This is a genomic window from Dehalococcoidia bacterium (assembly GCA_041653995.1).
GTDB lineage: Bacteria > Chloroflexota > Dehalococcoidia > GIF9 > UBA5629 > CAIMUM01.
The window spans coordinates 1-115,343 of the sequence record JBAZEK010000001.1; the positions used below are offsets into that span (position 1 = coordinate 1).

The following is a 115,343-nucleotide window of genomic DNA, read 5'->3' on the forward strand; positions in this document are numbered from 1 at the left end:
TGATGATGGTGGGCATATCCCACAGACCTCGCTGCGGCGGGTACGGCGGTTTATAGCGCGACTCACCCCGCTGTCCCTCTATGGAGTTCATCAGTGCCGACTCCTCACCGCACACGTACGCGCCGGCACCCTCGAACACCTGGATATCCATATCCTTCAAATAGCCTCGGGCCGCGGCCTGTCCTATTGCGGAGACGAGCAGGCTGTTGAGCGGATGGTACTCACCCCTCAGGTAGATATAGGCCTTGCGGGCGCCGATGGCCAATCCCGCTATAATCATCCCTTCGATCAGTCCGAAGGGGTCGTGGGAGAGGATGTATTTATCCTTAAATGCGCCGACCTCGCCCTCGTCGGCGTTGCAGATCAGGTACTTCTGCCGGCCTTTGGCGTTCATGGCCAGCTCCCATTTGAGCCCGCAGGGGAAACCTGCGCCGCCGCGGCCTGTCAACCCCGATTTTTTAACCTCCTCGACGATTGCCTTCGGCTTCATCCTGCGCGCTTTACCGTAAGCCTTGAAGCCTCCCGCCTTGAGATAAGATTCGATATTCTGAGGATCTATCGTCCCGCAGTTGCCCAGAACAATACGTTTTTCCGCCACTCATAACCTCCTGTCAACAGGATTTCAGTATCCCGGCAATGCCCTCAGACGTGAGGTTGCCGTACAATTTATCGTTGATCAGCATGGCGGGGGCCTGGTCGCAGGCGCCGATGCATCCCACTACCTCCAGCGTGAACTTCCCATCCGGTGTGGTCTGTCCCGGCCCGATCCCCAGCTCCTTTTTTATGCTGCCCAGCACGCCCTGCGCGTCCTTCATGTCGCAGGGCAGACAGCCGCACACCCTGATGATATTCCTGCCCGCGGCGGCTACCGGCAGGTAAGCGTAAAAAGTGGCCACGCCGTAGATCTCGTTCAACGGGAGTCCGGTCTTTTCAGCCACAGTCGTCATCACGGCCTGGGAGAGGTTGTCGTTTTTAGCCAGCTCCTGTTTGAGGACAGGCAGGAGTTCCGCACGGTTGACGGTAGAGGATTGTGTCACTTTTGCGGCAGCGCTCATCGTACTGCACCTCCCTTCACGGCTTTAAAACCGGGCGCGGCGCTCATCGCTCCGGTGGGGCAGTGCTCGATGCATATGCCGCAATCCCGGCAGGCTTCAGCCGTTAAGGCCTCATCGAATCCTGTGACCACCTTTGATTTGAAGCCGCGGTATCCGACGCTCAGTATATTCTTGTGAGCGATATCGGCGCAGGCCCGGACGCATTTGCGGCAGAGTATGCACTTGGAAAGGTTGCGCATGACGTAGGGATTGGAGTCCTCAATCGGGAAAAAGCGAGGAACCCTCACATTGAAACGCGGGGCGCCCACCTGGTAATCGGAGGCCAGATTATGCAGGGCGCAGTTCTCGGCATTGGTGTCGATCACGCAGTCGCCGGTATGGGCGGTGAGCAACAGCTCCACTATCACCCTGCGGGCCGCGACAACCCTGGGCGAGCCGGTGTGCACCACCATGCCGTTGGATACAGGGGTATGGCAGGCGCCCATCAATGTTCTCGAGCCCTCCACCTCAACCACGCAGACGCGGCAAACGCCGGTGGGGACCAGTCCTTTGATATGGCAGAGCGTGGGTATCGTTATGCCTTGTGCTGCGGCCGCCTCTAAAATTGTAATACCCTGGCGAACCTTCAGCCACTTCCCATCAATGCTGATATTCACATTACTCATCTGCAACCCCCAAATTGACTATGAAAAGAACTAATTAACAGCCCGGGATATTTCTATGTTTACAAAGTAAAGGTCAATTCACTGAATAAACGATCAAGGCATATAAGTCAGAAAATGCAGGGATCTGCGCAGACTATGAAATTTCACAACTACTACCCCCTGTTATATAAAATGAAACATATTCATTATAGTGTTTTTATCAGCTTTGTCAATAGGTTTTCTGATCTGTTGGATGCCGCAGGCCGGCCATGTTGTGCAGATTATCGGCATGGGCTTCCTTTGGCCTCTCAGATCTATAAGGCAGCTCATGAGTAAAATCCTGTAGCTCAGGTCTCTTTGTAATCTTTTAGCAGGGCGTTCTGGAGCAGTTTAACCAGCGTATCTTCGTAACGAGTTGGGTCCATATCCGACCAGGTAAAGCATATTTTAGAGATCCACTCCACCAGACCGCTAACCAGCTCAGCCAGCACTACCGTATTATAAGGGATCATCGAACCTTCTTCCATGCATTTATGAAACCAGGTCCTGAGTACGCTCAGGAGAACTCGGTCGGCCTCGAGCCAGGATGTTTTGCCATCTTCACTGCGGCGCTGATCGATGAGACGGACCAGGTCTGCATTCTCTGAAGCGTGCACAAATGCGGCATGCACGATATCTTTCAAAGCTTTTTTGGTCGGGCTGTCCAATTCAGCATTGATTGCCTGTATATGACCGCGCAAATAATATTCACACAGCGCGTTGACAATCTCCATTTTGGACTTGAAATAAAGGTAAACTGTACCTGTGGCTATGCCTGCCGCGCTGGCTATTTCGGGTATGGTCGTACCTTCGACTCCTTTTTCCTTGAAAAGCTTGCGGGCATGAAAGATTATTGCATCGCGCTTGGCCGGATCTGTTTTTCGGACCATCTATATGCTGACCACCTCCATACCAGAGTCCATAATAGTTTATCATGATTGTGTCTTTGGAAATGTTTTGAACCGTGCAGCATAATTAAACTATAATTGCTTCGATATAAACTTGAGGAGGTTGTGTAATGGCAAGTTTGAACGAAGACATGAAGGCACTTCTGGCGGGGAGGCAGGTATATGTGGGCACTGCCAGCGCGGAAGGTAAACCGAGCATCGCGATGAAGGGCAGCAGCCAGATGATGGACGACGAGCACATCACATTTTTCGAGCTGGCGGGCGGCAGGACCTGGCAGAACATACAGAAGAATCCGCAAGTGGCGATAGTGGTAGCCGACTGGGGCAAGATGAAGGGCTACAGGTTCGAGGGCAGGGTGGTGGAGAAAATCACCTCCGGGCCGCTTTACGATGAAGCGAAGAAGCTGGCGGAGCTTATGAAAATCCCCGTCCCGCCCAAGGCTGCGGTCAAGGTCAAGATAGAGGAGATATACAACCTGGGTAAGGGCGGGATGAAAGTATCCTGACCCGGAGCCAAAATAAAGTAAGGAGGCAGTACAATGTCAGTTGATTACCCGGTAAGCCTGAAAATCGATTATCCGGACCGCAAGCTTAACCGCCTCACAAGTTTCTTTCGTATCTTTACAGTCATCCCCATTTTGATCGTACTTCTCCTTCTGGTGGGCAGCAACTTCCAGATGGGCTCCAAGGAAGCCGGAACGGTCGTATCCGGTGTCGGCCTGATCATGCTTCCGCTGGTGCTGATGTTGCTGTTCCGTCAAAAGTATCCCAAATGGTGGTATGATTGGAACCTAAACCTCTCCAAGTTCTGCTACAGGGTGGCGTCCTACCTCTACCTGATGAGCGATGTCTATCCCTCCACCGACGAGGAGCAAAACGTCCAGATGGAGATGCCGTATCCGGATGCCGCGAGCCTTAACCGATGGCTGCCGCTGGTCAAGTGGTTTCTGGCAATACCTCACATTATCGTGTTGTGCTTCCTGTGGATCGCCGCCCTGGTGGTGATTATCATCGCCTGGTTTGCCATCCTCTTCACCGGCAGATTTCCCAGGGGACTCTTCGATTTCGTGCTGGGCGTGATGAGATGGGGCTTCAGGGTAATGTGCTATGCCATGATTATGATCACGGATAAGTACCCGCCGTTCGCCCTGGACACATAAAAATCATGGCAGTCGAAACAGCGGCGCGCACGGAAAGATTCCAGCGCATAAAGAAGGAACTGCTGGGCAGCAGGGTGCACCTTTGCCCTGAGCGGGCCTACCTGGTGACTGACTTTTACAAGCATCACGATGCCCCGTCGCAGCCCATTATAGTGCGCCGCGCCATGGCGACCCGCTACATCCTCCAGAACAAATCGGTACGCATATATCCCGATGAGCTGATCGTGGGGAACATGGGCAGCCACCGCATCTCCGCCCTCATGCAGCCGGAGCTCAGCGGCGTTTACATGGGAAACGACATCCCGCGCATCGATAAACGCAAGACTACGCCCCTGCTGATGCCCTGGAGGGACCGGCTGAGGATCTTGTTCGACGTCATTCCCTATTGGCTTTTCCGCAACATGCCGTTCAGGGCCTTCTTCCCGCATATGGGCAGGTTCTTTCAGTACGCGGCTGAACAGCTCAAAGCCACTTTTTATCTGATCAACGAGGCCGGCGGCATAGGACATTTCCTGCCCAATTACGAGAAGATGCTCGGGATGGGCGTAAAGGGGTACCTGGATTCGATGAAAAGCAGCGGCGACGACCTATCCAAAGCGGCCGCGATAGTCTGCGAGGGCCTGCTGAGCTACGCCGGTCGCGTTGCAGACGAGGCCGGGCGCATGGCCGCCGCTGAACAGGATTCTGTGAGGCGCGCCGAGCTGGAGGAGATAGCAGCCGTCTGCCGCAGGGTGCCGCTTAATCCGGCTCAGACTTTTCAGGAAGCTTTACAGTCCCTGTGGCTCACGCACATGGCCGTCTGCCTTGAGAGCATCAACTCGGCGGTCTCCTTCGGCCGCATGGACCAGTTCCTGTACCCGTATTACCGGCGCGACCTGGACGCGGGACAGATCACAGCGGAGAAGGCCAGAGAGCTGCTGCTTTGCTTCTCGGCCAAGGCGGCAGAGCATGTCTTCCTGCTGTCCGAGAGCGTCAGTCAGTATCACGGGGGCTACCTGGTGGTTCAGGCAGCCATCATCGGCGGCATGGAGCGCGGCGGAGCGGACGCCACCAACGAGTTGACCTACGTAATGCTGGATATGATGGAGGAATCCGGCCTGCGCGATCCCAACTATCAGGCGCGCGTGCACGGCGGCTCCCCTGAAAAATATTTAAAGAGGGTGATCGATGTGGCCAAGGCGGGCAACGGCGTGCCCGCCGTATTCAGCGATGAAGCCGCCATCAGATCGCTGGTCGCCAACGGCATCCCGCTTGAAGAGGCCAGGAACTACGCCGTGGTGGGTTGCGTGGAGCTGGCCCTGCCGGGTAGGAGCTTCTTCTCCACCGATGCCGCCCTGATGAATATGCCGATCTGCCTCGAGATGTCGCTCAACCGCGGCCGCCTGTTCAAGGGCGGCAAAAGGCGGGGCGCGCCCACGCCGGACCCCGCCGGGTTCACATCGATCCGGGATGTCGTGGAAGCCTATACCACACAGGTGAATCATGTAGTTGGCCGTCTGGTGGAGGATATACAGATGGTGGAGCTCGGCAATCGCCATTACCATCCCACACCCTTTTCCTCCATGCTAGTGGACGGATGTCTGGAATCGGGAAAGGACATCAGCGCAGGCGGCGCGCTGTTCAATTCCAGCGGCATCCAGGGTGTGGGTCTGGCCGACGTGGCTGATTCGCTGGCGGCGTTGGATGAGGTGGTCTTTCGCAGGAAGAAATACAGCATGGCAGAACTGTGCGCAGCGCTCAAGCATGATTTCCGCTCAAGCCCGGCAATGCAGGCCGAGCTGGCCGCCGCGCCCAAGTACGGCAACGATAACGATCTGCCCGACGGATATGCCGCGGAGGCGGCCTCTATCTTCTACCGGGCGCTGACGAGGCATAACAATACGCGTGGAGGCAGGTACATCTCCGGATTCTACTCCGTGACCTGCCACGTAGCTTTCGGGTCGCTGGTGGGCGCACTGCCCAGCGGGCGCAATGCCAGGCAGCCTTTCGCCGCCAGCCTGGGCGCGTCCAACGGCAGGGATAAACTGGGAGTTACGGCGCTGCTCAACTCGGCTGCCTGTATCGATCCCTGTCACTCTCCCAACGGCTATGCCCTCAACCTGCGCTTCGATCCGGCGGTCATCGGTGGTCAGCGCGGGACGGATACGGTGGCGGCCCTGATGAGAGGCTTCTTCGAGAAAGGAGGCATGGAGGTGCAGTTCAACGTGCTGGACCCCGATATGCTGGACGATGCCTACAGGCACCCGGGCAAATATCCCGGCCTGGTTGTGAGGGTGGCGGGATACTGCGCCTATTTCGACGACCTGCCCGCGCCTTCCAAGCTGGAGATTATTCAGCGCACGCGCTTGAAATTATAACTTTCACTTACATTACATAATTTCGGAGGATCATATGGGAGATAATTTTTACGGTAAAAAGGATATCGAAAAGGCTGCCAAGATGTATACGCTCAAGCCGGAGCTGATGCAGGCTTACCTGGATTTCGATGGTAAGGTGATGGCGGAAGGCAGCTTGAACAAGAAGACCAAGGAGCTGATCGCGGTGGCCTGCGCGCATATCACTCAGTGCCCTTACTGCATCCATGGTCATACCAAAAACGCCAGGAAGGCCGGAGCCAGCGACGAGGAGATTGCGGAGGCGGTTTTCGTGGCGGTGGCGTTGAGAGCGGGCGGGTCCATGGCGCACAGCTGCATCTCCATGGCGACGCTGGAAGAATAGAAAGGATCAGCAGACCGCGTTCTCAATGATCTCGACTCGCATCGGCTTGCCGCCCGACGGGTCGATCTCGACGGCTACGAAATCAATGCGCCAGTTTTCGGGCAGGTCATTGTGATTGCCGAGATAGTCCAGGGCCGTGGCCAGAAGCCGCTGTTTTTTAGCTGAGGTCACCGATTCCTCCGGTATTCCGAAGGCGTCCCCTGTCTTGCTGCGCACCTCTATAAAAACGATATAGTCGCGGTGCCGGGCGACCAGGTCGATCTCGCCCAGCCGGCAGCGGTAGTTCTTTTCAAGGATGCGGTATCCTTTCTTCTCCAGCGCCCTGCGGGCGAGCTGCTCACCCCGTTTTCCCGTCTCCTGTTTTTTCATATCAACCTGGCCAGGTCGCGCAGTGGAGAGTAGGTCATCCTATGTATGCATGACGCCCCGTTGCGGCGCAGGCATTCGAAGTGCTCGCGCGTGCCGTAGCCCTTGTGACGGGCGAATTCGTAGCCGGGGTAGCGCTCATCCATCTCCAGCATGATGCGGTCGCGCGTTACCTTGGCAACCACCGATGCGCAGGCGATGCTCAACACGGTACGGTCTCCCCGGATAATGGCTTTCTGCGGTATGGTCATGTATCTCAGCCTTACAGCATCGATCAGCAGATATCCAGGCGGCTCGGACAACGCCGCCAGCGCCAGCTTCATGGCCTTTCTGGTGGCGTTAAGTATGTTCACCGCATCGATGACGTCCGGCTCGACCACGCCAATGCCCATCTCGATGCCGTACTCAGCCATGCAATCGAAGACCTGCTGCCGCTCCTTCTCCTGCAGGAGCTTGCTGTCTTTGACACGCGGCAGCCAGGGGAAGTGCGGTTCCGGGGGCAATATCACAACGGCGGCCACTACCGGCCCCGCCAGCGCTCCGCGGCCGGCCTCGTCCAGGCCGGCGATGCGGCGGTAACCCGACGAAAGCAGCTCCTGCTCCTCCCTCAGGTGAGGAACGTTGGAAACCGCCCTCTTGCGGCCGCTCACAGTGGGCCGCCGGATATCTTATTCATACTGCTGTATGTTACCCCGCGCCAATCATAGCTGCTCAGGGGGTGGCCTTGTTCAGAAGAAGCAGGACGCGGTCAAGTACGGCCTTCCCCAATTCGGCAGCCGGCTGCTGTGCTTCTATGACGATCCAGCGTGACGGGTCTCGTCCGGCGAGATCGAGATAGCCATCCCTTACCCTGTGGTGGAATGCGATGTCCTCTGCCTCGAAACGGTCGTCGCCTGTATTGCGCTTGCGTTTCAGCCCCGCCTGCGGCTGCAGATCCAGTAAAAAAATGATGTCCGGCTGCAGTCCGCCCGTGGCGGCGTTGTTGATCGAAGCGACGGTCTCCACCCCCAGGCCCCGTCCGTATCCCTGGTAGGCCAGGGTGGAGCCCGTGAAGCGGTCGCAGATAACGTTAGTGCCCTGAGCGAGCGCAGGAAGGATGACATCCCTGACGAGCTGCGCGCGGCAGGCGTTGAAAAGCAGGAGCTCGGCCTGAGGGCTGATATCGTAATTGCGTTTGACTTTGAGGAGCTTCCTTACTCTGTCACCCAGCGGTGTCCCGCCCGGCTCATGCGTCAGCGCCGAGGGAATATTGCGGCGTAACAGCTCGTCATGAAGAAGCCCGGCCTGGGTGCTTTTACCGCAGCCTTCGCATCCTTCGAAGGTGATGAACAATCCTTTATGCTCGGGCATAACGCAGTCCAGAATATCAGGCTTCTCAGTTATTTACTATCTTGACCCGCCGCCCGGGCTCGCGTCCCGAGCTGCTGGATGTAACGTCGTGCTTTTCGGCCAGCATATGCTGAAGGCGCCGGATGAACGAGTTCTGCGGGCTGAGGGTGACCTCTTTTTTACCGTTTTTAACTTCGTCGATGGCCTGCAATGCCTCGTCAAGCGCTGTATCTACAACCTCGTCGCGCGGCCCTGTATATATGCTGTCCAGGCAGTGGCGTAACTGCTGCAGGCTGTTGCCTCTTATGGCGTAGACAGGTATGCCCTGCGCCTCGGCGTCCCTCAATTTCTGCGGCTTGCGCCTGAAGTAGTTCTTGGTCGTGATCAGTATATTAGATAGTCGCAGATCGTCCGTGATATCGATATCCAGGCCTTTCTCGTGTGCGGCCTGCTCCAGTATGGGCCGGTTTATGCCGAACAGGTAGACTCGCAGCCCCTGTTTTACCGTCTCGGGTTTATTAAGGGTTTCACGTATGGTTGCCGCCTGCTCTTTGACAACGTTGCCGTCGGGATCCAGCCACCTGACCTCCGAACGGCTCTCCTTTCCATGCAGGACAGCGTCGACGGCGCGCGCCACATCGGGGTGGACCAGCACCTTGTACCGTTCCTGTATCTCCACCACGATATCAAAGGTGGGAGGGGCCTTGCGCTCCAGCACCGATTTCTGCGTGTGGCGCCGGCGGGCCTCCTCATCCCCCAGTGTGACCGTCTGTATGCCGCCGACAAGATCGGACAGCGTGGGGTTCATCATAAGATTTTGCAGGCTGTTGCCGTGGGCGGTACCTACCAGCTGGACGCCGCGCTCGGCGATGGTGCGGGCCGCCTCAGCCTCAAGGCTGGTGCCGATCTCGTCGATGATGATGACCTCGGGCATGTGGTTCTCCACAGCCTCGATCATGACGGCATGCTGGAGCGTAGGCGTCGGCACCTGCATGCGCCTGGCGTGACCGATGGCCGGGTGCGCTATGTCGCCGTCCCCGGCGATCTCATTGGAGGTATCCACCACGATAACGCGTTTCTTCAGATCGTCGGCCAGCACACGGGCCGTCTCACGCAGTATGGTTGTCTTGCCGATACCCGGCGGGCCCATCAGAAGGACATTGTTGCCGGTCTCGACCAGGTCCTGGATTATTTTGGCCGTTCCCATCACAGCGCGGCCCACGCGGCAGGTTAAACCGACGATCTTCCCTTCGCGGTTTCTGATGGCCGAGATGCGGTGCAGCGTGCGCGTCAGGCCTGCACGGTTGTCGCCGCTGAAGGTGCCGATCAGGCTGGTGACATGCTGTATATCTGCTTCTGTGACTTCGTGATCGCCTAATAATATCTCGCGATTGGGGAAACGTGCTTCAGGCAACCGGCCGAGGTCCATGACGATTTCCAGCAGGTCACCGTTTCCGATCTCTTGCTTGAGATCTGAGGCGATATGGGGTGGCATGACGGCCAGCAGAGACCGGATGTCATCGATATCTATCGTCTGCAAGGTATCTCCTCTGTGGTGGCGGAAATGACATCGGCAGACGCATATTGTGCGCGCAAATTACCAACCTCTGGTGGCCAGTAAACTGTCTTCGGGTATGCTTTTGATATCAAGTCCGGGCATGGCTGAGCCGAGACCCCTCGATACCTCGGCGATGATGGCCGGGTCTTTGTAATGGGTTACCGCCTTCACTATGGCGGTGGCGCGCACCTCGGGGTCGCTGGACTTGAAGATGCCCGAGCCCACGAAGACGCCCTCCGCGCCGAGTTGCATCATGAGTGCGGCATCCGCCGGCGTGGCCACGCCGCCTGCGGCGAAATTGACCACCGGCAGTTGACCGGTCTTATGCACCTCGATCACCAGCTCCAGCGGGGCGCCCATGTTCTTGGCCTCGGCCGGCAGCTCGTCGGCGCTCATCGATTGCAGCTTGCGCATGGCTGATTGGACCGAGCGCATGTGGCGCACGGCCTCAACGATGTTGCCTGTGCCTGCTTCGCCCTTGGTGCGTATCATGGCGGCGCCCTCTGAGATCCGGCGCAGGGCTTCGCCCAGGTCGCGGCAGCCGCATACGAATGGCACTTTAAAATCATGCTTCCACACGTGATGGCTCTCGTCCGCGGGAGTCAGCACCTCCGACTCGTCGATGAAATCGACGCCCAGCGCCTCAAGCACCTGGGCCTCCACGAAGTGGCCGATGCGGCATTTCGCCATCACGGGTATGGTCACCGCCTTCATGATGGCGGTTATCACGGTGGGGTCGGACATCCTGGCCACGCCGCCGTCCTTGCGTATATCGGCCGGCACGCGCTCCAGCGCCATCACCGCGCAAGCGCCGGCGTTCTCGGCTATCCTGGCGTGCTCAGGCGTCACGACATCCATAATAACCCCGCCCTTGAGCATCTGGGCGAGGCCGGTTTTTACTTTCCAGGTTCCAGTATCCATTTAAATCAAGTCCCGTCTTTATTTCGTATTCTGCGTACGATTGTGTTACTCCCGTAAATAGATTATATCACGGAAATCTGCCGATTTGAATTTGTTATAATGTGTGGTCGGAGGCTGTGGCATCCTGCGCCCGGCGCCGGACAACAGAAGCCTATGGAATATGAGAAAACCACCCTCGAGAGCGGCCTGAGAGTAATAACCTGCCGCATGCCGCATACCAGGTCGGTATCCCTGCTGTTATTCGTCATGACGGGCAGCTGCTACGAGAATGATGGTGAGGCCGGGATATCGCACTTCATCGAGCACATGTGCTTCAAGGGCACCCAAAAGCGCAGCAGTTCGCGCGAGATCAGCGAAGCCATAGAGGGTGTGGGCGGCATTTTAAACGGCGGCACCGACCGGGAGCTGACCTCGTACTGGTGCAAGCTGGCCAGCCGGCACCTGGAGACGGCAGTCGACGTCATCACAGACCTGATGCGGCGTCCGCTTTTCCGCGAGGAAGACATCGAGAAAGAGCGGCAGGTCATCATCGAAGAGATAAATATGAGCCTGGATTCTCCCCAGCAGCGCGTGGGTATGATATTGGACGATATGATGTGGCCCGGCAAACCGCTGGGGAGGGATGTTGCGGGCACGAGGGAGACGGTCACGTCCATCACGCGGGATCAAATGATCAAGCGTGTTGAAAGGTACTACACGCCGTCCAATATGCTGGCCAGTATAGCAGGCGATTTTGATCGCGACAGCCTGCTGGAAATGCTCAGCCGGGCCGGGGATGGATGGCAATCCGGCGGACAGCCGGATTACATCGACAGCAGAGCCGGTCAGACCTCGTCCCGAACAAAGATAGAGTACCGTGAGACCGAGCAGGTCAACCTGACGCTGGGTCTGGAGGGATTATCCATTTTCGATCCCGACAGGTTTGTATTGGACCTGTTCAGCATGGTATTGGGCGAAGGCATGAGCTGCCGCCTATTCACCGAGATAAGGGAGAAGCTGGGGCTGGCCTATGATATCCACAGCTACGTCGAGCATTTCCGCGAGACAGGCTCTTTTGTTATCCAGGCAGGCATAGATACCGCGCAGACGGAGAAGGCGATCAGGGCGATCCTGGAGCAGTTATCGCTGACCAGGGACGGCATATCGGCTGCCGAACTGAACAAGGCCAGGGAGATGGCCAAAGGACGCATGCTGTTGAGCATGGAGAACAGCCGGACTGTGGCGGGGTGGTACGGCGCGCAGCAGATGTTGACCGGCAAGATAATGACCATAGACGATGTAACCAGGATTATAGATGAGATAACTCTCGAAGATATCAGACGCGTGGTGGGCAGGCTCTTTTTGACCGAGAAATTGAATCTGGCTATCGTGGGTCCGGTCAAAGACGATGGCTCCATAGCTAACTTGATGACGTTATAAGGTGGCTGTTTTACTGATTATTTTCAGCTATTTTACTCTGTTAGCGTTCGGATTGTATTAATACTGTACGATAATTTCGTACAGTTCATTTACCCCCTCGTTTTTCAGTTTTCATTTTGAATCGCTCCAATAACGTCGCGGGTTATCGGTTTAAATCAATATTTCGCAGACATCTATAACAGAAAAAACACCGTTGCTTTTCCTTACTCCACAGCCTGCGGACTTGCTTGCTCTCGAATAGAATTAAATTACTCATTTTTATAAGTCCCTATTTAAAATGCTTAACGCAACCAGGGGACAAATTGTCCCCCGCTTATATGGGTTAAACGCTTTCATTTTCAAACCGTGACAATTTGTAACGGTTTCATTCTCCAGATAATTCTCTATTAAAGGCCTTTTGCAATACAAGTTTAACTTCAGTTTTCATGCTAATAACGTCTCCACGGTTATTTCTTGCACAAGTTATTTAATAAAGGCTTTTAACTCGCCAGCTAACTGTTCGTAAACTGAATATATTTTCTTGGAAAAATTATCTGTAGAAGTTCCATATATAATGTGGCTTAGCTCCGTCAAGTATTCCTGTTGAGGATATTGCGATTGCTTTATCGCTTCATCAACCTTAATTTCAAAGTATTCATCTCTGTCTACTTTCAGTTCGGTGTAACATTCTCGATAAATTTTAATTGCATTTGATATTTTCTGAGATTTATCACCGAGTAATGTCTGAATTTCCCAATCCATTACTTGTAGAGCTTGCATATTTGTAGCCAAAGGCTTTAAGCGCTCCCATCTAAGGTACCACTGATCCTTTGTATTTGCCTCTACATCAGATTCACCGATGGCTTTTAGACGTCCTGAACTCTCAATTGAGGTGCTTAGCGGAAATCTCGCCCATTCAAAATTGGCCCGCAATTCTATACTTAAACGAATAATTTTCCGGGCAATATTGAAGAGGACCCTTCCTTTGAGTTCTCTGCGCCACGTATTTAGACCGACAATAGCAACTGATGCAACAACGATCGCTGAGATTGCTACTAAAGAATCACTGATAATCGAAATCAATTGATCAACACTCATTTCTCATCATCGTGAATATAGCACCATTTTGAATACATCATTTCACCTCGTACACCTTCAGTACTTCGTCGCCGTAGTGGTTGATGACTTTAATGGCAATGTGGCCGGTGGTGGGCGGGTCGAAGGGGCGGCTGGAGGTGGAATAGAGGGATGCCCAGGCGGATTCATCGATCTCGGCTTTGAGGGAGCGTTTGAGCTTTTCATAGGGATTGTCGTTGCCCAAGAAATAAGCATGGCGGACGAAGAAGCTTTCCTCGTTGTAATTGGTATCGATGAACCAGCACGCGATATCATCGGTAGAGCTATTGCGGATGGCCCCGGTTGTTGGATCATAGATGTCTAAACCTTTTATCTCAGCAGTGAGCTTGCCATTTTTATGCTTCTTGATATTAACATCCGGCTCGCCGAAGACCATGAATAGGTTGCCGGCGCCGGCCTTCAGCAGGTCTTCACTCATGTTCAGATCTGGGTTCATGCGGGTTATGAGGATATTTAGTTTACCGAACAGCTTTGCCTCTTCATTTACGTGAGCGTCGAAGGCGAACCCGCAAACAAGGAGCAGGTCGAAGCCCGCACCTTTAACGGCTTCTTTGGCGGCTTCACGTACAAGGTCGGCGTCCACTGTACCATGCTCAGGCCCAATGCAGACCGCCACACGCTTGACCTTGCCGTCCTTTTCAGCATATTCACCCTGGGCGTGCAGCCACTGGCCAGCGTAGGACTCCAGCCGATCGAATTTAAGGCGCTCGTTCTTGACTGTATTTTGAACGCCGGATTTCTTGAGGTTCTCAATGATCATGACCTCGAACTGCCCCATGCCTGCCTCGCGACGTGCCTCATGTTCGCTTTCCGAGAGGTTTTCTTCAGCAGCGAATACACGGTGAGGCGACAGACTTTCAATTGTGAAGGGCCCTGTAACGCGAATGCGCTTGTTATCTTCGTAAGGTTGATCATAAAGCCTCTCATTGTCGGCATGGCGAGCGATGGCGGCATCTATCTCAGCACGTGACATGCCCTCCTTGATATCCGGATTATAAGCGATGGATTTAAGCGTAATATGCGGTACCCGCTTGTAGACGAAGCCTTTACGTATATCGCCATCAGTCTTATATGCTGGGGGTACCTGGCCTGTCATCTCGGCCTCTTTTCTAACGCCCTCAGGCGAGTCGGCCAGCAGGTAGTAGGAAAAACGGGCGGACATCAGGCGGGTGCGTGCCAGTGCCAGAGCAACGCGGGACGTATCCATGGTCATCCAGCGCCTGCCCCACTGCTCGGCAACAAAAGCCGTGGTTCCGCTGCCGCAGGTGGGATCAAGCACCAGGTCACCCGGGTCAGTAGTCATGAGAAGGCAGCGCTCGACTACTTTGTTAGAAGTCTGAACTACATACCATTTCTCAGCGGCAAAAGTACTTCTCACAGTGTCATCCCACATATTCGTGAATTCTGTTACAGGGAAGTCATTTTCGTAACGTATGTAAGCCAGCGTGTTACCCACACTAATTAGACGATTTGCCTTTTCTAAATTTTTCAAACCAACTGAACTGGTCTTCCAATGGGTCCCAACAGCGGGCTTATATGTTTTACCTTCAAATATAAAGGGAAGTGATCCTTGTTCGGAAGCACCGGCAGAAACTAAAATACTTGACTGAAAGCGCAATCCTTGTGATATGGGAATTTCCTCTTCAATATCATTTATTATAATACGTCGTCTATCACCGTTATCGAATTCTACCCAATTGTAACCAGAATCGATCATTGATTGTGGACGTTCTCTAAACAGCTTGTGGTATTTTACTTGCTCCTGATTCTTTCCATACCATAGAAGATAATCGTAGACTGATGATAATAATCTTGGCGAAAAGCCGCCTGTCTTTTGAAAAGCAATCAATGCACAACAATTCTTGGCTCCAAACACCTCATCCATCAGACAGCGCACAAGATGCACGTTCTCATCACCAATCTGAACAAAGATACTACCGGTCTCAGAAAGGATCTCGCGTGATACAACCAGACGATCACGCAGGTACGCCAGATATGAATTAATACCGTCCTTCCAGGTGTCACGGAATGCCTTAATCTGCTCGGGTTGGTGGGTGGCATCCTCAGCTTTGCCATCTTTGACATCACGTTTGCGTGTACTGACCTGCCAGTTGGAATTGAAGCTGATGCCGTAGGGCGGGTCGAGGTAGATCATCTGCACCTTGCCCTTCAAGCCTTCCTTCTCGGCCAGCGATGTCATTGTCAGCAGTGAATCACCGAGTATCATGCGGTTAGACCAGCGCTGCTCATGCTGGTAGAACTCCACCAGCTCCTCAAACTTAAGCCCATTGAAGTCGGAGAATAGTTGTAACTGAGGTTCGGTTTGCCCTTTCTTTGATTGCTCCCGCAGGTCCTCGATGATGTACTTGGGGTGTATCTTCTCCTGAATATAGATGGGCACTGCTGGCACTTCGAGATCTTTAGAATCCTGTTCATCCTTGCCACGCCAGACAAGCTGTGGGTCGAGTGAGGTATCGCGGGGATATAGTATCTTCTTAGGTTTATCCTCTTCTTCCTTCACGAAGCCGCGCAGTTCCTCCGTGGGTATATTGGTGCGCTTCTCCTTATGAACGGTACTTTCAATGTTTGTGGGAGGTTTGCTTCTTCCCTCTTTTCGTGACATGTTGGCCTCCAATCAAGTTGTTAAGGCTTCGAGCGCTGTACGGGTGACGTTTGGCAACTCATCCCAGGTCCTGCCGTCCAGTAGGCGGCCCGTTTTTTTCTTTTTAGCCCCACCCCACTGCTTGAAGAAGAATGGCACCGCTGCCCGCTGACATTGGTTGCAAATGTCAGTTACCCATTCCTTATCGATGGGCCGTGCCTTAGGACCAGATTCTCCGCCGACGATTACCCAGTCTATCCCTGAAAGGTCAAGGTTTGGTAGCGGTCCCAGCAGTGGCTCCAACGATAGAAACTTGATTGACGCCCCCGTTGAACGGAGATGATGGATGCGGTACGCATAATCGGCGTTTTCAACGCTCACACCCATCCATACGTTTTTCGGCCACGCTAACTCTGAACTTAATTCCAATAGACGACTAGATCGCTTCGTAAGTATTTGGAAATCGTGCCATGACGCTCGCCTCATCACGTCAAACACCTCAAGTATAAACGCCAAGGGGACATCCTCGTGGAATAGGTCACTCATGGAGTTGACGAAAATAGTCTGGGGCTTTTTCCACTTCAATGGCAGATCGAGCGCCTGACAATGCATGGCCAGCTTGAACCCATCTGCATAGTTGGGCTGCTTCATAGCCTGCAATCGCAGCGCTATCCGCTCGGCGTAACAATGCTTGCACCCTGGGCTGACCTTCGTGCAGCCCGTAACTGGATTCCACGTGGATTTAGTCCATTCTATAGAAGAATTAGATGCCATTATTTCATACCTCGATTACGATAAGTGTTAAAAATATCTTCAACAATACCTGCGCCAGTCTTATTGGGAGAAGCAAAGAAAAGATAATATATTACTGATCCCTTTTCGTTTCGCATTGGCATCGGCTTCGGGACGTATTTGAATTTTGCAACATCTATAAGCCGCTGTCGGAAACACTCTGCAATGTCCTCATTAGTGGCTTTCTCGTCGATAGTATCTCCCCATAGTGTAGGTCTTGCTATATAAGCTTCTGTACGCCAAGTCCGATCACCCCAGACTTTATCCATACGGATTGCCTGTTCCGTGGCAACTTTATCAGGGTTGCGTAAAAACACGTTCATATTGGCGTCCATTATCATGAAATTGTAAAAAACTTCAACCGACTCCATCTTTCCAGCAGTTTGAAGTACATTCCAATCAACTGTCAATGCATAAGGATCAAGCAAACACAATGCCCGGTGGTAATCCTGGTGAAGACAACGTGGAAAGACGTTATCAAGAAGAACTTTATTCGCATCCTCATTATAAAAGAATACGTCTTGACGCTTGCCGACCTGTTGTTGAAGCTCATTAATTTTGCCACGATCAAGGTCAATTAGGTGATACTCATTGAATGCCGGTGCAATCTTCAATGCATTCAATGAGCTTCCAAGCACAAAATCCCCTGTACTCTTCAATATATGATGCCCCGCTCCGGAGAAAGCATCAATATAAAGATATTTCCTGATTGATGATTGTTTGTGCATGATCTTAGAATAGGCACTGGCATAATCGTTCACAATAGCAAGCTTGACCTCCGACCAATAGCCTATCAGGTCATATTTAAATTCATTCATGAGGAACCACCCTTTCCTGAATAAATGCCCGAATAGTATTCTGTGCATCCCAGGGATCAGATATTTCAAGGAACGCCCATTTACCAAAACCGCCATGGTTATTGATGGCAGGCACCCAGAGATTGCGGGCAGTAGCGACCTTGACAGCCTTGTCCTTGCGCGGTTCACCACTGACCTCCAAAATCAAGTTCAATATGCTGTCCCCTCCGTCGCGCAGATGGATCAAGTAATCAGGGGTATAATTCTTTTCCTCACCGTTGATGGTGTACGGGATAGTAAAATTCAGGTTGAGATTCTTGGCATAGCAAATTACCTCATCCATGTCCTCCAACGCCTGCGCCATCTTCTGCTCCCAGGACTCGGTATCGGCTACTACGTGTGATATATGGCATTTATCGGGTCGGGTAACATAAGTTGGACGTGTAGTGGTGAAGTCCAAGTAGCGAGTTGAGCCGATATTATCATAGGGTTTCAAAATAGGTTTCAGATATTTCTGACCGGGTGGATTAGATACAATGGAATTGTATATTTTATCCGCTGCATCATGTGCCAGCTCGGTAAAAAGCAGCATCTGCACAAAGGTATTATCCTTGAGCGATAGACATTTCTTAATCCATGCATGAGTAATGCTGAGGAGCTGGGGGAAGAACCACTGTTTGATATTGCCATCATCGTCCTTAAAATAGGTCTCGAGCACCATCTTAGCCAACAGAAAGGCGACCTCCTGCTCTCTTCGCATTTGTAATCCGTAAAGATCATGATATTGCGTTTCACCGATGATAGGCCGGACCTCGGTTTTGCTGGGGATATCCGCTGTTGATAGAGGCATCCTGGATTCATCGGTAAACTTAGCCGTTAGTTTTTCCATTGGCAGATCATAGCGATAGCCATCTACACGCGGGAAGGTTAACTCACAATTCTGCCTTTCCTCGAGGGCTCGGACACGGGTGGGAGTTGGACCTGGCTTTGGATTAGGATTGGAGCCGGCGCAGGGTATGAAAGAAAACGGCACACCATACACCTCGGCGTATTCAGGACTGAATTTGCCATCAGGATTGGGAACATAGCTCATGCGGCGAAGGGCACGTCCCACCACCTGTTCGCAGAGCAACTGCGTCCCGAAGGCACGCACGCCGAGGACATGGGTAACCGTATTAGCATCCCAGCCCTCTGTGAGCATAGATACCGAGACCACACATTTGATATTCTCGCCAAGCTTGCCGGTCTTGCCGATGGTGTTCATGACCTCGCGCAGAAGGTCCTCGTCTGTGAGCTTTTCTGGGTCATGACTGGTGCGTATTCTGTATTCATGTTTAAACTCTTCGATGGCAAGGGCGGAGATTTGCTTGAACTCCTTGCTCATGGCCTCGCCGGAATCAAGCTGCTCACTATCGATTAGAATAGTATTGGGTGAATTGAGCCATTGGCCATAGTCATCATGGTTTCGAAAGATGGGTAACGCACCAGTAGCAGTAACTTCACTGCCATCTTTAAGCGTTTTCTTCCAGCCGGAGATATAGTCATAAACCAGCTTTGAGACACTGGTATTGTTGCAAACTACGATGAAGACTGGAGGAGTCAGTCCACCTGCCTTTCCTGCAGTATTCGCTTCCCACTGCTTAAAATACTTCTCATAATTGCCATAAAGGCTGTGTAGTGCGCCTTCAAGTTCTTTGGGAAGTTTGCGTTCACTGCCCAGACTGTCCTCCGTGCCGCGGCCTTTCTTTGGCAGGTGGTCGCGGATGCTGATCCAGATATTACGGTAGGTGGGCATATCACCCTGCATGGAGTCATCTGCTATCGGCACGCGCGGCACTTTGACGATGCCGCTTTCGATGGCATCTATGAGAGAAAAGTCCGAGACCACCCAGGGGAAAAGCTTGCCCTCCGGGTATCCAGAGCCACGCAGGAAAAAGGGGGTGGCGGAAAGATCGTAGATAACCTTGATGCCGAGTTTATTTTTGACCGCGTCGAGACCCGATATCCAGACCCTGGCCTCTTCGTCCCGCTTCTCTGCCTCTTTGCGTTCGTCACCGGTCAGTATTATGTCTTTCGCTGATACAGGTTTACGCCGGTAGCAGTGGTGAGCTTCATCATTTATAACGATGATATTTTTCTTATTTCCGAGCTCGTTGCAGACACGGCGTACCATCTGGTCAGGGGTTTCTGTTAAAGCACCAGACTTTTCGTTTCCCAGTATATTTTTGGTCAGCTTGCCTGCTTTGAAAAGCTCTCGCTGTTTGAAAGCGTGGAAATTGGTGATCACCAGGCGGGCACGGTTCAACTCGGGAAGAAGGTCGGCAGGCAGCAGATCACGGGCTTTATAGTAATTATTAGGATCATTCGGATAGAGTACGCGCAGGCGGTCCTTGATGGTGATGCCTGGCGTAACGATTAAGAAAGCGTCTGTGAAGCGGTTATCCTGCTGATTGGCCAGCTTGTTCAATACATGCCAAGCTATGAGCATAGCCATGACCACCGTCTTGCCGCTGCCGGTAGCCATCTTGAGGGCGATACGGTAAAGACCAGGATTGGCGTCTTCGTTGGCTTCACGGATTTTGTATTCGACCCATGCGTCACCGTATTTACTGGCGACTTCAGTCAAATATATTGTTGTTTCCAACGCTTCAATTTGGCAGAAGAAGAGTTTGTTTTCACGTACGGGGTTAATCCAGTAATTAAGCAAGTGGCGGGTTGTACGCGTGATACCCACATATCCACCCTGACGCCACTGGGAGACACGATCACGGATACGGTTAATATCCTGATTTTCTTCTATGCGGTCCTGTGTCCATTCGGTATCAAAAGCAAGCTGTTTGGATTTGCCTTTCTTCTTAACGCCGGGTATAGGCACAAAATAAGAACTGACGCGGCGGGATTGGTCTATATCATTAGTTATGCCATCTTCAGAGAAACGGAAATGCTGCGTCGGCTCTACATAAGGCGAATTAAGAACCGGGTTCTCGATGACTACCTGCTCGGCTATGACAGACCTCCCTGACAGCAAGCTTAAGTATTGGTTATCGAGTGTATAATATACCTATGTGATTTAATAAGTCAATCGAGTTATTATCATAAGTGTTTATTATACTTTAAGCCTTTAAAGTATAATAAGGAAGATCATATTTTACTTTACTGATGGTAAATGAAGAGGCCGCCCCGTCGGGGCGGCCTCTTTTTATTGCGTATATCGAAATTATTTAATACTCGGGCATGGGGGGCATGGGTGGTCCCATCTTTTCCTTCTCGGGTATATCGCAGACCAGCGATTCGGTGGTGAGTATCATAGTGGCGATGCTGGCTGCGTTCTCGAGGGCGGTGCGGGAGACCTTGAGCGGGTCGATGATGCCCTTGCTGACCATGTCGACGTAATCGTTGTTGAGCGCATCGTAGCCTACGCCTTTCTTGCTGCGCTTAACCTTATCGACGACTACGGAGCCTTCCTGGCCGGCGTTAATAGCGATCCATCGCAACGGCTCTTCGACGGCCTTCTTGATGATGTCGACGCCGGTGCGCTCGTCACCCTCGGCCTTGACCTTATCGAGCACGTGCAGTGCGTTGAGCACGGCCACGCCGCCGCCCGGCAGTATGCCTTCCTCGACAGCAGCCCTGGTGGCTGAGAGGGCGTCCTCTACCCTGTGTTTTTTCTCTTTCAGTTCAACCTCGGTGGCAGCACCGACTTTGATAACGGCAACGCCGCCGGCCAGCTTGGCCAGCCTTTCCTGAAGCTTTTCCTTATCGTAGTCGGATGTGGTCTCGTCGATCTGGGCCTTGATCTGCTTGATGCGTGCTTTGATGGCATCGTCCGAACCCTTGCCCTCGACGATTGTGGTGTTGTCCTTGTCGGATACCACTTTCCTGGCGCGGCCGAGGTCGGCTATCGCGGCTGAGTCCAGCTTACGGCCGATCTCCTCGGAGATGACCTTGCCGCCGGTCAGCATGGCGATGTCCTCAAGCATGGCCTTGCGCCTGTCGCCGAAGCCCGGCGCTTTGACAGCCAGGCAGGTGAGCGTGCCGCGCAGTTTATTGACAACCAGCGTGGCCAGGGCTTCACCCTCGATGTCCTCGGCGATTATGACCAGGTTCTTGGATACCTGGAGTACCTTCTCGAGTATGGGAAGGAGCTCGGAGATGGCGGAGATCTTCTTGTCGGTAATGAGGATATAGGGATCTTCGATCTCCGTCTTCATCTGCTCGGCATTGGTAACGAAATAGGGGCTGATGTAGCCGCGGTCGAACTGCATGCCCTCGACGTAGTCGGTCTCGAACTGAAGGCCCTTGGACTCCTCGACGGTGATGACGCCGTCCTTGCCAACCTTCTCCATGACCTCGGCGATGAGGTTGCCGATCTGCGGGTCGGCTGCTGATATCGTAGCCACCTGTGCAACCTGCTCCTTGGTAGTGACCGGGGTGGCCATCTTCTTAAGCTCGATTACCATGGCCTCGACGGCTTTCTCCACGCCGCGCTTGAGCGACATGGCGTCTGCGCCTGCGGCGATGTTCTTGAACCCTTCCGTCACGATAGCCTGGGCAAGCACCGTGGCGGTGGTGGTGCCGTCACCGCACTTGTCGTTGGTCTTGGTGGAAGCCTCTTTGACAAGCTGGGCCCCCATGTTCTCAAAAGGATCAGGTAGATCGATGTCCTTGGCGATGGTAACGCCGTCGTTGATTACGCTGGGCGGGCCGAATTTCTTATCGAGCGCCACGGGACGGCCACGGGGTCCCAATGTCACTTTCACTGCGTTGGTCAGGGCGTCGATGCCGTTCTTGAGGGACCTGCGGGCATCCTCGCCATATTTGATCTGTTTTGCCATTTATGTTTTTCCTCCTAATTAAATGTGCTTGCTTATCAAATGGATCAGATTATGCCTTTTTCTTCTTGGCCAGGATATCGGCTTCCCTGAGGATGATCAATTCTTCGTCGTCTTCCTTGATCTCGGTGCCGCCGTACTTGGCGAAGATGACGATGTCACCTACGGCCACGTCCATGGGCAGCCTTTTGCCGTCGTCCGACAGCTTGCCCGGGCCAACGGCCAATACCTTGCCGTCCTGCGGTTTTTCCTTTGCCGTGTCGGGAAGGAAGATGCCTCCCTTGGTCTTTTCCTCTTTTTCAAGAGGCTTTACAACTACCCTGTCACCCAAAGGTTGAATTTTTACAGCCATGCGTACCTCCTTAAAAATTAGCAATCTCTTTACGAGACTGCTAAGTATAGTAGCACAAAAAATTATCACTGTAAAGGGGTGACTGCTAATAAACGTATTTAACAGGATGGAGGTTAAAAGTTATAACCGGCCTTTCGGTAGTTGTCCATGGCCCTCTCGTTGAGGGCTGATTTATCGGCCAGTTCGGCGGCGTGGCTCCACATACCCTTTTTCTCGTAATCGCGGAGTTTGGTGTTAAGCGCCTCCGCATCGACCGGAGTTTCTACACTGCAGGCTGCGAAGCTGGAGAAGGCGCGGCGGACAGGCTCGCCGCATTTAGGGCATGCCTTAAGCGGCGGGTCTGTCATTTTTTGCAGGGCGTCGAAACCCCGGCTGCAAAAATTGCATCCGGTTCTGACAGGCACGTATTCGTAAATCGGCATGGCAAACACTCCAGGTGATCAGGTAAATACTAGGGATGTGGGATGATGGTGACAATAGTTATTATATTTGGGGAGGGGCCGTAATACCAGAAAACCCTGAAGGCGGCGGGCGTTTTTTGCTGAGCATATGCTTCGAAAATCTTTTCTCCATTGGGGCCCTTCAAACTGGTAAACTCATGGGTTTGCAGACTGTTGTGACGGGGATTGGATGCCAGATATTGGATGGTTTTCTTGGCAGCTTTATAACGTTTACTTAAGGCAGGGTTGTTTTTCAGTAACCTGTATTTTTCTTCCGCCTCGGTCGTCCAGTGTAATTCGAACAAGGGCCTCAACCTTACAGGGAATCGGGATCAACTTTTGATATCCTGCCTTTTGCAGCATCAACAAGCCCTTTTCTCACGGAATTCAGGGCGGCAGGATTATTAAATAGCCATGCCTCTGAGGCAGGTACGGTCACCTGCGGATCCAATACAATCTGGCCCAGGGAATTTTTATATAAGTGATAGGTGACACCCTCCTCTACATGTACATGCCGCAGAACCACCCTGTTTTTTGCATCCGGCTTAATACTGTCCGCTATTTTATTGAAATCCTGATCTTTTATTATCACAGTGAATCCTTATTTCATTTATACACTTCGTTGGCCAATAAGCTGCTTTGTACTGTATTGTATCAATAGTGGGACAAAGAATCAAGTGGGAAAAACCCACTTCTTTAATGTCATGAGTATAAATTGACACATTGTGAAGGGTACACATTACCAAAATGCGAAGTGAACATAATATAGTAGAACCAATAACCTGTTATAGTGTATAATGTGGGTAGATGAAAAAGGCTGAGAAAAAGCAGGATTGGGATGCAGGGAGCATCAAAGCCCTCAGGGACCATCTTGATCTCACGCAGGTCGAGCTGGCCGGCCAGATGGGGATCAGGCAGCAGACGGTCAGCGAATGGGAGCAGGGAGACTATGAACCCAGGGGAGCTTCCGCCAAATTTCTGAGCATAATAGCGGACCGCAGCGGATTCAAATACAAAGCATGAATAAGTGCCCCTTTTTTAACGTTTAATACACTATAACGTGTAACGAATATGGAAACGATAACGGAGAGATCGGTTTCCGCGTTATGGCTGTCGGGCCGGCTGTCGCGTTTCAACGATGACTCGGGACACAACATTGAGGTTGTATGCCCGGGACGTGTCAGCACACGCGGCGGTTGCGACTTCCAGGACGTGGTGATAAAGATAGACGGGGAGAAGACCGTCGGGGATGTCGAGGTCCACGTCACGTCCGACCTCTGGCGGCAGCACGGGCACCACAGGGACGCGCACTACAACGGCGTGATACTGCACGTGTCGATGTGGCAGCGCGGACTCCTGCCCGTCAGGCTGCAGGACGGACGCATCCTCAGCACCGTGATCTTGGCCCAGTACGTTAAGACAGGCAGCAACCTGCCGAGAGTCATGTCAGCAGGATCAGCCCGGCGCTGCCCGCACCTGCCAGGCTCCGGGAAGAAGACGGATCTGGTTATTGTTGAGGCCGGCCTTGCAAGGTTCGAACAAAAATCGGCCCGGTTTGCGCAGGCGCTGCGGAACGGCGACCCGGATCAAATCCTGTATAAGGGCGTCTGTCGCGCGCTGGGGTACGCCTGGAACGTCAAGCCTTTCGAGACGCTGGCTGAAAAGGTCACGCTGCAAATAGTCAGGCGTAATGCTGCTGAGAGTATTCGTGCCAAATACAATCTGTTGCTGAGCGCAGCGGGCCTCGCGGACCGATGGATAGGGCGTATGCCTGAGGGTGTACAGCCCATGAGGGCGTCTGACTGGGCCACAGCGTCCTCAAGGCCGTTGAACCATCCTGCTTTGAGGATCGCAGGCTTGTGCCACCTGCTGCACAGATATGAGAAGACGGGCATGGTTCCAGGCCTGGTTGAGCGGTTGAATAATGCGCTGCCGAGGGAGGCTGCCGCTGTTCTCGACAGGTCTTTTACGGTGGGGGGAGTTGATTCGCCCGTACTGATAGGGGCCGGCAGAGCCAGGGAGATAGTGGTGAATGCGGTGCTGCCTTTTATGCATGCCTGCGGCGCAAACATCAATAACGGCCTGCTGGAAAACAATGTGAAGCGCATCTATGAATCATACCCTTCGCTATCACAAAATGAGCTGACGCGTTACATGGGTGGTCTGCTGGGCAATCAGGCCTACGGCGCCTGCAGGCAGCAAGGCCTGCTGCATATCTACCACAATTGGTGCCGCACCAGAGAATGCGGAATTTGCCCCGTGGTCACTTTGCGAAAGCCAGCCCCGGTATGACGTCGTGCTCCCCGGCCCGCAGGTTGCCCGATATGCAGTGGTAGTAGGCGCAGGATGCGATCATGGCCGCGTTATCCGTGCACAGTATAGGCGGCGGTATCAGCACAGGCAGGGGTGAATCAGCTTTGAAGCGCTCGCGCAGAGCATTGTTTGAAGCCACTCCGCCGGCCAGCATGATCTGCTTCACGCCGGTCCTGAGAGCAGCCTGTATGGTCTTATTGACCAGCACGTCTATAATAGCCTCCTGGAAGGCTGCTGCCGCTTCTTTCACCCACGTTTCATCCTTATCATCTTTCTCCTCAGCCATGTGAAGCAGCGCGGTCTTGACTCCGCTGAAGCTGAAATCGTCGCTGTCCTTAAGCCAGGCGCGCGGTAGCGACAGCCTGGTTGTTACACCCCTGGTGGCGGACTGTATTGAGGGGCCTCCCGGATAGGGCAATCCCAGTATCCTGGCGCCCTTGTCGAAGGCTTCGCCGGCCGCGTCATCCCTCGTGCAGCCCAGCCGGCGGAAGCTGCCGTGGTCCTGCATCAGGATTATATCGCTGTGCCCGCCGGATACGATCAGGCAAAGGCAGGGCAGCTCGGGTTCAACCCCGTACAGCCAGTTGGCATAGATGTGTCCCTCCAGGTGGTTAACGCCGATAAAGGGGAGGTCCTGCGACTGTGAGACCGCTTTAGCGAAATTGACGCCCACGATCAGAGATCCCGCCAGCCCCGGACCCACCGTAGCGGCTACGGCGTCGATATGCGTGAGCGTGACTCCCGCTTCGGCCAGCGCTTTTTCGGCAACGGGCGCAATGGTGAGCAGGTGCTGGCGCGAGGCCACTTCGGGCACAATCCCGCCGTACTTGGCATGTATGTCCACCTGTGACGAGATCACATTGGATAAAATAGCCGTCCCGTCCCTTACAACCGCTGCGGCGGTCTCATCGCAGGATGTCTCGAACGCAAGTATATTCACGGCAGGGATTATAGCACAAAGCTAATACAGTATCCGGCGATTGCTGTTTTGCGGACGTGTTGCTACAATTAAGCCCCGGCTCAAATCACCATCTGATAGCGAGGATAACAATATGGAAATAACCTGGTTCGGCCACTCCTGTTTCCGCATCAAAGGCAAGGAGGCTATTATATTAGTCGACCCCTGTCCCGATACCACCGGCTATTCTCTGGGCAAGGTACAGGCGGATATAGTGGCCATCAGTCATGCTCATCCCGGCCATTCCTTTCTCGATACACTGCAGGAGGGATACCGCGTGATCAAAGGCCCGGGGGAATATGAAATAAAAGACACTTACATTACGGGCATTGCTAGCTTCCATGACAACGAGCAGGGCAAAAAGTCAGGCAAGAATACGATCTATGTGATCGAGATGGAGGGTGTGACGCTCTGCCACCTGGGTGATCTCGGTCATCCGCTGACCCCCGAGGTCACCGGTGATCTGGGAAATATCAATGTATTGTTCGTCCCTGTGGGTGGTCATTCCACCATCGGCGGCCAGGCCGCAGCAGATTTAGTGCGGAACCTCAATCCGGGCTACGCCGTCCCCATGCATTACAAGACAGGGGACGAGAAGGCCGATCTTGAATTTCCTGAGAAATTTCTCAAGGAGCTCGGCATCAAGGACCAGGCCCTGCAACCCAAGCTTGTCGTCACCAGGACCAATATTCCTCTCAACACGCAGGTGGTACTGCTCGACTACCCGCATTAGCCTCGCCCGCCGGCTTTGACATATAAATTGCCCTGACGTATCATTGCTCGTTATGAGCCTCGCTAAACGTGTTTTCGATCTTCAGCAAATCGAGCTTTCAATTCAAGACCACGTCAAACAGCTTGAGGCTATGGATCTGCGTATCCGTCATAACGACCAATTTGAACAGGCTGAATCAGCGTTGAAGTCGGCCGAGAACGAGCGGGCCGGGCTCGAAAAAAGATATAAAGAGCTGGACGCTGAGGCTGAAGCCCTGAGGACGCAACTCGGGCAGATCCAGGATAAGCTATACGGCGGCAAAATAAAGAACCCCAAGGAGTTGGTCGGGTATGAGCAGGAGGCTACTTTAATCAAGTCGGGCCTGGATAAAAAGGACGACGTGCTGCTGGATATGATGGAGAAGCTGGAGACGGACAAGGTGGCGATTAAAAAACTGAAGGATGTCTGCAAGTCCGCCGGCGATGCCTGGGAGAGCGAGAAAGCAGAGCTGAAGGTCCAGGTGGACAAGGTCAGGGATGAATTTAAGCAGCTTGAGAAAAAACGTGGCGAGATGCTGGCCTCGATTGACAGGGATACGCTCGCCACTTATGAAGCTGTGAAGGGCAGGAAGGGGCAGGCAGTGGTCAAGGTGGAGCAGGGGCGCTGCCTGGGTTGCCGGGTGACATTGTCCGTCAGCGAAATGCAGCACGCGCGCGGCAACGCCATCGTAACCTGCGGCAATTGCGGACGGATATTGTATCTATCTTAGGTTTATTTGACCTGCTGTCAGTCAAGTTGTAGAGTAAGTGAGCCAAGCAGGCCGGGTGACCGCTGCGGTTTTGAAAATCGTAGAGGAAAGTCCGAACTCTACCAGGCAGGGTGCTGGGTAACGCCCAGGAGGGGTGACCCTACGGAGAGTGCAACAGAAACATACCGCCCGTCGCAGGATGGGTAAGGGTGAAATGGTGAGGTAAGAGCTCACCGGCGGCCGGGTGACCGGCCGGCCGTGCAAACCCCACCCGGAGCAAGACCTAATAGGGGGCTATGGCTTGCCTGGGCTGACCCCGGGTTGGTCGCATGATCGCCGCGGCAACACGGCGGGTAGATGGATGGTCACCGCTCCGCGCAAGCGGAGGCACAGAAATCGGCTTACAGGCCTGCTTGGCCATTCTTATCTGCAGGCATAAATGCGCTACAATATATGACGGCCCGGGGGGCCTTTTTAATTAATATTTTTTTCCACTGGAGTTGTCAGATGCATATGAAAATGAAACCTGCCCTGTGTGTCCTGCTGGCGCTGGCTGTGCTGGTTACCAGCCTGCCCATGCTGGCCTGCGATTTTAAATTTATACCGGGCGAAGCGGATAAAAAGATCCTGCAGGGATTGCCGCAGGAGTTCCTGACCATCAGCCAGGCCTGGGACGTGCTGCAGAAGAACTACGTTGATAAAACCAAGCTCGATCCGATTAAGATGGCCCAGGGCGCCATACGGGGCATGGTGGCAGCGGTGGACGATCCATATACCGAATATTTTTCACCGCAGTCATTCGAGTCGACACTGATCGATCTTACAGGCCTTTACTATGGTATAGGCGCTTATATAGGAAAGAAGGACAATCAGATCATTATCATGTCGCCCATACCCGGCTCACCTGCCGAGGAGGCCGGATTGAAGTCAGGAGACATGATACTGAAGATAGACGGGCAGTCTACCGCGCAGATGAATACGACCGAGGCGTCGCAGAAGATAAGGGGCCCGGCCGGAACAGATGTTGTCCTCCTGGTTTACAGGGATGGTGACAAGGAGCCGTATGAGAAAAAGATAACCAGGCGCGAGATCAAACTGGATTCGGTTAAATTCGAGATGCGCGGGCAGCTGGCCTATATACGGATACAGCAGTTCATACTTCCCACAACCAGCGACTTTAAGAAGGCGCTGACGGAGGCCGACAGGCAAGGCGCCAAAGGCCTCATTCTCGACCTGCGCGACAATCCCGGCGGCCTGCTTTCGGAGGCCGTCGATGTGGCCAGCCAGTTCTTAATTCGCGGCATCGCGGTAAAGACCGTGGATAAGGATGGACTTGAGACGGTCCAGAAGGTCAAGCCGGGAGGCATCGCCAAAGACCTGCCGCTGATAGTGCTGGTCAATGGCGGCAGCGCCAGCGCCAGCGAGATCGTGGCGGGTGCGCTGCAGGATAACGGCCGGGCAAAGCTGGCCGGAGAGAAAACATTCGGTAAAGCCAGCGTGCAGAATTTCGTCAGGCTCGATGACGGATCAGCCATTAAAATGACGACGGCGCATTACTATACGCCCAACGGTACGCTTATCAGCGACACAGGTCTGACGCCCGATTATCCACTGGAGCTCAAGGACGAGGAGTTGATCAAGTGGGCAGAGGATTATCTGAACGGGATCATTTCTCCGCAGCCCACGCCGGCGCCGGCTCAATAAGACGGTCTCCAGTCTACAGGCCGGCCATGCCCGCAAAATATCTGTGCAACCTGTCGTCGACGGTCAGCTCGGGATGAAAGGAGGTTGCCAGCAGCTTCCCCTGTACGGCCGTTACAATCTCGCCGCCGGGCAGCCTGGCCAGTACCTCCACACCGTCCCCTGCCTTGAATATCAGGGGAGCGCGGATAAAAACAGCGGGGAAAGGCCCCCCTTGTATACCTGATATCTGTAGTTGCGTTTCGAAGCTGTCCACCTGCCGGCCGAAGGCATTGCGCTTCACGGAGATGTCCATCAGCCCGAGAGTTTCCATGGGGTTGCCGTCCGGGTTCACCGCGCCTTTAGCCAGGCATATCATGCCGGCACAGGTACCCCAGACCGGCACACCTCTCACCGCAAGATTTTTAACCGAATCGATCAAGTCGAAGCTGTGCATCAGCTTCATCATGGTGGTGCTTTCTCCGCCCGGTATGACCAGGCCGCTGATCTGCCCCAGCTGATCGGGCAGTTTCACCTCGATTGCCCTGACGCCGATCCGTTCGAACATGAGTATGTGTTCTATGAAGGCGCCCTGAAGGGATAGAACTCCTATCATCGGATCAGGCAATTTTTGACTTGATATCGATGCAGTCATAATTTATGAGCGCCGCCCGCCTTTAAAGGCGGGCGGCGCATGGCCTCGTCTTTAGAGATGAGATTATACTACAGGACGGGCAAATATTTCTTGATCTCGTATTCCGTTACCTGGATTCTGTAATTGTTGTATTCCACTTTCTTGTTCTGGATAAAGGCGTTGAAGAGATGGTCTCCCAATGCTTTTTTGACCAGTGCGCTCTTCTCCGTTAACGCGATGGCCTCTGATAGGCTGCCGGGCAGCATTTTAATGCCGCGGCGCCTCCTCTGCTCCTCGGTCATCTGATAAACGTTCTCCTCAACCGGCGCGGGCGGCTCCAGACCTTTCTCAATGCCGTCAAGCCCTGCCGCCAGCATTACACTGAATACCAGGTAAGGGTTGCAGGCCGGATCGGGGGACCTGTACTCCATGCGGGTGGCCATCTCCCGGCCGGGTTTATACTCCGGCACCCTGATCAGGTCCGCCCTGTTGCGCCGGGCCCATGAAAGGTATACGGGCGCCTCATATCCGGGCACCAGGCGTTTATACGAGTTGACCCACTGGCTGGTCACCGAGGTTATCTCGGGAGCATGTTTGAGCAGTCCGGCGATATAGCTCCTGGCGATCTTGGACAGGTGGAAGGGGTCGTTCTTATCGAAAAAGGCGTTCCTGTCGCCCTTGAAGAGCGACTGGTGCACGTGCATGCCGCTGCCGTTCTCGCCGAATATGGGCTTGGGCATAAACGTTGCATAGACACCGTTCTCCATGGCTACCTGCTTGACCACCAACCTGTAGGTCATAACGTTGTCCGCCATGGTGAGCGCATCTGTGTAGCGCATATCGATCTCATGCTGGCTGGGCGCGACCTCGTGGTGCGAATACTCGATGCCGATGCCCATCTCCTCGAGCGCCAGCACCGTCTGCCTGCGCAGGTCGACCGCCATATCCAGCGGGACCAGATCGAAGTAGCCGCCGGAATCGAGTATCTCGGTGCCGCCGCTGTTCTTGAAATAGAAGAACTCCAGCTCGGGGCCCACGTAGAAAGTGTAGCCCAGGTCGGCGGCGCGCTTTAGATTTTGCTTGAGGATGAACCTTGGATCTCCTTCAAAAGGTGTGCCCTCCGGCTTGTAGATGTCACAGAACATGCGCCCGACCGACTGCTCCTTGGGCCTCCACGGCAGCAGCTGGAACGTGTCGGGGTCCGGCAGGGCGATCATATCGCTCTCGTCTATGCGGGCATAGCCCTCAATGGACGACCCGTCGAAGCCCATGCCTTCCTCCATGGCACGCTCAAGCTCCTCGATTGTGATGGAAAAACTCTTGAGGAAGCCAAGTATGTCGGTGAACCACAGGTTGATGAATTTTATATCGTGCTCCTTTGCCATCTTGAGCACGTATTCAACCGCTTCCGCCCGGTCTTTCTTTGCCATGAATTTCCTCCTGATAATTATTTCTTTTACCCGGCAGTTTTTATTCTCATAATCTGCAGGCAAGTATTAATTTAACAGCCATTTGTTACAAACAGATTAAATTTTGGGGAGAAAGCCGTTATTGCCCCGTGATTATGCCATATTTTGACCATTGTTTATACATTTTAGTAAAAATTTCTGTCATTTTGCGGTTATGCAGATTTCACCATTATCGCTGGTCCGAACCCTCAGAGCGTTCTCGACAGGTAATACGAAAATCATTCCGTCTCCTTCCCGCCCGGTGCGGGCCGCCTGGCAGATGATGTCCAGGGCTGTCTGGCATTCCTCATCTGCAAGCACCAACTCGATTTTCACCTTGGGCAGGAAGTCGACGCGATATTCACCGGCCCTCCATTGCAGGGCAATGCCCTTCTGGCGGCCACGGCCGCTGACATTTGTCACGGTCATGCCCAGCATCCCTCTGGCGGACAGGGCATCCTTGATAGAGTCCAGCTTTTCAGGTCTGATGATAGCTTCTATTTTTTTCATTATGAAACACCTCCATAAGCAGTTTCGCCATGCTGTGATATATCGAGACCAACAGCTTCCTCCTCTTCTTTCACGCGCAGTCCCATGGTCGATTTGAGAGCCTTCGCCAGCAGCCACGACACCCCGAAGGCGTAAACAGCGGTGGCTGCGATGGCCGACATCTGAATCAGCACCTGTTTCCAGTTCCCGTCGATCAGTCCGGAACCGGCGCTATTGACGGCTGTGGTGGCGAATATGCCGGTGGCCAGGGCGCCCCATGTCCCGCCCATGCCATGGCAGGCGAAGACATCCAGCGATTCATCCACTCCGGATGACTTTGCCCTCCAGACCATCACGTAATAGGAGATAGCGGCGCCGATTGCACCGATAGGAATCGCGGCCCAGACGGGCACGAAACCTGCAGCCGGTGTAATGGCCACCAGTCCCACCACCGCACCGGTAGCTGCACCCAGCACCGAGGGACGGCGATTGATCCAGCCGAGTATCATCCAGGTAAATCCTGCCGCCGCGGCTGCAGTATTGGTAGCAATGAAAGCGCTGGAGGCAAGCCCTCCGGCGGTCAGGGCGCTGCCGGCATTGAAGCCGAACCATCCGAACCAGAGCAGGGCTGCGCCCAGCACGACATAAGGTATATTGTTGGGCTCCATGGATTCGCCTTCCTTGAATCCTATGCGAGGGCCCAGCACCAGCGCGAGGGCCAGGGCGGATATTCCGGCGTTGACGTGGACCACGGTGCCGCCGGCGAAATCGAGTGCGCCTAACTTAACCAGCCAGCCGCCGCTTCCCCATACCCAGTGGGCGACCGGACAATAAACCAGGGTAAACCAGAGAGCCGCAAAGGCCAGCAGCGCACCGAACTTGATACGTTCCACAACGGCGCCTGTCCAGAGCGCCACTGTGATAATGGCGAACGTGGCCTGAAAGGCTACAAATGCGAGCTGGGGTACTGTGCTTGCGTAAACAGGGGAAGGATCCTGGCCGACGCTGGCAAGCCCGAACCATGAGAAATCGCCCACCAGCCCCTTAACATCGGGACCGAAGGCCATGGTGTATCCGTAGAGGACCCATAATATGGATATCATACAGAGGATAGCGAAGCTCATCATAATGGTGGAGAGCAGGTTTTTCCTCCTGACCATGCCACCATAGAAAAAGGCCAGAGCGGGGGTCATGAGCAGTACAAGTGCAGTTGATGTGAGCAGCCAGGCGGTATCGCCGGAATTCATGGTTAACCTCCTTAAAGTAATGATATAAGGAAGTTTAAAGCAGGCCTGTTTCGGGCTTATTACGGCGATGTTAAGATCATGTTACGGGGGCTATTTGGCTGAGCCGGATTCCTTGAATTTATAGCCGATATTTCTGACTGTTTCTATGAATGAGTGTACGGGATCCTCTATTTTGCTGCGCAGTCTTCTGATATGCACATCAACCGTCCTGTCTCCCCCGTAGTAATCGTAGCCCCATATCTCGTTCAGCAGCGACTCACGCGTGAAGACCTTGCCCTCGTTGGTTGCCAGTAATTTGAGCAGTTCATATTCCTTGAAGGTCAGGGCCAGCAGGCGGCCGGCCAGTTCCACCTCGCACCTCACAGGATCTATGGTCAGGTCTCCCACTTTGATTACCATGTCCCGGTCGGGCTTCGTCGTTTCGGCTATGGCGCGTCGTATTCTTGTAGACAACTCGTCCAGGTTCCAGGGCTTGATCACGAAGTCCTCAAAACCTTGCTCAAGCACCAGGTGTAATGTTGATGAAGAGACCAATGCGATGACGGGGAGCAATCTGCGCAATTTGAGCTTCCTGAACCACTTCCAGGCGGAGTCGCCGTGCGTTGATATCGAGGATATGTCTATGAGAACAGCATGAAAAGATTGACGGGCATCCTGCTGGATGACATCATCGGCGTAAATACAGGCTGTGCAGGAGAATCCCATGCGGCTCAGGCCGGCGCTAAGGTCCCTGACGCGGTCCATCTCGTTGGTAACCAGTAAAATATTGCTCACGGCACCCCGATGTTATTATAACAATTCGACGAACGGTCGCAGCCTGGATACGTCCAGCAAACCGCACATGGAGTGGTTGGACACCGTTATGCCGCTCTCAGCCACAGCTGCCGCTGCGTTCAGACCGCTGAGACAGACCAGTCCTGCCTTTTCAGGATTGAAAGGTATCTCACAGATCTTTTCACCCGGCCTGGCCAGGAATGCCTGCGTGATAAGGCCGCTGTTCTTCATCCGCTGCAGCAGCTCATCGGCTCTGCTGAAGGACAGCATGGGTATTTCACAATAGTCGGCCAGCACCTTGCCGTTACCATCAGATGCGGCTTGAATGACGTCAGTCATCCTGCCGGCGATAAAGATATCGGAAGGATCGATTGTCGAGCCTGTGAACTCGACCAGGTCAACAAATCTGAAAGGGTGACCTTCCTTTATCTGCAGCAGGCCCCCAAAACGCGCATAAACAGGTATGCCAGATTTAAGCAGGCAGCCGTTCACAGCAACATTGCATATAGTGGCCAGCCCGACCTGGCCCGCAGGAACCACGAGGCCGCCGAGGTTGTTGCCTTCACCGGCCAACGCTACCAGGCTGGATGAGGACAGCCCGGAGTCAAATACGGCCTTCATGATTTTCAATACTGCGGGGAACTGGTCGCGGTAGAAGAGTGATACATCTACCGGTATGCGTCCTGTCCCTGAACGCAGGCCAACATTGGTCTGATAGGCCAGGCGCTCTATCCTGGATCCGATAAAACCGATCTTGTCGGTGACCAGCGAGTTTCTTAATTCCTCGAGGCCGGGCACCGTAATAGTGCGGCCATCCTTGTGACCCGCTGAGCGCGTCAGGCCGCGTTCATCCATTATTTTGAGGTGATAACGCACAGCCCGTTCGCCCAGGTAGATGCCCTGTTCCTCCAGCAGGCCCGATATCATGCGGCTGCCCATGGGCGCCTGCGCATCGCTGAGTATCTTAAGTATGGCTGTGATCTTTCTTTCTACATCGCGCGTTTCCTGTCCAATCATATCTTGATCACCTCACTGCAGCCTCACTGGTATCCCTTTTGCGGCCAGGTATTCTTTGGTCTGCCTGATCGAAAACTCCCTGTAATGAAATATGCTGGCGGCCAGCACTGCGTCCGCCTTGCCGAGGGACAGTGCCTGGTACAGGTGCTCCAGCGTGCCGGCACCGCCACTGGCGATGACCGGCACGGTCACCAGTTCGCTGACCGCGCGATTGAGCTCGTTATCGTAACCCGACCTATGCCCATCGGCATCCCAGCTGGTCAGCAATATCTCGCCCGCGCCAAGGTCGACCGCCTTTTCAATCCATTTCAATACATCGATGCCGGTAGGCTTGCGGCCGCCATGCGTGCAGACCTCCCAGGCGGCAGTGCTGTCATTGGTTAATCGCCGGGCATCCACCGCCAGCACCATGCATTGCCTGCCGAAAATGGCGGCGCCCTCCCTGAGCAGTCCGGGATTCTGTACGGCGGCGGTATTGATAGACACTTTGTCGGCGCCTGCCTTTAACATACGCCGCATATCCTCTATGGTGCGCAGTCCGCCGCCCACACATAGCGGAACAAAGACCTGTTTGGCCACGTTTTCAACTACGTGAACCATGGTTTCCCTGCCTTCGGGTGTTGCCCCTATGTCCAGGAAAACCAGTTCATCCGCTCCTTCGCCGTAATAGAAAGCTGCCTGTTCTACCGGGTCTCCGGCATCGCGCAGATTGGTGAAGCTCGTGCCTTTGACCACGCGTCCGCCCGTTACGTCGAGGCACGGTATAATACGTTTGGTCAACATCTGATTCTGATCATAGCAGGCTATATTTCAGGAAGTTTGAGTACATCCTGAGTCCAGGCTCCCCGCTTTTTTCGGGGTGGAATTGAGTTGCGAAAAGGTTGTCGTTAATAATCATGGAGCAGAACTCGAGGCCGTATTCCGTTGTTCCGGCAATAACGGAACGGTCCATCGGCCGGGCATAATAGCTGTGCACAAAATAGAAATTGGTATTATCCGGAATGCCGGTGAAGATAGGGTGAGCATGAATCTGTTTGACCTGGTTCCATCCCATGTGCGGTATCTTTAATCCGGCGGGAAGCATGCAGACCCTGCCGGGTATAATGCCCAGGCATTTGTATTCGCCGCCTTCCTCTGTGGCGTCGAGCAGCACCTGCAGGCCCACACAGATGGCGAAGAGCGGCTTTTTTAAATCAACCAGCTTCTTTACGCACTCATCAATTCCGGCGGCCGACAAGCTTTTCATCGTATCGGCGGCCGCGCCAACGCCGGGCAGGAACACGGCGTCGGCATTGAGGATTGCAGATGCGGAACCAGTGACAGTGGGCCGATGGCCAAGGTTCACCAGGGCGTTAACCACGCTGCCGATGTTGCCGGCGCCGTAGTCGATCACGGCAATTATTTTTGTATCTTTGCCCATAGCACTTCCATCTCATAGTACCAGCGGTATACGGAAACCTGTTGCCGTAATTTTAACATTATGAAACGTTGATGTCAATACAAATCAGTATATAAGCCCGGGTATTCAGCCGGGCTATTATTTCAAGAAGCAGATCGCCTTCTGGCTCTTAGGGTCAGCCAGTATTTGTACGTACTGTCCTTGGGATACAGATGGAACGTCTATCAAGCTTATTATTTCTGCGAATTCGGCCAATTCCGGAAATATTATAGTCAGTATATTTGTGGATTTTTCAAAAAACTCGTTATTGTAGGAAGTCTCGCTATTACCCGGATACAGGGGCAGATAGATGATTTGAGATTCAACCAGATCCTGGAAGAAATGCGTGCCGTATGATACTTCGGGCACATGACCCATTTCCTCGCGAGCGATTTCAACCAGCACGGATGTGTTGCTGATGTCCGCATAGCCGACATTAACACCCAGGTCAACGTTGCTGCTGCCCCAGCGACCGGGCCCCATCATTATGATTTTCCCTTCTCTGACCGCCGGATGTTTATTGATACGGCCAACGATGCGACCCACGGATTTTTTAATTTCCGGAGAACCGATCCGGCTGTATTTCCAGGGATCTATGTATAAAATGTACCTCAAATTTGAGGCCAGCCCGCCGCTGATAAACTTTTTTGCCTTAAACAAAACACGTTCATGCGGTATGTTGTCAGGTATTGTAATTGTTCCTGATGTTCCCGGAACCTGCAAAGACCGGCACTGCAGCAGATTGATCTTGATCTCACCGTCTGCCGTGATATGGGCGGTAAACTCCACATCCACGGGATGTCCCTGGGCGGACTCCAGTTTCATCAGCATATCGCTCATAATCCTGATGAAGGGAGTTTTTCTCAGCAGAGAATCAAATGTTAGAACCAGGCTGTCGCCCGATCCATGGGGACACTTGCCGATAATGGCGCGTGGGAAGCCGTCCTGCATGATCGACGCTATTAAATTAAGATTGGGATAATCGCCGTCATCCAGGATTTCCGCTATCGGCAGGGTGATTAACTCGTTGAGCTTGATATCGAGCAAATCGATGTTATGCTGAGAGTATTTGGCGATTTTGGCGCCGATCTCGGGCCGCAAATCGGGGTGGCTGACGGCGATCATCCTGGTATAATCTCCGCTTACGCGGTTAACAGCACGTGTGCCCAGGCCGAAAACCAGCCGCAGCATTCCTCGCCGGGGGTCTATGCGATTTGTCCACGCATAAAGATTCTTGGAGAAGGCTACGCCGGCCATGGTGGGGAAAAAGAAGTTCTTGTATGGCATGCCCGATACACGCTGTACCAGTATTGCCATCTGTTCATCGTTCTCACCCAGGCCCTGGTTCTGTCTGTATGTGAGGGCATCGGGATTCAATGCGCTGGCATAAACGAGTTTAACTGCACGTAGAAACGCCTCCATCCTCTCGTCAGGGGTTCCCTGATTGGCGCAGAATTCGCTGCGGTATTTGCCGGCGAAAGCATTCCCGAAGCTGTCTTCAAGCAGGCTGCTGGACCTGACGATAATCGGAGCCTGACCGAAATAGTCCAGCATATCGCGGAATTGTTCCATTATCTCCTGCGGGAATTTACCCTCGACAAAGCGCCTCTCGATCTCCTCGAATTCTTCAGGGGATATCTGCCAATCTCTGGTGAGCTGCAGCCGCAGTTGAAAAAGGTGGTTGTTGACCAGAAATGTAAAAAAGACGTCGGAACCTATATAGAATGAATCATGCGCCTCCAGAGCTCGAGAAAAGTCGATTTCGCCGCTCTCCGCCGTTAAAATACGCCGGGCCAGCAACATGCCGGCGGCTTTGCCGCCGATGCGGCCGGAGCCTATCAGCCTATTCCTTATATTAATAAGGTCATCGGCCGTCAGATATTTGTCGGCGAGTTTGGTGAAAGAGGGCTGATCGCTGATCATCATACGGGAGAGCTCATGTTTAAGCGGTATTATTTCCTCCATCTGTCTGGGAGAATCCGGATCTGCCGATTGATACTGCAACAGTTTTGTGTAGACGCTTTCCCATGGAGCAATGGAAGTGAAGGCTATGCTGAGAGGTTGCCTGTGTGCGGTCGAGGAGACGGCAGCCGCCTCACCGCTCTGAAATACAGGGACCCAATTGTCCTGGGTGATCAGGTGGGGCAAAAACATCTGCGCTGAGTAGCGCTCCCACACTTTAAGCGGGTGTATATATGTTGCGTCGTTAACATGGTACACATCGATCAGTATTTGTGTTGTTTCCCGTATCCTGGCCACCACCGAGTGTGTATGCTTTCCCCTGGTTAAACCGAAATACGCTACCGGCCCGAGCTCAAAAATATACGGGCAGGTCACCTGGAAGAAATTGGCCAGCAGCTCGTCGGTGGCCCACTGCGCGACGAGCGAGGACAGGTTGTCGAAAATATAGCATGCAGTATGGCTGTTTTTCGCTATTATGTTATGTATCTGTCCGCTGAAAGCATCGAATCCGGGTTTGGGGTCGATTTCTATAATCTTCAGCTTCTGTCCCGGTATTAAAATCGGAGGGTGTGAGGCAAAACGCAGGTAGATACAGCTATGACCGTCGGCTATCGACCGGTTGGCAAACGACTGTGCGAAGGATGCGTAATCTTCCAGGTTGTCGATCTGCCAGACCAGGTTATCCCCGGCGCGGACCTCCTGGATCAGCTCGTCTAATGCATCGATTCCGCTGCTTAATTTTAAAGGCTGTGTTTTCTTTCTCATGATTGCTACTTGTTAGAGTAATTTCCACGCCCGGCCGGTGCAGCAATTGCTTCAACTCACAACAGGAGTGATTTAATCCGTCAGTTTTACAGTCTCTCTTAGAAAGGATATAATAATAATAGCCTTTAAGCCAGTCCAGTGAGGCTGGTAAGGAGAAAATGGTGGTCTATTTTTATGCTCCAGGATTCCAGCCTGGGGCTGTTTTTTTGCACCTCTCGCACGTTCGGTGCGGGAGGTTCTTTTATTTGAGGGCATACCATGAGTAATAAAGCCATACTCGTTCTGGAAGACGGCACTATTTACAGGGGCGATGCTTTCGGCGCCGAAGAGACCGCCTTCGGTGAAATAATCTTTATCACGAGCATGACCGGTTATCAGGAGATGCTGACCGATCCGTCTTTTGCCGGCCAGATCGTGGTGCCGACTTTTCCGCTGATAGGCAATTATGGTATCAACCTTGATGATGTCGAGTCGGCAAAAATTCAGGTCAGAGGCTTTGTTGTCAGAGAGTACTGCCCGATACCCAGCAACTGGCGGAGTATGGCGACTGTGGATGAGTATCTGAAAACGGGAAATATTCCCGGCCTCAGCGGTATCGACACGCGCAGCTTAACCAGACATATACGCTCCAGGGGGGTCATGATGGGGATATTGACATCCGAATTGACCGGCAGTGAGGCGCTGCATGAGTTGAAACAATTGCCTTCTTACGGGGACACCGATTTTGTCAAGGAAGTGAGCGCTAAAGAGCCTTTTGAATGGAGCTCAGGGCAGGGGCAGCAGCATACATATAATATCGTAGTCGTTGATATGGGTTTGAGATTTAATATAGCACGCATACTGAGTCGGCTCGGCTGCCGTGTGACTGTTGTCCCCTGCACTATTTCCTGCGTGGATTTACTCGCCATGGAACCGGACGGAATAGTTCTTTCGCCCGGCCCCGGAAATCCTGCTTTGCTGGACTACGCCATCGAGAATATCAAGGGGCTGCTGGGTAAAAAACCGATTTTGGGAATATGCCTTGGCCACCAGCTCATAGGCCGGGCTTTCGGCGCCGATACGTTCAAGCTCAAATTCGGACACAGAGGGGCCAACCATCCTGTCTTAGACCTGGCCACGGGTAAAGTGCATATCACTTCACAAAATCATGGATATGCAATAGACACAGATAGCCTTAAGGGAGGATTACAGGTCAGCCACATAAATTTGAATGATGGCACTATCGAAGGTTTAAAACACAGTTCCATGCCGATTACTACAATACAGTATCACGCGGAAGGCTCCCCCGGTCCACAGGACAATACGTATATATTCGATGGATTTTTGCAGATGATCAAAGAGGGACGCAGGTGATAGATGTCTGAGCTCTCCAAGGTGCTGGTTATAGGATCAGGTCCTATCATCATAGGCCAGGCGGCTGAATTCGACTATGCGGGCACCCAGGCGTGCAAGTCGCTGCGGGAAGAGGGGATAACCACGGTGCTGGTTAACTCCAATCCTGCAACGATAATGACCGATGAAGGCATAGCCGACATAGTGTATATCGAACCGCTGACTGCGGATGTACTGGCAAGGATAATCGAACGGGAAAGGCCCGAGGGGCTGTTGCCAACACTTGGCGGTCAAACCGGCCTTAACCTGGCTGTGGAACTGGCCGATACGGGAATACTGGATAAATACAACGTCCGCATGTTAGGCACGCCCTTGGAAACCATTAAAAAAGCAGAGGAGAGGTCGTTATTCAAGCGGCTTATCCAGGAGATCGGTGAGCCGATCCCGGAAAGCGTAACGGTCAATTCCGTCGGCGAAGCCAGGGATTTTGCCTCGACCATCGGATTACCGCTGATAGTCAGGCCTTCCTATACGCTGGGTGGCACCGGCGGCGGCATCGTTTATTCCATGGCCGAACTGGAGTCCACAGTGGAGAACGGGCTGGCATCGAGTATGAGCCATCAGGTGCTGGTCGAGAGATGCCTGCTGGGCTGGAAAGAGATTGAATATGAAGTCATGCGCGATGCGGCCGACAACTGCATCACTATCTGCAATATGGAGAATATCGATCCGATGGGCGTCCATACGGGCGACAGCATAGTCGTGGCGCCCAGTCAGACGCTGACCGACAGGGAATACCAGATGCTCCGGTCGGCCAGCTTGAAGATAATACGGGCGCTGCGCATCGAAGGCGGCTGCAACATACAGTTCGCTTTAACCCCGAGCCCGGTAGTCGCCAGGAAATGGGCGCCGGACCAGCTGAATATAGTTAAAAGCCAGTACTATATTATCGAGGTGAATCCCCGCGTCAGCCGCAGCTCGGCCCTGGCCAGCAAGGCTACGGGCTATCCCATAGCCAGGGTTGCCGCCAAGATCGCTGCGGGCAAGCGGCTCGATGAGATACCCAACCGGGTAACCGGAAAAACAATGGCCGTCTTCGAACCTGCGCTGGATTATTGCGTAATCAAGATCCCGCGCTGGCCGTTCGATAAATTCGCCGGGGGCGACAGGACCCTTGGAAGCCAGATGAAGGCCACCGGTGAGGTGATGGCTATCGAGCGCTGTTTTGAAGCCGGGCTGCAGAAAGCGGTGCGCTCACTGGAGATGGGCAGAAAATCTCTCCTGTGGGAAGACAAAAACTGGGGCAACACCAGCGAATATGGGAAATATCCGCTTCACGCCAATGACATGAGGTTGTGGGCCTTGATGGCGGCGCTGAGAAGAAAAGTGGGGCCGGAACAGCTTGCAGAACAAACGGGAATCGACCCGTGGTTCATACATAAAATGGCCAATATCGTTAAGCTGGAGCAACGGCTGTTATCTGAGGAATTGAATCCCGAATTGCTGAGGCAGGCCAAGCGTCTCGGTTTCTCGGACGAACAAATTTCAACCCTGGGAGATACATTGCCGGACCAGGTGCGCCAATTGAGAAACCGCTGGAACATAAAACCGGTATATAAAATGGTGGATACATGCGCGGCAGAGTTTGATGCCGAGACCCCCTATTTTTACAGCACGTACGAGATTGAAAATGAGGCTGAGTCCCTGGAAGATAATAAGGCGGTCGTGATCGGCAGCGGGCCTATTCGCATCGGACAGGGGATTGAGTTCGATTATTGCAGCGTCCATTCCGCCTGGGCGCTTAAAGAAGCCGGCTATAAAAGTATAATGGTCAATTCAAATCCTGAAACCGTTTCAACTGACTTCGACACCAGCGACCGGCTTTATTTTGAGCCTCTCGACGAGGAAAGTGTCCTCGATATACTTGAGAATGAGAATTCAAAATTACTGGTCAGCACCTTTACTCCCTCGGTGCTGCAATTCGGGGGGCAGACTGCGATCAACCTGGCTGCTTCGCTGTCCAGAAACAATTCACCTATCCTGGGTTCCAATGCGGAGATAATCGACCTGGCGGAAGACAGGCGCAGATTCGAGGATTTCCTTAACCACCTGGGTATCCCGCAGCCGCCCGGAACCGGTGTAACTGCGTTAAGCCAGGGGCAGGAGGTGGCCAGGACGCTGGGCTATCCGGTGCTGGTCAGGCCGAGTTATGTGCTTGGCGGCAGGGGTATGGAGATAGTGCAGAACCAGGAGGAATTAACCAGGTATATGGGGCAGGCTCTCGAAATTGATGAACGCCATCCCGTTCTGATCGATAAGTATTTCGAAGGCAAAGAGGTGGAGGTTGATGCGGTATGCGACGGGGTCGATGTCTTAATTCCCGGGATTATGGAACATATTGAACGGACCGGTGTGCACAGCGGTGATTCAATAGCCGTGTATCCGGCTCTGGGATTGTCAGAAAACGAGGTTAATACCCTGATTGATTACACCGTCAGAACCGGGCTGGCGCTGGGTATAAAGGGCCTGATGAACATTCAGTATGTTATCATGCGGAGCGGAGCCGGGCAGACGTCGTCCATATACATGCTGGAGGTAAATCCGCGCGCCAGCCGGACGATACCGTTTATCTCCAAGGTTACGGGGGTCCCCATGGTGCGCATCGCTACCAAAGTGATGCTGGGGATCAGTCTTTCGGAGCAGGGGTACGAAACGGGTTTGTGCAAGGAAAAGGCTTTAGTCAGCGTTAAGGCTCCTGTCTTTTCCATGTCGAAATTGACGAGGGTTGATACCTATCTCAGCCCGGAGATGAAATCCACCGGTGAAGTCATGGGAATCGATCTGACATATGAAGCTGCCCTGGCCAAGGCATTGATCGCCGCAGGACTTATGCTGCCTCCTCAGGGGACGCTCCTGTTCAGTATCGCGGACAAGGACAAAGTGGAAGCGCTGCCCATAATAAAGGGATTCTATGCGCTGGGTTACCAGATATACGCAACCAGGGGCACCGCCGCTATGATCAGTGAACATGGCATGAACGTTAATGCGGTCAGCAGGAAACTGAGCGAAGGACATCCCAATATCATTGAAATTATAAACAGCGGCTCTGTGGTTGGCGTGATCAACACGATCACCGGCGGTCGAATTCCCATGCAGGACGGTTTTCATATCCGCCGTGCTTCCACCGAGAGGCGTATCCCATGTTTCACTTCGCTGGATACGGCAGGCGCCGTTCTGAAAGTCTTATCTCAGGGCACGCAGAACATTAATATTAAACCGCTGCATGAATATGTAAGGCCGTAAAGCCTGATACATATCAATTCGATCGTGCCTGCGATCTCGCTGTATCGAGCAGATCCGATATCAGCCGTTTATTGATCGCGGTCCTTATTCTCAGGGAGTCGGGACCCCGGCTTGTGGATGGTTTTTTCGACCAGTTCAAATAGTATGAGGGTGAAAAGGGCAATAAGCAGGAGCAGTAACAGGGTCTGGAGGAATTCCTTGTGTACCAGGAACATTATGATGAATATCTCCAGCATTAAAACGGCTGTCTCGACAACCTTGCGGCGCACCATGTTGTCGATGATGAAGGAGAACATAATCACCTCTACCCAGCCCTCTGTGATCACGTTGACTGTGATGGTATCCCAGGTAAGCATGCCCGCGGGCAGCGTAAATGACATCCAGTGCAGGAAAAAGAAGGTGAAAATCGACTCCGGTATATACGATAAAGTGATGGCGAGGAAGGTCGGCATGCGTCCCCGCAGCAGGCCACAGAAAAAACCGGTTATGGATTTACCGAGTATGATGGCCAGGCCGTACACGGGGCCGTAGATGCCGAAGACCGCCAGGTGAAAATAGGGGTATATAGAGGAAAGCGCGGCTGTCAGCAGGCCGTACCAGGGCCCGAATGTGATGGCGATGGCGAAGGTGGCCAGGTGTGAAAAATCGAATGTTACCTGGGGATTGAGGGGTGTGAGCATGCTGGAGAGAAAAGACAGCAGGTTTCCCAGCACTGCAGCGGCAAGGGAGATACCCAGCTTCTGGGCTTTCTCGCTCTTAAAGAAAACAACAACCTGCTGCATCTTCGACATGAGACTTTGCTCTCAGTATAACATTTTTCCTATTCATAAAGTCCGCGTTTACGGTTATCTTCAACGATGAGGTTGTACTCCTTATCCACATCTATGCCCCGGTCCCTCAAAACACGGTCCATCATCTCAACTGAATGCGTGAGGTCGAGAAAGCGATTCAGCCACGCTTTCGGGTCGTCCGGGCTTTTCTCATAATCTTCCGCCAGCTGGTTGTATTCCTCGGTGATCTTGTTGAATTCGACTGCAGGATCGAACTGTCCCTTGATGCGCGGGAACCTGAACAGCTCCTTGACCTTGCCCAGATGGCGGCGGAAGATGAATTTATCGACATACCAGAAAACGCATGCCAGCATTAGCTGGTTGAGCAGGAAGGCCGGGAAATCGGGTATGCCCAGCTGTTGCCTCAGCAATACCTGGAGCAGGGCTCCGGCAATGCCGGAAAGAAGTATCCAGCGGCCGAAGACGTAGATGAACCACTCCCTTGAAAACATGTCATTCTCCCTTTATTCAAACTTGCTTTTGATTGTAGCCTACAGAATAGCTTTTAAACGGTCAAGGATGTCGCATTCAACATTAAAGATCATACGAAAAGGCGGCCGGTGAATGCGAATTCAGGGTAATCGCACGCCGGACACCTGTCTGGATCGAGGCCCATATATTCTACCTCGATTTCGATCGGGTGCTTTTCTTAGCTGCAGTCTTACCTTCTAACATACCCGAGAGAATTTTGGCATTTTCGTCCATGCGTTTTTTATTGGCGCCCACATAATCCGCTGCGTTGTAACTGATTACATGGGATAATTTCACGAGCTCATCAAGCTCTTTCTGATTAAGGTTTCCAAAGACTACTTCCAGAACTTCATTTATGTTAGGGGACAGGCTTTTTAAAAGCTCAATGCCCTGCCTGGTTAACTCAACCTCAATAGACCGTCTATCACTTTTCGAACGTCTTCTTGTTACCAGTTTACGTTTGTGCAGTTTATCAACCAGGGGGCTGATTGAATGGGTGTCAATCGGCAGTACTTTTGAAATCTCCGTCGGCGACATGGGGCGCTTGTTATAAAAAAGCGCCTGCAGGGCCGTTATCTGAGAAACCGTCATCTTTGCCGGGCTCAGGCTTTTTTCCAGCGCTTTTACCCAGGTGTTCCAGGCCTGGGCAAAATTGACGATAGTCCACATATATTTTGTGGGAGGAGCCAGCTGCACCAGGTCAGCATATTCTTTTTTTTGAATATTCATTGAACGAATATCCTTATCAAAAACAATCTAGTATCGACAATTTACACTTATGTTATCAACATAAGCTGGATCAAGTCAAAAGTACTTGTTATAGCTAACTACGTACAAATGTTAGGGAATATTAAAACTCAATATAAATATTATCAATATGGAATTATATACTATTGACATACAATATTACAGTTGGTAATATATGCACATAATTTTTCGATGAGGTCAAGTCAGGCGGAGGCAATTTTTGATGCGTGTGGTTGAATATGAAGGATGATGAGATTACTGCTGTTACTCAAACCGGATGAGCAACGTTTTTTTAAAACTGGGGGGTTATTTAAGAAATGCGTGAGATGGTAGTTTCCAAAGACACACTGAACGAAATGATGTACAGGGCCACAGTGCGCGCAGCCTGTATTATTCCGAGGGATTGTCGCCAGGCTGTCGAAAAGGGCGAGCGCCTGGAGGAAACGGAGGTATCCAGGGGCCCACTGAGTTTTTTCCTTGAAGCCTGCGACGCCGGCGAAAAGGGCAGGACGCTGTGTCCCGATACCGGCTGGCAGATTTATTGGATTAAAATGGGGGAAAACGTCAGGATTGAAAATGGTGTATCAAGTATACAGGACGCAGCTGAACAGGCGGTAGCAAAAGCTACCGGCGAAGGTTATCTGCGGCCTCATCTGGTGCATCCCCTGACAATGAGGAATCCATTAAATAATGTAGGAGTTCATGCTCCTATTGTGCACATTCAATTCGATCCTGCTATTGATTATATAGAGATTGTTTCGGTCTGCAAGGGAGGCGGTGGCGAGCTCTTTGGAGGAATTCAAAGAAACCTATCCGAGGCCGATGGTAGAAAAGGAATAGTTAAATTCGTTTTGGATTGTTTCGTACACACATCTTACTCGGGTAAAACATGCCCTCCAGGCATTATAGGCATCGGCATAGGAGGTACTACTGCAACCTCGGCACAGCTTGCCCTTGAAGCTGCGTGCCTGCGCACTATAGGCAACCGTCACCCGGACAAAGATATTGCAGAACTTGAAGACGACTTACTGGCCCAGTTTAACCAACTGGGTATTGGCCCTATGGGTATGGGGGGAAAAACCAGTGCACTGGATGTGCACATCGAATATGCTCTAACCCACTTTGCCGGCATATCCGTTTCTTTTAATACTTTTTGCTGTGTGATACGACGGGCTACCGCCCGCCTGGACTCATTGGGACATATTGAATATGGTGATGCACCCAGCTGGAATTATCGTTAAGAGGTGAAAGATGGAAATTAAAAGATTGAAAATTCCACTGAGTGAGAACGATGTTCGAACACTTAATATCGGAGACCTGGTAACATTTACCGGCCTGTTATTCACGGGCACCGAGGTTTTCCATAAAAGAGCATTCGAAAAAAATGCTACGCCGCCTATAGATTTCAAGAAAATGAACGTAATGGCCCATGCTCCTCTGAGTATCAAAAGAGGTGAAAATGGTGAATGGGAACCGATGCAATGGGATAAGTTTGCGATTATGGTAACATCGGGGAGTCGTTTTGAACCCTATTTACCCAGGCTCATCCAGCAACTTGGCCTCAGGGCGGTTGTCAGCAAAGGCAGTATGGGTGAACAGACCAGGAAGGCAATGGCGGAATTCGGCTGTGTACACCTGACTGAGAATTCGCGATTGGACAAGCCGGGAACGGCCGATACGGTAAAACGCGTTATAGAATCCTATGGATACGATGAGGTGGGACCATTTGAGGCAACCTGGGTACTGGAAATTGAGGACTGGGGTCCGCTAGTGGTTGATATCGATGCCCATGGAAATAACCTTTTTGACCAGATCGAGCAAGTCGCTATAGAGCGACTGAAAAAGACCTACGCCCACTTTAATATACCTTCAGGTTTTCGCTATTCCATGGCTCTGCCTGATTCTAAAGAGGACAGTTATTATTCACGATAAATAGATTCTTTAATCGCTATCGATCCGAGTTTCAAATGAACGCTTCATGGCCGGGTATGCAGTATAATTGGCGTGAATTAGTTACGTTGCCACGATTACTGCAGGAGGAGGAAGATCATGAAGGTAGTGTATCATCCGCGCTACACGGATGTGTATGAGAGCGATCCCGCCGCAGCTCCCGGACGTATGGAAGCGGTAGTAAAAGAGCTGGGCGGCTTCGATTTCGTCGAGCCTCAGCCTGCCGGCCTGGACTACATCCAGCTATGTCATACGCCTTTTCACATCAGCTACGTACAGCGATACGGCGATGTGTTTGACGCGGCCTCGCTGGCCGTCGGGGGCGCCATTCTGGCATCGGATCTAGCCATGAAAGGCGAGCCTGCATTCGGATTGATCCGTCCTCCCGGCCATCATGCCAGCGCGGACAGCTGCTGGGGATTTTGTTTCTTCAACAATATGGCTATTGCCATCGCCAGATTGCTTGAAAAAAAGAAGATTAAGACGGCGCTGATACTCGATTTTGACCTGCACTTCGGCGACGGAACATCCAACATTTTCAGTGGCAATCACGATGTGACCTATTTTCATCCCGAAGACGGGGACAGGCAGGAGTTCGTAGACCATGTGGGACGTTTTCTGGGCCAGTCCAGGGCTGATATCATAGCAGTCTCGGCCGGATTCGACCGCCATATCAATGACTGGGGCAGGCTGTTAACTACAGAGGATTACATGACTATCGGACAACATGTTAAAGAGTTCGCCGAGAAGCAATGCGAAGGCCGCCGTTTCGGCCTGTTGGAGGGCGGATACAACCACGACGTCCTGGGAAAGAACGTCAGAGCCTTTCTGGAAGGGATGAGCTGAGGCTTTGTCCGGTTGTCTTTCGCATCTAGACGGATGCGCGGTTATTCACTCAACGTATCATTGTGACGGCGTAAACACCCATTGTAAGGGCATACAGTATCGCTGCCGCCAGTGGTACTGCGATGATAATCAATGCGGGTAGCGGTCTGTTTTTGCTATATAGTATGGCTGAAGCGATGATGCAACCGGCCGCAATTGCCCCGTAGGCCAATATCGGCGCCACTATCATCCAGACGGACGGATCTCTCTCAGACCCCGGCTTATCAAAGGCAAACAATGATGTGAATGCTGCAAAAGCCCAGGGTATCAGCGAGATCATAACTATCACCAGCAGTATAATCGTTGCCGTTCTGATATTCTTATCCTTGTCCTTCATCAGGTGCGCTCCTCATATTTATTGAAACAGGTGTATCAGCGGCGCAGACCCGGCAGGCTTGGCCGGTTGGGTACGCTGCTGTGGCTGAAGCGTGACTGATGATCGGGTATCTGGAATGAAGGCGCATCGGGCGGTTTGGGAATCTGTACGGATCCCGGCGCAGGCAAATTGGTTATGTCCGGCTTGATCGGCGGTTCCCCGTTACCACTGATGTTGACATCGACGTCTGCGTTGGCGTTTACATAATAGTATTGATAGCCGGCCAGCCATCCTGTTTGCCAGGCACTCGGGTAAACAGTGTAATAGGCGCCGGTATAGCCATCGTTATAGCCCACCTGTTCTCCTTCGTAGAGTCCGGTGCCGTCTCCAAACTGTGACGAGAGCAACTCGATCAGTTTCTCAACGGCCTGATAACCGTTGTCGAAGCCCGACTTCTGGCCCTCGGCCTTGCCGTCGTTCAAACCCTTCTCGTATCCGAGTTTCTCGCCGGCGACCAGCCCTTTGGCCATGCCGACTTTCTCGCCTGCCTCAAAGCCCAGGTTCCTGCCCATCTGGTAGAATCCGAAGCTGGCCCCTCCGATGGCCAGTATGACGAGCACGATGGCTATTATCAATACAGATGTATTAATCTTCATGATTCTTTCTCCGCTGTAGCATGATTCTGACGAAGTCTATTGCTGGGGCGCCGGCGCTGAAGGGGCGGTGGGCACCCAGGCCGTGCTGGGTCCGTCTGAATAGGTGACCATCTGATTTCCCGCTACAAAAGGCCCGGCCTGTTGCCAGCAGTTGTTGCAGCCCTGCCACCATCCCGATCGCCAGCCGTTTTGCCAACCTCTGGACCATCCAGCGCTATAGCCGCTGTTATAGCCGATTTGCTGGCCCTGCGCCTCGCCCTGGGCCTGTCCCTCAACCCTGCCCTTGGCCAGTCCTGCCGAATAGCCCTTATCGTAACCGGCTGTCTCACCGTCCTGCTTGCCCTGCTGATAACCGGCGGTCTGTCCTCTGTTGTAACCTTCCTGTGTGCCGATTGCCGTTCCATCGGCATTGCCTCTGCTGTAGCCCGATTTATATCCGGTATCCATGCCCATCTGATAAGCGCCGTATCCCACCACTGCCAGCGCAACGATGATCAGGATAACAATGACTGCAATCTTACCGCTACCTAAAGTCATATCGTACCTCCTTGAAATCCACGCCAATATATTAGATCAAACAGGGCATTAGTTAAAGTAGAATCGAATTATTGCTAAGCGTATTCTTTTCTTACCATCAAACTAACATACAAGCCGGTCATTTTCAATAGCCTCTCGTTGATTAATTAAAAGCGATTTGATAGAATGCTAGCTGTCGAATATCGTATGCTCTTCGATCCGTATACCTAAACTTTAAAGGCATGGTATCCGGACGGCAGGCTGAAAAGCCTCGAGGGTGCAGTAGGAAACATCTGCGCCTCCCATTTTGGAAAGGAGGGTAAAATGAGAACCCTATTAATCAATCCTATCCGTCGCTCATCAATTTCCTTCATCATCACCTGTCTACTTCTGGGCGTCATGCTTGCCGGTTGCGCACCAGCTGCAATACAGCCGGCGCCGGCCGACAACACGTCGTCCCAGAGTACAGCCACTCCCATCATTCCCGGTAAAGCGCGTTTCAAAATTGCCACGACCACCAGCCTTTATGACACCGGTCTATGGAATTACCTTGAGCCGATGTTTGAAAAGAAGGCCAATGTCGAGCTGGACATCGTCTATGCCGGCACAGGCATTGCTCTGGAGTATGCCAGACGTGGTGATGTGGATGCCGTTATCGTGCACGATCCCGCGGCTGAGGCTAAATTCATAGCCGAAGGATACGGGATCAACAAGCGATCGTTTGCCTTTAACCATTTCCTTATTGCCGGACCAGCAGGCGATCCAGCCGGTATCAAGGATCTATCCCCCGAGCAGGCACTAACGAAAATATACGAGGCCGGTATAGCTGATCCAACGAAGGTAAAATTCATATCCCGAGGGGACAACTCGGGGACGCATTCCAAGGAGAAGCTGATCTGGAAGGCGGCCGGGCTGGACTATGCGGATGTGCAGAAATCAGGGCCCTGGTACGTTGAAGCGGGCAAAGGCATGGGGCCCTGCCTGCTGATGGCCTCGGAACAGGGCGCCTACATCCTGGCCGATATATCCACTTTTCTCGCATACAAAGGCAAAGTGGACGTGGTACCCCTGGTCGAGAAAGGCGAGCTCTTTTTGAATGTCTATGATGTGATAGAGATCAATCCTGACAAGATAAAAACAGCCAAGATGCTTTCCACCGCTAAAGCCTTTACCAACTGGCTGATATCCGACGAGGTGCAGGATTTGATCGGCAACTACGGGGTGGCTGAATACGGCAGGTCGCTTTTTAATCCTCTCAAGGGCGGCGGATGCACCGAATCCGGATGTCCCAAACTGGAAGATTACACAGTACCGGTTGAATAAGGGATAAAAAGATGCAGGAGATCTGGCAGGCCCTGGTCCAGGCGGTCGACCTTATCGTCAGCCTGGATAATGAGGTCATCCAGATCTCACTGCGTTCACTGTATATCTCTGGATGTTCCATACTGATCGCCGCGCTTTTTTGTATCCCCATCGGCGGCCTTATCCATTTCCATGATTTCAGGGGTAAGCGTGTTGTGATCAATATCATACAGACCTTTTACAGCCTTCCGACCGTTGTGGTGGGCCTGCTGGTGTTTCTTTTTATCTCGCGCTCGGGACCGCTGGGTGGCCTTGAACTGATGTTCACACCGACTGCCGTGGTGATCGGGCAGGTGATACTGATCCTGCCGGTGCTCACAGGTATGACGATCAATGCGTTGAGCGGTGTAGACAGGGCAATACGAGACACAGCGCTTTCCTCCGGCGCCAGCAATACTCAGGCCATGTGGGCGATTCTGTTTGAAGCCAGATTCGCCGTGGTGGGGGCGCTAATTCTGGGATTCGGGCGTGCCATCTCCGAGGTGGGCGCAGCGCTGATGCTGGGCGGCAATATCCGAGGTTATACACGGATTCTGACCACCGCCATCTCACTGGAAACACAGCGCGGCGACCTTGTGCTCGCTCTGGCGCTGGGCATTATCCTGATCAGTATTGCTATGGTGGTCAGCATTACCATGAACATCCTTCTGCAGAGGTACTGATGGCCATTCTTGAGACTGTGGACCTGGAACAGCGCGCCGGCGCCGCCGTGCTCCTGAACAAGGTTAGCCTGTCAGTGGAGAAAGGGGAAATATTTGCCGTCATCGGTCCCACCGGCGCGGGCAAGACCACGTTATTAAGGCTGATCAATTTGCTGGACCGCCCGGCGGCCGGCGACATTTATTTTGATGGGCAGAGAATAACCGATCCATCCTACGATACTGTTAAGGCGCGCCGCCGTATGGCGATGGTCTTCCAGAAGCCGGCTGTTTTCAACAGCACGGTATATGAAAACGTGGCATATCCACTTAAAGTACGCGGGGCTCATGGGAAAAACGAAAGATCCGCCGTTTGCCAGCTGCTTGAAATCATTGGATTGGGCGGATATGCCGGGCGTAAAGCCAGGACCCTCTCGGGAGGCGAAGCGCAGCGCGTAGCGCTGGCGCGCGCCGTGGTGATAAAACCGGACCTGCTGCTGCTCGATGAGCCCACGGCCAATCTCGATCCTGTGAACGTAAGAATGATCGAAGAACTTGTAATGCAGTTCAACCTGGAAAGCGGGTTGACCGTAATTATGTCGACACATGATATGCAGCAGGCGCAGCGTGTAGCCAACAGGATAGGCGTCCTGATGAACGGTAAGCTCGTACAGGTGGGCAAGCCCGGCGATATCTTTTACTCTCCCGATAGTGCCAGGATCGCGGGCTTTGTGGGTATTCGCAACCTGTTTCGAGGCTACATTGTGCGGAACGAAGCTGGCATTGTTGTAGTAAACATCAATGGCCGGGATATCCAGGCTGTCTCGGACTTGCCGGCGGAGTCGGCCGTGGAAATCTACATCCGGCCTGAAGATGTAGTTCTGTCCACAACGGTCTCTACAGGCAGTGCGCGCAACAACCTGCGGTGCTCCATCAGGTCATTTTCCCCAAACGGTCCGCTATGCACTGTCATTGTGGATTGCGGATTCCCGCTTGAAGTGCTGGTAACGGATAAGTCCGTTGTTGAGATGGAATTGAGCCAGGGCCAGGAGGTGTATGCCTCGTTCAAGGCTTCCGCGGTCCGAGTGTTGCCGTCAATGCCGAGATGAGCCTGTCAATGGGCTGGCGATGTAGGTACCGCTTTTGCCGCCCGTTTTCTTGATAAGGCGCATATCTGTGATAATCATGCCCTGATCGAACATCTTGCACATATCGTAAATAGTCAGCGCCGCAACAGCTACAGCTGTGAGAGCTTCCATTTCGAAGCCCGTTTTGCCCCGGCCTCTGACCGTAGCTTCGATAGCTATGACGCCTTTTTTGGCAGGGAAACTGAAATCAACAGATATACTGGTAATGAGAAGGGGATGGCACAGCGGGATGAGGCTGGATGTCTGCTTGGCAGCCATGATGCCGGCTGCCTGCGCTACTGCCAGGACATCGCCCTTGGGTGTATTCTGCCCTTTTACCTTCCCGAGAGTATCATTGCTCATGCTGATGCGGGCCACCGCAGTCGCCAGTCTCTGCGTGTCCTTTTTGCTTGATACATCTATCATGCGGGTGTCATGTTTGCCCATGTCTTATCCCCCTATGCCTGACATCCTGGTATGCGCGGCGCAGTTGTCCGACAGCCGGTGCATCTCGGGTTTGGCTGCAATAGCATCGAGCAGCAATTGTTTAATATCGTGAACCGTGGCGCCCCTGCGCAAAGGCGCTCGTACATCTATACCGTCTGTGGAGAAGAGGCAGGGCAGCAATTTGCCGTCTGCCGACAGTCTAAGCCTGTTGCAGCGGTTACAAAAAGGCTCCGAGACAGCCTCGATAAATCCCACCGTACCGCCGGCCCCGGGCAAGCGATAGTATTTTGCTGCGCCGTTGCCGGTCATGCCGTAGTGAGGTTCAAGCGTTCCCAGCTTCTCTATTTCCCGGCGCAGCAAATTGGCCGGAACAAGGCCGGCCGCTCCCTGAAGCGGCATCAGCTCAATAAATCGCACGTGCCACCCTTTTTCCAGCGTCGTAAGGGCGAAATCCTGTATCTCGTCGTCGTTGATACCCTGCATGGGAACCACATTAATCTTGACCGGGTCCAGTCCGGCTTCCCTGGCGGACTCCATTCCCCTGAGCACGTCAGCCAGGTCGCCTGTGCGTGTTATCTGTCTGAAGCGGTCGGTTTTCATCGTGTCCAGGCTGATATTAACGCGCTGCAATCCTGCCTTTGCCAGCTCGGCCGCATACTTATGCAGCAGTATGCCGTTGGTGGTCATCGATATCTCGAGTATCGCTTCCACCGCTGAGATCATGCGTATCAGGTCCGCTATGCCCGCTCTGACCAGCGGTTCGCCGCCCGTGATCCGGATCTTATTCATGCCGATCTCCACTGCTGCGCGCACCACCATAAGGATCTCTTCATAGCTTAAGATATCCTGGTGCGAGACAAGCGGGACGCCTCCAGGCGGCATGCAGTAGATGCATCTGAGGTTGCAGCGGTCGGTGACGGATATCCTCAGGTAGTCTATGCCCCTCTGAAAGCCATCGCATATTCCCGGCATAATTACCCCCTGATCAGATATGATCTCCCGATCTGCCCTGCAGCGTCTCTATGGCATGTGGCACGAGGGGCAACAGCAGACCCAGGTATTCCTGAACGGCTTTAGGGTTGCCCGGCAGGTTGATGATTAGACATCTGCCGCGCGTGCCGGCCACAGCGCGGCTGAGCACGGCCGTAGGGGTTTTTTTATAGCCGATGGCCCTCATCATCTCCACGATGCCGACCAATTGCTTGTCAATTATACTCAGCGTGGCCTCCGGTGTAACGTCCCGTGGACTTATGCCGGTACCGCCCGTTGTGACAATCAGGTCCACATTGCTGCTGTCAGCCCATGTTGCAAGGGTACTGGATATGATTTCCTCCTCGTCGGCCACGATCTGATAAAGGGCGACCTCCATCCCCATGTTGCGGAAAGTTTTAACTATGTAATCGCCGCTTGCATCAGTGCGCTGGCCCTGTGAGCCTTGGTCGCTGACGGTGAGAACCCCTGCTTTATACATTCAACATCCCTTGTAGGGGCGTACCTTCAGGTGCGCCCGTTTTCGGGCGGGTTTAAAAACCCGCCCCTACCCTGACCTCCTTATATGAATTGAGGCCGTCTTTATTATACCAACCCTTTTCAATGTTCCCAGCATGGCCAGTATGGAGCTGGCCATAATATCTTTTACGAACCGTTTGAGCGGCACGTTTTTGCCGTTCACTGCCACCGACATATCGGCAGCCATGTCGGCGATTACATCATGTTCGATAAAATCGGCGATCCTGGTTATTTCCTGCCGGCCGAACACCGGTTTTTCCCCGGCTCTCTTGACTTTTGCTATTACTGCACAGAGGTCGGATGCGTTGCATACCAGATCCCCTGGTTTGCCTGATGGGCAGACCTCGATCTTGGGCGTACTGGTATCTTTAAATCCCTCCGCCAGGATGATGTCGTAGCTATCGCCGAGCAGACGCACGGTTTCCTCCAGCGCAGGTTCATGATCGAGCTTATTGAAGACGGTTACCCGCAGAGGTGAACTGATCGCCACGGCGTCACTGCCGGCCTCAGAATAGCGCCAGGTGTCCTTACCCTGCGCATCGAGATCGATTGTCTGGTGGCTGTGCTTGACGGCGCCCACGCGATAACCTCGTGACTTGAATTCGGCAATGAGTTTCTCCATGATAACCGTCTTGCCCACTCCTGACCTGCCAACGATAGCTATAACCGGCACCATATGGTTCACCTCGCTATAACATTTCCTCTATATCATCCAGTAATTGCACCTTTAATATATCTCCCGGTCTGGCCAGTGGAGAGTCCTCCGGGACGATTGCCAGGCCGTTGGCTCCCGACATGGAGGTCAATATGCCCGATCCCTGCGGGCCGGTGACGCATGCCTTCCAGCCATCTTCTGTTCTGGCGACTTTAACCCGCACGAAAATGCGTCGCGCATCAGTATTGATAATCTCCTGGTCTATTGCGGCGTATATAACCGGCCTGGTATGTTTATGAATGCCGCGCATCTTCAGGATGGCCGGCCGGGCGAACTGTTCGAATGTGATCATGGAACTGACGGGATTGCCCGGCAGTCCAAGGTGGGGGACCTCCCGGCCGTTGTCCGCTTTGAGTGTACCGAAGGCAATTGGTTTGCCCGGTTTCATACGCACTGTCCAAAATCTGATGTTTCCCATTTGGGCCAGCACATCCTTAACTACATCGTAATCCCCTTTGGAGACCCCGCCGGAGGTTATCAGCATATCGGCGTCCAATCCAAGCCTGATTTTTTCCTGCAGCGAGGTCAGTGTATCCCTGCCTATACCTATTATCCTGGCGATGCCACCGTATCTGGCGACGTTGGCTGCGATGGTATAGCTGTTGCTGTCGTAGATCTGACCCGTCGCAAGCGGTTTGCCGGTGGGACATAACTCATCGCCGGTGGAAAGTACCGATACTACAGGGCGGCGAATGACGTTCGCGTTCTCATTTCCCAACGAGGCCAATATACCTATGCCCGAGGGTAGCAAAAGAGTGCCTTTTATCAGTACGACCTGTCCGGCGCGGATGTCTTCGCCTTTCAGGCGGGCATTGAGTTGAACCTGAGCAGTCTCCAGTATTCCTATTACGTCCAGTGGCTTTTTCTGTTTTTTTCGCTCTGTCTCATCGGTATTTTCAAATTGGACAACTGCATCAGACCCTGCGGGCAGGGGCGCGCCCGTCATGATGCGCACGGCTGTCCCGCCAGTCACTTCCAGTGATGTAGTATAGCCGGCTGCCACCTCTCCGATTACCTTTAGATAAACGGGACTTTGCCGGCTGGCGCTGAATGTATCGCAGGCTCTAACCGCGAATCCATCCATGGCCGAGTTATCATGGGGCGGTATATCAAACCGCGCCACCACATCTTCAGCCAGAACCTGGCCCAATGCTGAAAGGATCGGCCTGTTCTCGGACTCCAGTACATGGACGGTGTCCAGTATTTTTTCCAGCGCATCTTCAAGAGGAATCATAGTCTGCAACGACCTCCGGATTGGATGGTATTATGTTGGTGGTAAATTTAAATGTCAAATTGAGTAAATCGGACCGCTGACCGTAGTATCAGCCCTGTTTAGCTTCCATTTTGCGCAGTTCAGCCCGCAATAATTTGCCCAGCAGGTTTTTGGGTAACGCATCGATAAATTGAATGGCTTTGGGAACCTTATAATTTGGCAGCTTCAATTTACAGTAGGCCAGTATTTCCCCGGCGCTGATCATCTCGTCCTTGCGCAGCACGCAGTACGCCTTTATCTCCTCTCCATATACGTCATCCTTGACGCCGATAACACCGACCTCTGCGATCTGCGGTATTTGAAGCAGGACCTCTTCAACCTCCCGTGGCGATACGTTTTCACCGCCCCTGATGATGATATCCTTCTTGCGATCGGTGATATAGAAGTAGCCGTCCTCGTCCATGTAGCCGACATCTCCGGTGTGCAACCAGCCGTTACGAAGGGCGTTGGCGGTCTCCTGAGGCATGTTCCAATAGCCTTTCATAAGGGTGGGCCCTTTGACCACCAGTTCGCCTGTCCGGCCGGGCGGCAGCTCATTATCCTGGTCATCGAATATCTTGATGGTATCTGCCTTTATCATGCAGACGCCGATGGATCCATACTTTGGCGGTTTGTTGGGCATATTGCCACATGTTGTAGCGCCGGTCTCCGTCATGCCCCAGCCTTCGTAAATATATGTGCCGGTCTTCTCCTTCCACTGTTGTCCCACCGCGAGTGGCAGAGGCGCCGCCCCGCAGGCGCACTCCTGCAAAGAGCTGAGGTCGTACTTGTCGAAGTCCGGGTGATTGAGCATCATGATATACATTGTTGGCACGCCGGAAAAATTAGTAACACGGAACTCCTGGATCAGTTTGAGGGCCTGCTCAGGATTGAACCACTTCATCACAACGCCCCTCATGGCGCCGATGACGCCCATCAGTGAGGTGGCCAATCCGTAAGAATGTGAGAGCGGCAGGACGAAAAGGCTGAGGGCCAGGCGGTTGCCCCCGGTTACCTTGCGCTCGATATCTATCGGTTTATGGGTCCTTACGTCCATCATGGTGCTTCTAATTTCAACCGTAGAAGAGCGATAGCGAAGGACGAAATCGCCGTATCCCAGCGCCGTCATGTACAGGCTGAAATGCGAGTGCATTACGCCTTTATTGGGACCGGTCGTGCCAGCTGTATAGATCAGTGCCGCAATATCATCATTATCGGTCTCTTCGATCTTCAGACTATCCGGCTGGTTTGAGACGAGAGTGTCATAAAAAATAGTGCCGGGGATATCGTCCTTCTCGGTCACTATGACATGTTTGAGTTCGGTGGCCTGTTCTTGCGCGGCCTGCACCCAGGGGGCGAACTCAGGGCTGGTTACAACGGCCCTGGCCCCGCTGTTCTGGTATATATAGGCTGCCTGGTCCGGTCTCAGCAGCGGGTTCATGGGTACTGCGATCGCGCCTATCTTGTAGATGGCAGGAAATGACCAAATTACAACCGGGCTGTTGGGCATCTGTATGGCTACTCGATCCCCCCTCTGTATGCCCAGTGACTTCAAAGCGTTGCCCAGTTTGTTGGATTGCAGTTCCATCTCTACATTGGTGTACCACTTCCCCTCGTAATAGACGCTTTCATATGGACCGTATTTCTGGATATTGTCGAGGCCGAGGCTGCCTAAATTCATACCACCTGCCTCCTGTCCGCGCTTATTTGGCTAAAAGTGGATGGGATTCTGTGACTGGAAGCATTTCCAGTAAGGTTTTAGATTGTTTTTAACCTCCGCCTCGACCACCTTGGTCTGGGCATATGCCGGATCCTTGTAGAATTTCCTGGTGGCAGGCTCGGGCTCCTCTACATCGATATCCCAGTCTGCCAGTCCGGAAATCAGTGCCATCCATGAGTAAGGCAGGACGCGTTTATTATAGCCGGAAGCAATCAGGTCGAGCTCACGGCCCTGGCATACCTCGTCTGCCAGATATCTGACCTTCTCACCGATCATCTGAAATCCGCGTACCGGCAGCCCGAGGTCGGTCAAACCGTCATCCGGGTGGGGATCGGATCCCCCGTTGCGAATAATAATCTGGGGTTTGAACTCGCGCACCAGGGGTTCGACTATCTCGCCGAAAACACGGTAGTAGGAGTCATATCCGGCGTTGGGAGGCATGGGAATATTAACGGTAAAACCTTTTCCCTTGCCCGTACCGATGTCGCCGACAAAGCCGGTTCCAGGGTAAAGAGTGCGAGGGTCCTGGTGCAGGTCGATAAAAAGCACCCTGGGATCATCGTAGAAATACTCGCAGGTCCCATTACCTGCGTGAGCGTCGGTGTCCAGAATAAGCACCTTGTTTAATTTGTAATTGTTGATCAGATAGCGGGCGGAGAAGGCGACATCGTTATAAAGGCAGAAACCTTCTCCGCATGAGGGCTTGGCGTGGTGCATCCCGCCGCCTATAGAAATGGCCTTCTTGTAGGTGCCTTTTTGAATGATGTCGCAGCCCATCTTGGCCTGGCCGATGATAAGCCGGGCTGCCTCCTCCAGCTTACCCGGCGTATCGAAGGGCATATTGTCCATACTCTGGAAAAGGCCGAACTTGACATGATCCAGTACGCCTTCATGGGCCGCTTTATAGTAATCATGTGTGAAATCTACATAATCTTTGTTACAGATGAGCAGCAGGTCTTCCAGTGTGGCCGGCGGCGCCTTAATGAAGCGGTATTTCTCCCCCTCAGGCAACCTCTCCCGCAGGAAACTTGGGAAAATCTCATACCGGTCGCCGCGGAACGGGTGTCCCGGGCCATAATCATATTCCCGCAATTCTTCGCTGTAGAGAATGGCAATAGTCAAAATGGCCTCTCCGCTAATTTATACGGGGAAAAATGCTATAGCAATATTACTCCACTGGAAAAAGTTAAACAAGGTGTCCCAGGGCGGCGTTCGTTTCACTCTGAAAATTGCTGGCGTTTTGTTTAACCTTTAATATAAAATGTATACATTTACTGGTGAGGAGGCCGGATCTATGAAAAAGGTATTGGTCACCGGCGGCACAGGATTCATCGGCCGGCATGTTGTACGTGGCAATGTTGAAAAAGGCAATCAGGTGCGCGTGCTGGTATTGCCGGGAGACGAAGGAGAGGCCGCTATCAAGAAGCTGGGTGTGGAGACCGTGACCGGTGATATTCGCGATTACGAGTCTGTCAGGCAGGCTGCAGCCGGCAGAGAGGTCATATTCCACTGCGCGGCGGTTGTTACGGACTGGGCGCCGGCCAGGCTATTTAAAGAGGTTACCGTGGGCGGGGCCGAAAACATCTGTCGCGCCGCCATCGAAGCGGGAGTATCGCGGCTGGTGGACATCAGTACTTGTGACGTCTTCGGCACCAGTGAATCGATAGTGATGGATGAGACTCTGCCGCTGCAGTACTGGGGAGAGCCCTACCCAGATGCCAAGATAGACGCGGAAAAGATCATGCGCAGGTATCATGAGGAGAAAGGGCTGCCGCTGGCCATGGTTTATCCGCTGTGGGTGTACGGCGAGGGTGATCAGACCTTCGTTCCCCTGCTGGCCGATGCCATCATCAAGAAGGAACTGATATTCTGGCGAAAGGGCGCCATAGTGTGGCCCACATACATCGACAACCTGGTAGACCTGTTGCTGTTGATCTCGGAGGACAAGAGGGCCGTCGGGAACGGCTATCTGGTCCATGACGGCGAGTCGACAACGCTGGAGGAATTCTGCGCGGGTATAGCCGCTGCACTGGGAGTGCCGCCCATCAAGACTTATATACCTTACTGGGCAGCGATGAACGCGGCCAGGGTGATGGAATTTAGCTGGAGGCTTTTCAAGATTAAAATGCGCCCTCTGCTGACTACATATACTGTAACAAACCTTGGATCGAGGTTCAGGTTTTCCATAGACAAAGCCGAACGGGAGCTGGGATGGAAACCGCGTATAAGCTACCGGGAGGGCTTCGATCGCACCATGCAATGGTTAAAAACACTGGACAAGGCATCTTTTAAACAGAAATAAGGGAGAAAAAAATGAAAGACTTTAAAGATAAGCTGGTTTACATAAGTGGTGGTTCTTCAGGCATTGGGCTTGGAGTGGCGAAAGCGATGGCGGCCAGGGGGGCCAACGTAGTTATCTTTGCGCGCCGTCAGAAAACGCTGGACGCTGCCCGTGATGAGATCAATGCATGCCGGATGATCGAGAGGCAGAAGATACATTGCCGGTCGATGGATGTCTCTCAGCGCGAACAGGTGGAGGCGGTGCTCAAAAAGGCTGTAGCGGAATACGGCGTTCCCGACATCCTGATCAACTGCGCCGGACGTGCCCGCCCCGCTTACTTTGAGGAGATCAGCTTTGAGCAGTTCGAGGAAACCATGAAAGTGGACCTGTACGGTGTATGGAATACGATATCGGTACTTCTTCCTTATATGAAAGAGCGCGGCGGATATATTGTGAACGTATCTTCCATCGTGGGTTTCCTGGGCATCTTCGGCTATACCGATTATGCTGCCGCCAAGTTCGGCGTGATTGGTTTATCGGAAGCTTTACGCAGTGAATTCAAGAGATACAATATCGCGGTCTCGGTGCTGTGTCCGCCGGATACCGACACCCCCGGATTTGTGGAGGAAAACAAATCCAAACCTGAGGAGACCAAGGTTATCTCGGCCGGGGCAAAGCTTATGCAACCGGAGGCTGTAGCGGAAGCCCTGCTGAAGGGAATGGCTAAAGAGGAGTTCATTATCATCCCCAACACGGACGGCCGTTTTACCTATATTATGAAGCGGCTTTTCCCCTGGCTGGTCGAGATGGTAACCGATTCGCAGGTGCGGCAAGTGCAGAAAGCACAGGTAAGAGGTCGGTGAGAAGGGATGATTAAAGACGACAAACGCCGACTGATCGCTTCGCTCGAGATCGTTACCGGTGTCGGGCTAATTCTATTCTGGCTGGCCTTTTTCACTGTGGGACTGGCGCCCGAAAAGGCGCCGCCCTGTTATTACGCCTATGAGAATTCCTTTCCATTACCGGATGGTATTCTGGCCGTATTGCTGCTGGTTGCGGGTATGTTGCTGATGAAATCAAATCCCGCCGGGCGCGCTCTGTCATTAATTGGAGCGGGAGCATTGATCTTCCTGGGGCTGCTCGATTTCAGTTTTAACCTGCAGAACGGCATATATCTAACCTCGGTAGTAGACCTTGTGCTGAATGCCTTGATCAACCTGTGGTGCGTTGGCTTCGGTTTGGCGGCGTGCATAGTCGTCGGCAGGATGGAAAAATGACTGCCGGTCAGCCGGCATTATCTGCGTTTTTACAGATATAATGGTTGCATCAGGGTTGCAACCATTATTATATTAGTCATGAAGCCGCGGCCGGCGTCTCTATTTTGCAGACTATCTTTCACTGATATACAGTCGTCCTTGCTATTGAAAAAGTATGTTGTACAATTTCCCGGATAGAACCCGCAGGTGTTTTGCTTGCACGGTTGGGTGAAATATTGAAAAGGAGAGAGGTTGTTATGAAAGCTGTGCAGTTCGATGTTAAAATCCCGCAATATCTGACGCTCAAGGTTATCGGCGCGTTGAGCGAACGAGCTTATTACAGCGGTCCTCTATCTACGGTGAAGCTGGTCGATATTCCCGAGCCTTCAATACCTTTCCCTGACTGGGTAAAGATTAAAGTTTCCCGTTGCGGTAATTGTACCAGCGATATCTACGCTGTTCTGTTGAAGGTTTCGGCAGCCTGGACACCATATACTTCTTTTCCGGCTGTGCCCGGCCACGAGATATGCGGCACTATTGATGAGGTGGGTGCGGATGTGCAAGGTTTAAATAAAGGCGACCTGGTTGCCGTCTGCCCGGTGCTCAACTGCATAACACGTGGTATTGAACCGGTATGTAATGCGTGCAGTAAAGGTCTTTCGAGTTGTGAGAACTTCGCCGAGGGCAAGCTGCCTCCGGGACAGGCTATCGATCTCTGTATCGCGACGATGGGAGGCTATAGCGAATATATCATCGCCCATAAAAGCCAGGTTTTCAAGATTCCGGCGGGGATGAGCGTTCAGGAGGCGGCCCTGGTTGAGCCGTTTGCGATTGCGCTTGAAGCAGTCTTTACCAACATGCCACAGAAAGGGGAGCAGGTGCTGGTAATCGGCGGCGGGGTGATCGGCACCATGATCATGCATTCGATACGCGCCCTTGAGATCCCGTGTGAGATGACGGCCGCTGTCAGTTCAAAATTCACATCCGATCTCGCCAGGAAGTCGGGCGCAGACCACACGATTACGGGCAAAACTGCGTTGCAGCAGGCAGCGAAGATTACCGGAGGGCGGTGCTATAAACCCATGCTCGGTCCGGATGCTATGATGTGTGGATACGACAGGATATACGACTGTTTCTCCACTTCAAGCAGCGTCGGCCTGGCCATGCGTCTGGCAAGGACCGGCGGTGTGATCTCCCTGGTGGGTAACTCCCGCGAGATCAAATTGGATCCAACCCTGATACTGATCAAGCTGATATCGATCAAGGGCTCGCTGTATTATGGCTTCCACGAGTGGAAGGGTAAACGCAGGCACGTATTCGAGATTGCCATCGACCTTATGTCGGGAGGCAAGGCGAAGCTGGCTGATATGGTAACGCATACCTTCAGGCTGGATGAATACAAAAAGATGATGAAGGTCAATACAAACAAAGGTCGTAACAAGGCTATCAAGACCCAGTTTGTCTACGACTAGACAAGGCATCATAGATTTCAGCGGCACATATTGACATGTATAGTAATTATTGATATATTATAGGTCAAACGTTCGAACTAATTAATTAGCATAAGCTTTAAAAGTACAGATTATTTGCTCACGGGGGAGATCAGGGCTCGGCATATATTTGTATATGGATTGTAATGAGACGGCTCATCCAAATAGTAAGGGAGGATGATGGAGTATGAATATAGTCATAGGCGATCTGTTGAGGCACAGCGTAAACAGGTATCCCAAACGCCTGGCTATATTAGGAGATGATGTCCATTTCACGTATGAGGAGTTTAACCAGCGGGTCAACCGCATAGTTAACAATTTGCTTGGAAGCGGATTGAAGAAGGGCGACAGGCTGGGGATACTGCTTATGAATTGCTATCAATTTCTGGAGCTCATTATGGCTTGCGCCAAAGCCGGCATTGTCATGGTTCCCATAAACTGGCGCTTCCAGGCGCCTGAAATCAAATATGTCGTCGAAAACTCCGATACCTGTGCCATGATAATGGGGGAAGAATTCATACCGACTATGGAAACAGCGGCCATGGATATAGAGCAAATACCGGCGGATAAATACTGGGTAGTGGGGAGTAAGAAATTCCGCAATGCAGGCGGTTTTTATCAAGACCTGGTAAAGGAGGGCTCGTCGGACGAGCCAGATGTTAAAATCGATCCGGATGATATTTTCTTTATAGGATATACGTCGGGTACAACCGGCTTCCCCAAGGGTGCGGTGATATTACACAAAACGGAAGTGGAGCGGGCCATTGCGATTAATATGGAATACGCTATGCCTCCTTCCGGACTGGTCAACCTTATTGTGATGCCCACCTTTCACTCAAATTCCATCTGGAATACAGTGGCTTCTTTTCTCAGCGGTGCCACCATTCATATATATCACCTGCGTGGTTTTAATGGTGAGGAGATACTGTCGATAATCGATAAATACAGGGTGACTCTATCGGGTATGGTTCCCACTATGTTCAACATTATCTTGGCTTTGCCGGAGCAGGTGCGCAACAAGTACGATGTTTCCAGCATGGAGATATTGCTTTCGGGCTCCGCACCGATATCGGAGAAAACCAAGACCGAGATACTGTCCGTCTTCAAAAATGCCAAGCTCTACGAGGGCTATGGCTCGACCGAGACGGGTCTCGTTACTAATCTCTATCCCGAAGACCAGTTCAGGAAGATGAGATCGGTAGGGCAGGCTGCTTTCGGCAAGCAGGTGAAGATACTGGATCCTGAGGGCAAGGAACTGCCACCCGGTGGAATAGGAGAGATATACACCCGCGGCATCAATATTTTCAAGGAGTATTTAAAGAACCCGCAGGCTACTAAGTCTGCCTTTCGTGGCGAATGGTGTACGGTGGGTGATATGGGATACCTCGATGAAGAGAACTACCTGTTCTTGGTAGACCGCAAAAACGACATGATCATCTCCGGCGGCGAGAACATCTACCCGACCGAGGTTGAGAACGTCATTTATACACACCCTTCCGTCAGGGAGGTGGCCATCGTTGGCGTACCTGACGAATTCTGGGGTGAGTCGGTTAAGGCGGTGGTCCTTCTGAAGGACGGGATGAGCGCGACGCGGGAGGAGATCATCGAGTTCACAAAGGGAAAGCTGGCTGGCTATAAACGTCCGCGCACGGTGGACTTCGTTACAGAGCTGCCCATGACTCCCACCGGCAAGATATTGCGCCGTCTGGTAAAGGAAAAATACTGGCAGGGCAGAGACAGCAGGATTTGATAAGCGGTATTTAATTGTCCCGATACTGGATGCAATGAAATATTTTCGAGAGGAATATATTAATCGCATTGCACAGTCTATGTGTCAGCGGAGCTATCTCAACGGAGAATCGGCTAAAACAGAGGAGGCAGGCAGATGACCAGGCAATCGGAAATCGAATCACAGCGTATGATCGAGATGTTCGACAACCTGAATGCGGACAAGTATCCGTTGAAGGAATACAGGTATATCGGGCAGAAGGGGGTGCGCAGGATCGACGGCCTTGCCAAGGCTTCCGGGCATGCCGATTATACCATGGATATACTGCTTCCCGGCATGCTCTATATGCGCTTTCTGATGTCTCCCTATCCACATGCCAAAATACTCAAGATGGATACCAGCAAGGCGGAGAAGCTTCGGGGCGTCAGGCATGTACTGCGCTATGACGATCCGGAGATGCCGGACGCGCTGTGCCTTGGTCTTGGAGCAGGATTCTTCAGCAATATGAGGCCACTCCCGAATGTCGCCCATTTTGAAGGGGAACTCGTCGGCGCTGCCGTGGCAGCGGATACTGAGTCTATTGCAGAGGAGGCGCTGTCGCTGATCGATGTCGAATGGGAGCAGCGCCCATTCAATCTGGATCCGGAAAAGGCAGCTGAAGCGGGAGCACCGCTTTCCAATCCCGAACGGTATAGGGATGGGAACTACTGGAACAGGGGCGTTTTTGAGGAACTTGAGACGGGCGATGTGCAAAAAGGATTCCAGGATGCAGACAAAATAACCGAATTCAAAGTTATACGCCGGGATCATACATGGATATGCCCCGAACGGCCTTGCGGGATCATCAGATGGAATGGAGACTGCCCCGAAATCTGGCTTAAACATCAACGGCCTCATTTTATCAAGCGCCACCTCTCCGGCTGGTATGGCGGCACGCCTATGGACAAGATTGAGCTACATATGCCGTTTCAAGGTGCGATGTTTGGCGGCTGGACCTCGGTCGACTGGTCTTTTGGCCCTTTCTGGTCTGCCGGTTTGGTGGCCAAGAGGACGGGAAAGCCTGTTAAATTCATCTTCAACCGCAGGGAAGATTTTTACGGCGGCTCCATGGACGGGGGCGTATATTACGTCAAGGCAGGTTTCAAGAAGGACGGCACTATCACAGCGGTCGAAGCCGATGTCTATGTAATTAATGCGCTCTTTCCGGTCTTTCATCCTCCGCTTCATTTCAACGAAAACTCCAGGGTACCCAATCTCAGGGGAAAATCCAAATCAATCTGGATTAACAAGGGACCTACGGTAGCTGTACGCTGTGAGATGTTGCCAACATGCTTGACTTTCACTTTGGTGATGGACCGCGTCGCGGCCGAGTTAGACATGGACCCAACTGAAGTAGCACTGAAAAATGATGGCGCCGAGGGACATGATATGATCTGGTTGGACGAAGAGAAAAAGAGACGCGGTTTCCAAGTACGCGATAGCCTGAAGGAATGCATCGAGAAAGGTAAAGCGGCGTTCAAATGGGATGAGTCATGGCATAAGCCCGGTGCCAGGAAGCTTCCCAACGGCAGGATGCATGGTGTGGGCTTCACCTGGACACAGGAGTGGGGTGACTCATGCGGCGGTGGCGAGGTCGCGTTACGTATCGAACGAAAAGATGGAACTGCAACGATATTGAGCATGGGTTGCGATCATGGTGTTGATGCGGAAAATTCCTATTGTCGAATTGTGGCGGATGAGCTTGGGTTTCGACTCGAGGACGTGCATTATAATCCCAGGTTTGACCCCGGCTTTTTCAGGATGACGCCGGGCTCCTCCACCAATATGTCCGTCAATGGTTGGGCAGTGCGTCATGCGGCCAGGATTCTGAAACAGAAGATACTCGAAAATGTCACCAGCCCCACATCCCCCTCACAGCGGGGCAGCTTTAAGCCGGTATTCCCAAATGCCAGGCCCGAGGACCTGGATATAAAGGACAGCGTCATCTACCTCAAATCAAACTCCTCCACGCAATTACCTGTAGCTGACCTAGTAAAACCGGGAGGTGAAGGTGGACCACTAACAGTACTTGAGAACATGGGGATACGAGTTGCTTATGTTGAACCGCTTGCCGTTCACGCCTTCCATGTACAGGAAGGCGGATATAATCCAAACAATCCTCGGCCCCGATTTTGCCGTCAAGCGCATTTCATGGAGGTCGAGGTGGATACTGAGATGGGCGAGGTCATAGTCACCAGGATTGTAAATGTCAATGATGTGGGAAAGGCAATTAATCCGATGAGCTGCCAGGGGCAACAGTATGGGGGCAGTATTATGGGGGTAAGCAGGGCTAAATTTGAGGAAGTTGTACATGATCCGGTCACCGGCGTTATGCTGAATGGGAACCTGCTCGATTATAAGATCACTACTATGAAGGACCTGGGCCCGGTCCAAACAATTTTAGTGGAAACCGGTATGGGTTATGGCCCCTACGGACTGACAGGTATCGGCGAGGACATTGCCACGGTAATACCCGCACTCCTGTCGCCCGCCGTTTACAATGCTACCGGGGTGTGGATCGATGATTTCCCGATCACCCCTGAAAAGATATTGAAAGCTCTGGGGAAACTATAAATGCGTTTATTCCGCTTCATAAGAGGATGCGAGAATTTGAGTAGAGTCAGCGAAGACTTCTGGAGGGACTATTAAAGATGCTGTTCTCGCTGTTGCTCTCTATCCTGAATATTGCCATCGGCATTACTACAAGAACAAACCGATCTGTAAAGGATATGCTCATCATTCAAAACTCTACCTACGTGCTGATGACCGAAGACGGGAAAAGAGGCAGGCGATACATTTTCCGAAACGGGAAATATTCGTCAGACAAGGTACTTTCCAGCTATGATTTGGCCCTGGTGTTCAAGGATGCCTCCATCGGTTTTAAAACACTTGCATTGGGTGGGAGTACCGGGATACAAGATGCAATAAACAATTGGGATCTGAAGCTCAAAGGTGATCCATCTGTCATGATATTTTTCGCCGTGGTGATGATGGTGGCTCTCGGTGCAATCAAACGGTAAAATTTAGGTTGTTACCTTGCCTGCGATCGAGACAATTAATCTCAACGATAGAGAAACACCGCAGGAGGAGTTCACATGAAAATCAGTCTTCATTACAAAGGATTTATCAAGATTGAGAAGTATGAGAACGATTCATTGATTGAAATCCCCGAAAATTGCACTGTTCGCGATCTTATTCTATTTTTAGGAATATCGAAACAGCAGGATTCCCCATATATCCTTGTCAATAATGATCCTGCATGGAATTCGACGGTTTTAAAAGAAAACGATTCGGTAAAACTGATCACTGTGGTTGCAGGCGGCTGAAAGGGTACTGTTCTATTCAGACAATTATCCTTGAAGCGGTGTCACATTACCATTTTCCACTGCGCAGAGCTTTGACTATGAAATCGGTCTGGTCTTTTATGAAATTGTCAAGATTATAATCGTGTCTTAAATCCCATCGCCTGAATGCCCACGCCGTAATCAATACCTCTATATTGGTAGCTACCAGACGTGGATAGTTACACTTAAAGTAGCCCTGTTTGCACCCCTTCTCTATTAGCAGTTGCAGCTTCTCCGAAGTACGGTTGAATGATCCCAAAACCAACCTGCGAAATTCAGGTTCCAGATTTTTCGACTCCTGATACCAGAAAACAAAGATGTCCTGGTATTTATCTACGTGAAGCGCATAATACCTGATTGTCTCTTTCAATGCTGTCAACGGATTGGACTTGTTCAGTATCTTTTCGATCTCTTTTATCAGTTCCTCCTGCCATTGATTATTCATTTCAATGAAAAGGATCATAAGATCTGCTTTTGACGGAACATAGTAATAAAGGTGTCCGATGCTCATACCGCAACGGTTTGCAATATCGCGGGTTGTGGTCTTCAGGTAGCCCTTTTTCACAAAGAGATAAGCCGCTGCCTCTAATATCTCCAGCTTCCTCTTGCTATAGGCCACCCCTTTTCTGGGCTTGCTTTTTACAGTCGCCATGCTGAAAACATTATACCCGAAACCGGTATTTGACACAGCCAGGAATCGTTAGTATATAATAGGTCAATCGCTCGAACTATTATATCACTGGGTAAAATGCACCATTTATCAGATATTTACATACCCGGAGGTTTAATCTTTTTGATGAGGAGCAACTTACAGGGGACCGTCATCGTAGCGTACGGCATTTGGAGGAATATAAATGAGTGATACTATTGCTCCCGTCAAAACTGAACAGAGGAGGGCCATTAATAGGCTGAAGAGCATGTACCCTCTGCGCAACCTGGTGCAGCAGGACTATCTGAATACTCTTCAGGCCGCCAAGGAAGGGGAACCAACTGTCTGGGCCATGATTAATTACTGGGAGGGGGATATCCCTCTAAAAGCCATGGGCCTCAATATCGTTTATCCCGAGAACTACTCCGCTCTCCTGGCAGCCTCCGGCACAGCCGAACCGTTCTTGGATGGCTCGGACTCCGACGGCTTCCCTACCCATATGTGTGGTTACGGCAGGAGCACCATCGGCTATTCATATCGCATGATGAAGGAAAATGGCGGCATGATACCGCCTGAAGCGCCCATGGGCGGTATGCCCAAACCGCAGTTGCTCGTCGCCTCAGGTATCATCTGCGATGCCAGATTCAAATGGTTTCAGGCTCTGTCCAGGTATTTTGATGTTCCCAGGTGGTGCCTTGAGATGCCCCTTATGGGCACCGCCGAAGGCACAGAGGAAGACCTCGAAACGTATCAGGTAGAGTTCCTGGTCAAGGAGCTGAAAGAATTCATCACTTTCCTGGAGAGACTTTTTAAGAAAAAAATGGATTGGCATAGGTTCGAAGAGCTCACTGACCTCGCTATCAGGATTCACGAAATCACTTACCGGATCAGTGAAGCACGTAAAGCGACACCCGGCCCTATGCACTCTACGGATTTCTGGAGCAGCATGCCACCATCGCTATTCTTTGCAGGTGATATGAATGTGTCGCTCAAGCTGTATCAGGACATGCTGGCGGAAGTGCAGGACAGGGTTAAGAATATGGAATCTGCGATCAGGTTCCCCGAGAGGTATAGGATCATATTTGCCGAACTGCCGCCGTGGCACAGCCTCAAATTCTTCGATAGTCTGGCCGAAAGAGGCTGGAATTTCGTATTTGAAAGCAATGGCTATCATGCTCCCAAACCGCCGGATCTGGTTAAAGTGAGCGACCCGGTGGAGAAGCTGGTGCGCCTGTCGCGTAACTTCATATTCAATATGCATCCGCAGGCCAAGAATGATGGAATAGCCAATCCCATTGTCGAGTTCTATCTTAATTATGCCCGATGGTATAAAGCGGATGGTTATTTCCTTCACCCGCTCATGTCCTGCCGTGTGGCCAGCTCAAGCCTTAAGACAGTGCAGAACTTCCTGCTGACAAGACTCAACGTGCCCACGCTCTGGGTGGAGGGCGACATTATTGATAAGCGCGTTTTTAATCCCCAGGAAACACTGTCCAGAGCTGAAGCCTTCGAACAAACGATGGATCATTTCAGGAGAACCCGCGAATCACAGGGTGTGGAGTGGTAACCAAAGAAGAATAATGACGGCAGGTCAGTGTGATAATAGCTATAAGAAAACCAATTTCTAGCGATGTTTTGCAATTGAAAAGTTTGTTATATTATTAAAGCTATCGTTTTAGGAGCCTGGACAGGCGTCCTAATCAATAATGAGGGGGAGATCAGATGGAACAGGGTAAGGTTTCCTTGGGCGTAAAGCTCGGATACGGAGTCTGCGATTTCGGAGCGAACCTGTTTTTTACTGCGACTGCATTCATATTATTGAACTATCTGACTGATACTGTAGGTCTCGCTGCGGCACTCGCAGGTATTGCCCTCATGGTGGGCCGTCTGTGGGACGCCTTTTATGATCCTGTAATAGGCTATATCTCGGACCGCACCGTGAATAAAATGGGACGGCGCAGGCCGTACATGCTGGGAGGCGCCATCCCTCTCTTTATAGCGGTGATCGTGATGTTTATAAATCCGGTGCTTCTGGCGGGCGCAGGCATATCTCAGACAACGCTTTTTATCTATGCAATGGTCGTCTACCTGATCCTGTGTACCGCTTACTCAACGGTGAATATCCCTTACATGTCCATGGCTCCTGAGTTAACGGCCGACTACCATGAAAGGACGTCAATGATGGGCTACCGCTTTGGATTCGCGGCGATAGGCACTTTGCTCGGGGCGGGTTTGGCACTGCCCATCGTGGCGCTTGCGCCGGATAAAAATATCGGCTTCGTACTGCTGGGTATTGTATTCGGCTCCGTCATGCTTATTACGGCATTAATCACTATATTTACAGTCAAAGAGCCTGCTAATTTGAAACCGGCAAAGTCCATGGGCTTCGTTAAGACTTATACCGAGGTCTTCAAGAACAAGCCTTACCTGCTTATCCTGGCAACATACATATCTCATATTATGGCTATTACGGTGGCCAGCGGCATAGTCATTTACTACTTTAAATATATTCTGAACGACGAAGCCGCGACCACCTGGGCTATGCTGATACTGATCGGAACGGCTATTCTGTTTATCCCTGTCAGCGTCTTCCTGAGCAAGAGATTGGGCAAGAAAAAGGTTTACGGTGCGGGCTTCGTAATCATGGCAATCATGCTGATGGTGCTCTTTTTCTTCGGTCACACTCAGGGCGTTACCTTCACATTGATAGTCATGTTTTTAATGGGCACAGGTTTCGGCTTTACATATGCTATGCCCTATGCAATAGTGAGCGATGCAATTGAATACGACTATCTGAGGACCGGAGAACGAAGGGAGGGCGCTTTTTTCGGCATTTGGACATGGGGACTAAAAATCGGCCAGGCGCTGGCTATCTTTCTGATGGGAGTGACTCTCGAGTCGATGGGCTATGTAGCCAACGTCATGCCGCAGACTGCAAGCGCCCAACTCAGTATCAGGCTATTCCTGGGGCCCATATCGGCCGGCATATTTATCATCGCGGCTGTATTTTTATATTTCTACCCGATAACGGAGGCACGGTATAAGGAGATTTGTGCGCAAATCGCCGAGATGGAGGCCAGATCCGCCGCCTCTTAAGGCCGAGTAACCTTGAATTTATTATATATGCGCAGGCGCTGTCAGTTGAGAGATTGAATATATGTGGATATACTGTATTGGATTGGCCTGTTAATGTATGTGGCGGTTGATGGTTGATTAAATCTAATTTTGAGGTAAGTAGATGGGTAATATCAATGTGAGCGTAGACGGAAAAAAGGTCAGGGTTCGCGAGGGTTCTACCATACTAGAGGCGGCCGAGGCGGGCGGCATCACTATACCCACATTCTGCCATATCAAGGGGTTGCTGCCCACAGGTGTTTGCCGCGTGTGCGTGGTGGAGGTGAAGGGTTCCAGAACGCTGGTGGGAGCCTGCCACACGCCTGTCGCGGAGGGCATGATTGTTTCCACTCATACCCCGAGAGTGGTGGCTGCACGTAAAGTCATCGTGGAGCTGATGTTGACGGGCCATACCGGCGACTGCGTGAACGATCCCAACGCGGAGAACTGCAAGCTGCATAACCTTGCCTCGGACTATGAGGTGGGCGCCCCGCGGTTCAACGTTAAATCGCCGCGTTTCTATCCCGCAGAAGAATCCAACCCCTACGTGAGGAGGGATTTATCCAAGTGCGTACTCTGCCGCAAATGCGTCAAGGCCTGCCGTGAGATAGCGCACAAAGACGTGCTGAGCATAGGATATCGCGGCTTCAGGTCGAAGGTGGTCAGCGGTTACGACCAGGCGCTCACAACGGAGGCCTGCCGTGACTGCCTGATCTGCATCGAGCACTGCCCCACGGGAGCGTTGGGCAGGCCGGTCAAAGTCTGAGTAAAAGGGGGCATGTTGAAGATGAGCGATAAGAAAGACACAACCGCGGGCGGACAGTCCGGCGCCGGACTGTTGCCCGGTCTGAAAGCGGAGGTGGAGCAGAAGAATTATCTCTCCAAAGAAACACTGGAGGGGATTGCAGGACAAACAGGCCTTCCGCTTAACTATGTTTACGGGGTGGCCTCGTTTTACGCGTTTCTGCCTGTAACCAGGGTGGGGAGAAACGTGATTAAGGTATGCAACTGCCTGCCCTGCGAGATGAAGCAGGCCTCCGCATTGGTGGAGGGCATCAGGCAGGAGATTGGGATAGGGCCCGGCCAGACCACGCCCGATGGGAAGTTCACGCTGGAGATGGTGGGCTGCATCGGGGCCTGCGACCAGGCGCCGGCCATGCTGATTAACGATAAATTATACGGCAACCTCACGTCTGAGGGCATTGCCGGGATACTGAAATCCTATTGACAGGAGGTTATGAGTGGCGGAAAAGCGTATCGTATTAGGCAATTGCGGGAAAACAGACCCTCAGGATATCGAATCCTATCTCAAGGTGGGAGGGTTCAAGGCCTACGAGAAAGCGCGCAGGATGAAGCCGAAAGCTATCGTCGAGGAGGTTAAAAAATCGGGATTGACGGGCCGCGGCGGCGCCGGATTCAACTGCGGGCTCAAATGGGAGCTGGCCATGAACGCCAAAGGCCGGCAGAAGTACCTGATCTGCAACGCTGACGAGGGCGAGGTCGGCGCATTTAAGGATAAATACATCCTCTCCCACGACCCCTTCGGACTGATCGAAGGGATGATTATAGCGGGACTGGCCATCGGCGCCCGCAAGGCCTATATCTACCTGAGGGGCGAATACCACCCGCTCAAAGGACTACTCGTCTCCGCCATCGGTCAGGCCTCAGGCAAAGGTTATTTGAAGGATATGGATATCCAGGTGTTCGAGGGGGCCGGCGCGTACGTGTGCGGTGAGGAGTCGGCACTGATGAACTCCATAGAGGGACAGCGGGGTGAGTCGCGCTATAAACCGCCGTACCCGCCGCAGCGAGGTCTGTGGGATATGCCCACCATCATCAACAACGTCGAGACGCTGATGAACATCCCCCACATCGTCAACAACGGCGCAGCCTGGTTCAGCGCCATGGGCGCCGGCAGGAGCAAAGGTACCAAGGTCTTCAGCGTCAGCGGTGACGTTGCCGGTCCGGGCATCTACGAGATGGAGATGGGCAGTACGCTCAAGGAGCTGGTTGTCGGCCTGGCCGGGGCCGCCGATATAAAGGCGGTGCAGATAGGCGGGGCGACCGGCAATATCATACCCGGCTACATGATCGATACTCCCCTCTCACATGAAACCTTCCTGGGATCGGGCGCGGTGATGGTCTTCAATTCGACGCGGGACATCATCGACATAGTCCATAATGATATACGTTTTCTCAACGAGGAATCCTGCGGTAAATGCACGCCCTGCCGCGAGGGGACCGAGGTGATGCTGGAGATATACGGGCGTTTACAGCAGGGGGACGGCAGAGAGAGGGATATAAGTACGCTGGAGGAGCTGGCACGCACGATGGCGGCTGCCTCGCTGTGCGGGTTGGGACAGGCGGCCGCCGTGCCCGTATTGGACTCACTGAGATATTTCTATAACGAGTATATAGACAGGGTCAACCAATCGCAGTTTCTGCGCAGCTACCTCGGCGGTGAATTAGTTGTATCGAAGGAGGGAATCAGATGAGTACGAACTCGCAAGATCAGACAGCGCGCATGCAGGAGATGTTCGATAACCTTTCTGCGGATAAATACCCGCTCAAAGAGTATAAGTATATCGGTCAGAAAAGCCCGCGAAGGATAGACGGCCTGGCCAAGGCATCGGGCCATGCCGATTATACTATGGATATACAGCTTCCGGGCATGCTGTATATGCGTCTTCTTATGTCCCCCTACCCCAATGCCAGGATAGTCAAAATGGATACCGGCAAGGCCGAGAAGCTGCCTGGAGTCAGGTATGTTTTGCGCTACGATGATCCGGAGGTTCAGAAGTCTGAGATCATAGGAAAGACGGCAGGATTTTTCGGAATTGACAGGGCTCTTTCCGATTCAGCGCACATGGAAGGGGAACTGGTCGGAGCTGCCGTTGCGGCTGAGACTGAGGAAATCGCCGAGGAAGCGCTTTCCCTGATCGAGATCGAATGGGAGGAGCGGCCCTTTAATCTGGACCCTGTGGCAGCCAGCGATCCGGCAGCGCCGCTCAGCTGGCCGGAGCGCTATAGCGACGGCAACCACTTCAACCGCGGCGCCTATGATGAACTGACGCACGGAGATGTAAAGAAAGGCTTTGCCGAGGCGGATAAAGTCATAGAATTCAGCTTCAAACGTACCGCTAATACCTGGGTAGGTCCCGAGAGGCCCTGCGGCATTTTCAAATGGAATGGTGACAATGCCGAGATCTGGCTGAAGCACCAGCGGGTGCACCTGCCCAAGAGCCGTATCTCAGAGTGGTACGGCGGCATTCCCATGAGCAAAATAGAGATACATTCTCTATATCAGGGGGCCAGCTTTGGAGGCTGGTGCCAGATAGACTGGAACCTGGGCCCATTATGGTGTGCCGGTGCAGTCTCAAAGAGGGTGGGGCGGCCGGTTAAATATGTCTTCACACGTCGTGAGGATTTCTTCGGCGGTTCCATGGACGAAGGCACCTACTTCTTCAAAGTCGGATTTAAAAATGACGGCACTATCACCGCCGTGGATGTAGACCTGTACCATGTAAATGCCATCTGGCCGGTTTTCAGCCCGGCATTGCATATACATGACAATACCAGGGTGCAGCACCTCCACGGGCAGTCCAAGTCCATCTGGGTGAATAAGGGGCACACGGTTCCCACTCGATGTGAGATGCTGCCGCCGGTACTTGCCCAGACCATGATATTCGATCGCGTGGCCACCGAGTTGGGTATGGATCCCACGGAACTGGCTTTGAAGAACGATGGTTGTATGGGCCATGATATGGAGTGGGCCAGGGAAGAAAAGGAAAAGCGCGGCTTTCCGGCGCGCGACAGCCTGAAGGAATGCCTCGAGAAGGGCAAGGGTGATTTCAGATGGGACCAGGCATGGCACAAGCCGGGCGCCAGGAAGTTGCCAAACGGGCGCATGCACGGGGTGGGCTTCAGCTGGGCTCATGAGTGGGACGACTCCAGCGGCGGCGGCGAATTCGCCATACGTATCGAGAGGACCGACGGGACAGCCACATTGATGGCCATGGGTGCGGACAACGGCGTCAATGCGGAGGATACCTATTGCCAGATCGCTGCCGATGAACTGGGTTTTCGTTTGCAGGATGTTAATTATAATCCGCAGGTCTACCGCGGTTTCTATCGCATGACACCGGATTCCTCCACCAATATGTCGATCAACGGCTGGGCGGTGCGTCACGCCGCCAGGATACTCAAGCAGAAGATACTTGAATCTGCAACAAGCCCTTCCTCTTCAACACAGAGAGGAAAATTCCAGCCGGCTTTCCCCGACACCAGGCCCGAGGACCTGGATATCAAAGACAGCGTGATAATCGTTAAGTCGGATCCCAAACGGCAGATGAGCATAGCCGACTTCGTAAGATTGGCCGGAGAGAGCGGGCCGTTTGCTACTGACGAGTTTCTGGGAACACGGGTTGGCTGGTCAGAGCCGTTGTTTGCGGCGGGCTATCACGTTCAGTACGGCGCGTATAATCCGGTCAATCCCCGGCCGCGCTTCTGCCGCCAGGCCCATTTCATGGAAATTGAGATCGATACAGAGACCGGCGAGGTCTTCGTTACCAGAGTGCTTAACGTTAACGACGTGGGCAAGGTCATCAACCGCATGAGTTGCGAAGGTCAGCAATACGGTGGCAGCATCATGGGAGTGAGCAGGGCCAAGTTAGAAGAGGTGATACACGACCCGGTTACCGGCGTGATGCTCAACGGGAACCTGCTCGACTATAAGATAGCCACTATGAAAGATCTGGGGCCTGTGGGTACTATCTTATTGGAGACGGGCATGGGCTACGGCCCCTATGGGCTGATCGGCATTGGCGAGGACGTCGGCACAGTTGTCCCCGGGCTGCTGGCGCCTGCGGTCTACAACGCCATCGGAGTCTGGATAGACGAGCTGCCCATTACCCCGAGCAAAATACTGAAGGCACTGGGAAAATTATAGCATAAAAACAAAGCTTCGAAAGAGGAGGACGAGAACTTGAGTAAAGAGATAAAGAATTTCGTTTGCCCCTACTGCGGGGAATCTCATGATACGCAGGACGGGCTGAAAAGCCATGTCTTCAAATCGCACAAGGGACGCGGCCTGCCCACAGCCGAGGGCCGCATAAAATTGACAATCAACAGGGCGGAGCACTCCTTCCTGGTGGAGCCCAACTGGACCCTCTACTACCTCATCCACGACGTACTCGGCCTGACGGGATCCAAGCAGTTCTGCGACCGCGGCGCCTGCAGCTCCTGCACCATGATCGTGGACGGTAAACCCGTCCTCTCCTGCATGATGCTGGCCATCGAGTGCGACGGCAAGACCGTCGAGACCGTCGAGGGCATCGCAGCCGACGGCCATCCCCTGATCGAAGCCTATGTCAACAACCACGCCATGCAGTGCGGCTACTGCACGCCCGGCTTCGTGGTCGCCTCCAAGGCCCTGCTCGATCGCAACCAGGACCCCAGCGAAGAGGAGATCGTCGACGCGCTGGCGGGCAACCTGTGCCGCTGCAGCACCTATCCGCAGCATCCCATAGCAGTCAGAGAAGCCGCTGAAAAAATGAAGGCAGGTGGCAAGAAGTGAAGGAATTTAAACATTTCAACGCATACAGTGTGGACGAGGCCGTGGCCCTCATGGGCCGCTACGGTGAACGCGCCGCCGTCATTGCAGGCGGCACCGATATCCTGGGCAAGATGAAAGACTCCATCCTGCCCGCCTACCCGGAAGCCCTCATTAACATCAAGACCATACAGGGGCTGAGCGACATCAAGGAGTCGGGCGGCATGCTCAACATAGGCGCGCTGGCCCTGCTGGCCGATATCGCCGACAACGCCGTCATCAAGTCCAAATACGCCGCCCTGGCACAGGCCGCCGGCAGGACCGCCTCACCCCACCTGCGCAACATGGGCACCATCGGGGGCAACATCTGCCAGGACATCCGCTGCTGGTACTACCGCAACCAGAACAACAGGTTCTCATGCCTGCGCAAAAAGGGCGGCAGGTGCTACGCTATCAAGGGCGACAACCGCTACCACTCCATCTTCGGCGGCAGCGTCTCCGGCGGCTGTTTCGCAGTCCATCCCAGCGACACCGCCCCCGCCCTGGTGGCCCTCGATGCCAAAATCGTGACCTCCAGCCGCACCATCGACGCCGAGAACTTCTTCGAGGTCAAGCCCGTCAAGACCACCGTGCTCAAGGCCGACGAGATCGTCACCGGCATACAGATTCCCGAGCCCGCCGCAGGATCGTCCAGCGCGTTCCTCAAGTTCGCCCTGCGCAGGTCCATCGACTTCCCCATCGTCAACTGTGCGGTCATGATCACAACCAGGGACGGCAAGGTCTCAGCCGCCAGGATATGCCTCAATGCCGTCCATGTCATACCCTACCGGTCTGTTCAGGCGGAGCAGGCGGTTATCGGCAAGAAAATAGATGAAGCGCTGGCTGAAGAAGCGGGCCAGGCCGCTGTATCCGCAGCCAAACCGCTCGAACACAACAAGTACATGGTGGCGGTCGCCAGGACGCTGGTTAAAAGGACGCTGCTGGCCTGCGTGGAGAAGTAACATATGACAGATCTGCTGGACATCATCGCCGGCCACCTGAAGCGCGGCGAAGACCTGGTGCTGGCCAGGGTTATCAGTATAAAAGGCTCAAGCCCGCGACACCTTGGCGCCGCTATGATCATACGCAGGAACGGCGGGATTGAAGGAACCGTGGGCGGTGGCCTGATCGAGGCTGCTACCATGAGAAAAGCCGTTGACCTGTTCCGTGAAAAAGGCTTCGCCAGGCTGTGGTTTGATATGACGGGCGATGACATAACCGTAACTGATATGGTTTGCGGCGGCAAATGTGAACTGCTGATTGAGTATCTTCCTGCCGATCACGATACGTCGGCGGTATTTAATAGTCTGTTGGCGGGCAGGCGGCATAACCATAAAAGTTACATAATAACTGCGCTGCCTGCCGCTGGGGAAGGTTCCGAGCCGCTGGAACACAGTGTGCTTGCTCCGGGCCTTTCCTGTGCCACGGGTTCGGATGGGTCCGTCGGATTATCAGCCAGACTGACGGACATGGTATGGAGTCTGAATGAACCTGCGCTGATAGATATCGAGGGTCAGCAGTTCTGGATTGATATCGTGCTTAATACGGGTGTCGCATATATTTTCGGAGCGGGTCACATATCTCGCGAAGTCAATGATCTGGCGATCAGGGTGGGTTTCACGACCGTAGTGCTGGATGACCGTAGCGAATACGCCAACCGCGAGCGGTTTGCGTTGCCGACAGAGCTTATTGTGCTTGAATCGTTTGACGATTGTTTCAACGGTCTTCAAATCGATGATGACAGTTATTTGGTTATTGTTACCCGCGGGCATGCTTATGACAAAACCGTGCTGGCGCAAGCTCTGCGTACAAAAGCCGGCTACATCGGCATGATCGGCAGCAATCGCAAGAGAGATGCTATTTATAAAGCGCTGTTAGAGGAAGGTTTCACAGCAGAGCAGCTTAAAGTGGTGTATTCCCCTATCGGCCTGAAGATAGAAACCGAGACACCTGCCGAGATAGCGGTCAGCATCGTTGGGGAATTAATAAATATAAGGGCGCAGAAGAGGAAATGGAGAAGCCAGGCATCACAGCCATAATACTGGCGGCCGGGTACTCGGAAAGAATGAAGCGGTTTAAACCGCTGCTGGATCTGGGCGGCCAGCCGGTCATTGAGAGGGTAATATCATCATTCCTGAATGCAGGGATAAGCGATATACGAGTTGTCGCAGGCTATTGCAGGGAGAAACTAGTTCATGCGCTGGCCGGTCAAAGTGTAAAGGTGGTAATAAACGACCGTTTTGCCGCAGGGATGTTCTCTTCAGTGCGGGCAGGAGTTACAAACCTGGATTCATCCACGGAGGCGTTTTTTCTTATGCCTGCCGATGTTCCGCTGGTCAGACAGGAGACTATTCGATATCTGGCCGGCGCCTACAGACTTCACAGTGATAGAATTTTAATTCCGGTATTTGGCGCAAGACGGGGGCATCCTCCGCTGATAGCTGCCAGGTTTGCAGGCTCGATAATCGATTATAGCGGAGAAAACGGGCTGGGGGGTGTATTTAGCCTTCACAGCGCCGATATTGTTGCTCTGCCGGTCCCGGACGGGAATATTTTGCTCGATATGGACACGCCGGAGGATTATGTGACCCTGTGCAGGAGATTACAAAGGATGAACGTTCCAACCGCTGCTGAATGCGAGGTCATAATGAGCGATATCCACGGCGTACCGGATGCAGTGATCGCTCATTGCAAAGCGGTGGCATCAGTAGCGCTATTGATTGCTGATAAGATGAACCGGTGTGGATTCAATGTCGACAGGGAGCTTCTCATGTCGGCAGCGCTGCTGCACGACCTGGCGAAAGGGAGGCCGGACCATGCCGCGGAGTCGGCACGTATAATAAGAGCGATGGGATATCCCACAGTCGCCGGGCTTGTCGAAACCCACATGGATATAATTCCCGGCGAAGGCGAGGAAGTCACAGCTGCGGAGGTGCTTTACCTGGCAGATAAACTGGTCAGCAGCGACAGGGTAGTGCCTTTGCAGAATCGTTTTGGCCGGGCTGTTGATCGATATGGAGATAATGCGGAAGCGGCCGACAGGATCAGGATCCGCTATGAGAATGCACTTAATATTCTAACTCGAATCGAAGCGCGCACCGGCGCTCTTGATTTCAGCAGCCGTACGATGGCGGGAGCACAGCCGTGAGCCTGGATCTGAGGATCATCACTAACATTGGTGGCTTTTCACTGAATGTGAGTTGGACCATGGAGAGCGAGCTGGTTGTGCTCTTCGGGCATTCCGGCTCCGGCAAGAGCATGACGTTGCGCACCATCGCAGGAATAGTTCCACAGGGCGACGGATATATCCGGTTGAACGGCAGGCTGCTGTACAGCAAGGATATGAAAATCAACCTTCCCCCACAGCAGAGGTCTGTCGGCTATGTCTTCCAGGACCTGGCTCTCTTTCCCCACATGACCGTGGAGAAAAACATTCTCTTCGGAACGCGCGGTATCGACAGCCGGGAAGCGCGAAAAAAAGCCATGGATATGATGGAGTTGTTCAACCTGGCCGAATTTAGAGGCAGGTATCCTAATGAGATTTCGGGCGGTCAAAAACAGAGGGTGGCCCTGGCCCGGGCATTGATGCGCAATCCCGAGATTCTCCTGCTGGACGAGCCTTTCTCATCTCTGGATGACCAGCTCCGGCTGGAGATGCGCAGGTGCCTGGTAAATGTGGTCAAACGGGAGTTTCGCATACCGGCGATTCTGGTAACGCACAACGTCCTAGAGGTATTTTCGCTGGCGGATAGAGTCATGGTGTATTCCAGGGGCGGAATTGTGCAGTGCGACACGCCCCAGGCCGTCTTCAACAATCCGGTGAATGAAGAAGTCATGTCGCTGGTAAGTTTAAAGACGCTCTATCCCGATTATCTTTTCACGTAAATCAAATCCGGAGGTGATTGTGAGATGCTGTTCTCGATGTTGCTGGCAGTCCTGGCGTTTATGATGGGCATGGCAGCTAAAAATAATAAGGCGGTTAAGGAGCTGTTGCGCGTACGCACCGCTACATATGTCATTATGACCAAGGATGGCACGAGAGGCAGGCGCTATATAATCAGGAACGGGAAATTCTCTTCAGATACGGTACTGAAGGACTATGATATGGCACTGGTTTTCGAGAATGCCGATGTGGGCTTTAAAACCCTGGCCCTGGGTGGAGATACCGGCCTGCAGGTGGCCATCAATAACTATAATTTAAAACTGGCTGGCAACCCTGCCATGTTCAACTTTTTTGGTATCCTTCTATCAATTTGCATGGGCATGATAAAAAGGAAATGAGCGGGAGATTTCTTTAAGAAATCAGAGGTAGAGAAATGAAAATTAATTTGAGCTATGGCAAGTTCATCAAGATAGACGATTATGCCAGCGATGCCATAATCGAGGTTCCGGATAATTGCACGGTACGTGACCTGCTTGTATTTCTCAAGCTGCCGCCATATGTGCAGAAGGCCGTTATCGTACACGTAAACGAGGAGCCGGTCTGGAACGCCACCGTGCTCAAGGATAACGACACAGTGAAATTGTACCGCCTGGTGAGCGGAGGCTGAGAAAGAAGGATGGACGCGGCTACAAAATATCGAATATATGAACATCGGAATTGATATAATTGGGACACTAAAATCCGGGAGGAAGGTCATGCAATCCAAATTCACTTCATACATGTCAATTGTCCTGTTGTTGGTCGTCCTATTATGTATTGGATGTTCAGCGCCGGCTGCCACGGTGAACGTGTCTGCGGCAGCAAGTCTCACCGACGTGATCGGTGAAGTCAATGCGCTCTATCAAAAAGAGCATTCGAATGTAACCATCACCTCGAATTTCGCGGCATCGGGTGTCTTACAGCAGCAGATCGAGAACGGCGCGCCGGTGGACGTATTCATATCGGCGTCTCCCAAGCAGATCGATGCGCTTCAAAGCAAAGGCCTGATCGTGGAGGGTACACAAAAGGACTTGCTGTGCAACAAAGTAGTGCTGATAGTGCCCGGCGACAGCACCCTGGACATAAAGAGCTTCAACGATCTGACGGGCGACGCGGTCAAAAAGGTATCTATAGGTGATCCTGATTCGGTGCCGGCCGGCCAGTATGCACGGGATATCTTAAATCAATTCGATATCATGGAAACGTTGAAGCCCAAGTTGGTGCTTGCCGGCAATGTGCGGCAGGTGTTGCAGTATGTCGAAAGTTCCAACGTCGATGCAGGTATTGTATTTCTAACGGATGCCAGAATATCAAAGAGCGTTAAGGTTGTGGCTGACGCGCCGTATGAGATCAATAAAAAAGTCGTCTACCCTGTGGCCTTAATAAAAACGGGAAAGGACATGGCGTCTGCCTCAGCTTACGAGGCGTTCTTATTCAGCGAAGAGGCGGGCGCCATATTCGATAAATACGGCTTTACCGTGATCAAATAGCAGATAAGGTGGAAGATTTAATCGCAGGATAGCGCAGATGATGGACTCTTTGCTTTCACCGCTATGGATCTCTCTGTCGACTGTTTTTACAGCCACGGTGATCACCTTCTTTGCGGGTATAGCTGTGGCCCGCTGGATGGCAAGGTATGAGGGAAGGCTGAGGAATTTCATCGACGGTATCCTGATTCTGCCGCTTGTTTTGCCTCCAACCGTTGTGGGCCTGGGTCTGCTGATGCTGTTCGGCAAGAACGGTCCTATGGGACAACTGCTGTTATTGTTCGGAACAACGGTGGTTTTCTCCTGGCCGGCAACGGTCATTACCGCCACCGTTGTATCCTTTCCGTTGATGTACATGAATGCGCGGGGCGCTTTCGAGCAGGTTGACATAAGCATAGAGAATGCGGCGCGCACGCTGGGGGCCAGTGAGTGGAGGACATTCTGGTCGGTCACGCTGCCCCTGGCCTGGCCGGGGGTGGCGGCCGGCGCCGTTATGGCTTTTGCCCGGGCCATCGGCGAGTTCGGCGCCACACTGATGCTGGCCGGATATATACCGGGCAAGACGGCAACCTTACCGGTGGCGATTTACTTCGCAGTCCAGGACGGTGATATGCACCAGGCGCTGGTGCTGGTAGTTATCGTGCTTATTATCGTCTTCATATCTCTCAGCGCTCTGGCTTACTTCAAGGGCAAGACATACAAGGCGATAACGATCTGAAGGCCTGGTCAGCGATCATCAAACTGGTTTGAAGGCGGCATCCTCCAGCCTGACATCGCGGATATCCAGCAGCCGGTACTCACTTTTTGAAATCACGCTGCCTGTCGATAAAGATAATCGCTGTTTGAAAATGGGGCCGTTTATTACAACCGTGTGGTATTCGCCGTTTTCACCGCATGGATCGATATTATTCTTTTTAAGATAATCCCTGAATGACGCGTCCACCTTTTTTCCTACCCATTTTTCATCCATCTGCTTAGAGTTGACGCCTACAATGACCGCCTCAAAGCCGAGATCGATAAATTGGTCGAGTAATTCATCGGTGGGCCTGCCCCAGAGAGGCTCCAGCGCCTCGATGCCTATTTCGCCGCATACACGCTCAACCCACTCTCTGTGGACATCCAGATAGATGTCGCCGAATATCATTCCTTTTACCCCGGTGGGGAGCAGGCTGCGTACTCCAGCCTTGAAATCACGCTCATAGCCGTCCCAATCCGTCTCGTACTGCGCTACCTTTATGCCCATGGCGGCGCCCTGCTGCTTTATCAGGTCGGCGTTGGTCCCGTGAAACCTGACTCTCTTTTGGTCATCGGAGATGAAGTTCACCAGGTGCGTAACTTTACAGCCGCGCTGCAACGCTTCATAAAGCGCCATGCAGCTGTCCTTGCCTCCGCTCCACGATACAATGTAATTTTCACCTTTTATCGCCGTCGCTTTGTTATTCATTCTTTACTCCTTCAATTCCCGCTCGCTGTAATATTCATCCAGATAGCCCAGGATGTCGCCGCGGGAGAGTTGATTTTTAAGGTTGTAATCGTAAAGGGTGTATTCATGATCGGGGCTTTTAAGTGATTTGAACCAGATATGCGGCGGCTCATCGTCGCGGTGGGTGAATCCGGCCTGGCGGTTGAGCTCCAGCCAGGTATCCCACATGCGGGAGCTGGCCCTTTTAAGTTCAACCGGCGTCTTCTCAATGCCTGTGATGGCCGAGTACAGATCAGCCAGGGTTTGCAGGCTGTAAAAACGCGATATATAAAGGCGGTGGCACTGGCCGAGTATATTGAACAATCCGAAGAAGTCCTCACCGTGTTTGGCCAGGCGTCCCGGATTGAAAGAGTCGGCTGTGAAGAGGCGTTCCATATCCGATGGCGCAACACCGCAGCGCTCGGCTTGTTTTCTGATGTCGGCCAGAGGCCACCCCGGGCTGTAAGAAGGCGCCCCCATGGCAGGGGCTACACCCAGAGTGCGACCGGGATGCACCAGCATACCGAGGTGCATGGGCAGAAAACCGCTCATGCGCGGATCAAAGGCGATGAATTGTCCCTTGACCACATTCTGCACGCGCCCTGCAGCCAGGTTGCCTATTTTACGGGCTGCGCTCAGGACACCGTCGCACAGCACAGCGCCAAATCCCTCGCGGGCGGCGGTCATACGCGCCAGCGCCAGCAGAGTGTCATAGCTGCGGTCAAGCTTCAAGCCGTTTGTATCACTTTTGTTGATGATCTCCTGCTCATAAAGAGTAATTACGAAGTCAGCAAGGCCGTTAAAACTGTAAACGCGGTCAAGACCCAGCCGGTTGATCTCATCGTAGTACTGGATGGCCATGCGGTATCTATCTGCAATCGTGCCTTCGTTGTTATAACCAAGGGCGGGTGAATAGGTCAGGGCGGCCATCTCCATGAAGACGGCTGTATCATAGCTGCTGCGGCAGCCGGGCAGGTCCAGGCGGTCCTTATCCGACAGCGGACAGGTTGCGCAGGCAATCTTTTTTCGGGCTGCTTTATGCGATTCATAAAGCCCTGCCTTGGTCTCTTTTAAGTCGGCAGGGTATGGTATAAGCTCTGAAGAGTTACGCGCCACTACGCCGGGAGGTATCCAGGCGGAGGTCATAGTCATGGCGCCGCCCTTCATCATCTCGCCGCGCAGGTGATAACTATTTATCTTCTCTGATATCCCATCCACTATGGCCCGCAGCCGCTTCGGATCTGCCACCTCAATGGACCTGCTGCCCATGCAGGCAACGATAGCCTTGAGCTTCTTTGAGCCCATAACCGCAGCCAGGCCGCCGGAGCCGATGGTACCGCCTTTATCGATGTGAGTGACCGAGATGGCCGATTGTCTTTCACCAGCAATTCCTATGGGGATGATGCTGCAGGGGGAATGTCTCAGCCTGAGTTCGTCGGCCGAGTCGAACCCGTCCAGGCTCCATATATCGGAAGCGTGTTTCAAACCGACGTTATCGTCCTCAATAACCAGATAGACCGGCCATTGCGACCGTCCGGTTATCACCAGATAGTCGTAGCCCGAGGATTTAAGGAAGTGACTGAAAACTCCTCCGGCATTGCTGTGGGGGAAAGATCCGTTTAGCGGGGATTTGTAGACAGACATTGTCTGGGAAGCGCCGGGTATGAATGTACCGTTGAAGGGTCCCGTGCCGATAATAATGGCGTTGCCGGGTGAAAGCGGATCGACATCCGGGCGTATCAGATCGAGGGCCAGCCTGTTGTTGATGGCTGCGCCGCCGATACATTCCCTGACGAGGTCTTCATCCAGAGGCTGTTTGCGTGAAGTGCCGTCCGAAAGGTTCACGTAAAGGATGTTGCCCGCGTAGCCGCCCAGCTTCATATCAGATCTCACCCGCCTCTTTACTGGCAGTCAGGGCACCATAAGGGCAATAGCGGGCGCAGATCAGGCAGGCATCGCAATCCGCGTTGAAGCTAACATCAAACTCGTTGGGGCGTCCCACCAGCCGCTCAATCCGGATATTCGAAGCGGCAAGGCTGAATTTATTGCCGGATCTGAAAGAGCATCGCAGCATGCAGGTGATACAGCCGGCGCATTTTGAAGAATCGGCCTCGATAAATCGTTTGTCTTTTTCCACCCTGACTGTCATAGCATATGTCTGTGAAAAAGCAGGGACGGGTCTTCAGACCCGTCCACAAGAGCGGGCGCAGCTAAAGCAACGTCCCTGCATGCTTTCCTATTAAATACCTAAGCTACCTTACAGTGCGCCGATGCCCAGCTTTTCCATACGGTCTTTGCTGGGCTTGCCGGTTGACTTGTCCCAATCGCGTATCTCGTAATACTCAGGCAGCATCTTGGCCATGTTGGGTACATTGCCTTCCTGACCGCCGTCGGGTATCGGCCGCAGCGCGATCTCCGGCAACTGGTCGTCCCTGGGGGTGACGCCGAACCTGCAGGTCATAGTTCTCATGAGCTGGAAGATGCGCTCGCCTGCCTTGAGAATAGCGTCCTGGTCCACTCCCCAGCCGGTGGATGCATTAATCATATCCACTATCGACTGCGTCGACATCATGGCAAAGTGGCAGATGCCCAGAGCATCGGTGAGTGAGCGCCAGTCCTGCGAGAGCACGACCATGGGGGCCTTGTCGTCTCCCCAGCGGTCTCCCGGATTCAAGCCGAGGTCGGGATTGCCCATGCCGTTTTCAACCAGGTAGGCGTCGCTTTTGTTGTGGTCAGCGCCTCGGTTGCTGGTAGCATAGGCCAGGCCCATGCAGCAGTAAGCGCGCGGGTCATGCATGGGGAACTCCAGGCCCTTGACCTGCATGGCCTCGCCGGGGCAGTTATACCTGGCCGCCATGCGCTTGGTGCCCTCCTGTATGATCTTGCCGAAGCCCTCGTTCCTGGCGATGAGGTCGATCAGTTTAAGCGTGACGTCGATATCGCCCCACTTTAACTCCAGGCCGCCCGTATCTTTGCTGGTGATAACACCCTTCTCATAGAGGTAGAAAGCGAAAGCGGCGCTGGAACCGCTGCTGATGCTGTCGAAGCCGTAACCATTGACCAGCTCATTGAAATGATTGATAGCTCCCAGATCGGCGATCATGAGCTGCGGCCCCCAGGCAATGAGAGTCTCATATTCAGGCCCTTCGGTGGGTTTCTCCTTCTTGAAGCGACCTTCTTTGATGTGCAACACCTTGCGACATCCGATCGGGCAGCCGAAGCAGGCCGTATTTCCGACCTGGTATTGCTCGGACTGTGTAACGCCGCTGATATCAGTGGCTTCAGGCATGGTGGCGATAGTATAGTATTTGGTGGGCGTGTCGCCGTAGGCGATGCCCGAATCCACCCATCCGCATGTGCCCGTATCATGCATTATAGTTGTGACAAAGCCGCTCTTGACCTCCTCCATGGCGCCGCGGGCGAATTCCCTGAATTTCTCCGGGTCATGCATGGGGATCTTGGCCTTACCTCTTACCGCAATGGCCTTGAGCTTCTTGGTGCCCATGACGCAGCCCATGCCGGCCCGCCCCGCGCAGTGGCCGTCCTCGGTCATGATGTTGGCGAACAGCACTTCGTTTTCCCCTGCCTGTCCAATGCAGGCCACGCGCGTGCGCTGGTCGTCATATTCCTTGCGTATAGCCTCGATCGTCTGGTATGTGTTCTTACCCCATAAAGCAGCCGCATCTTTAAGCTCGGCTTTGCCGTCTTTTATGTACAGGTAAACGGGTTTGTCGGATTTTCCCTTGACGATAATACCGTCGTAGCCGGCGAAACGCAGTTCGGAGCCGAAGTGCGCCGCGCCGTTGGCATCGCCGTAATAGGTTGTATAGGGCGAACGGGCCGCGACCACCCAGCGGCTGAAGCTGGGGCCGCCCGTGCCCGTCAGTAGCCCGGCCATGAAAATAAGCGGATTATCGGGGCCCATCGGGTCTGTTTTGTCCGTGGTAAGGTCCGCCAGGTAGCGGCAGGCGATGCCTCCCGCGCCGATAAAGTCGCGAGCGTACTGTTCGTTCAGCGGCTCATCTTTCAGTTCTTTTTTAGTCAGGTCGACAACAAGTATCTTGCCCATGTATCCATTCATGGCAGACCCTCCGTGCTTGTTATTTTACGATATCCCGCTCTGTGGTGATCATTAGAAATCGACCGGCTTGCCGTCGTAGGCGCAGATGAACATTTTCTCAAGGTCGGCGTTGTCCGCGATCCTTGTAACCGCGATGGTCATGGCTTCATTCACCGCCCTGTCGACAAGTTCGGGCATGGCCTTCAGGTATTTGTCTTTATCGATCTTAAGGTCTTTGACTGAAGGGCTTTGCCCGATATCTTTCATCAGTTTACGTACAGCCGCAATCAGCGCCTTGCAGCATTCTTTATCGCTGCCCTGTGCAATGCCGCAAAAACGGGCGATCTCGGCATACCTTTGAAGGGACTCTTCCGAACCATTAGCTATGTATTCCATGGTATATGGAAGGTATAAGCCCATAGCCACACCATGCGGTGTATGGAAGATGCCTCCCAGGGCGTGCCCGCAGCTGTGCGCCAGCCCGGCCATGCCGTTGCCGAAGCAGGTGCCGGCCTGGCAGGCTGCATACATCATGTACTTGCGGGCTTCCTCATCCTTGCCGTTATCGACGGCTTTCTTAAGATTTTCGAAGATATATTTTATGGCGAGCAATCCCGGGCCGTCCGTAAACGGCGTACGCCATGTCGCAGTGTAGCCTTCTACGGCGTGGGTGAGGGCGTCCATGCCGGTAGATCCTGTTACATGCGGCGGCATGCTCATGACCATACGGGGATCGAGGATGGCCACATCGGGCAGCGTCTCGTAAGAGCCCAGCGCCACTTTCCTCTGGCCTTCAACATCTGTCAATACTATGGCCCAGGTTGCCTCCGAGCCCGTGCCGCTGGTGGTGGGGATGCAGATCAGGCGGGCCTTGGCCCTGAGATTGTAAAAATCGGATGGCGACATATCCAGCGGGCCGATGCCGGCGCCGTAACATACCATAGTTGACTTGCAGGCGTCCATGGAAGATCCACCGCCCAGACCGATGAACAAATCCGGCTTGAAATCTTTAGCGATAACAGTTGCCTTTTCCACAGTCTGTATCGAAGGATCAGGCTCAACCCCGTCGAAAACCTTGCACTCGATATTGGCTGTTTTCAGTTCAGCCATGACCAACTCGTGCAGGCCGAGCTTGACGATGTTGGCATCCGTGACTATGAAGGCGCGTTTGGCCAGGAAAGTGTTGAGATACTGCAGTGAATCGTCGCCAAAAACGGTAAACGGAACACCAAAAAACTGCATATTGCTTCCTCCTCAGTATAAATACCGGGAAACCTTGATTCTAATTACAGCGATTGTTACTCGGGATATTCGGTCTGAACTTGTGTTACGCAGTTGACCAGCTCCTGCGCTGCCTTGACGGCGCGCATGACCTTGCCCATGTTGCCGGTGAGTTTGAGCTGGCGCGTAACAATAGCCTGGATAGGATCGACTTTCTTCTCGGCCACCTTGCGCCAGGTAGCTATAGAAGCTGACAGAACAAATTCCGGCTTATACTTGTCCTTCTCCGCCGCCGGTATGACATCAACCTTGCGGCATTTGCCGTGCCAGAGGTCGACATACTGATAACCGGGCTCTTTGACAGCTCCCCCCGGCTCGATGATGAAATAGAAGTCACCTTCCCATGTTTTTGCCGCGTCCTCATACGGTTTGCTTGCATTGATTGCATCCATGAACGCGGTTGCCCACTCCAGTGTTCCAAATACTGCCATACCATACCTCCCTGAATTAGTTTTGCTGGTATTCTATGCGGACAGGAGAGGGATGTCAACAGCACTCAGTTACGGAGATTGTCAGCCCTGCCATGAGTATTGACTCTTTGAACTGGTTGACTGCTGTTTAAATGGTATAAAATGGTTTTTAACAGCATACATCAAGAGCAGGGTAAAAGAGTGAAATCACGGAACATAACCGTGAAAGGGAATGAATATGAAACGACAGTCTGAAGAACTGAAGAACGTCGCTTATGAGCTTTTCATAGTAGCATTATCAATAATCGCAATAACAAATATTCTAATTTTCTACGTTACCTCGGACCGGGATATTGCCGGTGTGTTGGGGGTGATGGACTGGACATACAGCTTCATATTCCTGGTAGACTTCATAATGCGGCTTTCGCTGGCAAAATCTAAATTCAACTACTTTTTCAAACAGTTCGGCTGGGCTGACCTTCTGTCGGCAGGGCCGATAAACTGGGCCAAACTGCTGCGCCTTATCAGGATCGTACGAACCGCCAGAATGTTGTCCAGCTACGGCCGCCACAACTTTATACGCGAACTCAAAGATTATAGCTCTGCAACAGCTTTCCTCACCGTTCTGTTTCTCATCATGTTAATACTGGAATTCGGCGGCATAGCTATAGTGAAGTTAGAGAACAAGGTGCCCGGCGCCCAGATCAGTAACTGGCAGGATGCCATGTGGTTTATCTATCAGACGATCACGACCACAGGTTATGGCGATGTTGTGCCCGTAACCGGTGAGGGACGTTTTGTGGGGATACTGGTTATGACGGCCGGCACGGCGCTTTTCGGCACCCTAACGGGTTTTGTGGCGAATGCATTCCTGCAAAGGCGCGGGGGTAAGGGATCGATGAGGCGGGTCAGCAAGGGCAAGGACGATCAGGGGGTAACTCTGTCGGAGATTAAACGCCTCATACAGGAGCAGAAGCAGTCTCAGGTGGAGCTCGAGGCAAAGATCGACGAGCTTGAGAAATTGCTTTAGAATGGCAATGACTGCTCACAATCGGTGATCCCTTGTCTGGAGATGGAAGTGGAGGCGATAGCGACTGCGTTAAATAAAATTCCTTTTAATACTAGTATTATCCGACGATGGGTATAAGCAATTACGGCCAAGCAGTCATGCCGATGAACGTCATGCCATACGCAGGTATGATTAATGCTATAAACTTGCCGGTCCAAATGCTGAAACTGGGAGCAGGTAAATAGCGAAATATCCCCAGGAGTAGCACCTGAACTGACCGTTTATACCTTACAATCAGGGTCGCATGTACTCGTGAATCAGAGGGGTTTTAACATCGATTTTATCCCCTGCCACATTGAGCTTAATGTCGCAATCCGATAGGAATCGGAAATAAGCATGACCTCCGCCGCCTTTTGCACCCCACGGTGAAAGCCCTTCTAACAAGTGATTCAATTTATGAGTGATCGTCCCCTTAAGGACGCTGCCTTCAGGCCGTAGGACCAGTGTCTGCGGATATTGTGCACCGGTCAATTTATCCGTCACGAAGTCGCTGCCTTCCGCGGTAATATCTGTCGTCACATCCACCAGTTTTTCTCCCTTATAGACAAGTATCACCGAAATAGGCTTATTCCTAAGGGCATCGGTCATCTCGCCTACCGAATATATAAACGTGTAATCAGGCAGGTATATCCGGCCCCAGTACCAGTAATTGTACATCGCTGTCAGTGCTACATTGCCCCAGTTATGATCATGATAACCAGCACCCTTCACAGGGATTTCCTTCCCATTAAAAATCAATGTTCCTGTTACCTTGGCCCTTGGTAGAGCTACTACCCAACCGATCCACCTGTCCGGCTGCCTGGTGAAATAGGACACGCCATCAGGGGGTGACCGGAAAGCCTCAGTAACGCTTTCGAATATCAATTTGCATCCCAGGTCTTTATCGCGGAACTCCATGTCATACCGGGAGATGTTGCCTTTTAAATGGTTGGTTCCCATAGTCACATCACAGCTTGTTTTCGAGGCAGCGACATCCCTTACGGCAAAAGGAACATCCACGCTCGTCTTCTTGCCCGAGGGATCATAAATGGCAAACATTACGAGGTGTGTATTCTCTTCATCACCACCTATGAAACTCGGATCAACAATCTGCCATGCCGCTGACATAGAGTAGCCATTATCAAAAGCAGCATCCAGATACCACCATTCATAAATAATACCGGCAGTTTCGTGCAGTGAATCGTCCGCATCGGAAGGAGTAAATATTGCCTTCATCGTGGGCTTTTCATCCATCATACAGCCTCCTTGATTGGGTTGTTTTTGATCTAAGTAAACGGACTTGTGAAGCGGTCCCCATAAGCCTCACTACTACCGCACTACCTGATCGAATTATAGCACTGCAGGGAAATTAACTTCTAATGATTGGATTCCATGATATTTTTCATAGTCGAACATACATACCATTGAACGTCAATTGGCGCTTAAGGTTTGGTGGTAAACAGACTTAAATTGGGCAATATTCAACATTACCTGAGAATATTTTTACGATAGTAGGATTAACTTTAGAGGTGGTACAATTATGGAGGGCAGGTCAAGCTCAAAGATGATCTAGATTAAAAGGGGGCTTTATAAATGGTAAGAAAAATAAGAAAGGATATCACTGGTCCTGGATTGGCAAAAAGACTTAAGGGTAATACTGGGGCAAGAAAGATTAGAAAAGACATTACTGGTCCAGGACTAGAAAAACGACTTTCTAACCGTAAGGGTAAATAGGGATCCTTTCTTCAGCTACTTTCCTGTGGGCTAACCCTATCACAATTCACCCTCAAGTACGTAGGGAACTCAGATTAGGTACGGAACTCAATTCTATCAATCTGAAAATTAAGTCTCTCGAGAAATAGAGCCTCTGGCCAAGTGCCGATTTCATCGAGGGCAGCATCCTCAGCAACTTCTTGGTTGGGGGCTTCCACTTTCATATCAATTGTCCCAGCATATGTGATGCTTACTATGTATTTCATTTTCATTCACTCTGTTTCATTGGGAACTATATATTAAACGCAGAATGTATTTAATTACAGATTGTCAAACCCTATTTACCCCCGTACCCTTGCATACTTCACAGGGTGCTCCAAATGCATAGGGATCTTTACCACTACCACGGCAACGGACACACTTGATTAGAGTAGATTTGCTCGATTTAACCGTTTTTTGTGGTATACCCCCGGTAACACCTGTGCCTCCACATACTTCACAAGGTGCACCGAAACCCATTGGGTCTTTCCCTGTACCACGGCAACGTCTGCAATTATTTTGACCGGCCATGTTAGATTTCCTCCTTCACCCTGTAAAATCCTTTGTTTAGTTAAAGCATCTAGTTAATCATATTTCGTTAATAATTTCGTTTTGTGATTACCCCGACTTTAGGAATCTTCAATAGTCCATCTTTAAGGTCTTTAAAATACGCTGGTGATATTTCCTTCTGCGGATCGAACAACACGATAAATAGAAGTGTGTGATGACCCCCAGCAAGGTATCTTATGACTTTATGTGAAAGATCCCTCAATTGATTTTTACCAGTGGGACCCTTTATCTCTATTGCAATATGCTCTATACGGATATCGGGTTGAGATGACCCCACTCTTTTATTAGACTGGGCCTGGTGAAATTTGTTTTGCAGATAATTAAAAAGTTCATTATGATAGCCTCCTTCATTATCATATTGCCTACTTGGCCTGAAATTGAGTATCTCATTCCAGACATTACGACTAAATACGTCTTTCATTTCTCCAGGTTCCCATGTCCGTTCGCTGATATTAGAATGGCATTCTGCCGGGTTGAAATTATTCGGTATGTAGTGTGCAGTTGTTGAACGTATTGACTGGAAAACATGAAAACAATACTGCCAGAAGCGACGTGATGTTAATAAAATGCCAATGATCAATAGAGAAATAGTTAATAAGACCATTTCTATCGGAGAACGTTTCACCAATACTTGAATTACCCATGGTATAACATAGATATAGACTATTAGTGCAATCAACATGAAAATCAGAACAAAGACCAGAAAACGGTCGAGGACATTTTTATTGATAGATTCTGAGGTTATCCATTTTTGTGTTGAGTTGACCGCTGATTTCAATAAAGTAATAAGGCCATGGCGAAATTTGGCTGCAAAGATCAAGCTTGCTACTAATGCACCCAATAGCGAAGATAGTATGTACAAAATCCAGTTGTTCTGAGTAACAAATAAACTAATAAACGGTGCTAGTATGAATACGGACACGAGCGCAAGATCTGCGACCAAGAGAATAATTATGGCTATTCGTCGACTGTTTACTGCCCTATGACCAACTGTTTCATCTTTATATTTTGGGACATCGAAGTCATTAACTTTGGGAATATACTCAGCTTTATATTTGGGGATACCATTGTCCTTAACTTTGGGAACATACTCAGCTCTATATTTGGGAACATCATCGACTTTGTCTTTGGGGATGTATTCGGACGGATAGAGCTTTCTTTCTAGCCATTCTTGATGATAAAGTTCTCGCAATGAGGGATCCTTAACTACACTATATGCAAAGTCTATTTTACTCATAGTTTCTGCAGCCGAGGGATCATTATTGCTGTCCGGATCGTATTCTTTAGCCAGTCTCTTATATGCTTCTTCAATAACTCCTGGCTCAGCCAATGAATTAACCTGGAGTATTTCGTAATAATCTTCAAAAGTAGCCATCGGTTAATTACACATAATATAAAACTGTATTCCTATGATAGGGTGGAAAGACTTGAAAGCTCCCCAGCACAAGTTTCCTTAACCTCATCAATCCAGTTTCAGGGGTTCAGTCATAACATCCCAATATTTTTGCTTTTAAAAAATCAGCTCGTGCCTTATTTTTTTCACCTTTCTGATTATAAACAAGACCACGATTGCGATAAGCATTAGCACCCTTCGGGTTCATCTTTATCGCCTTGTTTAAATCAGCTATAGCTTTATCAAATTCCCCTTTTTCAGCGTAAGCATTCCCACGGTTATTGTAAGCCTTGGCATACTTTGGGTTTAGCTTTATCGCTTTGGAATAATCTGCAACTGCTTTGTCATGTTCACCTTTTTCATCATAATCAACCCCACGATTGTTAAGAGACTCCGCATCCCTCGGATTTATCTCTATTGCTTTAGTGTAATCAGCAATAGCCTTCTCATTGTGGCTTTTACTGTCATAGGCAAGTCCACGGTTGTAATAAGCGTCAGCAAACTTCCTGTTTAGGCTTATCGCCTTAGCATAATCAGATATTGCCTTACCGAAGTTACCTATTTCAGCGTAGACATTCCCACGGTTGTTATAAGCCACAGCATATTTCGGATCTAGCTCTATTGCTCTAGTATAGTCAGCAAGGGCTTTATCGAATTTACCTTTCTGACCATAGGCGAGTCCACGATTTTTGTAAGCCTTGGCGTCCATTGGGTCTAGCTTTATAGATTTATTATGATCAGCAATAGTCATGGATGCAGCCTCATCATCACAACTTGTACCATCTGAAGGTTGTTATAGACCTTCATAAGCGCAATTATAGATTACGTCGTCCAGGATAGCAATCGCCATTGGCGTGATATTATAGTCTATGCTTTGTTAGCATTATATAGTCTGCATAGGTAGTGATTAAGTTATTCTGGCATTTAATATAGTGAAATGGGTGAAAGGAAAGAATTAAATCAGAGGGTTATGTAATCGGCAGCTCTTTTACAACTTTAGACTTATTATTTTTATTATGGATGAACATACATACCGATGTTTGTTCAATTGTAGTGAGCTTTACCCGAGGGGCGAAAATCAGTCGATGCTGTCCTTGGTGCTGGGCACGTTGCTGGAGATGCGGGGATCGATACGGGTGGCAGCATCGAGGGCGCGTGCCAGCGCTTTGAAGAGGGCCTCCGCCTTGTGGTGGTCGTTCTTGCCGCTCAGCACCCAGGCGTGTATATTGATGCGCGCCTCCTGGGCGAACGAGACGAAGAAGTGGTGGACCAGGTCGGAATGCATCTCGGATATCACCGGCTCCTTGATAGCAGTCTCGATAATGGCATGGCCGCGGCCCGATATATCCAGCGCCACCAGGGCTACGGCTTCGTCCATGGGCACAATCGCATCGGCCATCCTGACGATGCCCTGTTTTTCTCCCAGCGCCTGGTTAAAGGCGCGGCCAAGCGTGATGGCCACATCCTCAACCACATGGTGCTGATCAGGGCCGTTGGCCGAGATCTTGAGGTCGAAGATGCCGTGCTGGGCAAGCTGGCAGAGCATGTGGTCGAAGAAGAGGATGCCTGTGGTTATCTCGTACCGGCTGCTGCCGTCGATATTTACCTCGACCTTGATCGAGGTTTCTTTTGTTCGGCGGGTGATGCTTGCTTTGCGTTCGGACATTTTCACCTCTTTATCGCTGGTTTCAGGCAAAGGTTATCACATATCCCTGAGGGCGGCAATCACACGGAGCGTATCTTCCGGGCGTCCAACGCTGATGCGGATGTAATCTTTTAACTCAGGCGTCTCGAAATAACGAATAAAGATACCCTTCTTCTGCAGCCTGGTATAAGTCTCTTTAGCGCTGCGATCCAGCACGGCACAGAGGATAAAGTTGGCCTGAGAGGGATAGGATTTAAGCCATTTGAACTGCTGTAGCGCGGCGAAGAGCACTTCTCTCTCGCTGACCATGGCCCTGACGGTCTTCTGCAGGTAATCGAGGTCTGCCAGCGATTCAAGGATTGCTACATAGGCGGCCATGCTGATGTTGTAGGGCTGCTTTATTTTCATCATATAGGGGACGATATTGGCCGGACAGATGCCGTAGCCTGCCCTCAGTCCGGCGATTCCCGCCCACTTGCTGAAGGTGCGTAATATGATGAGATTGGCGTACTGTGACACCATTGGTGTCAGCGAGTTGCCGCTGAATTCGACATAGGCCTCGTCAACCACCACCAGCAGGTCCGCAGCTAACAGATCTTTAATCTCGCTTGCTTCGGACCGGTTACCGCTGGGATTATTGGGCGATGCAATGAAGACCATCTTCGTTCCGGCGTCGATCGATTTTTTAATGGCAGGCAGATCCAGCGAGAAATCCGGCCTGCGGGGCACTTTTATCACCTCTCCTCCCGCGATCACCGTACAAAAAGGGTACATGCCGAAGGTGGGCGGACAGTTGATGACCCGGTCTCCCGGCTCAATGAACAGTCGCAGGATGATATCGATAAGGTCGTCGCTTCCGGCGCCGGCCACGATAGAATCTGCTTTAACGCCTGTATAAGCAGCCAGGGCCCTGCGTACATCTCTCTGGTCCGGATCAGGGTACCGGTTATAGTCCTGGAATCCGGCCAGCGCCTTTTGCACTCTTGGTGAGCACCCGTAGGGATTCTCATTGCCGTCCAGCTTGGCGGTGTCCCCTGCCGGCACTTCGGCGCGTCCGGTCAGCACGTCGACCGGATCGACGGGAGTATAGGCTTTCATGCCCTTAAGCCCGCCGCGGACCATTTTTTCAACATCTTTTGAATTGAGCATTTTACATCAGACCCAGCTGCAATCCATAATAGAAATGCAGCGCTCTCATTTTACCATTTCACAGGGGAACGCTGCATGCTAAAGTCATTGCGAGGAGCGCAGCGACGAAGCAATCTTGTGCTGTCATGCGGGGACACCAGATTGCCGCGGCCTTCGGCCTCGCAATGACGTGGGTGAGGCAAGGCTCGAAGCTAAAGCCCGAAAACCCTTTTGGCGTTTTCACAGAGGAAGAGCCTTCTAACTTCATCGGTTAACTGCAGGGTATCCAGGTCCTTGAGGCACATGGCCGCGGTGATCATGGGGTAATTGGTGCCGAACATGACCTTCTTTTTACCGTGTTTTTGCATGTATGCCACCAGTTCGGGCGGGAACCTCTTGGCGACATAGGCTGATGTGTCGATGTATACGTTCTCATGCTTGGTCGCCACCGCGATCATCTCGGTCGTCCAGGGATAACCGATATGTCCGCAGACCATCTTGAGCTCGGGGAATTCGAGCGCCACCTCGTCGATATAAGGTATGGGCCTGCCGGGCTCCGAAGGGCAGAGCGGACCGGTATGGCCGACCTGGCAGCAGAAAGGTATATCCAGCTCCACACACTCGGCGTAAAGAGGATAATAGCGGCGGTCCGTGGGTGGAAGGTTCCACAGCCATGGCACGATGCGCAACGCCTTGAATCCGAGCTCTCTGACGCAGCGCCTGAGCTCTCTGACCGCCTCCATGGGACGATAAAGATCGGCCGATGCCACACCGACCAGCCTGTCCGGATACTGTTTGACAAAAGCCGCCACCTCATCGTTGGAGATAAGCGGCCCGGTCGGGCTCCACCACGCGCAGGTCAGCCCTTTGGAGACATGAGCCTGGTCCATCAGGCCGATGGTCAGATCCAGAGGCAACTCGGAGGCGAGCTTCTCCTGCCCGGTCCACCGCCTCAACGAATCGAACATCCGGTGGTTGCCGAATTTCATGGTGGGATGCTGCATCCAAACATCTATGGCCTCATATACAGCGCTCATCTTGATCTCCCCCGCGTTATTAATAAATAGTTTTGTATAAAACTATTTTATCACGTTTGAGGGAGGATGTAAACGTTTGTAGGGGAATATGTGGACGAGTGGATTACAGCTTATCGACGTTATGGCTGATCCTGGTCATCAATTTAAAAAGGGTGTTTTTTTCGTCTGTGCTCAGCCCTTCGAAAAGCTGCGCATTCATTTTCTCGGATATCTTCTCAAGGGCAGGTTTAATTTGCGCGGCCTTATCCGTGACCCGAATATTAACCAGCCTTTTATCGTTGCCGTCCCTTACCCTGGTCACGTAGCCGTTCTTCTCCAGATGGCTGATCACCGCCGTTATTGTGGATTTATCCTTGAGGGACAGCTCGGTTAAATCGCGAAGATGGAGGGTGCCCTTTTTATCCAGGATGTGAAGGATATCGCCGTGCGAAGGAGCGATGCCGCTGATACCGTGCCTGGAGAGCTCGGATTCGAGATAAGCAAAGAGGCTCTGGCGAATGCTGTTCAGCGTATACAGGAAGTTGCCGCGATGCACTCTGATCATATGTTACACCATAACGAACGGCTGCTCAGATTCATTTATTTTTTATCTTTTTCAGTCTGACCCTGACAGCGCCGGCATGAGCGGTCAGCCCCTCGCTGTCCGCCATCATTGCGGCCGCCGGCCCCAGCCTCCGGAGGGCGCTATCTTCAAGGGCGATGATGCTGTTGATCTTGAGGAAATCCAGCACGTTCAGCGGTGAGCTGAAGCGGGCGCTGCCCCCGGTGGGCAGCGCATGGCTCGGTCCGGCTACGTAATCGCCCAGCACAACCGGTGAATACCGGCCGATGCAGATACAACCGGCGTTCCTGATTCTGCTGATGTAGCGCTCTGCGTTTTTCACCATGAGGGAGAGATGTTCCGGCGCATAAAGGTTGGCCAGATCTATAGCCTGCTCCAGAGTTTTCACTATGATGATCAGGCCGTTTGACGCCAGAGCTTTATCTGCAATGGTTCTTCTTTTCAGTCCGGGCAGCTGTTTTTTAAGTTCGGACTGCACTTTATCCGCCAGTCCCTCCGACGTGGTTATGATAATTGATGATGCCATGGCGTCATGCTCCGACTGCGCTATCAGATCGGCTGCACAGAAGGAGGGATCTGCAGAGCCGTCGGCGATCAGCATGACCTCGCTGGGACCCTGGAGGGCATCGATATCCACCAGGCCGTAAACCAACTTCTTGGCGTTCATAACATACATATTGCCCGGGCCGCAGATTTTGTCCACACGTGGCACTGAAGCGGAGCCGAAGGCCATGGCCGCCACGGCCTGCGCACCGCCGATTTTGAATATCCGGTCAACGCCCGCGATAAAAGCCGCGGCCAGTGTGCCGGCAGGCACTTTTCCATCTTTTCCGCACGGCGTGGACATGATGATCTCTTTCACCCCCGCCACACGTGCGGGGATGGCGGTCATCAGTACCGTGGAGGGATATGAGGCAGTGCCACCGGGTACATATATTCCCGCGCGCTCGATGGGCAACACCTGTTGTCCCAGGCCGTTTTTGAAAAATCCGCGCCCGTATATGCGCATGCAGATTTTATGGAATTTTACCAGGCGCGCGGCCGCGAATTTAAGCGCATTCATCAAGCGGGGGTCGATGGATGTGAGGGCCGCTGTCACTTCCCGCGGTGTAACCTCGAGCGATTTTAACCTGGCGCCGTCGAAGCGCTCGGCATAGGCGATTAGAGCCGGATCCCCTCCTTTCCTGACGCCTGCAATTATCTCGCGTACGGCAGTTTCGATCCTGCCGCCCGGATCATACTGAATGCTTCGTTCCAGGGTTTTCAAGGCCTGCCCGTAATCCCGAATCACCTTCATTTTTTACTCACCGCCTCCCGAAAAAGCCTGATCAGATTATTAATTTTATCCTTTTTTCCACGCTCTTCCAGGCTGCGCCTGTTGCCTATCAGGCAGGCCGTTGACTCGAACAGCGTGTCTATGATTTTTAGCTTGTGCCGGGCCAGTGTTTGACCGGTCTCGGTGTTTTCGATCAGCATATCGGCATCCTCAGGCAGATAGACCTCGGTTGCGCCCCAGGTAGGAATAACACGATAACGGGCGATGTGCTTGTCGCGCATATATTTATCGGCAATGTTGATATACTCTGTGGCGATACGCAGGGGTACCATTTTGCCCGCAGCCACGAGGTCGCGCAGCGAACCGATGCTATCCGCCGGTATATCCTGGCTGACTACAGCCACGATCCGCACCCAGCCGAAGCCGAGGTTGACCAGTTCGGCCACCGGGCTGGATGGGAACTGGTAAAGGTGATCCAGCAGCCAGTCCCGTCCGGTGATGGCAAGGTCGAAATTGCCGTTGGCAACCTGCTGGGGCATATCTTGAGGCCGGATTACTTTGATGCTGAGCCAATCGATGTCGCAGGACGGGCGCCGTCTCAGATCACTCTTTGAGTATCCTTCAAGCCTCAGGCCCGTCTTCTGCATGAAAGCTTCGGTATGCACCTGTTGATGGCCGTCGGCCAGCGCCAGCCATACATCACCGGCGCCTGCGCTGCCGGCAAGGTTGTTGTTTACCGCAAACACTGCTTTTTCCGGCGCCTGCCAGGGCTTATTCTTCAGGGAGGCGGATGCGGCAAATCGTTCGAGCAGGCCGCTGCAGTCGCTGCTCTGAAGACTATTGCAGTTGGCGATAATGCAGGCGTTACTGCCGCATATCCTGCGTATCGGCTTCAAATTCAGGCTGCGCAGAGCGTCCTCATTTTTAACGCGAAGCACAGAGAAATCGGCGTTCTCCGGCGGGTATGCTTCAGTCGAACCCCAGCAGGGGAAGATGCGATATCTTTTCAGACGCATTTTATATGCGGCTGCTTCTGCCAGGGCAGGATATTCAGTCACTATACGCCAGGCTGCAGTGCCGCTGGCCATAGACTGCGGGGATATATCCGATGAGGTCGCGCAGGCCATGTAGATATCAGAGATGTCGAATCCGAGGTCGGCGATCTTCAACACGCGGCTGGCCGGATACCGGGTCAGCAGCTCCTGCAGCCAGTCGGAACTGCAGATGCCGAAATCGTAGTTGCCCACAGCCACCTGTACGGGTATATCCCGCTCGTTAAGCATCTTGGCCGTCAAACCCGGCATGGCCTGCGACCGCATGCGGTAGATGCGGGTTCCCGAGTTATAGTTGTCGAAGCCGAGTCCTATGGAGTTAAGGAAGAGCGAAGTTCTGGCCAGCATTTTACCCTTGGGCAGGGCCAGTCGTGGCTCGGACATTGCTTTAGCGGGCAAGCTTGCTGAAACCCCCGATGATATTTATGACCTCACCCACTGCGGACACTTTTTTGCGCGTCTTCTTGAAGTTATCGACCAAGGTGAAAGAGGCTGGGCGTGTCCCGATTGAAACCGACCAGCGGGCCTGCAGTTGATTGCCGCAAAAATCGAGTTCGGCTATAAGTCCGACTTTGCGCATGGCTGCCGCCGCCTCAAAGGCTGCATTAACTGCCTCCGCCGAGCCTCCTGCAGCTTTCACAGATACGGTCTTCTCAGCCTTTTGCTGCGACCATGGCTTCACCATGGCTGTAACGGTATCCAGGTAGAAGGCGAAGCCGCAGGCGGGTATATCCTGACCGCCTACCAGGCCTATCAGGTTATCGTACCTGCCCCCGCTGCATATCCTGTCCCCGCCCGAGGTTATCTTAAAACACAGGCCTGTGTAGTATTCAAAGCCCCTGATGGAGGTAAAGTCTATGGAGTAGCTCACCTGCATTTTGTCCAGCAATGCGGTAACGGCAGCGAAGCCGTCGATCTCTTTTTTAACACTTTTTGAGACGGCGGGCATAGCCTTGAGGTTGGCCAGAAAACCGCTTGATCTGCCCTTCAGCTTAATAAGCGTGGCGATGGCGTTGACCACTTCCTTATTCTTGCTTTTAACACCGGAAAATGCCTGCCAGTTTCCTTCGAGGATATCGTCGAGCAGAGCGGCCTTGCTGTCGCCGTCCAGCTTGAGCTCCCCGATAAGAGCTTTCAGAATGCCGGCATGCGATAGCTTGAGTTCAGGTTTTGTTAATCCCATCGCACCTGCAATCTCCAGGGCCAGGGTGATCACTTCGGCGTCTGCGGCCCGGTCGCAATCTCCCAGGAGTTCCACCCCGCACTGCCATTTTTCGCGGTTCTCACGTCCTGTCTCCTCAAATGCAAAGACGTTGGTGATATAGTAGAGACGGGCTATCTTCTGGTTTGCGAGGTTCTCGCTGTAAAGCCGGGCGGCGGGTATAGTCCCATCGGGACGCAGAACGACTCGCTCGCCTCCCCAGCCATCCCAGTCGAGGAAGGAGTAGACACGCCCCAGCATAGCGGGCGTCAATGTCCCCGCCGCGGTAAAAAGATGTATATATTCCAGGGTGGGTGTCCTGATCTCGCGGTAACCCCAGTTTAAACACGAATTGCGGAAGGCATCCTCAACCTGCCTGAAACGCTCCATATCATCCGGCAGCAGGTCGCGGGCCCCTTTACATCTCTGACTTTCCATAACTATTTATCCTTTCCATAAAACGAGATAATTCTACACTAATGGTATCGCAGCTACAATTGCTGTCTTTACGGCGTTTCTGATATACAATATACGCATGACTGCAAGAAAGATATTCCGCATATTTTATGTTTCGCTGTTCCTTGTTGGGCTGGCGCTTTCAATAGCCGGCTGTAACGCTGTCCCTGAATCAGGGCAGATCCGTGTCCTGGAGGTCAGGGGTAATATTGTGCCCGTTGTTGCCGACTATATCAGCCGCGGAATAGCCGAGGCTGAGGAAAGAGGCGACACCGTCGTTATCATTACCCTGGATACACCCGGCGGTCTGCTGGATTCCACTGAGAGGATAGTCAAAAGCATCATGAACGCCAGGGTGCCGGTCGTTATATATGTATCGCCTCATGGCGCCTGGGCGGCTTCGGCGGGCACATTCATTACTGTATCTGCTCATCTCTCCGCTATGGCCCCTGCCACCAGCCTGGGGGCTGCGCACCCGGTGAGTGTGGGGGAGGAGATGCCCGAAGATGTGCAGAAGAAGGCGACCGAGTACTCGGCGGCCTGGATACAGAGCATAGCTGAGAAACGCGGGCGTGATCCCTCGCTGGTTGAGGCTGCCGTGAGGGAGAGTAGATCATTCACCGCTTCAGAAGCAGTCGAGAAAAAGCTCGTCGATTTCCAGGCCGATGATCTGGACAGTGTCATAAAGCAGATCAACGGCAGAAAAGTAACGCTGGCGAACGGCATCGAAGTGACTATTGATACAGAAGGGGCCGAAGTAAGCAGAAGCGACATGACGCTGGTGGAGAAGATACTCCAGGTCATCAGCCATCCCAATGTTGCATACATATTGCTTACGCTGGCTTCCATAGGACTGATTACGGAGATCTCCAATCCCGGGCTGATCTTCCCCGGCGTGATCGGCGGCATATGTCTTTTACTGGCATTCTACTCACTGGGTGTATTGAATGCGGGCTGGGCCGGCCTGTTGCTATTATTGCTTGCTTTCGGGCTCTTCGTCACTGAGATTTTTGTACCTGCCTATGGTATACTGACCACGGGTGGAATAGTATCGCTGATAATAGGTTCACTCATTCTTTTCAGTGAAAGTGAGGCGTCCATGCAATTCGATACAAGTCTTATCGTGTACGTTGCCATATTTTTAGCGCTCTTTATGGCTTTCCTGGTCTGGGCTGTTGTCCGTGGTCAAAAAAGGAAGGTGACCACCGGCAAGGAAGGTATGATCGGCCAGGTAGCCGAGGTTAAAACTGCTCTTGAACCCGTGGGCATGGTGCAGGTGGAAGGGGAATTGTGGAAAGCTGAGCTGGATGAAGGCCTGGCGCACCCGGGGGAAGAGGTTATTATACAAAAGGTGGACAACCTTAAATTATACGTAACAAGAAAAAAATAAGGAGGCAGACATGCAGATAGCGGGAATTATAGTACTGGCAATTTTTGTCCTGATAGTGCTGTTCGCATCTATCAGGATAGTCAACGAGTATGAAAGGGGCGTAGTCTTCCGCCTGGGCAGATATGTGGGAGTGAGGGGCCCGGGCCTTATTTTGCTCATACCCTTTATCGAGCGAATGGTGAAAGTCGAGCTGCGCGTGGTAACGATGGATGTGACGCAACAGGAATGTATCACCATGGACACAGTGACGGTCAAAGTAGATGCCGTGGTATATTTCCGTGTTATGAAGCCGGAATCGGCGATTCTGAACGTTGAGCAATACATCAGGGCCACTTCATTGCTGTGTCAGACGACGCTGCGGAACGTGGTGGGACAATCGGAACTTGAAGATCTGCTGGCGCACCGGGAAAAGATCAACAATAAGCTGCAGACTATTATAGATGAGAGCACCGAGCCGTGGGGCATCAAGGTCAGCATGGTCGAAGTACGAGATGTTCAACTGCCCGACAATATGCAGAAAATCATGGCTGCTCAGGCAGAGGCGGAGAGAGGCAGAAGGGCCAAGATCATCGCTGCCGAGGGCGAGGCGCAGGCGGCGGAGAAGTTGTCTGAGGCTGCCCGTGTAATTTCAAAGGAGCCGATGGCACTGCAGTTACGCTACCTGCAGACTCTGGTGGCAATCGCATCGGACAGATCAAATACCGTGGTATTCCCCCTGCCTATCGAATTAATTCAACCTATGCTGCAGAAGATTGAAGCTGATAAGAAGAAGCCCGGCGCCTGATAAGGAAAAGCGATGTGAAGTAGGGGCGGCTGTACAGCCGCCCCTACTTTTTACTACCGTCGTTTATCAGGGATACGTCTCCCGCCAAAATCTCCTGCAGGCTTCCGTCGTCCTGCCGCAGCAATAGATGCCCCGATCTGTTGATAGCCGCTGCGATGCCCTCGATCTCGCGGTTGGCCGACCTGACCTTCACACGACTGCCGATTGTGATCATGTTGGCTGCCCATTCTTTAAGTATCGAATCCGGCTCCTTGCTTCGCAGGTAGAGTCCTTCTAATTCGGTATAGAGGCGCAATGCTACCTGGCCGACCGGTATCTCATGTCCCAGTTCGACCGAGAGGCTGGTTGCAAAGCCGGCTATGTCAGGATACAGAGATGTGTCGAAATTAATATTGATACCGATGCCCATAATGCTGTATCGAACTGTACCGTCTGTGAGTCCGTGTTCGATTAATATGCCGCAGACCTTGCGGCCACCGATCAGTATATCGTTGGGCCATTTGATTTCAGCATCGATTCCCAGCGCCTTAACCGTGCGGAAAACAGCCAGGGCAGATATAGCCGGCAGTAGAGGAAGAACCGACATAGCGGGGCGCAGAATTATCGATGTGGCCAGTCCGCCCTCCGGAGATAACCATGACCTGCCGAGCCTGCCGCGGCCCGACTGCTGCATCCCGGCTATTACAGCAGCGCCCTCGGGGGCTCCATGGTCGGCCATGTCTTTAGCCACATCCTGTGTCGAAGAGGTGACTGCCAGATAATGCAGCTTTCTGCCGATAAAGCCGGTGGTCAGGTTTTTTTCCAGATATTCGAGGATGTCATTCATGTTTAACCCGTATTAATATATCAAAGAGATTGAACCATGTATAATAAACGAGAAGGCACGAGTCAAGGAAGTGTAATATCGGAGGAGTTTGAATTATGGGAGGCGACGATATCGAGAAACAGGCCGGGAAGATAGCCGAACTCATAGTAAATTCGCAACGATGCCTGGTTTTCAGCGGGGCAGGGATCAGCACCGAGTCCGGTATACCTGACTTCCGGGGTGAGGACGGCATATGGACAAAGCTGGATCCGGAGGATTTCACAATACAGAGGTTCGTGGCCCGGCCGGAGGTTAGAAAGATGCAATGGAAGCTCCTGGCTGAAGGAGGGCTGGTTAAAAATGTGAAGCCTAACGCAGCTCATTTCGCCGTAGCAGGCATGGACAAGCTGGGTAAGCTTGACTGTGTTGTGACGCAGAATATCGATAACCTCCATCAGATGGCCGGCGTGCCTGATGAAAAGGTATTCGAGTTACACGGCAACATGCAGTACGTCCGTTGCCTGGGCTGCCGCAAGCGCTTTCCTATGGACGAGATAATATCGCGACTTGTAAATGAAGAGTTGCCGGAGTGCGAGGCGTGCAAGGGCATACTAAAACCTGACGCCGTATATTTCGGAGAGATGTTACCGCAGGCTGTTCTTAGCGAGGCCTCCCGCCGGGCAAACCTGTGCGACCTCTGCATCGTAATAGGATCCACACTGGTGGTATACCCTGCGGCTTATATCCCTGAATATGCATTTAATGCAGGGGCAAAGATCGTTATCATCAATATAGGGTCCACGCCCATGGATTCCAGGGCGGCTGTACGCGTCGAAGGTAAGGCCGGCGAAGTCATGGGGAGGGTGATGGACTATGTTAGAGCCAGAATCAATCAATGAGTTTATTGACAAGGCAGCAATACAATGTTAGATTGTGAGAAATATCATACGCATGGAGGTGTCGATTTGAAAAGGGCTGCTATAGCCATCCTGATGCTGGCAATACTGGTTGCAGGATGTGCGAGACCGGCGGTTAATACCAAATTGGCTCCTCTCGCTTATATCGATTCCGTGTCTTCGCCACAGGTTTACGTCGGCGAGAAGATCAAATTCAGCGGGCATGCCATTTCATCTGAAGGGCAGATAGTAGGCTATAACTGGCGTTCAAGTATTAACGGGAATCTTAGCCAGTTGGCCTCGTTTGAGACCGATTCACTGACGGCAGGGCAGCATACGATCTGGTTCAAGGCGCAGGACAATTACGGCAACTGGTCAAATGAGGTTGGTACGAACGTAATCGTGCTTATCTCCGGCGGCCCGGAAAAAATGGCCATCAAGTTGTTTACGGCTACGCCGCCTGAAATCAAGGAAGGGGAGTGGTCCACACTTACCTGGGACGTGAGCGGATCCGGCACGGTGCGCATAGATCCCGATATCGGCGGTGTGTCCATGTCCGGCAGCCGGTCGGTTCAGCCTAATACGGATACCGTTTATACCATCTTTGCCAGGAATGATGAGGGGACCATGACGGCCAATACCAGGGTACTGGTAACTCCTCTGCACGTGTATACTACCACCCTGTATTCCGTCGCTGCCGAGGACGGCACGGTCAGAAAGGACAAAGTCGTCCTGGACGGTGTTTTGGTCGGACAGAACGATTTGCAGATACAGATGCAGGGCTTTCTGAGCTTCGATATATCTTCCATCCCAAGAAACGCTATTATCAAGGGTGTGGATCTGGATATCTCGAAATCAGTCGTGGTCAACTCACCCTTCCCGTGGCAGGGCTCGCTTAATATTTATAATCAGCAGTATGGCAGCAATTTGCGGCCAAGTGATTACATGGTTATAGTTCCCGCCGGATACCTTTACAGCTGGAACTACAATTATGTGGCAACTATGATGCCGAGCACGCCGTTCACCTCACCGGATTTCGTTGCCACTGTACAGAAGCAGCTCGATGCAGGCAGCGACCGCTATCAGATCCGTCTGCAGTTCGAGAAATACTATTATTACAGCCGTGCTGATTATACAGCCCAGCTGTATTCGACTGTTAAGAGCGGTGAAAGCAGCGCTAACTATCTTGACATCAGCGCAGGCAATGCGAAATTGATTGTCCGCTACGTGATTCCAGAGTAAAGCCGAAGCGACGGCGACAGCTAAACATTAACTCAGCTTTTCCGTTATCCTTTTTATAACCGGGATAATTACATCCCAGGAGGACTCACCATGAAGAAATTAATGATTACTCTATTATTGGTCTTTGTATTACTGTCAGGGTGCTTGTATTTGCCCGGTACCTTTCCTCAGACGACGGCTGAGACGGACAAACCTGTCGTGGCAACCTTTGCGGTTGACCCAGCGATAGTGACCGAGGGGCAGAACACTGTTCTGAGCTGGATTGTGACGGGCGCCCAGATGGTCAGCATAGATAATGGTATCGGACCGGTGCCCCTGAGCGGCACGAGATCCATCATGCCGTACGCAACTACGATTTATAATCTTACGGCATCGAATTCAGTCGGAAGCAGCACGGCGACTGCTACGGTGACAGTTGTGGGCGGGCTCAGTGTTCAGCAGGGTATGGAGATGGCCGCCGTATTGAATATAATACCAAATGAGAGCGGATCGCTAACTAAAAGCGGCGCGAATTATGCTCGTTCAAGCGCTGTCTGCGCGGGAGATAATCCCGCGAACCAGGCCGTCCGGGCGTTCTTGAGTTTTGATCTGACGACGCTGCCGCCTACGGCAGAGATCGGCCGGGAGGTTCTTGATTTAACTGAATACTCGATCGTGGGTAATCCTACTTACAGCGGTGCCACCTGGGGCAATATGGGCGCTCTCGAGATATATCAGTATCAGTACGGCTCAATGGGCAGCCTGGGAAGAGTGGCCTATGAGTCCGCAGCGCCCGCCGTGGGAAGCGTGAAGCTGATGGCTGTGCAGAGAACGGACCCGCTTCTGATTGATGTTACACTGGACGATCATGGAAATAATATGATACAGAAGCTTCTTTCCAGCGATCAGGGGAGATGCCAGTTCAGGCTGGGGTTCTTCACTTCCACCAACTGGGACAGCGTGGCTGACATGATCTGCCTGGACAGGGCCGTATTAAGGATCACATACAAGGTACCCTGAATCTCACCCGGGCTTCATCTCCTCGATATCAAAACGGAAGTTCTCGATAACCGGATTGGCCAGCAGCTTTTTACACATATCCTGTAGTTCAGCCCGCGCTTTTTCCATGTCCCCGGCTGCAATTTTTATCTCGATGTATTTGCCGGCCCTGACCTCTTCCACATCTTTGAAACCCAGGGTATGAAGGGCGCCTTTGATGGTTAATCCCTGCGGATCGTTCACGGTCGGCTTTAGCGTTATGTAGACTTTAGATAAATACATTCTTAAACTTCCTTCCGGTCAGCAGTGTATATGCATCTTGATAACGTTCCGTCGTTGCTGCAACAACATCCGCGGGCAGGGCCGGCGCCGGTTTTTTACGGTTCCAACGCGAGGCAATCAGCCAATCCCTGACCGGCTGCTTATCGAAGCTTGGCTGAGATTGCCCCGGCTCATACTGGCCGGCATCCCAGAACCGGCTTGAGTCGGGTGTGAGTACTTCATCAATCAGTATAAGTTCCTTATCATGAAAACCGAACTCGAATTTAGTATCGGCTATGATGATACCGCGCTCCATGGCATATGAACGCGCGTAACTGTAGATCTCCAGGCTTTTGGCTTCGATCTTACGGGCTGTCCTCTCTCCTACCAGATCGACCAGTCCTTTGGGAGACAGGGGCAGGTCATGGCCGATTGCCGCCTTGGTAGTGGGTGTAAAAATAGCTTCCGGCAGCTCCTGGCTTTCCCGTAAACCTTTGGGCGCTTTTCTCCCGTTGATTGTCCCTTTTTTGCTGTACTCTGCCCAGGCTGAACCGGCAATATACCCTCTGACTACACACTCCACCGGCAAGCGCTCCGCCTTAAGAACAGCCATCGAGCGGCCGAGCAGCAGTTCGGGCAACGGTCTTTTCCAGGGGGAATATTTCGATAGCGCCCTGCGGCTCTCAATCGATTCAACCATATGATTATGTATGATATGATAGGTTTTCCCGAACCAGAAAGCCGATACTTGATTAAGCACTATCCCCTTATCCGGTATGCCATTGGGAAGTACCACATCGAAGGCGGAGATGCGATCGGTGGCTACTATCAGGAGTTTGTCCCCGACCTGATAGGTATCCCTGACCTTGCCTTTTCCGTACAGGGGTAATTTCAATGAGCTGTCGAATAACATGTTCAAGATACAACTCCTATCTCTTTATCTGCGATTTACGCGTTTTCTTGAGCAAACCCAAACGCTCAAACACCGTATCGATATGCTTGAGGAAGCGCCGGTAATCAAATAAATCGTCCAGTTCCTTTGCATTCAGGCGGCTGGAAACATCGGGATCTGATTTCAGCAATTTAAGGAAAGGAGTCCTGGATTTCCATGCTTCCATGGCATTGCGCTGCGTCAGTTCATAGGCCTTCTGACGGCTGAGACCTTTGCTCACCAGGGCGAGCATGACATTCTGTGAAAATACCAGGCCCTGAGTTATCTCGAGGTTGCGTTTCATATTTTCAGGATAGACCTGCAAGCCCTTCATAACGCCGGTGAACAGGCTTAAAATATAATCGAGGGCAAGGCAGGCGTCAGGCAAGATCACGCGCTCATTGGATGAATGGCTGATATCACGTTCATGCCAGAGCGCCATGTTCTCAAGTGCGGTCACGGAATAGCCCCTGATCAAGCGTGAAAGTCCGCAAACTCTCTCGCAGAGCTCGGGATTACGTTTATGCGGCATGGCGGATGAGCCCGTCTGGCCTTTGGCAAATGGTTCCTCTGCCTCCAGGATCTCCGTCCTTTGCAGGGACCTGATCTCCGTAGCAAACCTTTCGAGAGAGCTCGCAGCGATGGCAAGCGTGGTTATAAGCTGGGCGTGGCGATCACGCTGGATCACCTGATTCGAGATAGGCGCGCAGGCCAGCCCGAGAGCGGCGCAGGCTTTGGCCTCGATATCCGGTGATACAGTGGCATATGTACCTACAGCACCGGATATCTTGCCCACGATGATGACTTTTTTGGCCTCTTCCAGCCTGGCATAGTTTCGTTTCATCTCCTGCGCCCACAGAGCCATCTTCAGCCCGAACGTTATCGGCTCGGCGTGTACTCCATGCGTACGACCTATCATGATCGTGTCCTTGTTGGAGACAGCTCTGTCCTCGAGCACCGTGACAAGCGAGGCCATATCCTCTAAAAGCAGGTCAACAGCCTCGCGAATTTGCAGCGCCTGAGCTGTGTCTATTATATCCGAGGAGGTCAGGCCGAGATGGATATAACGCGAATCCTCTCCCACCGTTTCGCCCACGGCGTTCAGGAAGGCGGTCACGTCGTGATGGGTGACCTTGAGTATCTCTGCCATGCGGTCGAAATCGACGCTGGCCTTACTGATATTTTGCAGAGCCGATTTGGGTATCCGTCCGACATCAGCCCAGGCTTCGCATACGGCAATTTCAACCTGCAGCCATTTGTCGAACTTATTTTTGTCCGACCAGATTTTTTTCATTTTCGGGCGTGAATAGCGTTCAATCATATCTACCTGCCTTACGCCTCAGCCAGCCTGCGTTTGTATTCTGCAAAAGAGCTTTTGATCTGTTCGAACTTAATCCCCAGTACCTGGACGGCCAGCAGGGCTGCATTCTTAACTCCGGCCGAGCCAATGCCTGTGCAGGCAACCGGGACCCCACCCGGCATTTGTACGATAGAATAGAGTGAGTCCACACCTTTCAGATCGCTGGTAGGCAAAGGCACCCCGATAACAGGTAAAGCTGTCCACGAAGCGATCACTCCGGGCAGATGGGCTGCGCTGCCTGCGGCAGCAATTATGACCTCGTAACCTTTAGAGCCTGCTTCAAGGGCATACTGGCGCACCCTGTCCGGCTTGCGGTGTGCGGATAATATGTCTATATCGTACTCGATTTTAAATTCCTTAAATACAGCGAGAGCAGGCTGAATATACTCCTCATCCGTCTTGCTCCCTATCACGATACCAACCAGCGCCATCAATTCACCTCCCTCGCCGCAATGTCCCGCCGGAAGTGGCATCCCTTAAAATCGATATGCGGTATATTGCGATATACTTTCTCACTGGCCTCTTTTAGAGTACGGCCTGTAGCCGTTACCGTTAAGACCCGGCCCCCGCTGGTAACGATCTTGCCGTCATTGCATTCTGCTGCTCCCGCAAAGAATATGTTGATGTCTTTTTCCAATCTGTCGGATATGCTGATGGGGAGATCCGTGCGGTAGCTGCCTGGGTATCCGCCCGATGCCAGGACCACGCCCACGCATGCATCACGGCTCCAGTCGATCTTCATCCGGTCCAGCCTGCCGTCCAACACAGCCAGCATGATCTCTACCAGATCGGACTCCAGCCTCGGCAGTATCACCTGTGTTTCAGGATCGCCGAAGCGGGCGTTGAACTCCAGAACTTTTGGTCCCTGCTGTGTGATGATCAACCCCGTATAAAGGACACCCCTGTAGGGTGATCCTTCTTTAGCCATGGCGGACACAGTGGGTCGGATGATATCCTCAAGTACCCGGTCGGTCATATCCTGATTGAAAAAACCGGGTGGGCTGTAGCTGCCCATTCCTCCGGTATTGGGGCCCTGGTCATCATCGAAAACCCTCTTATAGTCGCAGGCCGGCACCATCGCGACAACGTTTACACCGTCGCTGAAGGCTAACAGACTTACCTCTCTGCCGAGCAGACACTCCTCGACAATCACTTTGTCTCCGGCTGATCCGAAGGCACGGTCTTTCATGATTGAATTGAGCGCACCAATAGCTTCAGCAAGGTTCTTTGCCACGGTTACGCCCTTGCCGGCAGCCAATCCATCAGCCTTAACAACGATGGGCATATCATGTGTCTCAATATACTTTTTGGCCTTGCTAAAGCTGGTAAAGGTCTGGCCTTCGGCACAGGGCACATTGTTTCTTTGCATGATGTCGCGGGCGAAAGATTTGCTTGATTCAAGGCGCGCAGCAGCCATGGACGGGCCGAAAACAGGTATACCGGCCTGGTCGAAAAGGTCTGTGATCCCCGCCGCCAGAGGAGCTTCGGGGCCAACTACCGCGAGTCCGATTCCGAGCTCGCGGGCCTTTTCAACTATCGAGGATATATCGTTTAAAGGTATGGCCAGGTTGCTGGCCAATTTACCGGTGCCGGCATTTCCCGGAACGGCATATATCGCATCGACGCGGGGGCTGCGGGCAATTTTCCATACGAGGGTATGTTCACGCGCCCCGTTGCCGATAACCAGTACCTTCAAACCGGAGTCTCCACCTTAATCTACGCAGTTATCTTCTTGACTATGTTGCGTTTGCTGCTTTTGGTTTTACCGCGGTTCTTTTTAGCAGCCTTTAGCTTTGGTTTGTGTGCCATTTTCTCACTACCTTAACTCTTTATTCAATTTTTCAGCCTGTACAGGATCAAGCAAGCTCAGTATGTGTAAAAGCCTTGCCACATGAGTCTTTTTGTCTTCGAGTATCTGTTCGATGGTGTCAGCCGCATCTTCATTTTCGATCATCTCAACCTGAGCTTCATACTCGTTGATTGATTTGAACTCGGCGATCAGGTCATCGCGTATCATCTCGAGGTCCATCGAACTCTCGATTGCTTCCTCCTGTTCTTCAAAAGCTTCAAATGCCATAGTATCCTCCGGGAGTTAAACCACATGGGGTATCAACGCGAAAATAGCCTTTATTGCTTGGCAAAATCGCCTAAAAAGTATATATTTTCAGGCGTTTTTAATCAAGGGACAGAATGTATCAGGCGTTGCTCGGGATGGCTTTAAGCAGTCTGTCTCTCAGGGAATTTATTGCATCGGAGCTGTACCTCTCGATGTGCTCCTCGTCGCAGAGCGCGGCAAGGCGCGGATCTACAGGTATCCTGGCCAATAGTGGCGCGCCGGCAGCCTTTGCTCGCTATTTCTTGACTGATTTTTTCAGATCGGAGCCGGATAACCTGAGGATGACGGCATCTCCGACCGTTACGATGTCATCGAGCTTGATCTTGTATTTGTCTCT

116 protein-coding genes, 1 other RNA gene and 1 riboswitch (1 of these 118 running past the window's edge) are annotated in these 115,343 nt (G+C 52.4%); of the genes, 49 read left to right on the forward strand and 68 right to left on the reverse strand.

The features are described 5' to 3' along the window. From WC359_00005 to WC359_00020, 4 genes are all read right to left on the reverse strand, one after another. On the reverse strand, positions 1 to 598 hold a 598-nt coding region (locus WC359_00005), incomplete at its 3' end, for an NADH-quinone oxidoreductase subunit F (protein MFA5398818.1). A 13-nt stretch (positions 599 to 611) separates the two neighbouring features. Next, complete coding sequence (locus tag WC359_00010; protein ID MFA5398819.1) at positions 612 to 1,055, reverse strand: NAD(P)H-dependent oxidoreductase subunit E; 444 nt, start codon at positions 1,053 to 1,055, stop codon at positions 612 to 614. Further along, positions 1,052 to 1,720 (reverse strand): 2Fe-2S iron-sulfur cluster-binding protein, encoded by a 669-nt coding sequence (locus tag WC359_00015; GenBank protein ID MFA5398820.1) that lies wholly within the window; start codon positions 1,718 to 1,720, stop codon positions 1,052 to 1,054. The genes WC359_00010 and WC359_00015 overlap by 4 nt, the downstream gene beginning before the upstream one ends. Positions 1,721 to 2,046: 326 nt before the next feature. After that, positions 2,047 to 2,628 carry a TetR/AcrR family transcriptional regulator gene (locus tag WC359_00020; GenBank protein ID MFA5398821.1) on the reverse strand — a complete coding sequence of 194 codons (582 nt, stop codon included), beginning with the start codon at positions 2,626 to 2,628 and terminating at the stop codon, positions 2,047 to 2,049. 128 nt (positions 2,629 to 2,756) lie between these two features. Between WC359_00020 and WC359_00025 the strand changes: the two genes are divergently transcribed. The 4 genes from WC359_00025 to WC359_00040 are packed head-to-tail and all read left to right on the forward strand — an operon-like array spanning position 2,757 to position 6,524. Beyond that, the gene (locus tag WC359_00025; protein ID MFA5398822.1) at positions 2,757 to 3,152 is read left to right on the forward strand and encodes a pyridoxamine 5'-phosphate oxidase family protein; all 396 of its coding nucleotides are present in this window, start codon (positions 2,757 to 2,759) and stop codon (positions 3,150 to 3,152) included. A gap of 33 nt (positions 3,153 to 3,185) precedes the next feature. After that, a complete protein-coding gene (locus WC359_00030) occupies positions 3,186 to 3,806 on the forward strand; it encodes a DUF4389 domain-containing protein (GenBank protein MFA5398823.1) in 621 nt (206 codons plus the stop codon). Positions 3,807 to 3,811: 5 nt separating this feature from the next. Then, positions 3,812 to 6,163 carry a pyruvate formate lyase family protein gene (locus WC359_00035; GenBank protein ID MFA5398824.1) on the forward strand — a complete coding sequence of 784 codons (2,352 nt, stop codon included), beginning with the start codon at positions 3,812 to 3,814 and terminating at the stop codon, positions 6,161 to 6,163. A gap of 34 nt (positions 6,164 to 6,197) precedes the next feature. After that, positions 6,198 to 6,524: a carboxymuconolactone decarboxylase family protein gene (locus tag WC359_00040; protein ID MFA5398825.1), complete on the forward strand. Its 327-nt coding sequence runs from the start codon at positions 6,198 to 6,200 to the stop codon at positions 6,522 to 6,524. Positions 6,525 to 6,530: 6 nt separating this feature from the next. Here WC359_00040 and WC359_00045 read toward each other — a convergent pair whose 3' ends face one another. The 5 genes from WC359_00045 to pdxS form a co-directional block, all read right to left on the reverse strand. Continuing rightward, positions 6,531 to 6,893, reverse strand: a complete 363-nt coding sequence (locus WC359_00045; protein ID MFA5398826.1) for a YraN family protein — start codon at positions 6,891 to 6,893, stop codon at positions 6,531 to 6,533. Next, positions 6,890 to 7,540: a ribonuclease HII gene (locus WC359_00050; protein ID MFA5398827.1), complete on the reverse strand. Its 651-nt coding sequence runs from the start codon at positions 7,538 to 7,540 to the stop codon at positions 6,890 to 6,892. Before WC359_00050 ends, WC359_00045 begins: the two co-directional genes overlap by 4 nt. A 61-nt stretch (positions 7,541 to 7,601) precedes the next feature. Continuing rightward, a complete protein-coding gene (tmk, locus tag WC359_00055) occupies positions 7,602 to 8,240 on the reverse strand; it encodes a dTMP kinase (protein ID MFA5398828.1) in 639 nt (212 codons plus the stop codon). A 25-nt stretch (positions 8,241 to 8,265) separates the two neighbouring features. Further along, complete coding sequence (locus tag WC359_00060; GenBank protein MFA5398829.1) at positions 8,266 to 9,714, reverse strand: R3H domain-containing nucleic acid-binding protein; 1,449 nt, start codon at positions 9,712 to 9,714, stop codon at positions 8,266 to 8,268. Positions 9,715 to 9,816: 102 nt separating this feature from the next. Beyond that, a complete protein-coding gene (gene pdxS / locus WC359_00065; protein MFA5398830.1) occupies positions 9,817 to 10,698 on the reverse strand; it encodes a pyridoxal 5'-phosphate synthase lyase subunit PdxS in 882 nt (293 codons plus the stop codon). A 153-nt stretch (positions 10,699 to 10,851) separates the two neighbouring features. Between pdxS and WC359_00070 the strand changes: the two genes are divergently transcribed. Next, the gene (locus WC359_00070) at positions 10,852 to 12,117 is read left to right on the forward strand and encodes a pitrilysin family protein (GenBank protein MFA5398831.1); all 1,266 of its coding nucleotides are present in this window, start codon (positions 10,852 to 10,854) and stop codon (positions 12,115 to 12,117) included. Between the two features lie 462 nt (positions 12,118 to 12,579). On the opposite strand, the gene WC359_00075 is transcribed toward WC359_00070, so the two are convergent. From WC359_00075 to WC359_00120, 10 genes are all read right to left on the reverse strand, one after another. Continuing rightward, on the reverse strand, positions 12,580 to 13,194 hold the full coding sequence (locus tag WC359_00075) for a hypothetical protein (protein ID MFA5398832.1): 615 nt from the start codon (positions 13,192 to 13,194) through the stop codon (positions 12,580 to 12,582). Between the two features lie 37 nt (positions 13,195 to 13,231). Next, complete coding sequence (locus tag WC359_00080) at positions 13,232 to 15,856, reverse strand: site-specific DNA-methyltransferase (protein MFA5398833.1); 2,625 nt, start codon at positions 15,854 to 15,856, stop codon at positions 13,232 to 13,234. Between the two features lie 12 nt (positions 15,857 to 15,868). Further along, a complete protein-coding gene (locus WC359_00085; protein ID MFA5398834.1) occupies positions 15,869 to 16,609 on the reverse strand; it encodes a phage Gp37/Gp68 family protein in 741 nt (246 codons plus the stop codon). Next, the gene (locus tag WC359_00090; protein MFA5398835.1) at positions 16,609 to 17,445 is read right to left on the reverse strand and encodes a three-Cys-motif partner protein TcmP; all 837 of its coding nucleotides are present in this window, start codon (positions 17,443 to 17,445) and stop codon (positions 16,609 to 16,611) included. Before WC359_00090 ends, WC359_00085 begins: the two co-directional genes overlap by 1 nt. After that, positions 17,438 to 20,452, reverse strand: coding sequence for a DEAD/DEAH box helicase family protein (locus WC359_00095; GenBank protein ID MFA5398836.1), 3,015 nt, complete (start codon positions 20,450 to 20,452; stop codon positions 17,438 to 17,440). The genes WC359_00090 and WC359_00095 overlap by 8 nt, the downstream gene beginning before the upstream one ends. 193 nt (positions 20,453 to 20,645) lie before the next feature. Then, positions 20,646 to 22,259 carry a chaperonin GroEL gene (gene groL, locus WC359_00100; protein ID MFA5398837.1) on the reverse strand — a complete coding sequence of 538 codons (1,614 nt, stop codon included), beginning with the start codon at positions 22,257 to 22,259 and terminating at the stop codon, positions 20,646 to 20,648. Between the two features lie 49 nt (positions 22,260 to 22,308). Then, positions 22,309 to 22,608 carry a co-chaperone GroES gene (gene groES, locus WC359_00105; protein ID MFA5398838.1) on the reverse strand — a complete coding sequence of 100 codons (300 nt, stop codon included), beginning with the start codon at positions 22,606 to 22,608 and terminating at the stop codon, positions 22,309 to 22,311. A gap of 113 nt (positions 22,609 to 22,721) precedes the next feature. After that, positions 22,722 to 23,030 (reverse strand): zinc ribbon domain-containing protein, encoded by a 309-nt coding sequence (locus WC359_00110; GenBank protein ID MFA5398839.1) that lies wholly within the window; start codon positions 23,028 to 23,030, stop codon positions 22,722 to 22,724. A 29-nt stretch (positions 23,031 to 23,059) separates the two neighbouring features. Then, positions 23,060 to 23,353 (reverse strand): hypothetical protein, encoded by a 294-nt coding sequence (locus tag WC359_00115; GenBank protein ID MFA5398840.1) that lies wholly within the window; start codon positions 23,351 to 23,353, stop codon positions 23,060 to 23,062. 11 nt (positions 23,354 to 23,364) lie between these two features. Beyond that, positions 23,365 to 23,640, reverse strand: coding sequence for a hypothetical protein (locus WC359_00120; protein ID MFA5398841.1), 276 nt, complete (start codon positions 23,638 to 23,640; stop codon positions 23,365 to 23,367). Positions 23,641 to 23,855: 215 nt separating this feature from the next. Between WC359_00120 and WC359_00125 the strand changes: the two genes are divergently transcribed. After that, positions 23,856 to 24,071, forward strand: a complete 216-nt coding sequence (locus tag WC359_00125; protein ID MFA5398842.1) for a helix-turn-helix domain-containing protein — start codon at positions 23,856 to 23,858, stop codon at positions 24,069 to 24,071. A 48-nt stretch (positions 24,072 to 24,119) separates the two neighbouring features. Next, positions 24,120 to 25,340, forward strand: a complete 1,221-nt coding sequence (locus WC359_00130; GenBank protein ID MFA5398843.1) for a DUF2851 family protein — start codon at positions 24,120 to 24,122, stop codon at positions 25,338 to 25,340. On the opposite strand, the gene tsaD is transcribed toward WC359_00130, so the two are convergent. After that, complete coding sequence (gene tsaD / locus WC359_00135; GenBank protein MFA5398844.1) at positions 25,312 to 26,301, reverse strand: tRNA (adenosine(37)-N6)-threonylcarbamoyltransferase complex transferase subunit TsaD; 990 nt, start codon at positions 26,299 to 26,301, stop codon at positions 25,312 to 25,314. The genes WC359_00130 and tsaD overlap by 29 nt on opposite strands. Positions 26,302 to 26,413: 112 nt before the next feature. Here tsaD and WC359_00140 point away from each other — a divergent pair, with 112 nt between their 5' ends. From WC359_00140 to WC359_00155, 4 genes are all read left to right on the forward strand, one after another. Beyond that, a complete protein-coding gene (locus tag WC359_00140) occupies positions 26,414 to 27,052 on the forward strand; it encodes an MBL fold metallo-hydrolase (GenBank protein MFA5398845.1) in 639 nt (212 codons plus the stop codon). A gap of 52 nt (positions 27,053 to 27,104) precedes the next feature. Continuing rightward, positions 27,105 to 27,800 carry a hypothetical protein gene (locus tag WC359_00145; protein ID MFA5398846.1) on the forward strand — a complete coding sequence of 232 codons (696 nt, stop codon included), beginning with the start codon at positions 27,105 to 27,107 and terminating at the stop codon, positions 27,798 to 27,800. 43 nt (positions 27,801 to 27,843) lie between these two features. Further along, positions 27,844 to 28,199: RNase P RNA component class A (rnpB, locus tag WC359_00150), an RNA gene on the forward strand. A 93-nt stretch (positions 28,200 to 28,292) separates the two neighbouring features. Beyond that, a complete protein-coding gene (locus WC359_00155; protein MFA5398847.1) occupies positions 28,293 to 29,483 on the forward strand; it encodes a S41 family peptidase in 1,191 nt (396 codons plus the stop codon). A gap of 13 nt (positions 29,484 to 29,496) precedes the next feature. Here WC359_00155 and pdxT read toward each other — a convergent pair whose 3' ends face one another. The 9 genes from pdxT to WC359_00200 all read right to left on the reverse strand — a co-directional run bounded on the left by pdxT (position 29,497) and on the right by WC359_00200 (position 39,233). Further along, complete coding sequence (gene pdxT / locus WC359_00160; protein ID MFA5398848.1) at positions 29,497 to 30,114, reverse strand: pyridoxal 5'-phosphate synthase glutaminase subunit PdxT; 618 nt, start codon at positions 30,112 to 30,114, stop codon at positions 29,497 to 29,499. Between the two features lie 68 nt (positions 30,115 to 30,182). Next, complete coding sequence (locus tag WC359_00165; protein MFA5398849.1) at positions 30,183 to 31,523, reverse strand: glutamine synthetase family protein; 1,341 nt, start codon at positions 31,521 to 31,523, stop codon at positions 30,183 to 30,185. Between the two features lie 180 nt (positions 31,524 to 31,703). After that, on the reverse strand, positions 31,704 to 32,051 hold the full coding sequence (locus WC359_00170; GenBank protein ID MFA5398850.1) for a P-II family nitrogen regulator: 348 nt from the start codon (positions 32,049 to 32,051) through the stop codon (positions 31,704 to 31,706). Continuing rightward, entirely contained in the window at positions 32,051 to 33,277 is a 1,227-nt protein-coding gene (locus tag WC359_00175; GenBank protein ID MFA5398851.1) for an ammonium transporter, read from the reverse strand. Before WC359_00175 ends, WC359_00170 begins: the two co-directional genes overlap by 1 nt. A gap of 90 nt (positions 33,278 to 33,367) precedes the next feature. Then, complete coding sequence (locus WC359_00180) at positions 33,368 to 34,051, reverse strand: response regulator transcription factor (GenBank protein MFA5398852.1); 684 nt, start codon at positions 34,049 to 34,051, stop codon at positions 33,368 to 33,370. A 15-nt stretch (positions 34,052 to 34,066) separates the two neighbouring features. Next, positions 34,067 to 35,068, reverse strand: coding sequence for an NrpR regulatory domain-containing protein (locus WC359_00185; protein MFA5398853.1), 1,002 nt, complete (start codon positions 35,066 to 35,068; stop codon positions 34,067 to 34,069). Between the two features lie 12 nt (positions 35,069 to 35,080). Beyond that, positions 35,081 to 35,851 (reverse strand): imidazole glycerol phosphate synthase subunit HisF, encoded by a 771-nt coding sequence (gene hisF / locus WC359_00190; protein ID MFA5398854.1) that lies wholly within the window; start codon positions 35,849 to 35,851, stop codon positions 35,081 to 35,083. A 10-nt stretch (positions 35,852 to 35,861) separates the two neighbouring features. Continuing rightward, complete coding sequence (hisH, locus tag WC359_00195) at positions 35,862 to 36,470, reverse strand: imidazole glycerol phosphate synthase subunit HisH (protein MFA5398855.1); 609 nt, start codon at positions 36,468 to 36,470, stop codon at positions 35,862 to 35,864. A gap of 135 nt (positions 36,471 to 36,605) precedes the next feature. Further along, complete coding sequence (locus WC359_00200) at positions 36,606 to 39,233, reverse strand: PEP/pyruvate-binding domain-containing protein (GenBank protein MFA5398856.1); 2,628 nt, start codon at positions 39,231 to 39,233, stop codon at positions 36,606 to 36,608. 258 nt (positions 39,234 to 39,491) lie between these two features. Here WC359_00200 and carA point away from each other — a divergent pair, with 258 nt between their 5' ends. Together carA and carB are read left to right on the forward strand one after the other, a co-directional pair. Further along, entirely contained in the window at positions 39,492 to 40,586 is a 1,095-nt protein-coding gene (gene carA / locus WC359_00205; GenBank protein ID MFA5398857.1) for a glutamine-hydrolyzing carbamoyl-phosphate synthase small subunit, read from the forward strand. A 3-nt stretch (positions 40,587 to 40,589) separates the two neighbouring features. Next, positions 40,590 to 43,868, forward strand: a complete 3,279-nt coding sequence (carB, locus tag WC359_00210) for a carbamoyl-phosphate synthase large subunit (protein ID MFA5398858.1) — start codon at positions 40,590 to 40,592, stop codon at positions 43,866 to 43,868. A gap of 68 nt (positions 43,869 to 43,936) precedes the next feature. On the opposite strand, the gene WC359_00215 is transcribed toward carB, so the two are convergent. The 3 genes from WC359_00215 to WC359_00225 form a co-directional block, all read right to left on the reverse strand. Further along, positions 43,937 to 44,659: an ECF transporter S component gene (locus tag WC359_00215; GenBank protein ID MFA5398859.1), complete on the reverse strand. Its 723-nt coding sequence runs from the start codon at positions 44,657 to 44,659 to the stop codon at positions 43,937 to 43,939. 29 nt (positions 44,660 to 44,688) lie between these two features. Then, complete coding sequence (locus WC359_00220) at positions 44,689 to 45,150, reverse strand: hypothetical protein (protein ID MFA5398860.1); 462 nt, start codon at positions 45,148 to 45,150, stop codon at positions 44,689 to 44,691. 169 nt (positions 45,151 to 45,319) lie between these two features. Continuing rightward, entirely contained in the window at positions 45,320 to 45,898 is a 579-nt protein-coding gene (locus WC359_00225) for a MarR family transcriptional regulator (GenBank protein MFA5398861.1), read from the reverse strand. Between the two features lie 335 nt (positions 45,899 to 46,233). Here WC359_00225 and WC359_00230 point away from each other — a divergent pair, with 335 nt between their 5' ends. The 3 genes from WC359_00230 to WC359_00240 all read left to right on the forward strand — a co-directional run bounded on the left by WC359_00230 (position 46,234) and on the right by WC359_00240 (position 48,712). Beyond that, positions 46,234 to 47,157, forward strand: coding sequence for a fumarate hydratase (locus WC359_00230; protein MFA5398862.1), 924 nt, complete (start codon positions 46,234 to 46,236; stop codon positions 47,155 to 47,157). A gap of 10 nt (positions 47,158 to 47,167) precedes the next feature. Then, positions 47,168 to 47,848 (forward strand): fumarate hydratase C-terminal domain-containing protein, encoded by a 681-nt coding sequence (locus WC359_00235; protein MFA5398863.1) that lies wholly within the window; start codon positions 47,168 to 47,170, stop codon positions 47,846 to 47,848. Positions 47,849 to 47,965: 117 nt separating this feature from the next. Beyond that, the gene (locus WC359_00240; GenBank protein MFA5398864.1) at positions 47,966 to 48,712 is read left to right on the forward strand and encodes a histone deacetylase family protein; all 747 of its coding nucleotides are present in this window, start codon (positions 47,966 to 47,968) and stop codon (positions 48,710 to 48,712) included. Between the two features lie 49 nt (positions 48,713 to 48,761). Here WC359_00240 and WC359_00245 read toward each other — a convergent pair whose 3' ends face one another. From WC359_00245 to WC359_00255, 3 genes are read right to left on the reverse strand one after another with little or no spacing between them, the layout of a single operon-like run. After that, a complete protein-coding gene (locus tag WC359_00245) occupies positions 48,762 to 49,088 on the reverse strand; it encodes a hypothetical protein (GenBank protein MFA5398865.1) in 327 nt (108 codons plus the stop codon). 35 nt (positions 49,089 to 49,123) lie between these two features. After that, positions 49,124 to 49,723, reverse strand: a complete 600-nt coding sequence (locus WC359_00250; protein MFA5398866.1) for a hypothetical protein — start codon at positions 49,721 to 49,723, stop codon at positions 49,124 to 49,126. A gap of 36 nt (positions 49,724 to 49,759) precedes the next feature. Further along, positions 49,760 to 50,260 carry a hypothetical protein gene (locus tag WC359_00255; GenBank protein ID MFA5398867.1) on the reverse strand — a complete coding sequence of 167 codons (501 nt, stop codon included), beginning with the start codon at positions 50,258 to 50,260 and terminating at the stop codon, positions 49,760 to 49,762. A 180-nt stretch (positions 50,261 to 50,440) separates the two neighbouring features. Further along, positions 50,441 to 50,573: riboswitch (molybdenum cofactor riboswitch) on the forward strand. On the opposite strand from WC359_00255, the gene WC359_00260 reads away from it, so the two are divergent. The 3 genes from WC359_00260 (at position 50,564) to WC359_00270 (ending at position 53,348) form a co-directional block, all read left to right on the forward strand. Beyond that, the gene (locus WC359_00260) at positions 50,564 to 51,562 is read left to right on the forward strand and encodes a substrate-binding domain-containing protein (GenBank protein ID MFA5398868.1); all 999 of its coding nucleotides are present in this window, start codon (positions 50,564 to 50,566) and stop codon (positions 51,560 to 51,562) included. It overlaps the preceding riboswitch by 10 nt. A gap of 11 nt (positions 51,563 to 51,573) precedes the next feature. Beyond that, positions 51,574 to 52,263 carry an ABC transporter permease gene (locus tag WC359_00265; protein MFA5398869.1) on the forward strand — a complete coding sequence of 230 codons (690 nt, stop codon included), beginning with the start codon at positions 51,574 to 51,576 and terminating at the stop codon, positions 52,261 to 52,263. Continuing rightward, positions 52,263 to 53,348 carry an ABC transporter ATP-binding protein gene (locus WC359_00270; GenBank protein ID MFA5398870.1) on the forward strand — a complete coding sequence of 362 codons (1,086 nt, stop codon included), beginning with the start codon at positions 52,263 to 52,265 and terminating at the stop codon, positions 53,346 to 53,348. Before WC359_00265 ends, WC359_00270 begins: the two co-directional genes overlap by 1 nt. On the opposite strand, the gene moaC is transcribed toward WC359_00270, so the two are convergent. From moaC to WC359_00305, 7 genes are all read right to left on the reverse strand, one after another. Further along, on the reverse strand, positions 53,334 to 53,813 hold the full coding sequence (moaC, locus tag WC359_00275; GenBank protein ID MFA5398871.1) for a cyclic pyranopterin monophosphate synthase MoaC: 480 nt from the start codon (positions 53,811 to 53,813) through the stop codon (positions 53,334 to 53,336). The genes WC359_00270 and moaC overlap by 15 nt on opposite strands. A 3-nt stretch (positions 53,814 to 53,816) precedes the next feature. After that, positions 53,817 to 54,785 (reverse strand): GTP 3',8-cyclase MoaA, encoded by a 969-nt coding sequence (moaA, locus tag WC359_00280; protein ID MFA5398872.1) that lies wholly within the window; start codon positions 54,783 to 54,785, stop codon positions 53,817 to 53,819. A 13-nt stretch (positions 54,786 to 54,798) separates the two neighbouring features. After that, positions 54,799 to 55,284: a MogA/MoaB family molybdenum cofactor biosynthesis protein gene (locus tag WC359_00285; protein ID MFA5398873.1), complete on the reverse strand. Its 486-nt coding sequence runs from the start codon at positions 55,282 to 55,284 to the stop codon at positions 54,799 to 54,801. Positions 55,285 to 55,350: 66 nt separating this feature from the next. Beyond that, positions 55,351 to 55,998, reverse strand: coding sequence for a molybdopterin-guanine dinucleotide biosynthesis protein B (mobB, locus tag WC359_00290; GenBank protein MFA5398874.1), 648 nt, complete (start codon positions 55,996 to 55,998; stop codon positions 55,351 to 55,353). Between the two features lie 13 nt (positions 55,999 to 56,011). Continuing rightward, positions 56,012 to 57,271: a gephyrin-like molybdotransferase Glp gene (gene glp / locus WC359_00295; protein ID MFA5398875.1), complete on the reverse strand. Its 1,260-nt coding sequence runs from the start codon at positions 57,269 to 57,271 to the stop codon at positions 56,012 to 56,014. Positions 57,272 to 57,359: 88 nt separating this feature from the next. Beyond that, a complete protein-coding gene (locus WC359_00300; protein MFA5398876.1) occupies positions 57,360 to 58,970 on the reverse strand; it encodes an AMP-binding protein in 1,611 nt (536 codons plus the stop codon). Between the two features lie 30 nt (positions 58,971 to 59,000). Then, a complete protein-coding gene (locus WC359_00305) occupies positions 59,001 to 60,131 on the reverse strand; it encodes a hypothetical protein (protein ID MFA5398877.1) in 1,131 nt (376 codons plus the stop codon). A gap of 172 nt (positions 60,132 to 60,303) precedes the next feature. Between WC359_00305 and WC359_00310 the strand changes: the two genes are divergently transcribed. The 8 genes from WC359_00310 to WC359_00345 all read left to right on the forward strand — a co-directional run bounded on the left by WC359_00310 (position 60,304) and on the right by WC359_00345 (position 69,130). Continuing rightward, positions 60,304 to 61,311 (forward strand): NAD-dependent epimerase/dehydratase family protein, encoded by a 1,008-nt coding sequence (locus WC359_00310; GenBank protein MFA5398878.1) that lies wholly within the window; start codon positions 60,304 to 60,306, stop codon positions 61,309 to 61,311. A gap of 11 nt (positions 61,312 to 61,322) precedes the next feature. After that, a complete protein-coding gene (locus WC359_00315; GenBank protein ID MFA5398879.1) occupies positions 61,323 to 62,153 on the forward strand; it encodes an SDR family oxidoreductase in 831 nt (276 codons plus the stop codon). Between the two features lie 6 nt (positions 62,154 to 62,159). After that, on the forward strand, positions 62,160 to 62,567 hold the full coding sequence (locus tag WC359_00320) for a hypothetical protein (GenBank protein MFA5398880.1): 408 nt from the start codon (positions 62,160 to 62,162) through the stop codon (positions 62,565 to 62,567). Positions 62,568 to 62,803: 236 nt separating this feature from the next. Continuing rightward, positions 62,804 to 64,018, forward strand: a complete 1,215-nt coding sequence (locus WC359_00325) for an alcohol dehydrogenase catalytic domain-containing protein (protein ID MFA5398881.1) — start codon at positions 62,804 to 62,806, stop codon at positions 64,016 to 64,018. Positions 64,019 to 64,223: 205 nt separating this feature from the next. After that, complete coding sequence (locus tag WC359_00330; GenBank protein ID MFA5398882.1) at positions 64,224 to 65,786, forward strand: long-chain-fatty-acid--CoA ligase; 1,563 nt, start codon at positions 64,224 to 64,226, stop codon at positions 65,784 to 65,786. Between the two features lie 135 nt (positions 65,787 to 65,921). Next, on the forward strand, positions 65,922 to 68,378 hold the full coding sequence (locus tag WC359_00335) for a xanthine dehydrogenase family protein molybdopterin-binding subunit (protein MFA5398883.1): 2,457 nt from the start codon (positions 65,922 to 65,924) through the stop codon (positions 68,376 to 68,378). A 77-nt stretch (positions 68,379 to 68,455) separates the two neighbouring features. Continuing rightward, positions 68,456 to 68,824 carry a hypothetical protein gene (locus WC359_00340; GenBank protein MFA5398884.1) on the forward strand — a complete coding sequence of 123 codons (369 nt, stop codon included), beginning with the start codon at positions 68,456 to 68,458 and terminating at the stop codon, positions 68,822 to 68,824. Between the two features lie 75 nt (positions 68,825 to 68,899). After that, complete coding sequence (locus WC359_00345) at positions 68,900 to 69,130, forward strand: MoaD/ThiS family protein (protein MFA5398885.1); 231 nt, start codon at positions 68,900 to 68,902, stop codon at positions 69,128 to 69,130. A gap of 46 nt (positions 69,131 to 69,176) precedes the next feature. On the opposite strand, the gene WC359_00350 is transcribed toward WC359_00345, so the two are convergent. After that, the gene (locus WC359_00350; protein ID MFA5398886.1) at positions 69,177 to 69,800 is read right to left on the reverse strand and encodes a TetR/AcrR family transcriptional regulator; all 624 of its coding nucleotides are present in this window, start codon (positions 69,798 to 69,800) and stop codon (positions 69,177 to 69,179) included. Positions 69,801 to 70,002: 202 nt separating this feature from the next. Between WC359_00350 and WC359_00355 the strand changes: the two genes are divergently transcribed. From WC359_00355 to modB, 15 genes are all read left to right on the forward strand, one after another. Then, complete coding sequence (locus tag WC359_00355; GenBank protein MFA5398887.1) at positions 70,003 to 71,364, forward strand: 2-hydroxyacyl-CoA dehydratase family protein; 1,362 nt, start codon at positions 70,003 to 70,005, stop codon at positions 71,362 to 71,364. Positions 71,365 to 71,519: 155 nt separating this feature from the next. Continuing rightward, complete coding sequence (locus WC359_00360) at positions 71,520 to 72,893, forward strand: glycoside-pentoside-hexuronide (GPH):cation symporter (GenBank protein MFA5398888.1); 1,374 nt, start codon at positions 71,520 to 71,522, stop codon at positions 72,891 to 72,893. A 142-nt stretch (positions 72,894 to 73,035) separates the two neighbouring features. Further along, positions 73,036 to 73,677, forward strand: a complete 642-nt coding sequence (locus WC359_00365; protein MFA5398889.1) for a 2Fe-2S iron-sulfur cluster-binding protein — start codon at positions 73,036 to 73,038, stop codon at positions 73,675 to 73,677. A gap of 21 nt (positions 73,678 to 73,698) precedes the next feature. Beyond that, the gene (locus tag WC359_00370; GenBank protein ID MFA5398890.1) at positions 73,699 to 74,139 is read left to right on the forward strand and encodes an NAD(P)H-dependent oxidoreductase subunit E; all 441 of its coding nucleotides are present in this window, start codon (positions 73,699 to 73,701) and stop codon (positions 74,137 to 74,139) included. Positions 74,140 to 74,152: 13 nt separating this feature from the next. Continuing rightward, entirely contained in the window at positions 74,153 to 75,406 is a 1,254-nt protein-coding gene (locus WC359_00375) for an NADH-ubiquinone oxidoreductase-F iron-sulfur binding region domain-containing protein (protein MFA5398891.1), read from the forward strand. Further along, a complete protein-coding gene (locus WC359_00380; protein ID MFA5398892.1) occupies positions 75,403 to 77,859 on the forward strand; it encodes a xanthine dehydrogenase family protein molybdopterin-binding subunit in 2,457 nt (818 codons plus the stop codon). Before WC359_00375 ends, WC359_00380 begins: the two co-directional genes overlap by 4 nt. 36 nt (positions 77,860 to 77,895) lie before the next feature. Next, the gene (locus tag WC359_00385; protein ID MFA5398893.1) at positions 77,896 to 78,486 is read left to right on the forward strand and encodes a (2Fe-2S)-binding protein; all 591 of its coding nucleotides are present in this window, start codon (positions 77,896 to 77,898) and stop codon (positions 78,484 to 78,486) included. After that, entirely contained in the window at positions 78,483 to 79,463 is a 981-nt protein-coding gene (locus WC359_00390; GenBank protein ID MFA5398894.1) for an FAD binding domain-containing protein, read from the forward strand. Before WC359_00385 ends, WC359_00390 begins: the two co-directional genes overlap by 4 nt. Before the next feature lie 3 nt (positions 79,464 to 79,466). After that, the gene (locus WC359_00395; protein ID MFA5398895.1) at positions 79,467 to 80,540 is read left to right on the forward strand and encodes an XdhC family aldehyde oxidoreductase maturation factor; all 1,074 of its coding nucleotides are present in this window, start codon (positions 79,467 to 79,469) and stop codon (positions 80,538 to 80,540) included. After that, the gene (locus WC359_00400; protein MFA5398896.1) at positions 80,513 to 81,649 is read left to right on the forward strand and encodes a DVU_1551 family NTP transferase; all 1,137 of its coding nucleotides are present in this window, start codon (positions 80,513 to 80,515) and stop codon (positions 81,647 to 81,649) included. Before WC359_00395 ends, WC359_00400 begins: the two co-directional genes overlap by 28 nt. Beyond that, complete coding sequence (locus WC359_00405; protein ID MFA5398897.1) at positions 81,646 to 82,386, forward strand: ABC transporter ATP-binding protein; 741 nt, start codon at positions 81,646 to 81,648, stop codon at positions 82,384 to 82,386. The genes WC359_00400 and WC359_00405 overlap by 4 nt, the downstream gene beginning before the upstream one ends. Before the next feature lie 24 nt (positions 82,387 to 82,410). Next, on the forward strand, positions 82,411 to 82,782 hold the full coding sequence (locus WC359_00410) for a hypothetical protein (GenBank protein MFA5398898.1): 372 nt from the start codon (positions 82,411 to 82,413) through the stop codon (positions 82,780 to 82,782). A gap of 35 nt (positions 82,783 to 82,817) precedes the next feature. Then, complete coding sequence (locus WC359_00415; protein ID MFA5398899.1) at positions 82,818 to 83,051, forward strand: MoaD/ThiS family protein; 234 nt, start codon at positions 82,818 to 82,820, stop codon at positions 83,049 to 83,051. A gap of 88 nt (positions 83,052 to 83,139) precedes the next feature. Next, positions 83,140 to 83,913, forward strand: coding sequence for a molybdate ABC transporter substrate-binding protein (modA, locus tag WC359_00420; protein ID MFA5398900.1), 774 nt, complete (start codon positions 83,140 to 83,142; stop codon positions 83,911 to 83,913). A gap of 40 nt (positions 83,914 to 83,953) precedes the next feature. Beyond that, positions 83,954 to 84,628, forward strand: a complete 675-nt coding sequence (gene modB, locus WC359_00425) for a molybdate ABC transporter permease subunit (GenBank protein MFA5398901.1) — start codon at positions 83,954 to 83,956, stop codon at positions 84,626 to 84,628. A gap of 18 nt (positions 84,629 to 84,646) precedes the next feature. Here modB and WC359_00430 read toward each other — a convergent pair whose 3' ends face one another. The 6 genes from WC359_00430 to WC359_00455 all read right to left on the reverse strand — a co-directional run bounded on the left by WC359_00430 (position 84,647) and on the right by WC359_00455 (position 91,144). Beyond that, positions 84,647 to 85,354, reverse strand: coding sequence for a diphthine--ammonia ligase (locus WC359_00430; GenBank protein ID MFA5398902.1), 708 nt, complete (start codon positions 85,352 to 85,354; stop codon positions 84,647 to 84,649). Positions 85,355 to 85,357: 3 nt separating this feature from the next. Further along, a complete protein-coding gene (locus WC359_00435) occupies positions 85,358 to 87,265 on the reverse strand; it encodes an aldehyde ferredoxin oxidoreductase N-terminal domain-containing protein (protein ID MFA5398903.1) in 1,908 nt (635 codons plus the stop codon). Next, positions 87,255 to 87,521, reverse strand: a complete 267-nt coding sequence (locus tag WC359_00440) for a 4Fe-4S binding protein (GenBank protein MFA5398904.1) — start codon at positions 87,519 to 87,521, stop codon at positions 87,255 to 87,257. Before WC359_00440 ends, WC359_00435 begins: the two co-directional genes overlap by 11 nt. Before the next feature lie 108 nt (positions 87,522 to 87,629). Then, on the reverse strand, positions 87,630 to 89,453 hold the full coding sequence (locus tag WC359_00445; GenBank protein ID MFA5398905.1) for an aldehyde ferredoxin oxidoreductase family protein: 1,824 nt from the start codon (positions 89,451 to 89,453) through the stop codon (positions 87,630 to 87,632). Positions 89,454 to 89,504: 51 nt separating this feature from the next. Further along, the gene (locus WC359_00450) at positions 89,505 to 90,674 is read right to left on the reverse strand and encodes an iron-containing alcohol dehydrogenase (protein MFA5398906.1); all 1,170 of its coding nucleotides are present in this window, start codon (positions 90,672 to 90,674) and stop codon (positions 89,505 to 89,507) included. Between the two features lie 56 nt (positions 90,675 to 90,730). Beyond that, positions 90,731 to 91,144, reverse strand: a complete 414-nt coding sequence (locus WC359_00455) for an SCP2 sterol-binding domain-containing protein (GenBank protein ID MFA5398907.1) — start codon at positions 91,142 to 91,144, stop codon at positions 90,731 to 90,733. A 217-nt stretch (positions 91,145 to 91,361) separates the two neighbouring features. On the opposite strand from WC359_00455, the gene WC359_00460 reads away from it, so the two are divergent. After that, positions 91,362 to 92,153 carry an ion transporter gene (locus WC359_00460; protein MFA5398908.1) on the forward strand — a complete coding sequence of 264 codons (792 nt, stop codon included), beginning with the start codon at positions 91,362 to 91,364 and terminating at the stop codon, positions 92,151 to 92,153. A 273-nt stretch (positions 92,154 to 92,426) separates the two neighbouring features. Here WC359_00460 and WC359_00465 read toward each other — a convergent pair whose 3' ends face one another. Continuing rightward, the gene (locus tag WC359_00465; protein MFA5398909.1) at positions 92,427 to 93,428 is read right to left on the reverse strand and encodes a lipocalin-like domain-containing protein; all 1,002 of its coding nucleotides are present in this window, start codon (positions 93,426 to 93,428) and stop codon (positions 92,427 to 92,429) included. Between the two features lie 336 nt (positions 93,429 to 93,764). Between WC359_00465 and WC359_00470 the strand changes: the two genes are divergently transcribed. After that, on the forward strand, positions 93,765 to 93,905 hold the full coding sequence (locus tag WC359_00470) for a hypothetical protein (protein MFA5398910.1): 141 nt from the start codon (positions 93,765 to 93,767) through the stop codon (positions 93,903 to 93,905). A gap of 74 nt (positions 93,906 to 93,979) precedes the next feature. Here WC359_00470 and WC359_00475 read toward each other — a convergent pair whose 3' ends face one another. The 10 genes from WC359_00475 to WC359_00520 form a co-directional block, all read right to left on the reverse strand. Continuing rightward, positions 93,980 to 94,150, reverse strand: coding sequence for a hypothetical protein (locus tag WC359_00475; GenBank protein MFA5398911.1), 171 nt, complete (start codon positions 94,148 to 94,150; stop codon positions 93,980 to 93,982). A 371-nt stretch (positions 94,151 to 94,521) separates the two neighbouring features. After that, positions 94,522 to 95,868, reverse strand: a complete 1,347-nt coding sequence (locus WC359_00480; GenBank protein MFA5398912.1) for a DnaJ domain-containing protein — start codon at positions 95,866 to 95,868, stop codon at positions 94,522 to 94,524. Positions 95,869 to 95,974: 106 nt separating this feature from the next. Next, on the reverse strand, positions 95,975 to 96,637 hold the full coding sequence (locus tag WC359_00485; protein ID MFA5398913.1) for a tetratricopeptide repeat protein: 663 nt from the start codon (positions 96,635 to 96,637) through the stop codon (positions 95,975 to 95,977). A 327-nt stretch (positions 96,638 to 96,964) separates the two neighbouring features. After that, a complete protein-coding gene (gene hisB, locus WC359_00490; protein ID MFA5398914.1) occupies positions 96,965 to 97,552 on the reverse strand; it encodes an imidazoleglycerol-phosphate dehydratase HisB in 588 nt (195 codons plus the stop codon). A gap of 36 nt (positions 97,553 to 97,588) precedes the next feature. Next, complete coding sequence (hisC, locus tag WC359_00495; GenBank protein MFA5398915.1) at positions 97,589 to 98,680, reverse strand: histidinol-phosphate transaminase; 1,092 nt, start codon at positions 98,678 to 98,680, stop codon at positions 97,589 to 97,591. Between the two features lie 191 nt (positions 98,681 to 98,871). Next, complete coding sequence (locus WC359_00500) at positions 98,872 to 99,696, reverse strand: amidohydrolase family protein (protein MFA5398916.1); 825 nt, start codon at positions 99,694 to 99,696, stop codon at positions 98,872 to 98,874. Between the two features lie 103 nt (positions 99,697 to 99,799). Then, positions 99,800 to 100,240: a MarR family transcriptional regulator gene (locus WC359_00505; GenBank protein ID MFA5398917.1), complete on the reverse strand. Its 441-nt coding sequence runs from the start codon at positions 100,238 to 100,240 to the stop codon at positions 99,800 to 99,802. A gap of 31 nt (positions 100,241 to 100,271) precedes the next feature. Further along, on the reverse strand, positions 100,272 to 101,555 hold the full coding sequence (gene hisD / locus WC359_00510) for a histidinol dehydrogenase (protein MFA5398918.1): 1,284 nt from the start codon (positions 101,553 to 101,555) through the stop codon (positions 100,272 to 100,274). Then, positions 101,552 to 102,985, reverse strand: coding sequence for an ATP phosphoribosyltransferase (gene hisG, locus WC359_00515; GenBank protein ID MFA5398919.1), 1,434 nt, complete (start codon positions 102,983 to 102,985; stop codon positions 101,552 to 101,554). The genes hisD and hisG overlap by 4 nt, the downstream gene beginning before the upstream one ends. Next, the gene (locus WC359_00520; protein MFA5398920.1) at positions 102,975 to 104,225 is read right to left on the reverse strand and encodes an ATP phosphoribosyltransferase regulatory subunit; all 1,251 of its coding nucleotides are present in this window, start codon (positions 104,223 to 104,225) and stop codon (positions 102,975 to 102,977) included. Before WC359_00520 ends, hisG begins: the two co-directional genes overlap by 11 nt. A gap of 97 nt (positions 104,226 to 104,322) precedes the next feature. On the opposite strand from WC359_00520, the gene WC359_00525 reads away from it, so the two are divergent. After that, complete coding sequence (locus WC359_00525; protein ID MFA5398921.1) at positions 104,323 to 105,633, forward strand: nodulation protein NfeD; 1,311 nt, start codon at positions 104,323 to 104,325, stop codon at positions 105,631 to 105,633. 10 nt (positions 105,634 to 105,643) lie between these two features. Next, complete coding sequence (locus WC359_00530; protein MFA5398922.1) at positions 105,644 to 106,417, forward strand: SPFH domain-containing protein; 774 nt, start codon at positions 105,644 to 105,646, stop codon at positions 106,415 to 106,417. Positions 106,418 to 106,460: 43 nt separating this feature from the next. Here WC359_00530 and WC359_00535 read toward each other — a convergent pair whose 3' ends face one another. Continuing rightward, a complete protein-coding gene (locus WC359_00535) occupies positions 106,461 to 107,243 on the reverse strand; it encodes a biotin--[acetyl-CoA-carboxylase] ligase (GenBank protein ID MFA5398923.1) in 783 nt (260 codons plus the stop codon). 95 nt (positions 107,244 to 107,338) lie between these two features. On the opposite strand from WC359_00535, the gene WC359_00540 reads away from it, so the two are divergent. From WC359_00540 to WC359_00550, 3 genes are all read left to right on the forward strand, one after another. Next, entirely contained in the window at positions 107,339 to 108,121 is a 783-nt protein-coding gene (locus WC359_00540; GenBank protein ID MFA5398924.1) for an NAD-dependent deacylase, read from the forward strand. A 66-nt stretch (positions 108,122 to 108,187) separates the two neighbouring features. Then, positions 108,188 to 109,360: a hypothetical protein gene (locus WC359_00545; protein MFA5398925.1), complete on the forward strand. Its 1,173-nt coding sequence runs from the start codon at positions 108,188 to 108,190 to the stop codon at positions 109,358 to 109,360. A 90-nt stretch (positions 109,361 to 109,450) separates the two neighbouring features. Then, a complete protein-coding gene (locus WC359_00550) occupies positions 109,451 to 110,359 on the forward strand; it encodes a hypothetical protein (GenBank protein ID MFA5398926.1) in 909 nt (302 codons plus the stop codon). Positions 110,360 to 110,362: 3 nt separating this feature from the next. On the opposite strand, the gene purS is transcribed toward WC359_00550, so the two are convergent. From purS to WC359_00585, 7 genes are all read right to left on the reverse strand, one after another. Further along, positions 110,363 to 110,620: a phosphoribosylformylglycinamidine synthase subunit PurS gene (gene purS / locus WC359_00555; protein MFA5398927.1), complete on the reverse strand. Its 258-nt coding sequence runs from the start codon at positions 110,618 to 110,620 to the stop codon at positions 110,363 to 110,365. Continuing rightward, a complete protein-coding gene (locus WC359_00560; GenBank protein MFA5398928.1) occupies positions 110,607 to 111,512 on the reverse strand; it encodes a phosphoribosylaminoimidazolesuccinocarboxamide synthase in 906 nt (301 codons plus the stop codon). The genes purS and WC359_00560 overlap by 14 nt, the downstream gene beginning before the upstream one ends. A 16-nt stretch (positions 111,513 to 111,528) precedes the next feature. Further along, positions 111,529 to 112,851 carry an adenylosuccinate lyase gene (gene purB, locus WC359_00565; GenBank protein ID MFA5398929.1) on the reverse strand — a complete coding sequence of 441 codons (1,323 nt, stop codon included), beginning with the start codon at positions 112,849 to 112,851 and terminating at the stop codon, positions 111,529 to 111,531. Positions 112,852 to 112,862: 11 nt separating this feature from the next. Further along, a complete protein-coding gene (gene purE, locus WC359_00570) occupies positions 112,863 to 113,321 on the reverse strand; it encodes a 5-(carboxyamino)imidazole ribonucleotide mutase (protein ID MFA5398930.1) in 459 nt (152 codons plus the stop codon). Next, positions 113,321 to 114,586, reverse strand: coding sequence for a phosphoribosylamine--glycine ligase (gene purD, locus WC359_00575; GenBank protein ID MFA5398931.1), 1,266 nt, complete (start codon positions 114,584 to 114,586; stop codon positions 113,321 to 113,323). Before purD ends, purE begins: the two co-directional genes overlap by 1 nt. A gap of 120 nt (positions 114,587 to 114,706) precedes the next feature. After that, positions 114,707 to 114,967: a hypothetical protein gene (locus WC359_00580; GenBank protein MFA5398932.1), complete on the reverse strand. Its 261-nt coding sequence runs from the start codon at positions 114,965 to 114,967 to the stop codon at positions 114,707 to 114,709. A 274-nt stretch (positions 114,968 to 115,241) separates the two neighbouring features. Continuing rightward, positions 115,242 to 115,343, reverse strand: the end of a protein-coding gene (locus WC359_00585; GenBank protein ID MFA5398933.1) for a PRC-barrel domain-containing protein. Its footprint extends 129 nt past the window's final position; only the last 102 of its 231 coding nucleotides appear in the window; its start codon lies off the right edge, out of view; its stop codon occupies positions 115,242 to 115,244.

Excerpts from the sequence above, each read along its gene's own strand:
- WC359_00010 (MFA5398819.1), bottom strand. The coding sequence starts at position 1,055 with ATGAGCGCTGCCGCAAAAGTGACACAATCCTCTACCGTCAACCGTGCG.
- WC359_00015 (MFA5398820.1), bottom strand. The coding sequence starts at position 1,720 with ATGAGTAATGTGAATATCAGCATTGATGGGAAGTGGCTGAAGGTTCGC.
- WC359_00020 (MFA5398821.1), bottom strand. The coding sequence starts at position 2,628 with ATGGTCCGAAAAACAGATCCGGCCAAGCGCGATGCAATAATCTTTCAT.
- WC359_00025 (MFA5398822.1), top strand. The coding sequence starts at position 2,757 with ATGGCAAGTTTGAACGAAGACATGAAGGCACTTCTGGCGGGGAGGCAG.
- WC359_00030 (MFA5398823.1), top strand. The coding sequence starts at position 3,186 with ATGTCAGTTGATTACCCGGTAAGCCTGAAAATCGATTATCCGGACCGC.
- WC359_00035 (MFA5398824.1), top strand. The coding sequence starts at position 3,812 with ATGGCAGTCGAAACAGCGGCGCGCACGGAAAGATTCCAGCGCATAAAG.
- WC359_00040 (MFA5398825.1), top strand. The coding sequence starts at position 6,198 with ATGGGAGATAATTTTTACGGTAAAAAGGATATCGAAAAGGCTGCCAAG.
- WC359_00045 (MFA5398826.1), bottom strand. The coding sequence starts at position 6,893 with ATGAAAAAACAGGAGACGGGAAAACGGGGTGAGCAGCTCGCCCGCAGG.
- tmk (MFA5398828.1), bottom strand. The coding sequence starts at position 8,240 with ATGCCCGAGCATAAAGGATTGTTCATCACCTTCGAAGGATGCGAAGGC.
- WC359_00060 (MFA5398829.1), bottom strand. The coding sequence starts at position 9,714 with ATGCCACCCCATATCGCCTCAGATCTCAAGCAAGAGATCGGAAACGGT.
- pdxS (MFA5398830.1), bottom strand. The coding sequence starts at position 10,698 with ATGGATACTGGAACCTGGAAAGTAAAAACCGGCCTCGCCCAGATGCTC.
- WC359_00070 (MFA5398831.1), top strand. The coding sequence starts at position 10,852 with ATGGAATATGAGAAAACCACCCTCGAGAGCGGCCTGAGAGTAATAACC.
- WC359_00075 (MFA5398832.1), bottom strand. The coding sequence starts at position 13,194 with ATGAGTGTTGATCAATTGATTTCGATTATCAGTGATTCTTTAGTAGCA.
- WC359_00080 (MFA5398833.1), bottom strand. The coding sequence starts at position 15,856 with ATGTCACGAAAAGAGGGAAGAAGCAAACCTCCCACAAACATTGAAAGT.
- WC359_00085 (MFA5398834.1), bottom strand. The coding sequence starts at position 16,609 with ATGGCATCTAATTCTTCTATAGAATGGACTAAATCCACGTGGAATCCA.
- WC359_00090 (MFA5398835.1), bottom strand. The coding sequence starts at position 17,445 with ATGAATGAATTTAAATATGACCTGATAGGCTATTGGTCGGAGGTCAAG.
- groL (MFA5398837.1), bottom strand. The coding sequence starts at position 22,259 with ATGGCAAAACAGATCAAATATGGCGAGGATGCCCGCAGGTCCCTCAAG.
- groES (MFA5398838.1), bottom strand. The coding sequence starts at position 22,608 with ATGGCTGTAAAAATTCAACCTTTGGGTGACAGGGTAGTTGTAAAGCCT.
- WC359_00110 (MFA5398839.1), bottom strand. The coding sequence starts at position 23,030 with ATGCCGATTTACGAATACGTGCCTGTCAGAACCGGATGCAATTTTTGC.
- WC359_00125 (MFA5398842.1), top strand. The coding sequence starts at position 23,856 with ATGAAAAAGGCTGAGAAAAAGCAGGATTGGGATGCAGGGAGCATCAAA.
- WC359_00130 (MFA5398843.1), top strand. The coding sequence starts at position 24,120 with ATGGAAACGATAACGGAGAGATCGGTTTCCGCGTTATGGCTGTCGGGC.
- WC359_00140 (MFA5398845.1), top strand. The coding sequence starts at position 26,414 with ATGGAAATAACCTGGTTCGGCCACTCCTGTTTCCGCATCAAAGGCAAG.
- WC359_00145 (MFA5398846.1), top strand. The coding sequence starts at position 27,105 with ATGAGCCTCGCTAAACGTGTTTTCGATCTTCAGCAAATCGAGCTTTCA.
- WC359_00155 (MFA5398847.1), top strand. The coding sequence starts at position 28,293 with ATGAAAATGAAACCTGCCCTGTGTGTCCTGCTGGCGCTGGCTGTGCTG.
- pdxT (MFA5398848.1), bottom strand. The coding sequence starts at position 30,114 with ATGACTGCATCGATATCAAGTCAAAAATTGCCTGATCCGATGATAGGA.
- WC359_00165 (MFA5398849.1), bottom strand. The coding sequence starts at position 31,523 with ATGGCAAAGAAAGACCGGGCGGAAGCGGTTGAATACGTGCTCAAGATG.
- WC359_00170 (MFA5398850.1), bottom strand. The coding sequence starts at position 32,051 with ATGAAAAAAATAGAAGCTATCATCAGACCTGAAAAGCTGGACTCTATC.
- WC359_00175 (MFA5398851.1), bottom strand. The coding sequence starts at position 33,277 with ATGAATTCCGGCGATACCGCCTGGCTGCTCACATCAACTGCACTTGTA.
- WC359_00185 (MFA5398853.1), bottom strand. The coding sequence starts at position 35,068 with ATGATTGGACAGGAAACGCGCGATGTAGAAAGAAAGATCACAGCCATA.
- hisF (MFA5398854.1), bottom strand. The coding sequence starts at position 35,851 with ATGTTGACCAAACGTATTATACCGTGCCTCGACGTAACGGGCGGACGC.
- WC359_00200 (MFA5398856.1), bottom strand. The coding sequence starts at position 39,233 with ATGAGAAAGAAAACACAGCCTTTAAAATTAAGCAGCGGAATCGATGCA.
- carA (MFA5398857.1), top strand. The coding sequence starts at position 39,492 with ATGAGTAATAAAGCCATACTCGTTCTGGAAGACGGCACTATTTACAGG.
- carB (MFA5398858.1), top strand. The coding sequence starts at position 40,590 with ATGTCTGAGCTCTCCAAGGTGCTGGTTATAGGATCAGGTCCTATCATC.
- WC359_00215 (MFA5398859.1), bottom strand. The coding sequence starts at position 44,659 with ATGTCGAAGATGCAGCAGGTTGTTGTTTTCTTTAAGAGCGAGAAAGCC.
- WC359_00220 (MFA5398860.1), bottom strand. The coding sequence starts at position 45,150 with ATGTTTTCAAGGGAGTGGTTCATCTACGTCTTCGGCCGCTGGATACTT.
- WC359_00225 (MFA5398861.1), bottom strand. The coding sequence starts at position 45,898 with ATGAATATTCAAAAAAAAGAATATGCTGACCTGGTGCAGCTGGCTCCT.
- WC359_00230 (MFA5398862.1), top strand. The coding sequence starts at position 46,234 with ATGCGTGAGATGGTAGTTTCCAAAGACACACTGAACGAAATGATGTAC.
- WC359_00235 (MFA5398863.1), top strand. The coding sequence starts at position 47,168 with ATGGAAATTAAAAGATTGAAAATTCCACTGAGTGAGAACGATGTTCGA.
- WC359_00240 (MFA5398864.1), top strand. The coding sequence starts at position 47,966 with ATGAAGGTAGTGTATCATCCGCGCTACACGGATGTGTATGAGAGCGAT.
- WC359_00245 (MFA5398865.1), bottom strand. The coding sequence starts at position 49,088 with ATGAAGGACAAGGATAAGAATATCAGAACGGCAACGATTATACTGCTG.
- WC359_00250 (MFA5398866.1), bottom strand. The coding sequence starts at position 49,723 with ATGAAGATTAATACATCTGTATTGATAATAGCCATCGTGCTCGTCATA.
- WC359_00255 (MFA5398867.1), bottom strand. The coding sequence starts at position 50,260 with ATGACTTTAGGTAGCGGTAAGATTGCAGTCATTGTTATCCTGATCATC.
- WC359_00260 (MFA5398868.1), top strand. The coding sequence starts at position 50,564 with ATGAGAACCCTATTAATCAATCCTATCCGTCGCTCATCAATTTCCTTC.
- WC359_00265 (MFA5398869.1), top strand. The coding sequence starts at position 51,574 with ATGCAGGAGATCTGGCAGGCCCTGGTCCAGGCGGTCGACCTTATCGTC.
- WC359_00270 (MFA5398870.1), top strand. The coding sequence starts at position 52,263 with ATGGCCATTCTTGAGACTGTGGACCTGGAACAGCGCGCCGGCGCCGCC.
- moaC (MFA5398871.1), bottom strand. The coding sequence starts at position 53,813 with ATGGGCAAACATGACACCCGCATGATAGATGTATCAAGCAAAAAGGAC.
- moaA (MFA5398872.1), bottom strand. The coding sequence starts at position 54,785 with ATGCCGGGAATATGCGATGGCTTTCAGAGGGGCATAGACTACCTGAGG.
- WC359_00285 (MFA5398873.1), bottom strand. The coding sequence starts at position 55,284 with ATGTATAAAGCAGGGGTTCTCACCGTCAGCGACCAAGGCTCACAGGGC.
- mobB (MFA5398874.1), bottom strand. The coding sequence starts at position 55,998 with ATGGTGCCGGTTATAGCTATCGTTGGCAGGTCAGGAGTGGGCAAGACG.
- glp (MFA5398875.1), bottom strand. The coding sequence starts at position 57,271 with ATGATTCCTCTTGAAGATGCGCTGGAAAAAATACTGGACACCGTCCAT.
- WC359_00300 (MFA5398876.1), bottom strand. The coding sequence starts at position 58,970 with ATGAATTTAGGCAGCCTCGGCCTCGACAATATCCAGAAATACGGTCCA.
- WC359_00310 (MFA5398878.1), top strand. The coding sequence starts at position 60,304 with ATGAAAAAGGTATTGGTCACCGGCGGCACAGGATTCATCGGCCGGCAT.
- WC359_00315 (MFA5398879.1), top strand. The coding sequence starts at position 61,323 with ATGAAAGACTTTAAAGATAAGCTGGTTTACATAAGTGGTGGTTCTTCA.
- WC359_00320 (MFA5398880.1), top strand. The coding sequence starts at position 62,160 with ATGATTAAAGACGACAAACGCCGACTGATCGCTTCGCTCGAGATCGTT.
- WC359_00325 (MFA5398881.1), top strand. The coding sequence starts at position 62,804 with ATGAAAGCTGTGCAGTTCGATGTTAAAATCCCGCAATATCTGACGCTC.
- WC359_00330 (MFA5398882.1), top strand. The coding sequence starts at position 64,224 with ATGAATATAGTCATAGGCGATCTGTTGAGGCACAGCGTAAACAGGTAT.
- WC359_00335 (MFA5398883.1), top strand. The coding sequence starts at position 65,922 with ATGACCAGGCAATCGGAAATCGAATCACAGCGTATGATCGAGATGTTC.
- WC359_00340 (MFA5398884.1), top strand. The coding sequence starts at position 68,456 with ATGCTGTTCTCGCTGTTGCTCTCTATCCTGAATATTGCCATCGGCATT.
- WC359_00345 (MFA5398885.1), top strand. The coding sequence starts at position 68,900 with ATGAAAATCAGTCTTCATTACAAAGGATTTATCAAGATTGAGAAGTAT.
- WC359_00350 (MFA5398886.1), bottom strand. The coding sequence starts at position 69,800 with ATGGCGACTGTAAAAAGCAAGCCCAGAAAAGGGGTGGCCTATAGCAAG.
- WC359_00355 (MFA5398887.1), top strand. The coding sequence starts at position 70,003 with ATGAGTGATACTATTGCTCCCGTCAAAACTGAACAGAGGAGGGCCATT.
- WC359_00360 (MFA5398888.1), top strand. The coding sequence starts at position 71,520 with ATGGAACAGGGTAAGGTTTCCTTGGGCGTAAAGCTCGGATACGGAGTC.
- WC359_00365 (MFA5398889.1), top strand. The coding sequence starts at position 73,036 with ATGGGTAATATCAATGTGAGCGTAGACGGAAAAAAGGTCAGGGTTCGC.
- WC359_00370 (MFA5398890.1), top strand. The coding sequence starts at position 73,699 with ATGAGCGATAAGAAAGACACAACCGCGGGCGGACAGTCCGGCGCCGGA.
- WC359_00380 (MFA5398892.1), top strand. The coding sequence starts at position 75,403 with ATGAGTACGAACTCGCAAGATCAGACAGCGCGCATGCAGGAGATGTTC.
- WC359_00395 (MFA5398895.1), top strand. The coding sequence starts at position 79,467 with ATGACAGATCTGCTGGACATCATCGCCGGCCACCTGAAGCGCGGCGAA.
- WC359_00400 (MFA5398896.1), top strand. The coding sequence starts at position 80,513 with ATGGAGAAGCCAGGCATCACAGCCATAATACTGGCGGCCGGGTACTCG.
- WC359_00410 (MFA5398898.1), top strand. The coding sequence starts at position 82,411 with ATGCTGTTCTCGATGTTGCTGGCAGTCCTGGCGTTTATGATGGGCATG.
- WC359_00415 (MFA5398899.1), top strand. The coding sequence starts at position 82,818 with ATGAAAATTAATTTGAGCTATGGCAAGTTCATCAAGATAGACGATTAT.
- modA (MFA5398900.1), top strand. The coding sequence starts at position 83,140 with ATGCAATCCAAATTCACTTCATACATGTCAATTGTCCTGTTGTTGGTC.
- modB (MFA5398901.1), top strand. The coding sequence starts at position 83,954 with ATGGACTCTTTGCTTTCACCGCTATGGATCTCTCTGTCGACTGTTTTT.
- WC359_00430 (MFA5398902.1), bottom strand. The coding sequence starts at position 85,354 with ATGAATAACAAAGCGACGGCGATAAAAGGTGAAAATTACATTGTATCG.
- WC359_00440 (MFA5398904.1), bottom strand. The coding sequence starts at position 87,521 with ATGACAGTCAGGGTGGAAAAAGACAAACGATTTATCGAGGCCGATTCT.
- WC359_00445 (MFA5398905.1), bottom strand. The coding sequence starts at position 89,453 with ATGAATGGATACATGGGCAAGATACTTGTTGTCGACCTGACTAAAAAA.
- WC359_00450 (MFA5398906.1), bottom strand. The coding sequence starts at position 90,674 with ATGCAGTTTTTTGGTGTTCCGTTTACCGTTTTTGGCGACGATTCACTG.
- WC359_00455 (MFA5398907.1), bottom strand. The coding sequence starts at position 91,144 with ATGGCAGTATTTGGAACACTGGAGTGGGCAACCGCGTTCATGGATGCA.
- WC359_00460 (MFA5398908.1), top strand. The coding sequence starts at position 91,362 with ATGAAACGACAGTCTGAAGAACTGAAGAACGTCGCTTATGAGCTTTTC.
- WC359_00465 (MFA5398909.1), bottom strand. The coding sequence starts at position 93,428 with ATGATGGATGAAAAGCCCACGATGAAGGCAATATTTACTCCTTCCGAT.
- WC359_00470 (MFA5398910.1), top strand. The coding sequence starts at position 93,765 with ATGGTAAGAAAAATAAGAAAGGATATCACTGGTCCTGGATTGGCAAAA.
- WC359_00475 (MFA5398911.1), bottom strand. The coding sequence starts at position 94,150 with ATGAAATACATAGTAAGCATCACATATGCTGGGACAATTGATATGAAA.
- WC359_00480 (MFA5398912.1), bottom strand. The coding sequence starts at position 95,868 with ATGGCTACTTTTGAAGATTATTACGAAATACTCCAGGTTAATTCATTG.
- WC359_00485 (MFA5398913.1), bottom strand. The coding sequence starts at position 96,637 with ATGACTATTGCTGATCATAATAAATCTATAAAGCTAGACCCAATGGAC.
- hisB (MFA5398914.1), bottom strand. The coding sequence starts at position 97,552 with ATGTCCGAACGCAAAGCAAGCATCACCCGCCGAACAAAAGAAACCTCG.
- hisC (MFA5398915.1), bottom strand. The coding sequence starts at position 98,680 with ATGCTCAATTCAAAAGATGTTGAAAAAATGGTCCGCGGCGGGCTTAAG.
- WC359_00500 (MFA5398916.1), bottom strand. The coding sequence starts at position 99,696 with ATGAGCGCTGTATATGAGGCCATAGATGTTTGGATGCAGCATCCCACC.
- WC359_00505 (MFA5398917.1), bottom strand. The coding sequence starts at position 100,240 with ATGATCAGAGTGCATCGCGGCAACTTCCTGTATACGCTGAACAGCATT.
- hisD (MFA5398918.1), bottom strand. The coding sequence starts at position 101,555 with ATGAAGGTGATTCGGGATTACGGGCAGGCCTTGAAAACCCTGGAACGA.
- WC359_00520 (MFA5398920.1), bottom strand. The coding sequence starts at position 104,225 with ATGGAAAGTCAGAGATGTAAAGGGGCCCGCGACCTGCTGCCGGATGAT.
- WC359_00525 (MFA5398921.1), top strand. The coding sequence starts at position 104,323 with ATGACTGCAAGAAAGATATTCCGCATATTTTATGTTTCGCTGTTCCTT.
- WC359_00530 (MFA5398922.1), top strand. The coding sequence starts at position 105,644 with ATGCAGATAGCGGGAATTATAGTACTGGCAATTTTTGTCCTGATAGTG.
- WC359_00535 (MFA5398923.1), bottom strand. The coding sequence starts at position 107,243 with ATGAATGACATCCTCGAATATCTGGAAAAAAACCTGACCACCGGCTTT.
- WC359_00540 (MFA5398924.1), top strand. The coding sequence starts at position 107,339 with ATGGGAGGCGACGATATCGAGAAACAGGCCGGGAAGATAGCCGAACTC.
- WC359_00550 (MFA5398926.1), top strand. The coding sequence starts at position 109,451 with ATGAAGAAATTAATGATTACTCTATTATTGGTCTTTGTATTACTGTCA.
- purS (MFA5398927.1), bottom strand. The coding sequence starts at position 110,620 with ATGTATTTATCTAAAGTCTACATAACGCTAAAGCCGACCGTGAACGAT.
- WC359_00560 (MFA5398928.1), bottom strand. The coding sequence starts at position 111,512 with ATGTTATTCGACAGCTCATTGAAATTACCCCTGTACGGAAAAGGCAAG.
- purB (MFA5398929.1), bottom strand. The coding sequence starts at position 112,851 with ATGATTGAACGCTATTCACGCCCGAAAATGAAAAAAATCTGGTCGGAC.
- purE (MFA5398930.1), bottom strand. The coding sequence starts at position 113,321 with ATGGCGCTGGTTGGTATCGTGATAGGGAGCAAGACGGATGAGGAGTAT.
- WC359_00580 (MFA5398932.1), bottom strand. The coding sequence starts at position 114,967 with ATGGCATTTGAAGCTTTTGAAGAACAGGAGGAAGCAATCGAGAGTTCG.